This window comes from Paenibacillus sp. JT22N15 (assembly GCF_059383755.1).
Genome location: NZ_JBXENV010000014.1, coordinates 1 through 115343 on the forward strand (window position 1 = coordinate 1; position 115343 = coordinate 115343).

At 47.6% G+C, this 115343-nt stretch carries 93 protein-coding genes and 2 pseudogenes (1 of these 95 running past the window's edge); 30 read left to right on the forward strand and 65 right to left on the reverse strand.

Features of this window, described 5'->3' with window-relative positions:
• The first annotated feature begins 322 nt into the window (after nt 1-322).
• The 3 genes from uraA (at nt 323) to AC50X8_RS24445 (ending at nt 2467) form a co-directional block, all read left to right on the forward strand.
• Nucleotides 323-1636: a uracil permease gene (gene uraA, locus AC50X8_RS24435; RefSeq protein WP_494862608.1), complete on the forward strand. Its 1314-nt coding sequence runs from the start codon at nt 323-325 to the stop codon at nt 1634-1636.
• Between the two features lie 180 nt (nt 1637-1816).
• Nucleotides 1817-2155, forward strand: coding sequence for a L,D-transpeptidase (locus tag AC50X8_RS24440; protein WP_056033554.1), 339 nt, complete (start codon nt 1817-1819; stop codon nt 2153-2155).
• Between the two features lie 54 nt (nt 2156-2209).
• Nucleotides 2210-2467: an ATP-binding protein gene (locus tag AC50X8_RS24445; protein ID WP_056033551.1), complete on the forward strand. Its 258-nt coding sequence runs from the start codon at nt 2210-2212 to the stop codon at nt 2465-2467.
• Here AC50X8_RS24445 and AC50X8_RS24450 read toward each other — a convergent pair.
• Nucleotides 2445-3245 (reverse strand): GNAT family N-acetyltransferase, encoded by an 801-nt coding sequence (locus AC50X8_RS24450; protein ID WP_494882032.1) that lies wholly within the window; start codon nt 3243-3245, stop codon nt 2445-2447. The two genes, AC50X8_RS24445 and AC50X8_RS24450, sit on opposite strands and share 23 nt — an antisense overlap.
• A gap of 118 nt (nt 3246-3363) precedes the next feature.
• On the opposite strand from AC50X8_RS24450, the pseudogene AC50X8_RS24455 reads away from it, so the two are divergent.
• Nucleotides 3364-3552: pseudogene (locus AC50X8_RS24455) on the forward strand (ATP-binding cassette domain-containing protein); the annotation flags it as partial.
• 562 nt (nt 3553-4114) lie between these two features.
• Here AC50X8_RS24455 and AC50X8_RS24460 read toward each other — a convergent pair.
• A complete protein-coding gene (locus AC50X8_RS24460; RefSeq protein ID WP_494882034.1) occupies nt 4115-4540 on the reverse strand; it encodes a MerR family transcriptional regulator in 426 nt (141 codons plus the stop codon).
• A 184-nt stretch (nt 4541-4724) separates the two neighbouring features.
• Between AC50X8_RS24460 and AC50X8_RS24465 the strand changes: the two genes are divergently transcribed.
• Nucleotides 4725-5876 carry an S-layer homology domain-containing protein gene (locus tag AC50X8_RS24465; protein WP_494882036.1) on the forward strand — a complete coding sequence of 384 codons (1152 nt, stop codon included), beginning with the start codon at nt 4725-4727 and terminating at the stop codon, nt 5874-5876.
• 116 nt (nt 5877-5992) lie between these two features.
• Here the strand turns inward: AC50X8_RS24465 and AC50X8_RS24470 are convergent, their stop codons facing one another.
• Complete coding sequence (locus tag AC50X8_RS24470; protein ID WP_494862620.1) at nt 5993-6751, reverse strand: SDR family oxidoreductase; 759 nt, start codon at nt 6749-6751, stop codon at nt 5993-5995.
• Nucleotides 6752-6930: 179 nt separating this feature from the next.
• On the opposite strand from AC50X8_RS24470, the gene AC50X8_RS24475 reads away from it, so the two are divergent.
• Nucleotides 6931-7536, forward strand: coding sequence for a TetR/AcrR family transcriptional regulator (locus AC50X8_RS24475; RefSeq protein ID WP_056033489.1), 606 nt, complete (start codon nt 6931-6933; stop codon nt 7534-7536).
• Between the two features lie 82 nt (nt 7537-7618).
• Here AC50X8_RS24475 and AC50X8_RS24480 read toward each other — a convergent pair whose 3' ends face one another.
• Nucleotides 7619-9424, reverse strand: a complete 1806-nt coding sequence (locus AC50X8_RS24480; RefSeq protein WP_494882038.1) for an ABC transporter substrate-binding protein — start codon at nt 9422-9424, stop codon at nt 7619-7621.
• A 126-nt stretch (nt 9425-9550) separates the two neighbouring features.
• Between AC50X8_RS24480 and AC50X8_RS24485 the strand changes: the two genes are divergently transcribed.
• Together AC50X8_RS24485 and msrA are read left to right on the forward strand one after the other, a co-directional pair.
• Nucleotides 9551-10801: an MFS transporter gene (locus AC50X8_RS24485; protein WP_494882040.1), complete on the forward strand. Its 1251-nt coding sequence runs from the start codon at nt 9551-9553 to the stop codon at nt 10799-10801.
• Nucleotides 10802-10904: 103 nt separating this feature from the next.
• Nucleotides 10905-11420 (forward strand): peptide-methionine (S)-S-oxide reductase MsrA, encoded by a 516-nt coding sequence (msrA, locus tag AC50X8_RS24490; protein ID WP_056033535.1) that lies wholly within the window; start codon nt 10905-10907, stop codon nt 11418-11420.
• Between the two features lie 11 nt (nt 11421-11431).
• Here msrA and AC50X8_RS24495 read toward each other — a convergent pair whose 3' ends face one another.
• Both AC50X8_RS24495 and AC50X8_RS24500 read right to left on the reverse strand, forming a co-directional pair.
• Nucleotides 11432-11569, reverse strand: a complete 138-nt coding sequence (locus tag AC50X8_RS24495) for a hypothetical protein (RefSeq protein ID WP_494882042.1) — start codon at nt 11567-11569, stop codon at nt 11432-11434.
• Between the two features lie 4 nt (nt 11570-11573).
• Nucleotides 11574-12338 (reverse strand): HAD-IIB family hydrolase, encoded by a 765-nt coding sequence (locus AC50X8_RS24500; protein ID WP_494862629.1) that lies wholly within the window; start codon nt 12336-12338, stop codon nt 11574-11576.
• 225 nt (nt 12339-12563) lie between these two features.
• Here AC50X8_RS24500 and AC50X8_RS24505 point away from each other — a divergent pair, with 225 nt between their 5' ends.
• Complete coding sequence (locus AC50X8_RS24505) at nt 12564-14582, forward strand: methyl-accepting chemotaxis protein (protein WP_494882047.1); 2019 nt, start codon at nt 12564-12566, stop codon at nt 14580-14582.
• A 7-nt stretch (nt 14583-14589) separates the two neighbouring features.
• Nucleotides 14590-14760: a hypothetical protein gene (locus tag AC50X8_RS24510; protein ID WP_494882051.1), complete on the forward strand. Its 171-nt coding sequence runs from the start codon at nt 14590-14592 to the stop codon at nt 14758-14760.
• Here the strand turns inward: AC50X8_RS24510 and AC50X8_RS24515 are convergent.
• The 9 genes from AC50X8_RS24515 to AC50X8_RS24555 all read right to left on the reverse strand — a co-directional run bounded on the left by AC50X8_RS24515 (nt 14738) and on the right by AC50X8_RS24555 (nt 27301).
• Complete coding sequence (locus AC50X8_RS24515) at nt 14738-15523, reverse strand: hypothetical protein (RefSeq protein ID WP_494882053.1); 786 nt, start codon at nt 15521-15523, stop codon at nt 14738-14740. The two genes, AC50X8_RS24510 and AC50X8_RS24515, sit on opposite strands and share 23 nt — an antisense overlap.
• Nucleotides 15524-15703: 180 nt before the next feature.
• The gene (locus tag AC50X8_RS24520) at nt 15704-16018 is read right to left on the reverse strand and encodes a cupin domain-containing protein (RefSeq protein WP_494882224.1); all 315 of its coding nucleotides are present in this window, start codon (nt 16016-16018) and stop codon (nt 15704-15706) included.
• A 51-nt stretch (nt 16019-16069) separates the two neighbouring features.
• A complete protein-coding gene (locus AC50X8_RS24525; protein ID WP_494882055.1) occupies nt 16070-18478 on the reverse strand; it encodes a hypothetical protein in 2409 nt (802 codons plus the stop codon).
• A 19-nt stretch (nt 18479-18497) separates the two neighbouring features.
• Nucleotides 18498-20495 carry a heparinase II/III family protein gene (locus AC50X8_RS24530; protein ID WP_494862637.1) on the reverse strand — a complete coding sequence of 666 codons (1998 nt, stop codon included), beginning with the start codon at nt 20493-20495 and terminating at the stop codon, nt 18498-18500.
• A 77-nt stretch (nt 20496-20572) separates the two neighbouring features.
• On the reverse strand, nt 20573-21988 hold the full coding sequence (locus tag AC50X8_RS24535; RefSeq protein WP_494882058.1) for an ABC transporter substrate-binding protein: 1416 nt from the start codon (nt 21986-21988) through the stop codon (nt 20573-20575).
• A gap of 143 nt (nt 21989-22131) precedes the next feature.
• Complete coding sequence (locus AC50X8_RS24540) at nt 22132-23757, reverse strand: helix-turn-helix domain-containing protein (protein ID WP_494882062.1); 1626 nt, start codon at nt 23755-23757, stop codon at nt 22132-22134.
• Nucleotides 23754-25526 (reverse strand): sensor histidine kinase, encoded by a 1773-nt coding sequence (locus AC50X8_RS24545; protein WP_494882064.1) that lies wholly within the window; start codon nt 25524-25526, stop codon nt 23754-23756. Before AC50X8_RS24545 ends, AC50X8_RS24540 begins: the two co-directional genes overlap by 4 nt.
• Before the next feature lie 32 nt (nt 25527-25558).
• Nucleotides 25559-26395: a carbohydrate ABC transporter permease gene (locus AC50X8_RS24550; protein WP_494882066.1), complete on the reverse strand. Its 837-nt coding sequence runs from the start codon at nt 26393-26395 to the stop codon at nt 25559-25561.
• A 15-nt stretch (nt 26396-26410) separates the two neighbouring features.
• Nucleotides 26411-27301: a carbohydrate ABC transporter permease gene (locus tag AC50X8_RS24555; RefSeq protein ID WP_494862647.1), complete on the reverse strand. Its 891-nt coding sequence runs from the start codon at nt 27299-27301 to the stop codon at nt 26411-26413.
• A gap of 39 nt (nt 27302-27340) precedes the next feature.
• Here AC50X8_RS24555 and AC50X8_RS24560 point away from each other — a divergent pair, with 39 nt between their 5' ends.
• The 4 genes from AC50X8_RS24560 to AC50X8_RS24575 all read left to right on the forward strand — a co-directional run bounded on the left by AC50X8_RS24560 (nt 27341) and on the right by AC50X8_RS24575 (nt 30989).
• A complete protein-coding gene (locus AC50X8_RS24560) occupies nt 27341-27502 on the forward strand; it encodes a hypothetical protein (RefSeq protein WP_494882068.1) in 162 nt (53 codons plus the stop codon).
• Between the two features lie 84 nt (nt 27503-27586).
• Nucleotides 27587-29050 (forward strand): DHA2 family efflux MFS transporter permease subunit, encoded by a 1464-nt coding sequence (locus tag AC50X8_RS24565; RefSeq protein WP_056033463.1) that lies wholly within the window; start codon nt 27587-27589, stop codon nt 29048-29050.
• A gap of 172 nt (nt 29051-29222) precedes the next feature.
• Complete coding sequence (locus AC50X8_RS24570; RefSeq protein WP_056033460.1) at nt 29223-29843, forward strand: TetR/AcrR family transcriptional regulator; 621 nt, start codon at nt 29223-29225, stop codon at nt 29841-29843.
• Nucleotides 29844-30134: 291 nt separating this feature from the next.
• Nucleotides 30135-30989, forward strand: coding sequence for an alpha/beta fold hydrolase (locus tag AC50X8_RS24575; protein ID WP_056033457.1), 855 nt, complete (start codon nt 30135-30137; stop codon nt 30987-30989).
• 67 nt (nt 30990-31056) lie between these two features.
• Here AC50X8_RS24575 and AC50X8_RS24580 read toward each other — a convergent pair whose 3' ends face one another.
• The 8 genes from AC50X8_RS24580 to AC50X8_RS24615 form a co-directional block, all read right to left on the reverse strand.
• A complete protein-coding gene (locus AC50X8_RS24580) occupies nt 31057-31827 on the reverse strand; it encodes a response regulator transcription factor (protein ID WP_494862654.1) in 771 nt (256 codons plus the stop codon).
• Entirely contained in the window at nt 31802-33601 is a 1800-nt protein-coding gene (locus tag AC50X8_RS24585; protein WP_494882071.1) for a sensor histidine kinase, read from the reverse strand. The genes AC50X8_RS24580 and AC50X8_RS24585 overlap by 26 nt, the downstream gene beginning before the upstream one ends.
• Nucleotides 33602-33653: 52 nt before the next feature.
• Complete coding sequence (locus AC50X8_RS24590; protein WP_494882073.1) at nt 33654-34709, reverse strand: NAD(P)-dependent alcohol dehydrogenase; 1056 nt, start codon at nt 34707-34709, stop codon at nt 33654-33656.
• A 4-nt stretch (nt 34710-34713) separates the two neighbouring features.
• The gene (locus tag AC50X8_RS24595) at nt 34714-36315 is read right to left on the reverse strand and encodes a glycoside hydrolase family 43 protein (RefSeq protein ID WP_494882226.1); all 1602 of its coding nucleotides are present in this window, start codon (nt 36313-36315) and stop codon (nt 34714-34716) included.
• A 36-nt stretch (nt 36316-36351) separates the two neighbouring features.
• Nucleotides 36352-37626 carry an ABC transporter substrate-binding protein gene (locus AC50X8_RS24600; protein ID WP_056033446.1) on the reverse strand — a complete coding sequence of 425 codons (1275 nt, stop codon included), beginning with the start codon at nt 37624-37626 and terminating at the stop codon, nt 36352-36354.
• 56 nt (nt 37627-37682) lie between these two features.
• A complete protein-coding gene (locus tag AC50X8_RS24605) occupies nt 37683-38540 on the reverse strand; it encodes a carbohydrate ABC transporter permease (RefSeq protein WP_494862662.1) in 858 nt (285 codons plus the stop codon).
• An 18-nt stretch (nt 38541-38558) separates the two neighbouring features.
• Nucleotides 38559-39446, reverse strand: a complete 888-nt coding sequence (locus AC50X8_RS24610; RefSeq protein WP_056033439.1) for a carbohydrate ABC transporter permease — start codon at nt 39444-39446, stop codon at nt 38559-38561.
• A 474-nt stretch (nt 39447-39920) separates the two neighbouring features.
• Nucleotides 39921-41087 (reverse strand): TerD family protein, encoded by a 1167-nt coding sequence (locus tag AC50X8_RS24615; protein ID WP_494882076.1) that lies wholly within the window; start codon nt 41085-41087, stop codon nt 39921-39923.
• A 210-nt stretch (nt 41088-41297) separates the two neighbouring features.
• Here AC50X8_RS24615 and AC50X8_RS24620 point away from each other — a divergent pair, with 210 nt between their 5' ends.
• Both AC50X8_RS24620 and AC50X8_RS24625 read left to right on the forward strand, forming a co-directional pair.
• Nucleotides 41298-41714 carry an Rrf2 family transcriptional regulator gene (locus AC50X8_RS24620; RefSeq protein WP_056033431.1) on the forward strand — a complete coding sequence of 139 codons (417 nt, stop codon included), beginning with the start codon at nt 41298-41300 and terminating at the stop codon, nt 41712-41714.
• Nucleotides 41715-41870: 156 nt separating this feature from the next.
• Nucleotides 41871-42728 carry an SDR family oxidoreductase gene (locus AC50X8_RS24625; RefSeq protein ID WP_494862667.1) on the forward strand — a complete coding sequence of 286 codons (858 nt, stop codon included), beginning with the start codon at nt 41871-41873 and terminating at the stop codon, nt 42726-42728.
• A 900-nt stretch (nt 42729-43628) separates the two neighbouring features.
• Here the strand turns inward: AC50X8_RS24625 and AC50X8_RS24630 are convergent.
• The 12 genes and pseudogenes from AC50X8_RS24630 to AC50X8_RS24685 form a co-directional block, all read right to left on the reverse strand.
• Entirely contained in the window at nt 43629-44711 is a 1083-nt protein-coding gene (locus AC50X8_RS24630; protein WP_494882078.1) for a peptidylprolyl isomerase, read from the reverse strand.
• A 112-nt stretch (nt 44712-44823) separates the two neighbouring features.
• Nucleotides 44824-45663, reverse strand: coding sequence for a carbohydrate ABC transporter permease (locus AC50X8_RS24635; RefSeq protein WP_494882080.1), 840 nt, complete (start codon nt 45661-45663; stop codon nt 44824-44826).
• A 1-nt stretch (nt 45664) separates the two neighbouring features.
• Nucleotides 45665-46555 carry a carbohydrate ABC transporter permease gene (locus AC50X8_RS24640; protein ID WP_494882082.1) on the reverse strand — a complete coding sequence of 297 codons (891 nt, stop codon included), beginning with the start codon at nt 46553-46555 and terminating at the stop codon, nt 45665-45667.
• A gap of 134 nt (nt 46556-46689) precedes the next feature.
• Nucleotides 46690-48828 carry a discoidin domain-containing protein gene (locus AC50X8_RS24645; RefSeq protein WP_494882084.1) on the reverse strand — a complete coding sequence of 713 codons (2139 nt, stop codon included), beginning with the start codon at nt 48826-48828 and terminating at the stop codon, nt 46690-46692.
• Nucleotides 48829-49248: 420 nt separating this feature from the next.
• Nucleotides 49249-50694 (reverse strand): carbohydrate ABC transporter substrate-binding protein, encoded by a 1446-nt coding sequence (locus AC50X8_RS24650; protein WP_494882086.1) that lies wholly within the window; start codon nt 50692-50694, stop codon nt 49249-49251.
• A 110-nt stretch (nt 50695-50804) separates the two neighbouring features.
• Complete coding sequence (locus AC50X8_RS24655; RefSeq protein WP_494882088.1) at nt 50805-52412, reverse strand: response regulator transcription factor; 1608 nt, start codon at nt 52410-52412, stop codon at nt 50805-50807.
• A complete protein-coding gene (locus tag AC50X8_RS24660; RefSeq protein ID WP_235533118.1) occupies nt 52405-54207 on the reverse strand; it encodes a sensor histidine kinase in 1803 nt (600 codons plus the stop codon). Before AC50X8_RS24660 ends, AC50X8_RS24655 begins: the two co-directional genes overlap by 8 nt.
• Before the next feature lie 206 nt (nt 54208-54413).
• Nucleotides 54414-54500, reverse strand: a pseudogene (locus AC50X8_RS24665) (VOC family protein); the annotation flags it as partial.
• Nucleotides 54501-54566: 66 nt separating this feature from the next.
• Nucleotides 54567-55757: a cytochrome P450 family protein gene (locus AC50X8_RS24670; RefSeq protein ID WP_494882091.1), complete on the reverse strand. Its 1191-nt coding sequence runs from the start codon at nt 55755-55757 to the stop codon at nt 54567-54569.
• A gap of 484 nt (nt 55758-56241) precedes the next feature.
• Nucleotides 56242-57954 carry a histidine kinase N-terminal 7TM domain-containing diguanylate cyclase gene (locus AC50X8_RS24675; protein WP_494882093.1) on the reverse strand — a complete coding sequence of 571 codons (1713 nt, stop codon included), beginning with the start codon at nt 57952-57954 and terminating at the stop codon, nt 56242-56244.
• A gap of 283 nt (nt 57955-58237) precedes the next feature.
• Nucleotides 58238-59002 carry an AAC(3) family N-acetyltransferase gene (locus AC50X8_RS24680; RefSeq protein ID WP_494882095.1) on the reverse strand — a complete coding sequence of 255 codons (765 nt, stop codon included), beginning with the start codon at nt 59000-59002 and terminating at the stop codon, nt 58238-58240.
• Between the two features lie 203 nt (nt 59003-59205).
• On the reverse strand, nt 59206-59781 hold the full coding sequence (locus AC50X8_RS24685; RefSeq protein ID WP_494862696.1) for a cysteine hydrolase family protein: 576 nt from the start codon (nt 59779-59781) through the stop codon (nt 59206-59208).
• Nucleotides 59782-59912: 131 nt separating this feature from the next.
• On the opposite strand from AC50X8_RS24685, the gene AC50X8_RS24690 reads away from it, so the two are divergent.
• A complete protein-coding gene (locus AC50X8_RS24690; protein WP_494882097.1) occupies nt 59913-60521 on the forward strand; it encodes a TetR/AcrR family transcriptional regulator in 609 nt (202 codons plus the stop codon).
• 65 nt (nt 60522-60586) lie between these two features.
• On the opposite strand, the gene AC50X8_RS24695 is transcribed toward AC50X8_RS24690, so the two are convergent.
• The 12 genes from AC50X8_RS24695 to AC50X8_RS24750 all read right to left on the reverse strand — a co-directional run bounded on the left by AC50X8_RS24695 (nt 60587) and on the right by AC50X8_RS24750 (nt 79396).
• Nucleotides 60587-63409 (reverse strand): DUF8487 domain-containing protein, encoded by a 2823-nt coding sequence (locus tag AC50X8_RS24695; protein ID WP_494882099.1) that lies wholly within the window; start codon nt 63407-63409, stop codon nt 60587-60589.
• Nucleotides 63399-65012 carry a response regulator gene (locus tag AC50X8_RS24700; protein ID WP_235533117.1) on the reverse strand — a complete coding sequence of 538 codons (1614 nt, stop codon included), beginning with the start codon at nt 65010-65012 and terminating at the stop codon, nt 63399-63401. Before AC50X8_RS24700 ends, AC50X8_RS24695 begins: the two co-directional genes overlap by 11 nt.
• Nucleotides 65009-66802: a cache domain-containing sensor histidine kinase gene (locus AC50X8_RS24705; protein ID WP_056033398.1), complete on the reverse strand. Its 1794-nt coding sequence runs from the start codon at nt 66800-66802 to the stop codon at nt 65009-65011. Before AC50X8_RS24705 ends, AC50X8_RS24700 begins: the two co-directional genes overlap by 4 nt.
• A 94-nt stretch (nt 66803-66896) precedes the next feature.
• Nucleotides 66897-68558: a type 2 periplasmic-binding domain-containing protein gene (locus tag AC50X8_RS24710; protein WP_235533116.1), complete on the reverse strand. Its 1662-nt coding sequence runs from the start codon at nt 68556-68558 to the stop codon at nt 66897-66899.
• 69 nt (nt 68559-68627) lie between these two features.
• The gene (locus AC50X8_RS24715) at nt 68628-69518 is read right to left on the reverse strand and encodes a carbohydrate ABC transporter permease (protein WP_494882101.1); all 891 of its coding nucleotides are present in this window, start codon (nt 69516-69518) and stop codon (nt 68628-68630) included.
• A 12-nt stretch (nt 69519-69530) separates the two neighbouring features.
• On the reverse strand, nt 69531-70424 hold the full coding sequence (locus tag AC50X8_RS24720; protein WP_056033390.1) for an ABC transporter permease: 894 nt from the start codon (nt 70422-70424) through the stop codon (nt 69531-69533).
• A gap of 148 nt (nt 70425-70572) precedes the next feature.
• Complete coding sequence (gene xynC / locus AC50X8_RS24725; RefSeq protein WP_056033387.1) at nt 70573-72255, reverse strand: glucuronoarabinoxylan endo-1,4-beta-xylanase XynC; 1683 nt, start codon at nt 72253-72255, stop codon at nt 70573-70575.
• 127 nt (nt 72256-72382) lie between these two features.
• A complete protein-coding gene (locus AC50X8_RS24730) occupies nt 72383-73303 on the reverse strand; it encodes a carbohydrate ABC transporter permease (RefSeq protein WP_494882104.1) in 921 nt (306 codons plus the stop codon).
• 15 nt (nt 73304-73318) lie between these two features.
• Nucleotides 73319-74275, reverse strand: a complete 957-nt coding sequence (locus AC50X8_RS24735) for an ABC transporter permease (protein WP_494882106.1) — start codon at nt 74273-74275, stop codon at nt 73319-73321.
• Nucleotides 74269-75975 carry an ABC transporter substrate-binding protein gene (locus AC50X8_RS24740; protein WP_494882108.1) on the reverse strand — a complete coding sequence of 569 codons (1707 nt, stop codon included), beginning with the start codon at nt 75973-75975 and terminating at the stop codon, nt 74269-74271. Before AC50X8_RS24740 ends, AC50X8_RS24735 begins: the two co-directional genes overlap by 7 nt.
• Before the next feature lie 125 nt (nt 75976-76100).
• Nucleotides 76101-77831 (reverse strand): sensor histidine kinase, encoded by a 1731-nt coding sequence (locus AC50X8_RS24745; protein ID WP_494882110.1) that lies wholly within the window; start codon nt 77829-77831, stop codon nt 76101-76103.
• A gap of 11 nt (nt 77832-77842) precedes the next feature.
• A complete protein-coding gene (locus tag AC50X8_RS24750; RefSeq protein WP_494882112.1) occupies nt 77843-79396 on the reverse strand; it encodes a response regulator in 1554 nt (517 codons plus the stop codon).
• Nucleotides 79397-79766: 370 nt separating this feature from the next.
• Here AC50X8_RS24750 and AC50X8_RS24755 point away from each other — a divergent pair, with 370 nt between their 5' ends.
• On the forward strand, nt 79767-80786 hold the full coding sequence (locus AC50X8_RS24755) for an HD-GYP domain-containing protein (protein ID WP_056033366.1): 1020 nt from the start codon (nt 79767-79769) through the stop codon (nt 80784-80786).
• A 12-nt stretch (nt 80787-80798) separates the two neighbouring features.
• On the opposite strand, the gene AC50X8_RS24760 is transcribed toward AC50X8_RS24755, so the two are convergent.
• The 9 genes from AC50X8_RS24760 to AC50X8_RS24800 all read right to left on the reverse strand — a co-directional run bounded on the left by AC50X8_RS24760 (nt 80799) and on the right by AC50X8_RS24800 (nt 91031).
• Nucleotides 80799-81464, reverse strand: a complete 666-nt coding sequence (locus AC50X8_RS24760) for an oxidoreductase (protein ID WP_056033363.1) — start codon at nt 81462-81464, stop codon at nt 80799-80801.
• 38 nt (nt 81465-81502) lie between these two features.
• Nucleotides 81503-81928 (reverse strand): arsenate reductase (thioredoxin), encoded by a 426-nt coding sequence (arsC, locus tag AC50X8_RS24765; RefSeq protein ID WP_056033360.1) that lies wholly within the window; start codon nt 81926-81928, stop codon nt 81503-81505.
• A gap of 16 nt (nt 81929-81944) precedes the next feature.
• Nucleotides 81945-83345: an arsenic transporter gene (locus AC50X8_RS24770; protein WP_494882115.1), complete on the reverse strand. Its 1401-nt coding sequence runs from the start codon at nt 83343-83345 to the stop codon at nt 81945-81947.
• Nucleotides 83342-83686 (reverse strand): ArsR/SmtB family transcription factor, encoded by a 345-nt coding sequence (locus tag AC50X8_RS24775; protein ID WP_235533115.1) that lies wholly within the window; start codon nt 83684-83686, stop codon nt 83342-83344. Before AC50X8_RS24775 ends, AC50X8_RS24770 begins: the two co-directional genes overlap by 4 nt.
• Nucleotides 83687-83865: 179 nt before the next feature.
• Entirely contained in the window at nt 83866-84792 is a 927-nt protein-coding gene (locus AC50X8_RS24780) for a carbohydrate ABC transporter permease (RefSeq protein ID WP_056033355.1), read from the reverse strand.
• Nucleotides 84793-84815: 23 nt separating this feature from the next.
• On the reverse strand, nt 84816-85688 hold the full coding sequence (locus tag AC50X8_RS24785) for an ABC transporter permease (protein WP_155973015.1): 873 nt from the start codon (nt 85686-85688) through the stop codon (nt 84816-84818).
• Nucleotides 85689-85887: 199 nt separating this feature from the next.
• A complete protein-coding gene (locus tag AC50X8_RS24790; protein WP_494882117.1) occupies nt 85888-87579 on the reverse strand; it encodes an ABC transporter substrate-binding protein in 1692 nt (563 codons plus the stop codon).
• A gap of 123 nt (nt 87580-87702) precedes the next feature.
• Complete coding sequence (locus tag AC50X8_RS24795; RefSeq protein ID WP_494862726.1) at nt 87703-89451, reverse strand: sensor histidine kinase; 1749 nt, start codon at nt 89449-89451, stop codon at nt 87703-87705.
• 14 nt (nt 89452-89465) lie between these two features.
• Nucleotides 89466-91031, reverse strand: a complete 1566-nt coding sequence (locus AC50X8_RS24800; RefSeq protein ID WP_494862728.1) for a response regulator transcription factor — start codon at nt 91029-91031, stop codon at nt 89466-89468.
• Between the two features lie 234 nt (nt 91032-91265).
• Here AC50X8_RS24800 and AC50X8_RS24805 point away from each other — a divergent pair, with 234 nt between their 5' ends.
• Nucleotides 91266-91598 carry a hypothetical protein gene (locus AC50X8_RS24805; protein ID WP_494862730.1) on the forward strand — a complete coding sequence of 111 codons (333 nt, stop codon included), beginning with the start codon at nt 91266-91268 and terminating at the stop codon, nt 91596-91598.
• 146 nt (nt 91599-91744) lie between these two features.
• Here the strand turns inward: AC50X8_RS24805 and AC50X8_RS24810 are convergent, their stop codons facing one another.
• Nucleotides 91745-92587: a UTP--glucose-1-phosphate uridylyltransferase gene (locus tag AC50X8_RS24810; RefSeq protein WP_494882119.1), complete on the reverse strand. Its 843-nt coding sequence runs from the start codon at nt 92585-92587 to the stop codon at nt 91745-91747.
• Between the two features lie 184 nt (nt 92588-92771).
• Here AC50X8_RS24810 and AC50X8_RS24815 point away from each other — a divergent pair, with 184 nt between their 5' ends.
• The 5 genes from AC50X8_RS24815 (at nt 92772) to AC50X8_RS24835 (ending at nt 97793) form a co-directional block, all read left to right on the forward strand.
• Complete coding sequence (locus tag AC50X8_RS24815) at nt 92772-94055, forward strand: UDP-glucose dehydrogenase family protein (RefSeq protein ID WP_494882121.1); 1284 nt, start codon at nt 92772-92774, stop codon at nt 94053-94055.
• Nucleotides 94052-94990, forward strand: coding sequence for an NAD-dependent epimerase/dehydratase family protein (locus tag AC50X8_RS24820; protein ID WP_056033338.1), 939 nt, complete (start codon nt 94052-94054; stop codon nt 94988-94990). The genes AC50X8_RS24815 and AC50X8_RS24820 overlap by 4 nt, the downstream gene beginning before the upstream one ends.
• 17 nt (nt 94991-95007) lie before the next feature.
• Complete coding sequence (locus AC50X8_RS24825; protein WP_063892530.1) at nt 95008-96264, forward strand: glycosyltransferase family 4 protein; 1257 nt, start codon at nt 95008-95010, stop codon at nt 96262-96264.
• A gap of 5 nt (nt 96265-96269) precedes the next feature.
• Complete coding sequence (locus AC50X8_RS24830) at nt 96270-97361, forward strand: protein kinase family protein (RefSeq protein ID WP_056033336.1); 1092 nt, start codon at nt 96270-96272, stop codon at nt 97359-97361.
• Nucleotides 97362-97553: 192 nt separating this feature from the next.
• Nucleotides 97554-97793: a helix-turn-helix domain-containing protein gene (locus AC50X8_RS24835; RefSeq protein WP_162241887.1), complete on the forward strand. Its 240-nt coding sequence runs from the start codon at nt 97554-97556 to the stop codon at nt 97791-97793.
• 72 nt (nt 97794-97865) lie between these two features.
• On the opposite strand, the gene AC50X8_RS24840 is transcribed toward AC50X8_RS24835, so the two are convergent.
• The gene (locus AC50X8_RS24840; RefSeq protein WP_494862742.1) at nt 97866-98594 is read right to left on the reverse strand and encodes a bleomycin resistance protein; all 729 of its coding nucleotides are present in this window, start codon (nt 98592-98594) and stop codon (nt 97866-97868) included.
• Nucleotides 98595-98765: 171 nt separating this feature from the next.
• On the opposite strand from AC50X8_RS24840, the gene AC50X8_RS24845 reads away from it, so the two are divergent.
• The 5 genes from AC50X8_RS24845 to AC50X8_RS24865 all read left to right on the forward strand — a co-directional run bounded on the left by AC50X8_RS24845 (nt 98766) and on the right by AC50X8_RS24865 (nt 103844).
• Nucleotides 98766-99470, forward strand: coding sequence for a MerR family transcriptional regulator (locus AC50X8_RS24845; RefSeq protein WP_494882124.1), 705 nt, complete (start codon nt 98766-98768; stop codon nt 99468-99470).
• Nucleotides 99471-99744: 274 nt separating this feature from the next.
• Nucleotides 99745-101259 (forward strand): spore germination protein, encoded by a 1515-nt coding sequence (locus AC50X8_RS24850; protein WP_056033327.1) that lies wholly within the window; start codon nt 99745-99747, stop codon nt 101257-101259.
• A 29-nt stretch (nt 101260-101288) separates the two neighbouring features.
• On the forward strand, nt 101289-102461 hold the full coding sequence (locus tag AC50X8_RS24855; protein ID WP_056033325.1) for a Ger(x)C family spore germination protein: 1173 nt from the start codon (nt 101289-101291) through the stop codon (nt 102459-102461).
• A 14-nt stretch (nt 102462-102475) separates the two neighbouring features.
• Nucleotides 102476-102709 (forward strand): hypothetical protein, encoded by a 234-nt coding sequence (locus tag AC50X8_RS24860; RefSeq protein WP_494882126.1) that lies wholly within the window; start codon nt 102476-102478, stop codon nt 102707-102709.
• Nucleotides 102710-102737: 28 nt separating this feature from the next.
• Entirely contained in the window at nt 102738-103844 is a 1107-nt protein-coding gene (locus tag AC50X8_RS24865; RefSeq protein ID WP_056033320.1) for a GerAB/ArcD/ProY family transporter, read from the forward strand.
• Between the two features lie 211 nt (nt 103845-104055).
• Here the strand turns inward: AC50X8_RS24865 and AC50X8_RS24870 are convergent, their stop codons facing one another.
• The 5 genes from AC50X8_RS24870 to AC50X8_RS24890 all read right to left on the reverse strand — a co-directional run bounded on the left by AC50X8_RS24870 (nt 104056) and on the right by AC50X8_RS24890 (nt 113353).
• On the reverse strand, nt 104056-107403 hold the full coding sequence (locus AC50X8_RS24870; RefSeq protein ID WP_494882128.1) for a glycoside hydrolase family 9 protein: 3348 nt from the start codon (nt 107401-107403) through the stop codon (nt 104056-104058).
• Nucleotides 107404-107679: 276 nt separating this feature from the next.
• On the reverse strand, nt 107680-109395 hold the full coding sequence (locus AC50X8_RS24875; RefSeq protein ID WP_056033314.1) for a type 2 periplasmic-binding domain-containing protein: 1716 nt from the start codon (nt 109393-109395) through the stop codon (nt 107680-107682).
• A gap of 29 nt (nt 109396-109424) precedes the next feature.
• Nucleotides 109425-111026: a response regulator transcription factor gene (locus AC50X8_RS24880; RefSeq protein ID WP_056033311.1), complete on the reverse strand. Its 1602-nt coding sequence runs from the start codon at nt 111024-111026 to the stop codon at nt 109425-109427.
• 18 nt (nt 111027-111044) lie between these two features.
• Nucleotides 111045-112781 carry a cache domain-containing sensor histidine kinase gene (locus tag AC50X8_RS24885; protein WP_056033309.1) on the reverse strand — a complete coding sequence of 579 codons (1737 nt, stop codon included), beginning with the start codon at nt 112779-112781 and terminating at the stop codon, nt 111045-111047.
• Nucleotides 112782-112987: 206 nt separating this feature from the next.
• Nucleotides 112988-113353 (reverse strand): helix-turn-helix domain-containing protein, encoded by a 366-nt coding sequence (locus AC50X8_RS24890; protein ID WP_494882130.1) that lies wholly within the window; start codon nt 113351-113353, stop codon nt 112988-112990.
• 116 nt (nt 113354-113469) lie between these two features.
• Here AC50X8_RS24890 and AC50X8_RS24895 point away from each other — a divergent pair, with 116 nt between their 5' ends.
• Nucleotides 113470-114120, forward strand: coding sequence for a nitroreductase family protein (locus AC50X8_RS24895; protein ID WP_056033306.1), 651 nt, complete (start codon nt 113470-113472; stop codon nt 114118-114120).
• A gap of 163 nt (nt 114121-114283) precedes the next feature.
• Here AC50X8_RS24895 and AC50X8_RS24900 read toward each other — a convergent pair whose 3' ends face one another.
• Together AC50X8_RS24900 and catA are read right to left on the reverse strand one after the other, a co-directional pair.
• On the reverse strand, nt 114284-114961 hold the full coding sequence (locus AC50X8_RS24900; RefSeq protein ID WP_056033303.1) for a DUF6273 domain-containing protein: 678 nt from the start codon (nt 114959-114961) through the stop codon (nt 114284-114286).
• A gap of 295 nt (nt 114962-115256) precedes the next feature.
• Nucleotides 115257-115343 carry the final stretch of a type A chloramphenicol O-acetyltransferase gene (gene catA / locus AC50X8_RS24905; protein WP_494882132.1) on the reverse strand. Its footprint extends 585 nt past the window's final position, so only the last 87 of its 672 coding nucleotides appear in the window; its start codon lies off the right edge, out of view; it ends in the stop codon at nt 115257-115259.

The following is a 115343-nucleotide window of genomic DNA, read 5'->3' on the forward strand; positions in this document are numbered from 1 at the left end:
ATAGAGAGGAAGGGCGGAAAAATCAGCTCCTTCCCTATATTTCAAGGTGAAACGGCTGTCGCCGTCCTTTGGCAGCGCGGCGCGTTTCATTCCGAGAAATAGAGAGGAAGGGCGGAAAAATCAGCTCCTTCCCTATATTTCAAGGTGAAACGGCTGTCGCCGTCCTTTGGCAGCGCGGCGCGTTTCATTCCGAGAAATAGAGAGGAAGGATGGAAAAATCATACTTTCTCTCTATTTTGAAAAAAAGCTTGCCAACCTTCACCGAACTAGGTAGAATCGACAAGGATTATAGACGTAGAACACTCGGGAGGATCAATGGTTTATGAAAAACCGTCATGCAATTGGAATTATGGATCGCCCTCCGCTAGGGCAGAGCCTGATGCTGAGCTTGCAGCATCTATTCGCCATGTTCGGCTCCACCGTGCTTGTGCCGAATTTGCTCGGCGTCGATCCGGCTGTGTGCCTGCTTATGAACGGAATCGGCACCTTGCTTTATTTATGGATTTGCAAAGGCAAAATCCCCGCTTATCTTGGCTCCAGCTTTGCCTTTATCACTCCTGCCGGAGCGGTAATCGGCCAACATGCAGCTGGTGAGCCGGGCAATTATGCCGCAGCGTTGGGTGGTTTTATTGCCGCAGGCGTTATTTTCACACTTGTCGCCTTGATTATTCATTATGCGGGAACGGGCTGGATTAACGTCGTTTTCCCTCCTGCGGCGATGGGCGCGATTGTCGCGATTATCGGGCTGGAGCTCATTCCGGTCGCAGCGAAAATGGCTGGCTGGATTATGCCGGACAACTATAAAGACCCGGCAAACTGGACGATGGACGGTTCAACGGTCGCATTGTCTACCATTACGCTGGCTATAACCGTGTTCGGCTCGGTGCTGTTCCGCGGGTTTATGAAGATTATTCCGATTCTTATTGGAATCGTGTCCGGCTATGTCCTTGCACAATTTATGGGCATGACTGACTTTTCTGGTGTTAGTGAAAGCGGCTGGCTGCAGTCTCCTCAGTTTACGATGCCAGTCTTCCAGTGGGCAGCCATTCTTGCCATCGCTCCCGCTGCGCTCGTCGTCATAGCCGAGCATATCGGCCATCTGGTCGTGACGAGCAATATCGTCGAAAAGGATTTGTCGAAGGACCCGGGGCTCAGCCGCTCCATGCTGGGCAACGGCATTTCAACAATGATCTCCGGCTTCGTCGGCTCCACGCCTAATACGACCTACGGCGAAAATATCGGCGTACTCGCGATCACGAAGGTTTATTCGACCTTTGTCATTGGCGGCGCTGCCGTCATCGCCATTGTGCTCTCTTTTTCAGGAAAATTCTCGGCGCTCATTTCGGGCATTCCGACTCCTGTCATGGGCGGCGTTTCCCTGCTTCTGTTCGGCGTTATCGCCGCATCCGGCTTCCGGATGCTTGTGGAATCGAAGGTCGATTACAGCAAGCCGACTAATCTGTTTCTGACGACGGTTGTAATGGTAACCGGACTCAGCGGCGTCACCATCAAGCTGGGCGATTTCTCCATCTCCGGCATGGCGCTTGCGACAGTCGTAGCGATTTTGCTAAGCCTGCTGTTCAAGCTGTTTGATGTGCTGAAGCTGTCCAACGATCATGAGGCATCGGGGCACTAGCCGCTGACGCAATACGCAATACACGCTTTTCTTAAAAATGAGGGCTGCCAACTATATGGCAGCCCTCATTGCTATAGGAAGACTACTTCCGAATCTCCACGATTTCATGCCTATAGGACAATGCCTAATGCCCTCCCTCCCCCTCTTACATAGGATAGAAGCAAAGGAGGGAAACCTTTCATGCCTTCATACCGCATTATCGTTGATCTATCTGACCGCAGGCTGTATTTGCTCGATGGCAATACGGTTGTAAACGCCTATCCTGTTGGCATCGGCAAAATGCTGACGCAATCGCCGCTCGGCGAATTTACGATTATTAACAAGCAACCTAATCCCGGCGGGCCATTCGGCGCTTTCTGGATGGGATTGTCCAAGCCGCATTACGGCATTCATGGCAACAATGATCCTTCCTCTATCGGGCGCATGGTGTCGCATGGCTGCATCCGCATGTACAATGACGACGTTGTCGCTCTCGCCCATTTGGTTCCAATTAATACCCGTGTGACCATTCGGGAGTAACGGCTGGCAGAGCTAGTCTCCATTGGCGCAGCTGCGGCGCAAGCTATCTGGCGATTGCAGCTGCAAGAGACCGTACTGATCGCTATCGACCACGCGCGTATTGAGCAAATGCTTGCCAACATCGTGGCGAATGCGCTTAACGCATCCTCCCCAGGCGATACGATCCGTATAGAGGCCGAGCTGGATGCGAACAAGGAGCAGCTTATGGCGGCTCCATTGCGTTCAGAAGCAATAACGGCAGTGGCACCGTTTTTCATTTCACTATTCCCCTCTGCTAATCGCATAATGGTTAACCGTTGTACCAATACATAGGATGCTCGTCTATTTGCTCAAAACAAAGCTTTTGGGCGACACTTAAGGACTCCAGGTTATCGGAATGACAGCACCAGTTTGGTGTCAGTCCTTTGTTAAGACACTCCTTAATAAAATGGACACCGGCCCATGCAGCGAGCCCTTTTCGTTTATATTTTTCTACTGTAATGATGTCGATTTCAGCGTAACCGCCTCCAACATAGGGAGAGGAACAAACACTGACAATCTTATCGTCTTTCGTCACAAAATGACCGACACCATTATCGATAAATTGTTGGGCCGAATCCCAAACTATTTTATAATACGGATAAAAGTCCTCTCGATATTGGTTAGCTATTTCTAGATTTAATCCTTCATCGTTGAATTCAGCATTGAGCACAAACGGATAATCGCAATAAGTTTGAAGAAATTTTTCCTTGTTAAATTGGAAATAAGCCCTTTTAATCTTGGCCGCATTTATTAGATTTTTTTCAACCAGCAGCAGTTCCCAATCCGCTGAAAATAAAGCTAGAGCATAAAAACGAATAGAATGGCTGTCTCTATCGTTTAGGAACCGTATAACCCCCTCATTAAATAGAACATCGTTTGCAGCTCCCAATAAACAATAGAATCCACCAACACTCGTTATGAATGCGGCTGTAGGACTTTTCTTATCGTTTACTAACACCTTTCCTGGTTGAAGCTGCTGGATTACCGATAAAGCATAGACCGCTTTATTTCCTACCTTTTCAAGCATTGGATTAACCATATTAAACTCTGCTGCTGTTAGCTCCTGCATAGAAACCGCCTCCTTGTGAAGTGCACTTCACTGTAAGGATTTATTAATAACTTGATAAGCCTTTATATATATTGCGTAATTATAATGGGGTTAAGACAAGCTTTCGGGAGAGATATGCATGACCAAGCAAGCGATTATTCGAGCTAGAAACCTATGTAAAACCTATTCGACAGGCGGCGAGCAATATCATGCCATCCGCAATGTGGATTTAGACATTTATGAGGGCGAATTCACTGTCATTATGGGCAACTTCGGCTCCGGCAAGTCGCCGCTGCTGTACTTGCTGAGCGGGCTGGATCAGGTGACTTGCCCGTCGTCTCGTGCCTGAGTATTTTCTCGGCGGTGCTTGGCTCATGGGCCTCGTCGAAAGTGATTAAACAAGCTACGCCGCTTATTCTCGTGACGGAGTAGACGTTAGGTATAGACAGGTTTAGATAGGCTTAAATAAGCATAGATGCATCAAAGCTGTAGGCTTGCTCGTTCGGATATGTATGCGGAGACGATATGAAGTGGCTTAATAACCGGGCAAAGTCGACAGCGGAAATTTGACGGACACAGACGACGCTATTTTAACCAGATTAGGGTTTTTGGCGGTACTTGCGGACTCAGGAGACGCTAATGAGCGCCTCATACTCATTTTCATGTGATTATGGAGACAATAACGGATTTCCTGTCCGCTCACAGGCTGAAATCGCATAAAATGCTAAAATAGCGGCTCCTCAGTCCTTCAAAATGCAAGGTGCCCTTCACTTCCCCCTTCCTTCCCTTCCTTATCCTGTCCTACCCTACCCGCGTTGCCTAAAATTAACTCCCCTTGCTCATCTTCTTCATTTTGATTTGTAAACAAGGGGTTGCCCTAGTTGTTGCAGCTACTGAGGGCAGCCCCCTTGCTCAAAAGAGGTGATTTTCAGCTTGTCATCAATGAAGTCCAGCACCTGCTGCAAATCCGCTATTTGCTGCCTAATTTGCTGCTGATGGTTCAGCATTAATTGCACCAGCTCGGGGTAATCCGACGGTTTATTGATGAAGGACACACCTATAAACGGTCTTATCTCGTCAAGCGACATGCCTGTTTTCTTCAGGCAGACCAGCATCTTCATCGTTTCAATATCCTTCATCCGGTAAAAACGATGGGTGTTGTTTTTACGCTCCGCCTGCGGCAAAACGCCGATTTTCTCATAATAACGGATTGTATCCTCTGATAACCCTCCTAGCTTCGCGGCTTCCTTAATGGTGTAAATCTTTCCACTATCTTGTACCCGCTTCATTTCCATCGTTTTCTTTCCTTCCGCCATCCCGATTCCCCCTGTTTCAACATAGATATAGAAAGCGTAACAAGGTTTCGGGGAAATTGCCAGTTTATAAGATAGGGAACGATCCCTAAGGTAGAACCTTACAAAAGGCCGCTTTTCAACCGATAATACTATGTAAGAAGTTTCATTCACAACAACTTTAAAGATAAGAAGGGCTGAGGTATACATGTCTATCGTCCGTCGGACGTTCATTTGTCTTATGGTGGTTTCCAGCATGCTTGGGGGAAGCATCGCTGCTGCTGAAACCTATGGACCAAGCAATCAAGGGTCAGATACATTAATGCAATGGGCCAGAGAAAATGGAATCATTGAGGGTTATTCGGATGGAAGCTTTCAACCGGATCGACTTGTAAGCGAGGCAGAGTTTTTGAAAATATTGTATGAGGCGTTCGATAATGGGTTGTTGAGGAACGCTGAAACGGATGGGACAATTAAAAGTCGGGTAAACACGCTATATCAATTTGCGAAAGAGTGGAACCATCCCGTTGTCGGAGCAGCCAAGACAGAACTTCGTACAGCACCGATCACTCAAGCACAAGCAGCCGCGATTATTGCCTCAGCCAATGGCGTCCACTTTGAGGGACAGGATAATCTGATTTATCTAATTGGACATGGGATGGTACACGGTGATGCCGCCTCGCTGTCTACCTTTAAAGCCGATTCTCCTTTGACACGGGCTGAGGCTATTCAATGGATTAGGCAGTTGACGGTTGCAGGAATGATGGGTATCGAGGAGCGTCCAAAATCCCTGTCCAAACGCAGCATGCTGCCGAGTCTGGTGAATGCGCCAAAACCTTTGCCCCTATTCAGCACGCAGCCATTAACCAAAGGGGATTTTGATTTAATTGGAACCGAGCCTAATTCGACAGTGAAATTTGGGGATACGAAATCCTCTATCGATGCACGGTTTGGGGAGTCTCAGACTGTCTCATTTGGATTTAACCAGTATCCTTCCTTCTCAGTTATATACAATAAAGCGGATCTGTTAGGCCTTTGGTCTATATCTACTGATTCAGAATATACGGACACTAGTAAGATTTTCTCTACCAGCAAAGGTATAATAGTCGGAAAAAGCACATTAAGGGATGTCCTTCTGCAATATGGAACAGCGGGCTATTTAAGACCAGGCAAAGCGTACCTCTTTTATGAGCAGGCGGAGGATGGAAGCTATTTTTCGCTTGATCCATTTTTCGATGGTACTCCCATTAAAAATAGAAACAAAACCTATGGCTTTGCCTTCTTCTTCGAGGAAGAAACATTGAAAGTCGATCTCATCATGTCTTTTTGGCTGCCTGCAATCAGTGGGGATGATTCTTAGCTTATGTTTTCACATCTTATATAATAAAATCCCCTCCAGTTCCCCCTCCCCCACGATTTGTATGGGAAACGGGTCAACCAGAGGGGATTACTGCTTCTGCTTGTGATTGTAAAGCTTTAGTAAGCCAGCCAGCCCGCATCGGCGGTTACAACCGTGCCGTTGACGAAGCTTGCATCATCGGAGGCCAGGAACAGAGCAACCTTCGCAATTTCCTCCGGCTCGCCCGTACGCGGGTTGAGGCCCATGCCTGCCATCGCACGCGAAGCTCCGAAAGCGTTAGGCTCCGTTAGCGACGCCGCAATGTTCGTTTTCACACCGCCAGGTGCAATCGCATTGCAGCGAATGCCGAGGTCGGCATATTGGAAACCAATATTTTTCGTGAGGCCCACGACAGCATGCTTGGAAGCTGTATAAGCAGCGCCCGCTCTAGAGCCTTGTAAACCTCCAGCAGAAGCGATATTGACGATAACCCCACTCTTCTTCTCGGTGAAAAGAGGGAGCACTTTCCGAATCGTACGCATCGGTCCCGTTGTATTAATAGCGAATACCCGCTCCCATAGCTCATCCGTTAAGTCCCCTGCCGGAACAAAGTTATCCATAATTCCCGCATTATTAACTAAAATATCCACTGTGCCGTATGTTGCTACGGTCGTATCGATTAATTGCTGAACATCCTCTTCCTTCGCTACATTGGCAGCGATTGCAATGGCTTGTCCGCCGCTTGCTTCAATAGCGGAAACAACCGTTTGAGCAGCATCTACGCGAAGATCGGAAACGACGACTTTAGCTCCTTCTGCTGCGAACAGCTCGGCAATCGCTTTCCCCATACCTGAAGCTGCGCCAGTTACGACAGCTACTTTTCCTGTTAGTCTCACGGTTCATTCCTCCATTTGAAATCAAGGATACAATAAACACATGCTCATTACAGAACATCTGTTACTTCGAGTATAATAAAACGTAAGGTTAAGAGACAATCAGCAAAAAAACCACATTTGCCCGGTAACAGACACAATGCGGTTTTTTGTATATAAACACGTCAAGAAGGTGGAGCATAATGTCTGAAAACAATCCAAAAATCGACCGCCGAACTTTGCGCAGCAGACGTGCCATGCGGGAAGCACTGCTCACTCTAATGGCGAATAAGCCATTCCAAGCAATCTCCATTACGGAGATTGTAGAATGCGCTGGCTACAACCGGGGAACCTTTTATGCCAATTATGATAGTAAAGAAGCGCTGCTGGATGAGATTACGAATGAGCTGCTCGATAAGCTGCTGCAATCGTTTCGGGAACCCTACGAGCATGTCGAGGTCTTTAACGTTAGCGAGCTTCCTGCCCATGCAGTCACGATTTTCAGACATATTTACGAGCATTCGGGCGTCTACACGATTCTAATGAAAAATGATGTGCTGCCCAATATGAAGGAAAAAATGCTTCATGTCCTTAAACAAATTTCGATGGCGGAGCTTTTGAATCCTACGGATGATATTGATCCGGAGCTGTTAGCCACCTATAGCATGAGTTCTGTGCTTGGCCTCGTATGGCACTGGATTGAAACCGGCTTTAAGCATCCGCCTGAATATATGCAGGAACAGCTCGTTAAGATCGTTAATATGAATCCCAATGATGCAAATATGGCGCGTCCAGGAAAGCGGCCCTAATAGCTGTCTTAATAATACGCTCCCCCATTCCAAATTTCGACCTAACTGCAGGAGCATTCGAACTGCATGCCCCTTGCATCTGTCATGTCGTTCTCCGAACCCAGACATCCTTATAATTGATGTTGCCCCAGGCATTCAAGGCAATGCCCTGCAAGGACTGGTGATGCCCAACCAGCTGCCGGCTATGATGCAGAAACAACAGGCTGAACTGCTGCTTGAGCCGCTCTTGAATACGCATTAAAATGTCCAATCGGGCCTCCTGCTGCTGCTCCCGCAAACATAATGAAATATGCTCATCGACAAAGGCGCGGTCTTCAAGGCAAAGACCGCTAGCTACGAAGCTCGTCTCCGACTTATACAGCTCAATTAGCGTCATATCCGGCTGCTCCCCCAGCACCTCTCCGCCTAAAATAATATCAGCTTCCTTCCGATGCTCAGCGCACGCCACCAGCTCCTCAATTGGGAACACCCCAATTTCGATTCGAATACCCAGCTTCTCGCATGCCTTCCGGGTCCATTCCGCACTCTGCTCATTGCTGGGCATCTCATACGTGTACAGCTTGAGCGTTTCGCCTGCGTAACCCGATTCGCTTACCAGTTGCACCGCATAGGAGAAATCATAGCTGGTGCCATCGTCAGCATCTATCCCCTCTTCCAAGAAGCCCGTTGACGCCTGCTCGCGAATGCCGCCCAGATCGGCAATCATCTGCTGGCGGTTCAAGCCGTAATGAATCGCTTGGCGCAGCTTCAGCGACTGCAGCACTCCTTGTCTCGCTAGATTAAAGGCTAAATAGGTGCTGCCCTGCTCCAACTGCTCCACTTGCTCCAACTGCTCCTTCTTCCCATCCGCCTGCTGCTTTAGCTGTGCTTCAAAATAGGCCAGCTGCGACTGCTGCTCTGGAACAGACCACCCTTCGCTCGACTCATAGTTTGGCCACACCCACATTTCAATGCGGTCCAGATGGGGGCAGCCTTCGAAATACAGCTCATTCGCCTCCACAATGAGCATTGATTCATCATTCCGGAGCATGCGGAAGGGCCCTGTCCCAATCGGCATTCTAGCAAATTCCTCTGCTCCCCCCAGCTCGCCCGCATGCTCCGGCACAATGCTGAAGCGCTCCGTGCACAAGCTGTGCATAAACAAAGCATTCGGCTCCTTCAGCGCAATGGTGAGGCTGTACGTTCCGGTTATGTTGATCGCTGCAATCATCGAGGTCAGCCACTCCGAAGGAGAGCTTGCCATCAGCCGCTGAAAGGTAAAAGCAACATCACGCGCGGTCAGCCGCTTCCCATGGTGAAAACGTACGCCCTTACGCAGAAAAAAAGACCACTGCGTATGCTCCTCATTGCTTTCCCAATAGTGGGCCAGCTGCGGTTGAAACGTCCCCCGCGAAAACTTGACCAGCGTATTAAAAATCTGTTCAACCCAATGCGACTCCGTACGCCGGAACACATAGGCAGGGTCCAGCCTTAAGACAGGACGATAGAACGGGAAGCGCAGCACATCCTTCTCCTCCGTATCCTGCTGCAAGCCAAACTGCCGGGTCAGCCATGCCATGAACTCGGCTTTAATCGCTTGATCCTCAAATGGCTCCATGAGCTTCCATGCCTCATTGATTTTCTCCTTTTCAACCAGCTCCTGCGCTTTGGCGAACGCCAGCTCTCTATAGGATTTCAGAAATGCCAGCTGCGATAAATTTCCCCGTCCGCGCCCTGGCGTCCATTCCACAAGCCCAAGCTCCGTCATTTTGTGCAAAAGCATTTGCGTGTTGCGGCGTGTGCAGGCAAGCAGCTCGCTTAGCTCCTCCATCGATACAGCAAACCGCTGCCGCTTCGGCATGTCAATATAATGCTTCCTTAACTGGCCGTAATAGTCGTGGACGTCCATTTAGACTCCTTTTCCAATAGGCAAATGCTAAAAGGCGAAAAATAAAATCCTCACCTTTCGCTTTTCCTTCGTCTTTTTCGAAAGTATACTTTGATCCATAAATACGGTCAAGAGGAGCAGCCCCACATGTTCATAAAAACTAATCGTCTTCCCCTATCACGGCAGCAGTCGCACACGGCAATATGGGGCCATCGGAACTTTCTTATTCTTTTCTTTACTAGCGGCATCATAGCCTTCGGCAATAAAATCTATGAGCTGGCGCTGCCGCTCATTTTATATGATTTGACGCAGTCGGCTGTCGCTATGTCGACGATGAAGGGCATCGAGTTTCTGCCGAATTTATTGCTGGCCGTGTTCATTGGCGTATTAGTGGATCGGGTGCATAAAAAGAATTGGTCGCTCGCTTCGATTTTGCTGCAAATGCTCGTTCTGCTCGGCTTGTATGCCGCACTTGCCTATGGCGACCCTTCGCTGTATGTCCTCTACGCAGGCGGATTTCTGCTGATGGCCTTCGGCTATGCCTTCTCCAATGCGCGGGTAGCGATCGTCAAGCAGGCGATTCCTACCGAGCTGCTCACCTCGGCCAACGTATCGCTCAATTTCGTTACGACGCTGATCGGCATCATTGGGCCTGTACTGACGGGGCTTTTGCTCATGCTGCCGCGGCTTCATGACGGTTTGTTCGTGACGGCGGTGGCGTTCGGCTTTGCTTTCATTTTGCTATTATTTCTGCAATCGAATGAGCAGCCGCGGGCGCAGCGGGAATCAAGCTTTTGGAAGGAGCTGCTGGAGGGCTGGCGCGAGCTGCGCCGCAACCGCTTATTATGGCTGATTACGTTAACGGTTATTTTCCTCAATTGCGCCTCCGGCATGGTCGATACAACGGTCATTTTTTATGCCAAGGACGCATTGCTGCTGAGCAATTTCGAGCTGGGACTCGTATGGTCAGCGGCTGGGGCTGGCGGCCTGCTCGGCAGCTTCATCATCGGCTGGCTGCGCCGCAGGCTTAAGGTTGGAACGTTAATTACGCTAACGACTTTATGTCTAGCCCTTACTTATTTCATGATGTATCTTTCCCATTCTGCTGCCATGCTAGGCGTGTCGCTGTTTCTAAATGGCTGGTTCGAAACGATCAGCGTCGTCTGCATTTGGACGTTCCGCCAGGAAACGACGCCGCAGCACTTGATCGGGAGAATTAGCGGCATTACCGGCTCGCTGTTCAAGCTTGGCATGCCCTTCGCCGTCGCGGCGGCTGGCTGGATTTCCGTGTTTACTGCGCCATCCATCGTCTTTCTTGTGGCAATGCTCATCAACTTGATTTTGTTCGTCTGCTGCCGCTTTAGCCCGCTATGGGAAAAGCAGCGAAGCTTGCTTTAAAATCGGATTATACTTGTGAGGAGCAAGTGTTTATAATAAAATTAAATATAATTAGATATAAATAAATATATTTAGCCGCAATAGGAAATGAGGAAATCATATGATACAAAAAGCAACGTTTGCCGGAGGCTGCTTCTGGTGCATGGTCAGTCCGTTTGAAGAGCAGCCCGGCATTCACGGCATTTTGTCCGGTTATATGGGCGGAGAGCTGGAGAACCCTACGTATGAGCAAGTATTGACAGGAGAGACCGGGCATTTGGAGGTTGTACAAATAACGTATGACGATGACATTTTCCCATATGAAAAGCTGCTAGAGCTTTATTGGCCGCAAATTGATCCGACCGATGCAGTCGGACAAGGCAATGATCAGAAGAGCCAATATCGGGCGGCGATCCTCTATCATACGGAGGAGCAGCGCGAGCTGGCCTTGCAGTCCAGAGAAGCTCTCGCGGGCAGCGGCCGCTTTGACAAGCCTGTCGTAACAGCGATCGAAGAAGCTTCCGTCTTCTATCCGGCGGAGGAATACCATCAAAACTATCATCGCAAAAACCCGGAATTTTATAAGGAATCGCGTATTTATTCCGGCCGCGAAGCGATTATCGAGAAGTATTGGAAATAAAACGAATCCATTTAATAAAGGCAGCCCGCAATTAGGGCTGCTTTTGCTTTTGTTTTTGCATTTGCTTTTGCTTTTGCATTTGCTTTTGCATTTGCTTTTGCATTTGCTTTTGCATTTGCTTTTGCATTTGCTTTTGTCGGGAACTTCACCTTGTTATACAGCATACGCTTGGGAAAGCTGCTTTATTTTTTCAATAATCGCGCCTTCGTAATCCCCTTCCACTGCGATGCTTGCCGTCGCATATGGTCCCAGCTCCGCATGATCGCCGATTCTTACCGCATAAAGCGCCGCCTGGAACATGCTGATGTCATTGGCATCGTTGCCGAAGGCGATGAACTGCTTCGCTTGCAGTCCCGCTTTTTGCAGGGCGCTCCATTTATGGATGTTCTGCGGGCCCAGATCAAGCACATTTTCCCGGCTATGCTGGTGGACCACTAGCTCAAGTGCGGCTAATTCTGCAAACAAGCGCTCCATATTCACCGACGACAGGATGAGGATTTTTACGATTGTGTTAAGCGACTCGACGGACACCTTTTTAGCCAGCTTTAAAGGATCTACATTGTTCAAAATAGGATGGTCGCTTGCTCCTGTATAAGCATAATCCCACTCGATATCGATTAAGTATGTACCCTGATACGCTATAATTAATTCCATTATTTTACTTACTTGTTCGGTGGTAAACGCTTCTCCAGGCAGTGTCTTTCCCGCTCGAGAAATCAGCGAGCCATTGCCGCCAATGAATAGAAGATGATGAAATCTCTGGTCCACCACAGGAAGCATGTCCCTGATTGGGCGGGCTGAAGCAAATACAACCTCATGTCCTGCCTCGATTAAACCCTCCAACGCGCAAAGCAAACGTTCCGATATCGGTTTTCCTTTAAAACAAATTGTTCCATCCAAATCAAATACAAATTGCATCCTCAGCCTCCACTTTAGCTGCATTTCAACTAAATTTTATTAAATAATAATTCCTACGCAAAAAATAATATTTAAATTGACTATCGCCAACTATTTTGCAAGCGATTTCATTCCCAATTCATTAAAAATGAAAAATTTTCAAAATAAAATGAAAATAATAGTAATAAGTTTGCAAGCTGCAACCGATATTAGAAGTACACACATTTTATCAAAAGGAGAATAGTAATGTCATTAAAGAACTCGCGTTTTATTCGTAATTTGCTCATTCTTGGTTCGATTCGTCAGACAGCAGGTAGAATTGTATTGTCCACCCTGCTTATTATCGTCGTTTGTGTCTCCGTGCTCTCCTACACCTTCTACGTTCCAACCTCCAGAGAAGTCCAATCCCAAGCCGAAAAACAAATGGAGCTTTACTCCAGCCTTCTGGCCAAAGAAATTGATGCCAATTTAGTTGAAAAGCAGGCGATTATGCAGGTCATTGCGGAGCAGGGCTCCAAGGTGGAAGCAGACCGGCAGCAGCAGCTTGATTTTCTCGTTCAAGCCCATAATCAGCATCCCGAATTTGAATCGATTTTTTTCTCACTTGATTTAATTGGCGCCAACGCTGTTAACATTAAAAATACGGACGTCGATTTATCTGATCGGCCTTACATCAAGCTTGCCAAGGAAGGCAAACCGTTCATTTCTGAGCCGGTTATTTCCAAAACGATGGGCACGATGGTTGTTGTTGTCGGTGCTCCACTAATCAAGGATGGCAAAGCTTATGGATTTTATGGAGCCTCCTATTCGATTAGCCAAGCGGTAGAAAGCGTCAGCAAAGCTCAATTCGGCGAGACCGGAAAAGCTTATATGACCTTAGCTGACGGAACATTCCTTTCGTACACGGATGACTCGTTTGTGTTAAACAAAAAACTATCCGATCTGGGTATCGCTGCACTTGATCAAGCGCTCACCAATGCGACCCAAGGCCATACCGCCCCGATTCATTATAAGGAAAATGGCGTTAATAAAATTGGGTTTATGAGTGTGACTGGCCTGGGCTGGGTCATTACGATGTTCGCAGACGAAAGTGAAATTTTAAAGCCTGTCGATACTTTGCTAAACTTGATTATGTTGGTCGGCTCAGGCATTATCATCCTTGCCCTGATTATGACGGTTCTCATTGCTCTGCGGATTGTGTATCCGATTCGTCAGTTGACACATGGCATTGATGTTTTGGCGCAAGGCGATTTAACGTATCGCATTCCGGTGAAAGGCAAAACCGATATTAGCAAGGCGCTGCATTCCTTTAATACCGCTGGCGATCAAATGCAGCTGTTGATGAAGGAGGTTAATGGCTTATCCGAGCAGTTGACGGATTCTGCGAAGCAGCTTGCTGAGGGAGCGGATCAAGGCGCACGTGCGGCGCAAAGCATTTCCGAAGCGATTCTCGTCGTAGCCGAAAGCTCGGAGCGCCAAACATCCAGCTTGCAGGATGGAAGCCAAGCAGCCGACAGCATCGCTGTGCAAATTGATGGTATCGCTTCTTATAGTACAAATGCAGCTGACATCGCTTCAGAAGCCTCCAACCTCTCCGATGACGGAGCGGCTTCCATGGATCAGCTTAATGGAAAAATGGTCGCGATGGAGCAAGGCATCGGCGAGCTTGCCCAAACGATTCATGCGCTCAGCGGCTTGTCCGGCAAAATCGGTGATGTCGTAAGCAGCATCAGCCAAATTGCCCGCCAAACGAATATTTTGTCGTTGAATGCAGCCATTGAGGCTTCACGCTCGGGAGAAGCAGGACGCGGCTTTGCAGTCGTAGCGGATGAAATCCGCAAGCTTGCCGGCCAGTCGATGGAATCAGCCGAGCAAATAGCTGGCTTTATCGGAAGTATCCGCCTCGAAATTGATCGGACGCTGCAAGCCTCTGAACAGACCGTCAACCAAGCGGCTGAAGGCAAACATACGGGTGAAGAAGCCCGTGAGCTGTTCGCCCGCATTCGCTCTTCCATTCAGGAGGTAGCCGTGAGCATTCAAGGCGTATCAACAGCATCCGGCGAGATGGTGTCCGGTACAACTACATTGGTGGAATCCATTCGCCTCATCTCCGACTCGGCCAGTGAAACCGCAGCCGAATCACAAAACGTGTCCGCTGCGGCAGAGGAGCAAATGGCTTCGATGGAGGAAGTAGCGTCGTCCTCCGCAGAGCTTGCTAATATGGCCGAGAAGCTGCGTATTCAAATTAATAAATTCAAGCTGTAGCCTTGAGTTGAACGAACCGTCCCGGTGCATCGTCAAAAACAGCAAAAGCCTCATGCTTTTGCTGCTGACGATTCATCGGGATTTTTTTGCTTTCAATCCATTCAAAAAGCTTTCCAGCAGCGCTAATGCCATTTCGACGACGCAGCTCTATAAGTCTATAAGCCTGCTGCTGCTTTGATTTGGGCCCGCTGCTCCATAATCAATTTTTTCAGGCTGTCTGTTCCGAAGGCGCCAGTATGAAATCCATTCCCCTCGGGATAATACACGAGCCGGAAAGAGCTGCCATCCAGCAAGTATACCCTTAGAAAAATACCGGATTCATGCTTCGTTTTTTCATAAACCTGTTTAAACCCTACATGCTGCAGAGGAAGCAGCTCCTGAATAAATTGTGCAGACGCTTCTGCACTAAAGTCGCCGATCGGACTGCCATCCTCGGCACTTTCCAGACCTACTTTATCAACTTTGCCTTCGATATCGAGCAATTGTCCCAGCGTTGCCGCCTTTGGATTATCCATCACCTCATAAACCTTGTTGAATGCTACGACACGGAACTCCGACTTGTAGCCCTTTATCGCATAAATTTCTGTGCCGATAGGCAAAAAGGCGGCATTCCCATCCTTCTCCACATAATCCGTGCAAGCATGATCGTTCAGCATATAAGTTACCTCGCCTACTTTTTCACCAAGCTGGTCGTCAGATACCTTCCCGCTTCCCTCGTAGTTGTATTGATATTTGATGCCATTAATCATCAGAAAATCGACCCACTCGATAATTGCATTACAAGTTTCAGCCGGTTCCTCGGGTTCTGGACCCGCAGCCTTAACCTGATTTTCGGTTGCCTCGGGCGCTTCACGTTCCATCGCACTACTCCCGCAGCCGACAGCTGTCAGCATAAGGAGCAGCACGATTAAAGCCTGGCCCGTCCGTTTTATTCCATTCATCGCCAATCACCTCCCTTCCCTAGACGCTCCCGCGAATCACAATGTTACAGAAAACCGGGAAAGGCCGCGCTGACCTTCGCTCCATAAAAAAAGGGCTGCCCCCAGCCATTAATTATGGCTTTGGGACAACCCTCACAGCATAGCTTGCTCAGCTCAGCCGTCTATACTGACCTTATTTCATTAATTGATCAAATCCTGCCGAAGCGGCGTGAAGGTATCGAGCAGCTTGCTTGCTTTCAAGGCGCGGCAGCCATGCTCGGCATTGCTAGGAATAAAGATCGTCTCGCCTGCGGAAATGACGGTCTTCTCCCCATTTATCAAAAACTCCAGCTGCCCTTCCAGGCAGTAGGAAAACTGCTCATGCACATGGCTGTGCAAATAACCTTCCGCTCCTTCCTCAAAATGCACCTCCATCATCATAATCGTCTCGCCCGGTGTGAAAATTTTCCGTTTTACGCCTGGCTCGGCATTTTCCCAATTGTTCAATCTGCTCATCATTCGTCAATCCTCTCAACTATTATTGGATTAGATTACATCTACTTGCGGTTACACATATTGCGACTTGTTGCTGCTGCGGACGAAGCTCAGCTCATAATCATCCGCTGCGGTCAGCTTGAGCGCCGATGAATCGAAGGCCGGAGCAAGCCGGTAGCATTCCGCTTTAAACTGCTCCCAGCTGCCGAACTCCTGCTCCGAGCCCAGCTTGCAGAAATACGCATTTTTGCGGCTGTATGCCCGGTATTCGCAATGGAATAGGCGGTCGTGATGGGGAACCATCGGCTCGCTGCACCAGATCGCGGCGTAGCCGCTGCCTTTTTGCCCAAACAGCCATTGTCCGTCCTGGACGAAATCATCAAACTTCGCCTCTGGGAAAAAGAGATGCGTAAACGCGACCGGATGCTCCTCCCCGATTTCATAAATCGCGCCCAGCGCGCTGCCCTGCTGCTTAACCGCTGGCATGATGCCATTTCCATACCAGTAGCCCGGCCGCATGCCGCCATCGTCAGCCAGCTCTCCCGGATGGTTCGTATACAGCACCGTATCGTTGTCCAGCGCCGCATACCACATATGCTGCTGATACCCGTACACGCCCGGCTCGAAACGCGATGTGCCGTGAAAACGCTCATTAAACGATTTAACATAATGGCCCGATTCAATGTCAACGGACTCGTCAAAGCTAATATTTTGCCAGAAGGACGGGCTGGCATCATATCTCGGTGATTGAACCGAGGTCAGCATATAATCAGGCTGCTTGTTGAGCTTCACCCATGCGTTCCCGGTCTGGTACTCCAGCTCCAAGGATTCATCCATCAGGCTTGTGAAATGCTGCGGCATCACGTATTTGCTGTTCATCAGAAAAACGATCCATTCGCTGTTGCCCATTGGCGTATCCGGATTCAGCAGATGAATTAAAGACTGGGCCGACTGGGTGAATGGCAAAATGACGGAGCGGTAAATGCGCGCTTGCGGCGCGACGATTGAACCGCGGAACGTATGATAAGCGAAGGATTTCAGCATCTCGTCAATTAACCGGCTTGCCCGAGCAGACTCCTCTTCCTCCATATAATCGACGACATTTAGGAGCGCACCTAGCGTCACGCACATGTAATCCGCGCTGAGAAACTCCTCAAAGCCATATTCCTCGACATCATCCAGCCACTCGCGGATTTTGCCGAGCGCCACATTGCTTGCCTGAACGCCCGTGCGGCCCGATCTTGCGAATAGCTGATCCGGGTACTCGCGGCCCGCCATATAAGCGCAAATATAGAACATCAGCGCGTGATTTTCGCTCCAGAAGCACATGCCATCTGAGCCGTTCTCCGTCATCCAGAAGCGGTAGTCTAAAATCGCCTGCTTGGTCCGTTCGGTTAAATGGGCCGGAAGCTCTTGCTGCTGCATGAAGCGAAGCAGGCCCGCGAGGATAAAGTCCGAGCAATCCTCGCGCCGCTCAATTTGTCCAAGCGCGTGCAGAATATGCTGTTCATCATTAACAGCGGGTTGTCCCAAGTTCCAGCGCGCCAGCACATAAAATAAACCAAAACGCAGCGGTTGAAACGCCTTCTCCGTGCCTATGGCGGCAATCTCCTCGAACATGGCGCCTTTAACCTCGGCCGCTGCCGCTCCTTTGCGATAAACCGGCTTTTTGTTTTGCAGCAGCTCGATTTTGCGAACCAGCTTTCTTTGTCCGATTTCACCATATACGATTGCCATTGGCGCACCCTCGTCAAGCTTCACGCTGCGCTTGCCGCTAATGTCCTCGGCGATCAGGCTGTCATTTACTTCTTCTCCATATGCCAGATAGATGCTGCAAGGCGCTTCCGCCGGGAAGCAAAGCTCATTGCCCTTCAGCGTAATGCCCGACAAAAAGCGGTCCAGCGCAAGAAATGGCTCGGCCTGCTCCGCATCCGGCAGCGTCACCGAAATCTGGTCCAAATGCTCCAATAGTTGGATGCCGAATATGTTCCGCGTATCACGCACTGCCAAATTTTGCATGCGGATGACCATCGTGTTGCTGCCTTTGCGCAAAGGCAGCTGTATTTCCTGCTTATTAATCGGCTTATACACCGGCACGGCAACGGAGCTTACCTTCTCTCCATTAAGCCATACTTCAATCGCCGTATAAGTCCATAGATTTGCCAAGACGACAAGGTCTTCTTCCGCCACAAGCACGGTAGCGGCGAGCAGCTCTACTTTTTGGGGCGTAAACGAAAACTGGCTGAAATTAACGAAGCCGCTGCACGGGTAAAGATATTCCCAAGGCAGCCCCAGCTCGCTCTCAGCGCCGATTTGGATGGCTTCTGATCCCGCTGGCGCTGGAAGCTCCCTGTCCGCGACAATCGAGCGCAAATATTGCTCGTAGCGTATTTGGTTTTTATCGGATTTGTCCGATATAAAATCACTCAAACGCAGTCCTGAAGTTAGATAATGAGTAATAAATCCGTTTTGCTTATCCACATGCTTCACTCCAATCGATTCATTCAGGCATTGCGAACACGGTAAGACGCCCGTCACGGTTTAAGCTCAGAACAGGGCGGCCCTGCTCGTCCATTGCGACGCTCCATTCAGAGATCGCCAGCTGCTGCGTGCCAAGTGATGGCTTCATCACGGTAATAAACCATGCACCTTCATTTTCCGTTGTCAGCAAGCCCTGAAGCACCTTCAGCGGCTGCATCTTCATTTGGTGCACGGATTCCCAGCTATCCTCCACGTCAAGCTCCAGCTCCGGTGGTCCAAATACGAGCAGCTCGCAGGCGAGCGGCGAAGCGGAAGCAGCTTCTGCTCCATTGGCCAAGCCGCCGCCTTTCGCATAGTAGCAGGCAGGCTCAACATTGGAGCCTGTTTCATTAGCCGCAGCAGCGCTGCCCGCTGCCCGTTTGTGTGTCTCCCACTCCAGCAGCCTAGTGTGCAGCCGGTGCTGATACGTATGCTCGCCAGTACCCGTCAGGCGGTCATAAATGACCCATTCTCCGCTGTCCAAAAACCATAGGGCGCGCCTGTGCGCAACGCCGCGGGAAGCATATCCGTCATGCTCCGCGCAAATCATTTGCTGAGCCGGCTCCCAAGCGATTAAGGAAACGGCAGCCTCCGGCACGCCCCATCTTTGGGTGCGCAAATAAGGCGTCTGATCCTGCCCGTCCACAAGAACAGTATTATGGGCAGATGTGCTTTTGAAATAACGGCGCCATGGATTTTCCATATACGTGTACGTTCCCGGATCGACGAACAGCGCTTCGCCAAAGGCGCACCATTCGAAGGACAACGCATCGGCATGGCCATGAGGGCCTCCAAGCGCAGCTGCATCGAAGATGAGCTGCTGCTCCGTATCGCCAAGCCCGTAATAGCCTGCCGCAGGGAATGCAAAGGGCAGCCGCTCCTCCATATGGACACTCGTCGCTTCTGCTTCGCCTGCCATTGAAGCCGCCCGCGATACTGCTGATTCTGGCGACTTAGCTGTCGCTTCCGGCATCTTAGCTGCCGCTGCCAGCAGGCGGTCGATAGCCTCAGGGCCGACCGTCCAAAACTGCTCATACAGCTGATCTTCCAGCAGCAGTCCTGGACGATCATAATACAGCGCCGCCGCATTCAAATCGGGCGGCTGGTTCGCGAAGGAATCGGCAAACGGCGCCATGCTGCCGTCCTGTCTGATCATCAGGCTTGCGAAACGCGTCATGCCGGCTACAATGCGCTCGTATTCGCCTGAGAACGCAAGCCCGCGCTTTTTCGCCATAACGGCACAATCGACGAACAGCTCCAGCGATACCATATGGTAGTGCGGCGTAAGCTCCGAATGGACGCCACCCTGCAGCACCTGCACGCGTATGCATTCCTCCAGCCGCTTCATCGCGGTGCTGCGCCATTCCGCGCTTTCCTCCCACGTCACAAAGGTCAGCCCCGCGCCCAGCAGCCCAATCATATGCATAATCGAATGATTGATTTCAATGCTCGCTTTGTAGGTGGAGAGAAACCAAGCATGCTCTTTTACCGATTGGAGGAACCGCTGCTTCGCTTCAGCATTCCAGCTTTCCGATTGATCGAAAAAATGATAGGCATATATCCATTGGCGCAGCCTAAGTCCAGTTTCCAGCAGGCGCCACGGGCCGGGCCTTTGAAAATAGGTCAGCTCCTCTGCCGGCAAATTCCGCGGGCATGGCTGCGTATCGATCCAGCCTAAAATATGCTCCAGCGCTTTAGCCGCATATTTCTCGTCTCCGGTGCACGCATAGGCGGTGCCTAAGGAGCGAAGATGCTTAAAGCGGTTAATGCCCCAAGTAAATTCCTTGTCTCCAGTTGGGTTGTAAAGCCAATTGATAGGCTGGCCCAGATCGATTTCAAAACCTTTCCAAATAATAGGCTTATTCTCGCACCAACGATCTGCCTGAGCCATTGCAGCGGCCGCCTGCTTGGGAAAATGCTGCTGAAAGCTTGCTCCCCACTCGCTTCTCTGCTTCGGCCTAAAATACAAATGATCCATTTAAGCACTCGCTCCTCTCCCATCCATAAAAGCAGAGGCTGCCCGCAGGCAGCCTCTCTTTTCCTTCAGCTATACGGCTACTGGCCGAGCGAGCCTTGCAGGCTCTTGGCGCTGAACGACGGATTAGCCTGAATATTAGTCAGCCCTTCCGTACGAGCCGCTGCTAGCGCTTTGTTGTATCTCGTATTCAAATCCTTAATCGCAGCATCCAAGTCCTGATTGCTGGTCAAAATATATTCAATAAATACGTCGCTTGCTTTTTTGCCTTCCAGCTTCGTTTCGGTAACCGAAATCGGAGTTGCTGGATAGATGCCATCATATTTCGTTGGAAGGAAGCCTTCGATGCCTTTCAGCTCTGGCTTGCCTGCCGCTTCATTGACGTAAGGCAGAACGGATAGTCCAAGACCTTTCTCTTGATATTCCGTACGAAGCTCCGTGTTATACAAGTATTCCAAGAACTTCACAGCTGCTGCCTGCTTGTCCGATTGTGCGTTAATTCCGATATAGCCGCCTGCATTAACCCATGTTACACCATTGACTTGACCATCTTTAGTCGGTACAAGCGTCGATGACCAATTGATTTCCGTCGGGAATTGCGAAGTGTAAACAGCTGGCTCGCTGGAGTGGTTCACATACATCGCGATTTTACCTTGGGCAAACTGTGCGCGAAGCGGATCAATATCCAGCGATTCAGCGCCTGGGATCATGCTGCCATCCGTTTTCATTTGGTGCAGCGCTTTTGCAATGTCGGCGTACATGCCGAAGTCGAATTCACCGGTTTGGTAGTTAAAGCCCTCATGGCTTGTCTCTGAGCTTAGCGAGCCCGATGCAAAAGCCGGACGCGTAAAGCCGGAGCCATTTTTGAAATTGCTAGCGAAGCCGTATACGCCTTCAGCCTTGCCTTGCTCTGTCACTTTTTTCGCGATTTCTACCATTTCGTCGAGCGTCTTAGGAGGCTCTGTGTAACCCGCTTTTTTGAGCAGGTCTACATTGTACAGCAGGCGCCAAAATTGGCCCGTGTTTGGAAGCGTATACACATGTCCGTCTTTTGTATATACATCCTCTACCAGCAAACCGTCGAATTTCGCCAGAAACTCTTTGCTAAGCAGCGTATCAAGTGGAGCAAAATAGCCTTTGTTCACATAAGTTTGGAAGTCTCCGCTGCGGAAAATATCCGGAGCCTGATTGCTCGCAAACGCAACCTCAACCGCCTGATTGTAGTTATCCGCCATAACCTTCATTTCTACTTCAATGTTATCTGTATTCGTTGCGTTATATTTGTCTACCTGCTCCTGCATATAATCCATGTCATGACGATCTATTGTCCAATAGGAAATTTTCGTCTTTGCTGCGCTGCTTGCACCGTTTGTGCCCGCGCTTGCTTCTGGTGCGGCGTTCGTTCCGTTACCCGTCGAGCATGCCCCCAGCATTAAAGCCATTACAAGCAAGCTGCAAAGCAAAAACGAGCGTTTCGTTGCGAATCTTTTTTTCATCTGTCGTACCTCCCCTTTGTTTGGCAAGCGGCGTTCAAGCGGTGTCTACCACCCAGCCCCTCCTGCTGACCTCATTGTAGCACCGTTGCACTCTTGCCCATGAAGGACAAAAACACGATTCTGGGAGGGCAAAATCACTATGATTACGCTTCCGGCTCCGAGCTTTCATATTTGCTGCGGAATTCCGTAGGCGTCAGCCCCGTATGTTTTTTGAACAGCTCGGTGAAATATGGACGATCCCGATAACCTAGCTCATACGTAATATCCTGCACCTGCATGCCTTCCAGCAGCAGCTCCTTCGCCTTGTCCATCCGTGCAGAAGTGACGTATTGCATAAACGTCATCCCAGTCTCTTTTTTAAACAAATTGGAAAAATAGCTCGGGCTCAAATGCACGACATTCGCGCATTCCTGTACCGTCAAATCGGTGCCGAGCCGTCCGCCCACATAATTCATAGCTTGATGGATGAGCTGGCCGACATTGTTTTTCTGGCGCTTCTGGAGCCAGTCGCAGCCAGTCAGTCCTAATTCCTTCACATCTTTAATCAGCTCGGAGGTGGATGAATACCGGCCTTTCTTAATGACGCTCAGCCGTTCATCAAGCCACATGCGCTGCTTGCTATCCGCCTTCTCCGCTATGACACGGTAAATGGAGAAGGCCAGTCCATAAAACAAATTCGTCATCACATCGGGATCAGGCGGCGTCGGATAACGCAGGCATTCCTCGGCAATGCTCACCAGCAGCTTCTCCGTCCCTTCCCGGTTGCCTGAGCGCAAGCAATAAAGCAGCTCCACTTCCTTGTCTGCGGAATAATGCGGGGAAATATGATTTTGCCGTTCAATATCGCTATACGAAATAACACAGCCGCTGCCGGAATAAAACTGATAGCTGAGCGCTGTTTTCGCCTGATTATAGGAAAGGGCGATTTCGCTGATTCCTTCCACGCAGCTTCCGACGCCAATGGAAATGTCCCGCTTGGCATAGCGATTCACATTGTCCCGGCACGCCTCTGCCAGCGCCAGCATTTCCTCTTCCTCATTCGGATTCAGCAGGATGACAAATTGGCCCAGATGCTCCCGAAATACGACACCTTTCGCCTGTTTTTTAATCGTTTCCTCCATAATGTTTTGCACAGCGAAGCGGGTTAGCTCCACTTCCCGCACGGACAGCGGGGAATGCTCGTCCATTAACCCCTCGATCTGCACAGACATTGCAACGAAACGGCGGGTATCCATATCGATGCTGAGAAACTCCCATTTGTCATAGGCCCGCTCGGGCAGCTCATCATGCCGGATCAGCAGCCGAAAATACTCCTGGCGCAAATAAGGCAGGCTTTCCCTTACTTTGCGCTCCAGCGTCATCCGGTCCAGCTGCTCCAGGCGCTGCGTTTCAATCTTCGCTTTAGCGCGCAGCACGACCTCGACAATTTGCTGCGTCGTAAACGGCTTGACCAAATAATCGAATGCCCCAAGCCGAACGGATTCCTGGGCATAGGTGAAATCGGTAAAGCCGCTGAAAAAAATAACCTTAGCCTCCGGTTCTCCGCTTTCCTTCATCTCACGGACCATATCAATGCCGCTGCGCATCGGCATCCGAATGTCGGTCAGCACAATATGCGGATGCTTCACTTTAATAAGCTGCAAGCCATCATGGCCATTTGCGGCCGTTCCTACAATTTTGATGCCATGCTCCCCCCAAGGGATTTTGGTCACTATGCCATCGATGACCGTCTTTACATCGTCTATAATGCACATCGTAATTTCGCTCATTCGCTTATCACCTCTTGAATGGGAATAATTAGCTTAACAGAAGTCTGCACGCCAGGCTCGCTTTCAAGCTCCATGGAAGCTTTATATCCGTAATACAGGGATAGTCTTGTTCGTACGTTCGCCAGTGCGTAGCTCGTCCGCTCCACTTCCGGACCATTCAGCATTTTCTCCACACGCTCGGCCTCCATCCCAGTACCATTGTCTGTAACGGTTAGCATGAGCAAGCTCTTGGCAGCATCGGCTTCCACCTCAATGCGGATAACCCCTTCATGAGGCAGCTCCTGAAAACCGTGCAAAATCGAATTTTCCACTAGCGGCTGCAGTAAAATTTTGAGCACGGGCGTATCCAGCAGCTTCTCATCGACCGTCTGTATGCTGTACCTAAACAAATCCGGATAGCACATTTGCTGCAAACTCAAATATTGCGCCACATGCTCCAGCTCCTGCCGCAGCGTCGTAATTTCCCGGCCATTGTTCAGGCCCAGCCGGAACAGCAGCGATAGCGAAACGATCATGCCGCTGACCGCCTGCTGCTCCTCCATCTCGCTTTTCCAATAAATCGTATTCAACGTGTTGTATAAAAAATGGGGATCAATTTGCGCCTGCAGCGCTTTGATTTCTGATTTGCGCTTGTCCTGCTCGGATGCTTTCACCTCTTCGATTAATTCGCCGATTTGCTCCAGCATCCGGTTGAACTTGTGGCCGACCTGGCTGATTTCATCCTCAAATACGCTCTCGAACCTGACGTCCAGCTTATTCTGCTCCACCTTCACCATAAGATTGCGCAGTTTGAACAGCGGCTTAAGCAGCAGCTCCGACAGCATGCTGGACATAACCAGCGCGAGCAAGACGCAGCCGCCCATAATCGTTAGAATCGTCCAGTTCATGCGCTGAACAGGCTTCAGCAGCTCCGACTTGGACTGATAGCCAAGCAATATCCAGTCGGGATTCATCCCTAGCGCCGCGTAATTGAGCAGATAAGCTTCCCCGCTCTGGCTTGTATATTCGAAGTTCCCTCTTGCGCTGGAACCGACACGCTCATAAATTTGCTGATTGCTTTGCGGCATGCCCTCAGTGGAAGCAAGAACGTTTTTCCCCGTACGGTCAACCACAAGCTGGCTGAGGCTGGCGCTCTGCATATCCGCCTGAATCAAATCCAGCAGGTGATCCTCACGGATGTTGACAATGACATACACACCCGGCAGCTGGATATCGAAAAACGGTTTAATAATTAAGGTAATAACGGAGCTTTTCCGGCTGAACAGCTCATCGGCATGTCCCGGCACCCATAGCTTGCTCCATTTTTCCTGCGTTTCCGTTATTTTCTGATTAATAATCGTACTCTCAAAATCGCTTTTCGGGCTGCGCCGATTTCCCGTCGGATAAAAATCCCCGATTGGCGTATGCACCAGCACCGAGTCAATCGACTGCTCAGCCAGCATGAGCTGGACAAAAGGCGTTTGCAGCTCAGACAGCCGATTATAATATTCCTTCTTGCTGCTCGACTGCACATCTTTCAGCGTGCGCTGGAAGGGCTCGCCCATCATGAGCGTAGATACGAGCACAACGATATTTTTCAATCGCTCATCCAGCACCCTCGCCGACTTATTGAGCGTATCCTGGCTCGTCTTCGTTGCCTGTGATTCCATTTCACGAGAAAAAAACACGGAAACATAAGTTCCCGTGACGGATATACAAACGACGGTCAATAAAACGAACGAAACCCACAGACGTCTTTTAAGCGACATTTTTCGAAATATACGTTTCATGCTGTTCATCGCCTCAATGCATATGGAGTTTGTTAGCCTTTAACCGAGCCAGCCGTAACTTGCATAAATGAACGGTTAGCGAAAATATATACGATGAGCATAGGGAAAATCGAAATGCATGCGCCGGCGAGCATCAGTTGATTTTCAACTGCGGCTCCCGCCCCGTAGCGCAAGTTCGCAAGTCCCACGGGCAAGGTTTGCAGATCAGGGCGCGAAAGGGAAAAGACGAGCGGCAATATATATTCATTCCATGCATTACGGAATGTGAATAGCGATACGACAGCCAGCGCTGGGCGCAGGAGCGGTAAAATAATGAGCCAGAAGGTGGAGTAGAAATTACAGCCATCAATGAGCGCCGCTTCATCCAGCTCCCGCGGAATGCCGCGGAAAAAGCCGATTACCATAAAAAAGGCAGTTGCATGCGCACTAATTAGAATAATTATGACGCCCCACAGCGATTTCTGCAAACCAATGGATACCATTAAATCAAATTGTGGACGCAGCACAACCGCACCGATCGAAATAAACAAAGTGAACGATTGAAGCAGAATAAACAGTTTCTTTCCTCTGAAAGCAACGCGATCGACCGCATAAGCAGCCATGGAAGATACGAGCAAAGTGCCGACCGTAGCGAACACAGCTACATATAAGCTATTGAAGGTATAAGCGGAGAAATCAGCTTGATTCCACGCCTGCAAATAGTTTTTAAACTGCCAGGTAGAAGGGAGAAACGTCGCTCCCGTTGTCAGCTCCAGGTTCGTCTTGAAGGAGCCGAATAGCGCGATTACGATTGGAAAAAGCATCAGTGCTGCCGTAGCAAGAAGCAGCAGCCAAACTGGTGTACGAAGTACTATTTTGCGAATGGTCATGATCGTTCCCCCTTTTTAATAAACGTTATTAAGCTTTTTGGACATCCAGAAATACAGCCATGTGACGATACCGACAATAACAGCCGTTGTAAAGCCGACCGCGCTGCCGTAGCCAATATTTTGCACGGACGTGCCAGACGTCGTCAGCGGGAAGAACAGTTTGTACAGGTATAAATACATAACCTCGGTTTTGCCGAAAGGACCGCCCTCCGTCAATACCATAATGCTCTCGTAGCCTTTAAGCGACGTTGTAATCGCAAGCATAATAATCATTTGCAAAACAGGACCGAGCATTGGAATCGTAATGTACCACATCCGCTGCACCGGGTTTACGCCATCCAGCGATGCCGCTTCATACACATCCTCTGGAATGTTCTGAAGACCGGCGATAAATAGCAGCATATAGTTGCCGACTGCTCCCCACACCGCAATAATGACGATCGTCGTCATGGCATGTGCAGCGCCCAGCCAGTCCACTGGAGCGGATACGATGTTCAGCTTCATTAAATACTGATTAATAATGCCGTTGTAGGAGTTAAACACAATATAGAAAACGATGGACATGACAGAGGCGCTGAAAATCGTTGGCAGGAAAAAAATCGCCCGAAACGCATGCCGTCCCCGCAGCTTCCGATTCAATATAACCGCCAATATGAGCGATAGCGGCAGCGTAATAATTAATTTTCCACCCGCATAGATGAAAGTATTCAGAACGGAGTGCCAAAATTCAGCATCCCTTCCCACTCGCGCAAAGTTCTCAAGTCCGATAAACTTCGGTGTCCCAAACCCTTGATAATCAAAAAACATATATCGAAGCGCCCATACAACCGGATAAATGCCGAGCGCTATGGTTAGAAAAAAGCTTGGAAAGCTGAACAAATACGCCCCGATTCGATTTTTATGCATGCCGTCATCTCCCCTTCTTTTGTAGCTTCATTGTATAGGATGGCGCCTTTCATACGGGATGGGGCAATCAATGATGCTGGGGGGACGAAACGACTATTGTCGTTGTTGACTTGCGGACAATTGTCCGCTAAAATGGTTTTCAGCAGTGCGGACAATTGTCCGCAAGTAAGGAGCGGCATAGGCTGCCTGAATGGAGGCTGAGTGAACCAGCAGGAGCGGGGACATACTGATTTTAGAGCGTTAGCAGCATTGGCACACAAACGAAAGGCATGAGGAGGAACGATTTTGAACACAGGAAGTCTAGATACAGCACCCAAGGATTTGAGTGGAATAAAAAGAGGACCTATTGTAGCGGCACTTATTATAGGCGCATTTGTCGCAATACTGAACGAAACCCTGCTTAATATTGCTTTCCCCGATTTAATGAAGGAGTTTGATATTAGCTACGCGACTATTCAATGGTTGTCGACGGCATATTTGCTCGTAGTCGGCATTTTGGTTCCGATTACGGCACTGCTTCAGCAATGGTTTACCACCCGGCAAATGTTTTTGTCGGCGATGATTTTATTTCTTGTCGGAACCGTCGTCTGCGGCACGGCAACCGTCTTCCCGATGCTGCTTGTCGGCCGCGTCATTCAGGCGCTTGGCACCGGCTTAATGCTTCCGGTCATGATGAATACGATTTTGGTTATTTTCCCGCCGGAAAAACGTGGCGGCGCCATGGGCATGATCGGCCTCGTTATTATGAGCGCGCCAGCTATCGGTCCGACGCTGTCGGGGCTTATTATTGAATCCTTCAATTGGCGCTGGTTGTTTTTCTTAGTTATTCCGCTCGCCGTTTTCTCCATTGTGTTTGCGGCGGTTTATTTGAAAAATGTTTCGGATATCACTCGTCCAAAGGTTGACCTGGTATCGATTTTATTGTCATCCATCGGCTTTGGCGGTCTGATTTACGGCTTTAGTAAAGCAGGTGAGGATGGCTGGGGCAGTTCCATCGTCATTTGGTCTATCGTCGTCGGCGCAATCGCCTTGCTGCTGTTCATTGTGAAGCAGCTCATGTCGAGCCAGCCGCTGCTGGATTTGCGCGCCTTTAAATATCCGATGTTCAGCCTTGTCGCCTTGCTCATGCTGGTGATGATGATGACGCTGTTTTCCACGATGATTTTGCTGCCGCTTTTCCTGCAAAACGCGCTTGGCAAAACCGCTCTGGCTGCCGGACTTATTTTGCTTCCGGGCGGTATTATCAACGGCCTGATGGCTCCGGTTTCCGGCGTGCTGTTCGACAAGTTTGGACCACGGGTGCTCGTCATTCCGGGGCTCGCTATTACAGCGGCAGCGGTATGGATGTTTAACGGCATCGACGAGCTGACAAGTATAGGTTATATTATCTTTATCCATGTTGTGCTGCTAATCGGCGTTTCCATGGTGATGATGCCTGCGCAGACGACAGCGCTCAATCAGCTGCCGCGCAAGCTGTACCCGCATGGCACAGCAATTTTGAATACTTTGCAGCAGGTTGCCGGCGCAATCGGTACTGCTTTATTCATCAGCATTATGTCATCCGGCACAAAAAAATATTTGGAAAGCTCCACTGATCCGGGCTCTCCGCTTGAGCAGGTCAAAGGCTTCGTATCCGGCATGCACAGCGCGTTTCTGGTTGGGCTTATTATTGCCTTCATCGCCTTTGGGCTTGGCTTGTTCATCCGGCGCACCAAAGCACCTGATGTGGAGGAGAAAAGAGCGGCTTAGGGAGTAAATTAAAACTGGGGTTTTCAGTTTTAATTTACGACCCAGGAATAACAAAAAAACGGGCCTTTTCGTTTTTTTGTTATTCCCCTCCGAAGCATTTTTCCTAGAAAGTCGGTTTTGTGTTGCTCCCTCGGAGCGGCTTCGCAGTGAGCATAAAGGAAGTGAAAGCTAGTTGAATTTTGAAATGGATGAGGTGGGCCGGGATATTATCGAGAAGGCCCGCCAGCTTTTTAACGAGCATGGCGTTGAAGCGGTCAATATGCACCAAATTGCGAAAAAGGCAGGCATCGGTCAGGGCACGCTTTATCGGCGTTTTCCAAACAAGGGCGCGCTGTGCATGTCCGTTTTGGATAGCCAATTCGAGCAGTTCATGGCGAATACGATGCGGGACCTAACGGAAAAAGCCGCGCAGCCCGTCGTCATACGCCTTTCGGCCTTTATACAAAGCCTGCTGTTCTTTTCTCTTGAGCTGCGTGAATATATACGTCCTATTCTTTCCGCTATTTGCGCCGAAGAGAAGAACAACCAAGACTGGTTCCTAGCTGAGCCATATACCTTCATGCATGCGACGGTCAGCGGACTGTTGGAGGAAGCCGCAGCAGCAGGGCAGCTGCGACCGCAAATTTTGCCAACCATCGCCGCATCCCTGCTCATTTCCTCATTTTCACCAGAGCTGATGGCCCATTTCGCAGAACAGGGCTACAGTAAGGAATTTATTTCTGAGCAATATAGAGCGACTTTTATTGAGCCAATGTTTATAGAAGCGCCAGAGGCGGGCAAGGACGGCAATTGATTTGCTCCTTCAGTCAGCCCAGCTAAGAAATGTACGTATATCCTTATTATCAAATAAGAGGGTGTCCTATCGGCCTAAATGACCGTGGACACCCTCTTTCTGTTATATAAGATGGTTTATATGAGCTTATTGTATTTTATGTACTTGTTCCGTTAAAGGCCGCCGAAGCTCTACATGAAAAACGGCTGGGCAGGGCATTACTTTTAATAATAGAGGAGATATCCTGTGCTGCGAAAAAATCCGTGTGCACGGTTACAAATTACGAGCAGCAGATGGGAAGGATGGGACATCATGGATCGCCAAGTGAGCACCATACAAGTAGGTGAATATGTGCTTGAATACTCCATTGTGGGCGAAGGATCGCCGCTGCTGCTTTTTCATGGCGGGCACTCCAACTGCTATGAAGAGTTCGGCTACCAGAACCTTGTCGCTTCAGGGTTTTCCATTATCACCCCCTCCCGAGCAGGCTATAGTCAGACCTCCCCTGTTGCCGAGCTGCAGGAAGCCTGTGAGCTATACTTGGCTCTGCTGGATCACCTGCATATTGCAAAAGCACATGTTATTGCCGTTTCAGCGGGTGGGCCGACAGGCATCCTTTTTTGTGCGCAATTTCCTAAACGAGGGGCAAGCCTGACCTTGCAATGTGCAATCACCAAGCCCTGGCTCTCTTCAAACGATACAGCCTATCGCATTGGAAGGCTGATTTTCAAACCCGGGGTGGAAAAAGGAACTTGGCTCATCCTAGCTAGGATGAATAATCTTCTGCCGCGGCTCACGTTTAGGATGCTGCTTTCTTCCTTTTCCACCCTAACACCAGCTGAGGCGTATGCCAGGCTGGATAATCTTGCTGTAGAATTATTTCGCGAAATGAACAACAGACAGCGTTCATATAAAGGCTTTCTTATTGATCTCGAGCACACCCAGAAAGATTATACGAGAGAGTTACGTTCCATTAAAGCTCCTACACTAATTATGCATAGCAAAAATGATCGCTGCGTTGCTCCCAGCCATGCTGAGTATGCCGAAGCCCATATTGTACATTCTGAAGCTTTTATGCTGGATGCATGGGGCCACCTGATCTGGATAGGCAAGCACGCTGCCGAATTTGATCGTAAGCAGATTGCCTTTTTAGCTGAAAATCAATAACAGCCCTCTTCCTCCTTGAGATAGGTGAATTAAGATGGATGAGGGCTGTTTTGGCAGCTTTTAGAAGCTAAGACAACGGCCCTTGGCTCCCGTGAGCTGCCATCAGCTTAAGCTGCTCTCGGTACTGCTTCGGCGTAATGCCTTCATATTTTTTGAAAATCCGAATAAAATAGCTCGCCGTCTGCAGGCCGATTTGCTCTGAAATGCCATCCAGGCTGAGCGGAGAATGATAAAGCAGCTCCTTGGCCCGCTTCATCCGCAGCCGGATGACATAGTCACTGAAGCTTACGCCCGTCTCCTCCTTGAATAACACGCTGAGATAGCTCGGATTCAGATGGACATGCTGGGCGACCTCCTTGATGGACAAAGGCATGCCGATACTTTCATGGATATACTTAACGGCACTAAGAATATAAGCATTGGTCGATGGCACGCCATAGGAAAGCCCGTTTGCCGCTTCCTCCGACTTGGATTGAAACGCTTTTCCGACCGCCTGAATGAGCTGCTCCTGCCGAATCGGCTTCAGCAAATAATCGACGGCGCCAAGCTTCAGCCCTTTCTGGGCATACTCAAATTCTGCAAAGCCAGTGAGCAAAATCGTATTTATGCCATTCTGCTCGCCGCGCAGCGCCTCAAGCAGCTCGATGCCCGTCATGATCGGCATCCGAATATCAGTTATGAGCAGATCATACGGCTTCTCCCGAAGCAGACGGATCGCCTGCTTTCCATTGTCGGCCATATCGACCTGCACCTTGTCCTCCCCCCACTGCTCCAGAGTGAAGGCCACCCCCATGCGCGAGTTGTATTCATCATCAACGACCAATATGCTGTGATTCATCGTCAGAAGCTCCCCTCTCCGGCTCGGGCTTTAGCGGAATTTTCAATACGATCGTCGTCCCGGCGCCCGGCGCGCTGTCAATGGTTAAGCCGTATTGCTTGCCGTAATGAAGCTGGATCAGCTTGCATACATTGAACAGGCCGATCCCGTTTTTGCCCGTAACAAAGGCAATGCTCAAATCATTCTGTAAGCGTTCTCTTATTTGATGCAGCTGGTCCGGGTCTATGCCAATGCCATTATCGTGCACCGTAAAGGAAATGACGCCCGCTTCCTCCCTTACGCGCAGCTTGATCGTGCCGCCATGCTCCATAGGCTCTATGCCATGCACAATAGCATTTTCAACCAGCGGCTGAATCGCGAGCTTGGGAATTCGCACGCTGCCGAGCTGCTGCTCGCAGTCGATTTCAATGGCGAGCCTGTCGCGCCAGCGCATTTTCATAATATCGCCATACCGCTTGACCTGCTCCAGCTCCTCATCGATGGTGACAAATCCGTCCTGGGTGCTTGAATGAATCGTATACCGGAACAAATCGGCCAGCTGAATGACGGTTTGCGCCAGCTCCTGCTCTCCTTTGCGGATATGATCCCAGTAGAGCGAATCGAGCGTATTGAATAGAAAATGCGGATTGATTTGGGAATGAAGCGCTTTAATTTCACTTTTGCTCTTCACAATTTCAATCTCGTATACGGATTTAATCAAATAATTAATCTGCTTAACCATCTGGTTATACGTCATATTCAGCTGATTAACCTCGCGGTTGAAATACTGGTCGGGATTTTCCCGCGGACTGCCGTGCTTGCCGCCCTGAATGATGCGCGTCAGGCTTCGGATCGGCGAGGTAATAAACTTGGACAAATAATAAGACAGCAGGGCAAATACGAAGATGCTCAGCACGCTCGCCCACAGCAGCACATCACGCAAAAAGTAAATGTCGGCGGTCAGCGTTTGCTTGGGAATCATAATTTGCAGCTTCCAGCCTGTCGACCGTATCGCCCGCTCTACCGTTACATAATCGCCGCTCTCCCCTTCAAGTGCGCCGACAGACAGAAGCAGGCCGCTGTCTTCCCCCACGTTCATGCTGTTATTGTTCTCGTCAAGAAGACGCATCACCCGGCCTTTATCCTTCGCCTTGTCCGTAGTGGCCAGCTCAATAATCGAAGGCTTAAGCCGGATGAGCAAATAGCCGCCCTTCGCATATTTCTCTTTCTCCAGCTTGACCTGCCTGACAGCCAGCAAATATGCCGGATTGTCCGGATCACGTCCGATCCATATAATGGCTCCGGCCTGATGAATTTCATCCGCCTGCTTTAAATAACGCTCCTCTACCCGCTCTACGATGCTCTTCTCCACGATGGGGTAGAGGCTGCGAGACAAGCTGTAAAGCTCAATATCCTTTATCGTATCTGAGTAGGCCGTCTTCTCGATGAGCAGCCTCCTCAGCTTCATTCGTTCGTCATAAACCGCCAAGTGCCCCTGCTTCTCGAGGCCGAGCGCTTCTTGTATCCGGTCATCCATGGCGAGCTGCAGCGTCAGAACGTTAACCTCGTTAAGCTGCGATTCCAGCCTCCCGCTTGCTTGCAGCGCAATCTCGTCAATGTACAGTGCCGCATTTTCCCGCTGCACCTTGGACAGCAGCACATAGAGGCTGCTTACCGTAATGAGCAGGACAATGGACATGGTCAAAATAAAGCTGACAAAAATTTGGCCTCTCGTCTGATCCAGCCCTATTTTTTTGAAATAGCCCACTTCGTCTTCCTCCAGTAAAACTTGCACAAAACCTATCCTCTCGAAAGTTCATGAAAGGATAGGCTTTGTCCGCATACGATTATTTATTAGGATAGATCATGATTTTTATACTCGTGTCCTTCTGCGTGCGGGCCATTTCAACCGCTTCCTTCGTATCCCGCAGCGCATATTTATGGGTAATGACCTTCTCGATGTCCACGCTGGACTGGCTGAGTGCTTGAATGGCGCCCGGGTAGGTGTTCGCATAACGGAACAATCCGAGCACATCTACCTCAGCATCGATGATCGCGTTCACATCAACCGGAATTTCGGAGGCTGCCGGCATACCGACAAGCACAATGCGTCCGCCGCGCTTGACGGTGCGAACCGCATCGGCGATAGCCCTTCCGTTCCCCGATGTCTCAACGATAACGGTAACGCCTTTTCCGCCGGTCAATTCGGCAATGCGCGCCTGCACATCTTCCTTCATCGGATCAATAACCGCCGTAACGCCCATTTCCTTCGCCAGCTCCTGGCGGAAGGGCACAACGTCCGTCGCATAAATTTCACTTACGCCAAATACCTTTGCTGCCTGAATCGCAAGCAGGCCAATCGGGCCAAGCCCGGTTACGAGCAGACGGTCTGCCGGAGTAACCTTTGCGCGATTCATCGCGTGAAGGCCTACGGACAACGGCTCCAGAAGCGCGCCCTGCTCAAAGCTGATTTCACCCGGCAGCTTGAATAGGAAATCGCTGCGTACCGCTACATACTCAGCCCATGCGCCGTCAACCGGCGGCGTTGCCATGAACACAACGTCCGGGCACAAATTGTAACGGCCCGACTTGCAATATTCACAGCGTCCGCAGGCTACGCCCGGCTCTACCGCTACCCGGTCGCCAATCGCGACATTGGATACACTTGCGCCGACAGCTACTACCTCGCCAGCCAGCTCATGGCCGAGAATAATCGGTTTTTCCACGACGTAGCGGCCAATTCTTCCGTGCTCATAATAATGAACGTCCGAGCCGCATACGCCAATACAATATACTTTGACGAGCGCCTCATCGTCTTTCGGCGTCGGAACGGGTACTTTTTGAATCTCGATATCCAGCGGTTTGTTCATTACGGCTGCATCCATTACGTTTATGCTCATCATCAGCTCACCTTTCAGAATACTTGAAATAATCAAAGTCCGCATACTTGCCTCGCCCGCTTAAATCCTGTACGCAAATGCCGATAAATGCCCCGGTGAAGCCTTGATCAAGCGCAATGCCATCCTTCACCAGCTCGGCGTTTTCATCCGATATTTTGCTGGCATCCAGAACAGGGCCAATTGGCTGCCAAGCCGCTCCATCCAGCGAATAATAGAATTGCAGCGCCTCATGGCGGACTTCCGCCTTTAAATAGCAGCGCTCGGCCCCATCAATCGATACGGGCTGCTCAAGCGGCTCATCATAGACAGAGCGGTCGCTCGACATAATGCCGAGGCATTTGCCCAGCTGCTCATCGCGGCTGATCCATAAGTAATAATAATTCTTTGTATTGTAATAGTATACAAGCCCGGCAAGCTGCTGATAAGTATCTGGCTCAAATTCAACGACCGTTTCAGCATCTACTGTGAACGATTGCTGGCGGCGTGCGATCAGGCTCTGCCGGTGGGAGGAATACAGCGATTCTCTTCCCTTCAGCCTCATATGGCCGGGACGCTCCTTCAGCGTTGCCCATTGCTCGCTCCGCGGCTCGCGCAGCGTATGAAGATGAATGCTGATCGCATCCCCGTCAAAATGCTCGATCTCCGGCTCCGCCGCAAAACGATGCTCCGGAAGCGCAGGCGCGCTCACCTGAACTTCTGGAGAATGGCCTCCGCTGATAAGGCGCAGCCAGCCGTCCTCCGTCCAAACGACCCTCTGAAGGGCCGTTTCCCGTCCAAGCGTGCAGCTTCCCGAAGGGCTGAGCGGCCGCGCGCACAGATGGGCAATGTACAGCTGCCCAGCCTGCGTCTCAACCAGACTGACATGACCCGCCTTTTGCAGCTCAAGCTCTGGGCGGTCCGCCGACGTAATAAGCGGCCCAGCCGGATCGGCCTCGTAGGTGCCAAGCAGCGTCCGGGAGCGAGCAACCGTAGCCGCATGGCCAAAACGCGTGCCGCCCTCGGCGGTAATCAAATAATAATAGCCGTCATGGCGGTAAATGTGAGGACCTTCGGTCAAGCCAAGCGGCGTGCCGTCGAATATCGTTTGAATCGGCCCCGTCAGCGCCTTTAATTCCTCGGAATACTGCTGAATAACGATGCCGCCAAACGGGTTTTTCCCTTTGCGGTGATCCCATGTCAAATTGACCAGCCATTTGGTGCCATCCTCATCATGGAACAGGGAAGGGTCAAAGCCGCTGCTGTTCAAATAAATCGGCTCTGACCAAGGCCCCATAATCTCGGTTGCTGTAACGACATAGTTATGCGTGTCCTTGAAAGGCCCCATATGGCTCTTCACATCGGTAAACACCAGGTAGAAGATGCCGTTATGGTAGCTCAGGCACGGCGCCCATACTCCGCCGGAGTCGGGATTGCCGATCATATCGAGCTGGCTCGCCCGGGTAAGCGGGTGCGTGAGCACCCGCCAGTTTTTCAAATCGCGAGAATGATGAATTTGGACACCGGGAAACCATTCGAAAGTCGAGGTCGCAATATAATAATCGTCTCCGACACGAATGATCGAAGGATCGGGGTTGAAGCCCCGAAGTATCGGATTGTTAATTACGTTAATCGTAAACGCCTCCTGTCTCGTAAGTTCTAGCTGCTATTACTTGATTTTCGCCAGCTCGTCTTTTACGCTGCTTGCGTTTTGACCGACGATCGCACCGACCGAGTTCAAAAACTGCTCCGCACGCTTCGCGTCAAGCGCTTGGTCGTAGTAGCTGAAGAAGCCTTCCAGGCTGCTGCTGATCGAGCTGTCGTAGGCAAACGCCAGCGGGTTCATTTTCGCCTCGTCAAGTCCAGGGTTTTTCATCGGGCTGATGTTCGCGCCCTCGTTAATTTCTTTCCGTTGCAGCGAGTCTGTGAGGAAACGGATCGCCTCATAAGCAGCTTCTTGGTTCGTCTTCGAAGAAATCGCCATGCCGGCGCCGAAGCCGCCTTGGTAAATGTTAATGCCGCCTTGGCCGCCATCAACTGTCGGGAATGGCACAAAGCCTACTTTATCGGCAAAGTCGCCATCCAGGAAGGAGTTCATTGCCCATTCGCCTTGCAAATACATCGCAGCTTTGCCGTTCGTGAACAGTGATTCCGCCGCTGCATAATCAAGGCCAAGGAAGCCATTGATGAAGCCTTTATGATCGACAGCAAGCTCACGCAGCATTTCGCCCGCTTTCACAAAGCTGTCCTGAGTGAAATCGGCTTCGCCTTTTTTCGCTTTCTCGAACGGCTCCATGCCGCCGATGCGCTGTGCCAGATAAGAGAACCAGTGCAGAACCGGCCAGCGGTCTTTGCCTGCAACTGTAATCGGAACGATATTTTTAGCGTTCAGTTGGTCTACAACGCTTAGCAGCTCCGCGTAGGTTGTCGGAGGAGTCAGGCCATTTTCCTCAAAAATTTGCTTGTTGTACCACAGGGATACTCCGCTGAACAGAACGGGAATACCGTAGTTTTTGCCGTCGTAAGAGAACGTTTCCAATCCGCCGTTAAGCACATCGTTTTTGAATGCTTCATCCTTGTTAAGCGGCTCGGTAATATCGCCCAGCATGCTGTTGGATACGAGCGTGTCGAAAGTTTCACCGCTCCAATACGTAATAATATCCGGCACCTGGTTGCCTGTAATGGCTACTTTCATTTTTGTTTTCAAAGCCTCGTCTTCAAAAAACTCAGCCGTAAGCTCAACATTTGGATGCTCATCGTTGAATTGCTTGATCGACTTTTCAATAATATCTTTGTTTCTCGTCTCCATGCTCCACATGGTCAGCTTCGTTACATCGCCCGATGCTGCCTCCGTCGCTTCGCCTTCCGCCTTGTTTCCGGCGTTAGAGCAGCCTGCCATTACTACCATCATCATTGCCAACAATAAAATAAGACCCTTTTTCATGTTTGTTTCCCCCTTGAATAGTGTCGAATGCCGCAGCTCATAAATAGATGTTTCGATCAACCTTTAACCGAGCCCGCTACAACCCCCTTTTGAATATACTTTTGCAGAAACATATATAAAATAATGATCGGAGCTGTCGTAATGACCAATGCCGCGCTGATGAGCGAATAATCGGCACTGAAGTTGCCTTTGAACATCATAAGGCCGAGCGGCAGTGTTTTGAGCGATTCTTTGGATACCATAACGAGCGGAAAGACGAAATCATTCATAATGTTGAAAAAGGAAAGAATCGTAATCGTCGCCAGCACAGGCTTCGCAATTGGAAAATACACTTTGAAAAACGTCTGGTAGATCGAGCAGCCGTCAATCATGGCCGCCTCCTCCAGCTCCTTCGGCACCCCTTGAAAGAAACCATGGGCAATAAAGACAGCGACCGGAAGATTAAAGGCGACATAAGGGAAAAACAACGCCCAGAACGAATCATACATGCCCAGCTTGTTCGCCATCGTAAACAATGGAATCAAGGTGCTGTGGATCGGAATCATCATGCCGAGAAAAAATGCCCCCAGCAGCAGCTTCGAGCCTTTAAACGGCCGAATCGATAAGTAAAAGCCAATCAGCGTCGATACGACCAGCAGCCCGATAACCGAGAAGAAAGTAATGTACAAGCTGTTGAACAAATAGCCGTTGATTCCTTGGTTCCAGGCCTGCACAAAATTATCGAAATGCCACGATTCCGGCAGCCCCCAAGGGTTGGCGAAATACTCTTTGTTGGTTTTGAATGAGGAAATGACCATCCATACGAACGGATATCCTGTAAATACGAGATGCACCAGTAACAGCACATACAGCAGCAATCGGGAAAAACCTTTGCCACGCGTCCCCGCCGGCTGCATTGTTTGAGTCGCGCTCACCTTCATCTCTCCTTTCTCTTATTCGAATCTGGCGCCTGTACGGCTCAGAAGCTTGGAAATAATAAATGCGAGGCACAGCCCGAACAGCAGCAGGAAAGTAGAGATGGTGCTGCCATATCCGAAGTCCATCATGCGGAATGCATTTTTCATCATATAGCTTGCTAGCACTTCACTGCTATTATTCGGCCCGCCGCCCGTCATAATATAAATCAGGTCGAAATATTTCAAAGAATTAATCACACAGTTCAGCACCGTGAACGTAATGGTCGGCCAGATCAGCGGGATTTGGATGCTGAAAATAATTCTCCACTCTCCTGCGCCCTCTACTCGTGCCGATTCCAGCACCTCTTCGGAAATGCCCTGAAGCGCTCCGAAATAGACGATAATATAAAAGCCGATAAACTGCCAAGCAACAACTGCGATTACCGACCCTAGCGCCGTCGCTTCCTCTCCGAGCCAGGCATGTGCCCAGTTGTCGAGCCCAAGCTGCATAAGCAAATTATTCAGCAGCCCGAAATTCGGGTCGTAAATTTGCCCCCACAAAATGCCAAGCACGGCTGTAGACAGCATAACCGGCGTGAAATAAATCGTTTTCAAAAAATTCGACCCTCTCAGCTTGTAGCTAAGCACAATGGCAAAGAACAAACCGACAGGCAGCTGAATTAAAAGCGCTCCCAAAGTTAAGTACACGGAATTTTTGAGCGAGGTCCATAGAATCGGATCATGAATCAGCCGATTGAAATTGTCCCCTCCATTAAAAATCTTTGCCGAAACTCCGTCCCATTGGAAGAAGCTATAATAAATGCTCATACTGATCGGCACAACTACGATTGCCAAAAAAATCAACAGCGCGGGACCCATGAAAAACAGTCTGCTGCCCAAGCGTCTGACGCCTGTCTCGTTCATCCGTAACACCCTCTCCTAGCTTAATGCGCATGATGCCTGTTGCGTTGTATCCGTTTTCATTATTTTATCAATGACATAAATCATTGTAATGACACGTTGATTAGGTAAAATAGCACTTTCATTGGTTCGTCCGGTCGGGCGATGGAATAAAACAAAAAAACCGCATTCGTCTGAATGCGGTTCTTTTGAGAGGAAGCTTTTAGTTTGTGCCGACTATTGTAGTAGGACGTGAATGGGAACATAATACCCCCAAATCCTGCTAGAAGCAGCCCGCGTCAAACGTATTCCCGATCGATAGGCTTGGTGGACACAGAAGACCCTATTTCTATCGAATAACGGGTTATGGCATAGTTCGCGGACTCAGGAGCAGCTATTGCGATGCCAATCACCATTTTGAAGGGATAATGAGGACGATAACGGATCTCCTGTCCGCATACTGCCCGAAATCGCATAAAAAGCCAGAATAGCGGAACCTCAGTCCCAATCATCCTTAAACTCTTCTGGGCCAACATCCATTTTAAAATCACCTTTTTCATAAAGAAGCGGACTGCGCTCCACCCCGTCTTTGGAATATTTTTCAACGTGACTGACTCGCATTTGCTTGGCATCTGTGAGATCGATGTGGGCAATTGCTACCCAATAGGCGTAATCGTTTTTCTCGAGAAGTGGTGCTGTTACGGTTTGGCCCTGATGATTATCAACAACTGCGCGAACCTTCATCGATTTAAAGCTACCCGACCCATTGCTTATTGCGCTATAGGCGGCAAATAAAACGAATTTTAACGCTTCCGGCCGATGAATGACAATCGTTTCTTTACCATGTCCCGCAGCATCCCCATCCAGTTGAATGTACGGAGCAGTATGAGGCGATCCAAGGTTGCGATAATAGATTTTGCCAACCTGCCTGTCCTTTGTTACATAAAAACAATACAAATCCAAATCCTTATCCGTTTGCCATTCCAGAGTCGCCGTAACCTTGGCCGACTTTTGAATGTTAATGCTTTCTTTCTTCTTGAGCTCTACTTTTAGCAGTTGGTGTGGCTTTGCGGGGGAAACGACGGGCTCGGCAGCGGCAGCCACTTCCGCAAGTGATTCGCTCGATACCTTGAGTCCAAAGTTGCTAACAAGGGCGGCGAGCCCTCCCTCAAAACCGCTTCCGACGGCGCTAAACTTCCACTCCCCTTTATGGAGATAAAATTCGCCAACAACGATGGCTGTTTCTTTGCTAAGGCCTTCTCCGAAGTTAAATCTTCCTATCTCTTCTCCGTTGATCGGGTTATAGATTCGCCCTACGGCGCTGCGAACTTGCGAAAAGGCTTGGCCGTACAATTCCCCATCATGAATGGTGAGTGTTACCGCGATTTTATGTATATCACTCGGTATCTTTCCTACCGATATTTTTATAAGCTCTCGATCACCATTCGCCGGACCTGAGTGTGCAACGGCATGCTGCCGGCTGGACTGTTGATTGTAGAAGATCATATCTTCATCCTGGGCACATACACCTGCTTGATTTAAGAGAAAGGCTGATGCATTTATATCAATTGCTGGATCTGCCGCCTGCCAAGAAAGTCCAATTGCAATATCAGTAATCCCGCGGCCTTTTGTAACATCGATTTTTTGACCTTTTGTGAGGATCATGGATAACCCCTCCTTATCAATCTCCTATTTTACAAAATGACACATTTTTAGTATATCACACGAATTAATGACTATAGACATCGTAACAGCTTCTTAGATTTCTCTTCACCCAAGTCATCCAAAAGCAATGAACCAAACACAAAAAATAAAATAACAGGATTGACTTTCTGCTCAGAAGTAACTATGATAGTTACAACGGTGGTGATAACAATGAAACAACTCAGCAGCCGCTTCTCGATGGGAGTCCATATTTTGACATTGATTGCTGTTATGCCGGGAGATTGCACAGGGGATATTATTGCTGGCAGCGTGAATACGAATCCCGTCGTCATCCGAAGAATTATGGCCCAGCTGAAAAAAGCCCGCTTGATTAGCGTCCGGCCCGGTGTTGGGGGTGCTACTCTTTTGAAAGACCCCGCATCTATTAGCTTATTGGAAGTGTATCATGCGGTTGAAGTCATTGATGAGGGGCCCTTGTTCAATTTTCATCAAAATTCTAGTCCGCGCTGCCCTGTAGGCAGAACCATTGAAGCCTCGCTTACGGCAGAACTGGCTGAAGCCCAAGCTGCTATGGAGCAGAAATTGAGCAGCGTGAGCATCGCGAAGATGATGGGACAAGTAGGATGAAAAAAGCTCATGCAGCAGCTTTTTTACGCGCTCGTTGTAACCACTTGAGTTATAACATTGAAAGTTTCAATAGTAAATAAATCTAGGCTACAAGGGGAATTCGATAGTGGAGTTCCGTTTTATTACACACAAAACCACCTAATGGAGGAATGAATCATGAAAATTTTAGTAACTGGCGCAACTGGACAATTTGGCTCTCACGTAATCGATTCCCTGTTGAAAAAGCTGCCCGCTGAACAGCTCGCGGTAAGTGTGCGTACACCAGAAAAAGCCGCGCATTTGCAGGCACTAGGCGTTGACGTTCGCTACGGTGATTTCGATCAGCCCGAAACCCTTGATAAAGCTTTTGCCGGTGTAGACCGTTTGTTGATCGTTTCCGCTGATGCAGATAATGCTACGCGTATTCGCCAGCATCAAGCTGCTATCGATGCAGCTAAAAAAGCAGGCGTAGGCTTCATCGCTTATACAAGTGTTGCCAAAGCCGATAAGAGCACGCTTTCGCTCGCAGAAGTACATCGCGCTGCGGAAGCAGCCATTCTGGCGACGGGCATTCCCTATTCGCTGCTGCGGAACAATTGGTATGTTGAAAACGAAGCAGGCAGCGTGCAGGGCGCCATTCATGGCGCTCCATGGCTGAATGCCGCAGGAACTGCTCGCACAGGCTGGGCCTTGCGCAGTGATTATGCCGAAGCGGCGGCGGCTGTTCTAGCTGGCGAAGGACATGACAATACCGTTTACGAGCTGTCGGGCAAGCCTCGTACGCAAGCTGAGCTGGCAGCTATCACTGGCGAAGCATTGGGCAAAGAGATCAACGTCGTGGATGTAGACGATGCTGCATTCGGCCAAGCATTGACTCAAGCCGGATTGCCTGATTTTGTCGTAGCGATGTTTGTGGATATGCAAGGCGCAATCCGTGAAGGCTCCCTCGATGTAGAGAGCAATGATCTGGAAACGCTGCTTGGACGTCCGGCTGCTCCTTTGAGCGCATTTGTTACAGCTCTATCTGGACGTTAAGCTATCGCGGATAATAGGATATTTATGGTAAAAAATGAAGCGAGGCTGTCTCGAAAGGTCAGAAATGACCTCCGGACAGCCTCGTTTTAAATACAACGGCTTGAAACCGGACTTGGATATGTGCCCCCCTTGTCAAGGCGATCATACATACCGAAAGGCAGCTTCATGCTCTTCGTTTCAGGGATTCGGGGATTCGGGGTTTGCACCCGGCACAAAGCTAGACTCGGCGGACACAGCAGACGCTATTTTAACAAAATCAGGGTTATGGCACAGGCTGCGGACTCAGGAGACGCTAATGCTCCACAATCGGCCATTTTGGCGGGGTACGGAGGGCAATAACGGATTTCCTGTCCGCTTAAGGCCAGAAATCGGGTCAAAAGCCAGAATAGCGGAACCTCAGTCCTCCAAAAAAGCAGTGAGCATCCCGAGCTTCGAATTCTCAACTACAGTGCTTCAGCTAACTTGCTCTCAGCTACAGTGCTCTCAGCTACAGTGCTTCAGCTAAAGCGCTCTGAGCTACAGTGCTCTCAGTTACAATCGCAAATTAAGGTTCCCCTTTCCTTGAATCATCAGATGAGATTAGTCTTGAATAAACACGCAGCAAGGAGTTGCACCCCAGCTCCGGTTTACATACACACCTAGTTACTCAAGTTTGGCTGTCCGTGCTCCTATTTGGCGTTTTAAACACCTGTGTGGCTGTTCATGTTCCTGTTTAGCAATTCATGCTCCTGTGCGGCTATCCATGTCCCTTCGCGGCTGTTCCTACTCCTGTCTGGCTATCCATGTCCCTTCGCGGCTGTTCCTACTCCTTTCTGGCTATTCATGTCCTTTCGCGGCTGTTCCTACTCCTTTCTGGCTGTTCATGTCCTTTCGCAGCTGTTCCTACTCCTATTTGGCTGTTCACGCTCCTGCCTTCAACCGATCAAAGGCCTCTTGATTTACCGTAATGTCCACCGCTTTTACCTTTTCCTCAAAATAACGCTCGAATTTATGATGAAGCACTTCGCTTTGCAGCTGGGACTCCAGGCTCGCAAGGGGAACCGCATACTGTTCATTTTTGTCGATCAGCTGAATAATGGAGAAGCTGCTGCCCTGATCAATAATGGCAGAATGCTCGCCAACCTTTAATGTTTCAGCAGCCTGCTTCAGCAAGGTGTCGGCCTTGAGCGGAGAGGCTTGCTGCTCTAGAACGAGCGAGCTCTGGCGTATGCCGTCTTTGCCGTACTTCCTCCCCACTTCCGCAAAAGGCGTGCCGGAGTCTAGCTGCTTAAGAGCCAGCTTTATTTTCTCGCCTGCCGCTTCCCGTTCTTCCTTGCTGTAGGAGACGGACAGTTCATTAAAGGTAATTTGGATTTGATTTTCAAACTTTGCAGCATGGAATTGATAACGGTCCTTCACTTCGTCCTTCGTTACCTTTAATGCCCCTTCTCCCAGCTTCTCCTCAAGGTCCAGCCTTAATTGGCTTAAGGAGTAGAAATAATATTGGCTGAGATCGTATTGGGCCAGGCCAAAAATTGCCTTCCCCTGCTCTTTGCTTTCGCCCCGCTCTGCATTGTTTTTCTCCCAACGTTCAACGAAGCTTCGAAAGGAGCTGTCTGCCACAAGCCCATGCTCTACGGCCAGCAGCTGCAAGGTTTTTCCTTTGACAGCCTCGTCCATTGCTTGCTGTCTAAGCTTATCAATCGGACGCTCTTCTCCGAACGTTTCCGTCCAGTAGGCTTCACTATCTTCGGCCCCATAGGTTACGTTGAAATAGTTGGTGACGGCCCCTTTTTCCTTCTCCATATAAAGCAGAAACTCGGCTTCGGTGACAGGCAAGCCACCCACCTCTAGGATGATCTCCTCTCCTTGAGGCTCGGAGGGCAACAAGGCTGCGAACCCTGCGACTGAAATAACCGCCACTACTCCAATAACGACAGCGAATAGCACAATTCGAGACTTAGCCGTGTTGAAAAGCATTTGGTTAGACCCTCTCCGATTCATCCTTCTCCTCCATTCGCATCCGATCCCCTGCTCCACTCAGTTAAAGCTGCGCTCCGCTTTTCCCTTGACCTTTCATTCGGCCTTTCACTCCGCCTTTCACTCGGCCCTTCACTCAGCCCTTCACTCCGCCAAGCGACATGCCATTCGTTAATTTTTTTTGCAGCAGCGCGTACACGAGAATGGTTGGCGCAAGCACAATGACTAGGCCGGCGAAAAGGGAGCCCCAATCGGTAGCAAATTGCTGGATTTGCATCAGATTAGACAAGCCAACCGGAATCGTCTTCTTGCTATCGCTCGTAATGAAGGTCATCGCCAGCACGTATTCATTCCAAAAGTCGAAGAAGCTGAAGACAGTCAGCGTAATAATGCCCGGCCGGGCCATCGGCACAATAATGCGCAGCAAAATGCCAAAATAGCTGCAGCCATCCATCATGGCCGCTTCCTCGTAATCGTGCGGAATTGACTTCATGAAGCCGGTAAGCAAATAAATAGAAAACGGCAAGCTGCCTGTCGCATAAACGGTGCTTAACCAAAAGCGATTATCGAGCATATGCCATTCATTCATTAAAATGAACAGTGGCACAATAATGTAGACGCCCCCAATAAACAGCCCCGCCATATAAAATTGCGATATAAATCCACGCAAGCGGAATTTCATTCGTCCCAGCACATAGGCAGAGGGAACCGCTGCAAGCAGCAGCACCGCCATCGATAATAGAACGATAATAACGGAGTTGATCATGTAGTCGCCCATTTTCGCCGTCGTAAAAGCATGAACGTAATTGCTCCAATTTAGGCTCGACGGCAGCCGCCAAGGGCTTTCCATAACCTCCGTATTGGTTTTGAAGGACGCCAGTACATTCCATACAAGCGGATAGACGACTAAGAGCGCCTGCACGAGCAGAAAGAGGCGAAGAACGATTTTCCCCGGAATGGCTGTCAAAGCGGGCATGTTAATACGATCCCCTTTCCGTTAATTTATTGCTCACAAGCGCGAGCAGCATCGAAATGACAAATACGACAACCCCGATCGCCATCGCATAGCCAAAATTCGAGTTCGTGAAAGCTTGGGCATATAAATAAGTCATCACAACTTCCGAATGCCGATCGGGCCCGCCCCCCGTCATAATCGAAACAATGATAAAGCTAATGCTAAGGACCCCATTAATGCTGAAAATAATCGTGACGCGAATAATCTCCCACAGCATCGGAATCGTAATGCGGAAAAATTGCTGTATGCGGGTTGCCCCATCAAGGTCGGCAGCTTCATAAAGCTCCGGCGAAATGCTGTCGATCCCTGCCATATACATGACCATGTAATACCCGGCCGCCTGCCAGATCAAGGTAATAGCCAATGCCCAAAGGACGGTGCGCTGATCGCCCAGCCACGGCTTCGCCCACTCCCCAAGTCCAATCATCTCTAGGCCAGTGTTCACAAAGCCCATCGTAGGGTGATAAATAAAGGACCACAGGATAGCGATAACAACGAACGAAAGAATGCTTGGGAAAAAGAAAACGGTGCGGTAAAAGCCGCGTTCCTTGAGCTTCGATTGCGTTAAGATAGAGGCATTAATTAAAGCGATCATAATCGTAATAATCGGCACGACCAGCATTAAGAAGCCCGTATTGCGCATGGACAGCAGGAACGTCTCATCGTGAAGCATATCCGTAAAATTTTTAAGCCCGATATATTTCGGCTCATCACTTAACCCCGTCCACAGGTACAGCGACTTTTGAAAAATTTGAAACGTAGGATACACCTTAAACAAAGAGAATAGCAACAGTCCTGGCAATAAACATACGAGGATGAAAAAGGTTCTTTTTGTTTTCATAGTCAACATCATCATTCCTTCCCCCTGCCACAGGTGATACGCTCATGCTTGCAGGCTTATAGCTGCACAATGGTCTATACCGGGCTTATGATCGATTTGCAGAGGCCGCCATTCAAATAGCAAACAGCGGCCCACGTCTTCTTTTTTTACGTAAACAAACCAATTTCAGCGAGCTGCAGCTGTGCTGCACCGCCGCTATTCGCCGTTACATTCAAGCGATAATACGAGTAAGCAGTTGAATTGCTGAACGTATACGTCTTAGTCAAGAAACGGGTGGCAAATGCTTCATTCGTGCGCGTATCCAGCGTCGTCCAGTTCGTTCCGTCGTTCGAGCCTTGCAGCGTCCAGTTTTTCGGGTCCCTCGCCGGCACATCGTTAGCGGACGTTATCGCATACGAGGTCACGATATGGGAGACACCGGTTACAAATTTGTACTGAATCCAGCCTGTTCCGGTTGTGATGAGCCATTTGGTTGAAATATTCGCATCGAAGGCCTTCTCCTTCTCTTCTCCTGACGGGCTGCTTGTGGAGCTCGCCGTTACCGTTCCACCTACCGTGACTGATGTCGGTCCACCGCCTCCGCCGCCTATGACGGTCGATTCAAAAGCGCCAATATCCGGAGCTGCCCCATTAAATAAGGCATTTCCATAAAAATCGGTCGTTCCTAATTGCGGAACATTATAACCGGCATTTATGAGTGGAGAAGTGGCTTGCAGCTTGTAGCCATCCCATACGGTTGCGCCGCTTGTAAAGCCATTGGCTCCTAAAGTCGGCGCTTGCCCCGGGTTAACCATTTGAGGCGGTGCAATCACCTTCGCCGGATCATTCGGTTCGCCAGCCGCATGGCTGTCGGTAGTTACATAAAACGCATTGTTTCTAAATACAGCCGTTCCATAGCTGCCGGAGCTGCTCGGCCAAAAGCTGGAGGAAGGGGTGTTTTTGTCATAAAAAACGTTATTGTAAAAATAATACGGCACACTTTTGAAATAAGTAGAGGCAAGGTTAGCGTTGGAATTCGTAAATTTCGTTACGCCGCCGTTATAAATAAAGACGTTGTTCAGGAAATACGCAGCCGAGCTATCGACGTCGAACCAGCCAAACTTGATTAAATAGGCAGCGTTATCGTCACTGATGTTGTATCTGGCAATATTATTGCTGCTTCGGCCCAGATAAGACATCCAGCCCATGGGGTTGTTATGGGTATAGTTGAATTGATAGACGATATTGCTGTTGGGCGAATCAAAATCAAAGGCGGTTCCATCTCCGTTATTCGCCCCCGTCGTCGTCGGCCCGCCGTAAACCTCGTTGTTTTGGAACGTTACATTTTGAGATTTCCACGGATAAATGCCTGCGCTTTCCGCGTTATAGCGCTTGGACCAGCCATCTACGACGTTGTATTCGATTATTGCCCCCTTCGCATCACATACATCAATTGCGCCTTGGCCTATATTGCGCATGTAGTTGTGTCCGATATAAATATTCGTTTGCCACAAGTTATACGGTTCGATTTCGTCTTGGAACGCCGTTGTCGTCGTGTAATTGAAATTGGCAATGGCGAGCAGATCGACCTTCTCGATGGTGTTATTTTCAATCCTGACATCATTGAACGTCATGTTGGCCTTTAAAGCGCCAATGACATAAAACATAATGCCGCCATTGAACGAGGCGTTGCCATACTGGTTCGGCCATTCGTTCGGGCTATCGACATCATGCACGTAATTATCATGAATATAAATATGATCCATGATCGTGTCGCCGCCTGCCGCCACTTGATTCGTATCCAGCACAACCAGAATGCCGTCTCTTATGTTGGTGGGCTTGCTGTTTGCATAAGTAGTCGTTACTAAATCTACGTTAAAGTTGTCGTCATTCGTCACTTCAAGATTGCTGATTTCCCAATACTGCTGGTTGCGCAGCATGACGGCGCCCGTCGCTTGATAATCCCTCTGCGTTCCGCCACCGTTAATAATCGGCTTTGCGGTTCCGCCATATTTATCGATTTTGATAGGAGACCCTGCTGCTCCTGAGCCTTTAGGCCACAGCTGCCCGTTCCATACCCCGCCCGATTTAAACAAAATTTGGTCACCCGGCTGGAACGTCGTCGCATTCACTTTCGTTAGCGTTTTCCAAGCAGTAGTGGTCGAGGTGCCATTATTCGCATCATTCCCACCAGCAGAATCAATATAATACGTCGTATTTGCTGCACTTACCGCTACCGGCCCAATCATGAAAATAGAGGAACATAAAATCAGCAATACCAATAAGCCTGACATGCGTTTTTTCATTCTATTGCTTCCTCCCACATGTATTTGATTCAGACGCAAAGCTGAACAATGGAGCAATGGATTGCCTTCCTTTTTTTCATATTGCATTTCCAGATATCGCTACATGCTCATCAGCCCCTCTCCAATCGAAAATCTGTCGATCTTTGAATGAGACGGCGAAGCCACATCATTTGGAGCGCAAGCTGGTCTACAAGCTGGGTTTGCCAGTTGAGCTTCAGTATAAATTCATAAGAGCGTTAACCAAATGAACAAAAAGGCAGATTCATATAGAGGATTTTTAGCTGTTCATCGAAAAATGCAGGAAATCATAAAATCCTTCAGGTTTATGAATTATGAGATATAAAAAAGGATGAGCCTGAGGTAAACCCTCATCTCATCCCGCCTGCCGCCTGCCGCCTACAACATGCTATCTGCCGCCCGTTAGGCTCCAGCAGCCTCCAGCTCCTTCTGAATTTCCGAATACACTTTATACAGCTTGGCAGCATATTCATCCAACGTCATCTGCTTGCTCATAATCGAGGAAAATGGCTTATAGACTTCATCACTAGGGTTGAATTTGCTGCCTTTAGCGACCGGCTTAAAGGCGCCATTGACCGCAAGCATGCCATCATCCGCCGCCTTATATACGTTGTAGGTCGTCTCCGTAATATACGATTTAACGAGATCCGGCGCGCCTTTGACCGCCATAACTGCTTTGGCCTTGTCGCCATTGAGCTGAACGATCTTATCCGTGTACAAGTACTTGAGGAATTCTTTGGCAAGCTCTGGATTTTTAGCTTTCGCCGGAATGACTACCGTTTCCACATTCGTCAGGGCCGATACCGGTTTGTCTGCTCCAAACGAAGGAACGCCTAAATAACCGAAGCTGAACCCTTCCTCGCGCGGCGCATCCTTCATTTCATCCTCAAACCAGCTGCCGTTTGGAATAAACATCGCTTTGCCTTGAAGGAACGCAGTCTGCGATTGAGTGTGGTTAAGCGCAACAGTGCCCGTCATCAAAGCATTGTCTTCGGTTGCAATTTTCTCCATAAGCCCCCATACCTGCTTATACGTATCGCTTTTCCAAAACTCAGGATCGTAGTCGAAAAATTGGTTCAATGCTTCCATGCCGCCCGCTGCATAAATGGCAGGAACGATCATTTCCTCCAGGTAGCCTGGATAAATGCCTTGGTACGTAAATAAAGCGCGTCCATTCTCTTTAGCCGCCGCATTTGCCGCAAAGAAATCATCCCATGTTTTAGGCGGCGTCATCCCTTTCGCCTCAAACAGCGCTTTGTTATACCACAGGCCCATGACGCCAAAGTTATAAGGGGCCAAATACACTTTGCCATCATCATACGGGGACGTTGCCCGGGAATTCAGAACACCATCGAGAATTTTATCCTTAAGCGGGGTGCCCTCTGGCGTCAATTCCTCGAATACTTCCGTCAAATCAAGCAGCGCTTTGTCTTTAATCAGCCCGTTCACAAGCGGCGTATTGTCGCTGCCGGAAATGTACATAAAATCGGGCGGATTGCCCGCAACGATTTTTGGCCGAATGAGCTCGCCGATTTTCGGGCTGGCGGTAATGTTGATTTTAGTCCCGGGGTAATCCTGCATAAACGCCTCGGCAGCGCTATCCCAAAATTCCCGGCCATAGCCGCCTTGGAAGACGGCAACGTCCAGCTCTGGATTTTCAAACGTTTTGCCGCTTGCTGGCGAAGCACCCTCAGACGGGGATGCAGCAGCTGTATCCGAAGCCGATGGGGCGGCAGAGGATGGCGGTGTCGCTTCATTGCTCGGACTGTTGCCCGATCCGCAGCCGGCTAACGTCGTAGTAAGGGCGATCGCTACAGCTGCAAAAGCAAACCCATTGTTTTTTTTCATTGATTTAGTGACCCCTTTCATTTGTAATGAACTTCATTATAAGTTCGCAAGGAGCGTCGCTAAATGAACAAAAGAGCGGATGAGTATGGACAATTTTAAGATTTTCATGATTAGACGGGCGGCATGCTTTTTACATTTTTCGGGGGATGGCCGTAGCGTTTTCGAAATAGGCGATTAAAATAAAACGGATCTGGAATGCCCACCTCAATGGCAACCTGCTTCACGAGATACTTGCCAGACAGGAGCATGTCATAGGCTCTGTTCATGCGGATTTCATTGAGCCTGGTCAAAATGCTGCTCCCCGTTTCTGCCTTGAACAGCTGGCAAAGATACGGCTCAGACAGTCCCACATAGGAGGCTACATCCGAAATCGACACGCGATCCGCAAAATGTTTATTTAAGTAGGCCAACGCTTGCCGTATTTCCTGGCGCAAGGTAGAAGTGGATGCAGCAAGCTGCGCTCCTTGTCCTAAAGAGTCCAGAATTTCATCCGAAAGCTCTTTAATGATCAGCTTTAAGCTGGAATCAGAGTCCGCTGCTTCGACTTTTTCAATCCAGCCCTTCTCGTTCCAAGGCGTGTCCATTTGCAAGGCTGCCGCATTAGAAAGCCCCCAAATGCCCCCTGCTACTATGCGCTTCAGCGATTTCGAATGAATGCCATGCTCGGCGGCGGATTCCATTAATAAAAAAGCTTTTTCCACCCACCGTTCAATCGCGCCATCGCCAGAGCCGCGCAAGCACTCCCGCAGCTGGGCTTCTGCTTCACGAAACCGCTCATTCGTATCTGCGGCTAGCCTGGTATTGGACTGGCACCCTGCTTGATACGCCGTATAAAAGCGAAGCGCCTCGGCCTGCCTATTTAAGCTCATTTGCTCGATGAGATGTTTAAATGACGTTGCTGGCTGCCCATAAATGACGCTAATCACTTGGCCATAATACATTTCCGACAGCTTAATCAAACGTTGGGCTATTTCTTCAGGATCGACAATATTTTGGAGCAAGGGAGTGGAGATGATTAAGGTGTAACGGTTCGGGCGGGGATGAAATACAAATAAAAAATGCTTGTTCGGGAACAGCCCCTCGGCAAGCTTCTCTAACGTTTCATGAAAGTCTATCACCTGATGATTAGCGCGCTCGCCTTCTAGCATATTTAGCGTAAATGTATAACAGCATAAGCCTTGTAGCCGAGAGATCGCTTGCCTTTCCTTTTGATTAAAAATATTCCCGTTCAGCTGAGGCTGCTCAGCTTGATCATGCTTTTTCAACAAATCATACAGCTGCGCCAGCTCATCATCGGCCTGCTCTACAGTCGTTGTCTGGGGTTGAAAATAACTCCGTTTGGCATCCAGCTTAGCCGCCATTTCTTCAAGCGTCTGCATAAACGTTTCGGTCTTCAACGTAAGCTTGAGCATATAATCGTAGGCGCCGAACTTGAGCGCCTCGCGCACGAGATCAAAATCATTATAGTTGCTTAAGACGAGAACTTCGCCTTTAAATCCGTCCGCCAGCAAGCTTTTAATCAGCTTAAGGCCATCCATTTCAGCCATTTTAATATCGGTAATGACGATATCCGCCTTGGTTCTTCTTACGAGCTCCATCGCCGATACCCCGCTCGAAGCAGAGCCTGCGTATTCGAAGCGGCTATCCTCCCATTTAATGATGGTTTTGACAGCATGACGAACGATCATCTCATCATCTACGATAATGACTTTATACATGTTCTACCCCTTCCTTCATCGTCATTGGCAAGCTGATTAACGTTTGCGTCCCGCGACCTGGCTCGCTTGAGATTTTAATCCCGTATTGCTTTCCTACATGAAGGCGTATTCTCTCTTCTACATTGCTCATCCCTATCCCTGACAGCTTGTCATGGGAATGCTTCCGCTCCTGCACCTCGGCCATATCGAAGCCTTTGCCATCATCGGAAATTTGAAGCAGCAGCCTGCCCTCGTTAATCGAGCCGTCTACGGTAATATGTACTCTGCGGCCTTCCCCGCTGCCCGCATGCAAGATTGAATTTTCTACAATCGGCTGAAGAATGAAGCGCGGAACTTGGCACTGATAAAGCTGATCATCGCTCATGCGGCATGCGAGTTTAAACGAGTCGCCATATCTCATGCGCTGGATGACGGCATAATGCATTAAGTTGTCGATTTCCTTCTCCAGCGTAATCATTTCTTCCGTATCCAAAATCGTATTATGAAGCAGCTCGGATAAAGACGCGATCCCTTGCTCCACATTTTCGTTCCCGCTCATCATTGCGCTCCATTTCAAGGAATTTAACGTGTTGAACAGAAAGTGAGGATTGATTTGAGCTTGAAGCATCTTCAGCTCTGCCTCGCGCTTCGCCTGCTGCTCCTCTTCGACTTGATAAATCAGCATTTTGAGCCGTGCGACCATTTGATTGATCGTTTCGGATAACCGCCCCATTTCGTCGGAATGTGTCGGACCGAGCCGGGTTTCCAGCCTGCCAAGCTTAATTTGGGTCGCATATTGGAGCAAATCGCGCATCGGCCGATTAATGCTGCGATAAATCCACATGGCCAGCAGTCCGGCTAGCAGCAGGATGAACAAGCAAATATACAGCAAGCTTCCTCTAATCGCAGAAAGCTCCGAAATGATATACGAATGCGGAATCAGGCCAATCATATGCCAGTCTGCTGACCGGATATAGGCGCTGCCTACAAGTACGCGTTCCCCATCGACTTTCGCATAAAAGGTTTTGCTGGGCCCATTGGACATCATGGCGCTAAATACTTCTTGCTGGTTATACGTCTGCCCATGGGGAATCGAAGACGACACGGAGGACACGACGACGCCGCTATGATCCGTAATGTAGAGCCTGCCTCCTTTTCCAAGGTCCACATGCTCAAAAGTATTGCGCGAGAACACCTTTTCATCAATGACGATAACGAGGTAGCCCAACGTTTGATTCAGATTATCCTGGGAAAAAATAATGCGGCTCAAAGCAATTTTATCCGAGCCCCGGTTGGAATGCAGATACGTCCACTTTATGTTGCCAGCCGTTTCCGTTATGCCTTGCAGGGAATCCGCGATTTGGTTTTTCGGATACCATTCATATCCCAGATCAAAAAAGATATCGCTCTCATTAGTCAAAATCACAACATTCGAAATATTGCTTAGGCGAAAGACTTGCTCCCCCAGAGCATCTTTAATATCGGTCTGCAAGCCGTATTTCTCAAAATCCGTCATGCTGTTCATATGCTGGAGCCCGCTTTGTATCAGGCTGTTTATAATAATGGATTCACTAAGGGTCTCGTATTGCGCAAGTTCTCTGGATGCATTCGTCGCGGATTCGGACAACACTTGAAGGGTGGATGTGCTTAGTTTTTCTGAAATAGACGCCTCATATCTAAGGTTCGAATAAAGTGCTACGGAGACGACAGGCAGGAGCGAGGTAATCAGGAAGGCAATTAATAGTCGATGCTTAATAGATAATTTCCGTAAAAATGTGGAAGCCCGCATAGGGCTAAGCTTAAAATTTCCGTTCATCCTACACCCCCGTTTGTTGCTCAAACTCAAAGCGTGCATTAATTCATGAATAGAATAGCTTTATCTTAAGGGCAAATGACATAGCCGTCTATACAACCAAACAACAATAACTTTTTGGGGAGTGCCAAAATAGGAAATAAAAAAGGCGACCGACTATTATAGTCGGCCACCTTAAGTGGTATCGGTTCAGCTCTATTGAGCCTTATTTACTTTTTTTCCATGACAGCGAAGTCATTTTCTTCATGATCCGCAAAGTTAAATACCCGTCCGGATGGCATTTCTACTAAAGGGCCGAAATGTGAAAAAAGAATAAAGCTGCCCGCAGGCAGCCGTGAAAACATAACATGTGGTTAGCCGCTCTAAATGGACAGCGGTATTTCTTTAACTCCGCGCACAATCATCCCCGGTCTCCATTCCAAATCGGCGATATTAGCCTGAAGCTCAAGCCTCGGGAAGCGCCGAAGCAGCGTATTGATGGCGATTTCTCCTTCCAGCCTTGCGAGAGGCGCGCCCAGGCAGAGATGAATTCCTTTGCCAAACGCCAGGTGCTGGCTCTTGCCCCGGGATATATCGAATACATCGGGCTGGCTAAAATGCTCGGGATCACGGTTCGCAGAATCAAGCGCTACGATGACCATGTCATTTTTCTTCATCATATGGCCTTTGAATTCCAGATCCTCGCTTGCCCAGCGACCCGTACTAAATTCGACAGGCCCGTTGTAGCGGAGCATTTCTTCAATAGCGCCATGAATGTATTCCGGATGCTGCAACAGCTGCTCGCGCTGCTCCGGGTGTTCCAACAGGGCAAGCACGCCATTGCCGATCAGGTTGACCGTTGTTTCATGCCCAGCAATAATGAGCAGGGTAATGACCCCATATAATTCTCCTTCCGTTAACTGATCCCCACTTTCATCCGCGACCACCAGTTGGCTGATCAAGTCATCTGAAGGGTTTTCCCGTACAAAGTCAAACCGCTCTTTAAGATAAGCTACGAATTCATCTTGGGCCTGCAAAGAGGCTTCCCGGCTGCTCTCCTCAAAGGAGACTTCAATAATGGAATTTGACCAGCTTCGAAATTGCTCACGATCCTCAGCAGGAATACCTAGTATTTCGCAAATGACAATAATAGGAAGGTGGAACGCATAATCGTCAATCAGATTCTTGGTATGACCAGCGGCCACCGCATCGAGAAGCTCATCGGCTATTTTCTGAATGTGTTCTCGCTTCCCCGCAATGATTTGGGGAGTGAAGCCTTTTTGCACAAAGCCACGTAAGCGTTTATGATCCGGCAAATCCGAGAACAGCATGTTTTTGCCTATTACACTCTTTTGCTCAATGCTGCTGACTTTAGCTATATCTTTAATAAAACGCTGGTCCTTGAGCACTTCCACGGCGTCCTCATATTTGGTTACGATCCAGCCATAATGGCCATTCGGGAAAAACTGCTTAAAAATAGGATTGCTGGCTCGTAATTTTTCATAGACGGGGTAGGGATTCTGTTTAAACTCCGGTGTAAGCATCTTCTGTTCTATCGTGTCTCTTGAATTCAATGCCACCATCTCCTTCCAACATATAGAATACGTATGGTAATCTACGATTCGGCCAGGGACAAAACTAGTGAAAATTGATGAAGAGAAACTCATTCATTTAGAAATCAATCAAAACCCTTTTATGACAAATTTTAATAAAAATTCCTTTTTCTGATTCACAAAGAGTATACCTCACCTACAGAATCAAAGTCAATTTGTGCCACAAACGCGAAAAAAATCATTCCACCCTGAAGACTATTGTTGTACTTTTGCCTCCTCGTTGGAACTTTTCTACATTCCAATATTCCTTTTCTCTGTTCTTCATCAGTTCTAATATTTATGGTCCCCCACAGAATACTGCCCGTTACTATAGCAAAAAAATGAGACCATCTGCGAAGTCAGCGATCTCATTTTTTTGCTATAGTGTCCCGTCGTAAGGCATCTATTTCAATATAATATCCGAAACGCCCTGCTGTTGATTCTCCCAATTAAATCAAATAATTATTCAATACAATTGCTTCAGCTTAGGATTAGAAACACTTTGGAAATCTGCGAATTCGATCCGATTGCGTCCATTTTGCTTCGCTTGGTAAAGGGCTTTATCTACTGCAGCAAAAAGTTGAATTAAATAGCCTTCCGGATTGTCCGGCACATGCTCATGATCAAAGTCCTCAATGGATAAAATGCCCACGCTTACCGTGATCGAAACCTGCTTGACTTCATGCTCTACCAAAATGTAGTTCGACTCTACCGCTAATCTCACTCGTTCCGCTAATTGCTCTGCCAACTGGCGCTTAGTATGCGGAAGGTAGATCATAAATTCTTCCCCCCCATATCGGGCTAAAATATCGGTACCGCGAATGGATTGTTTGACGGCTTGAGCCGTACGATAAAGAACTTCATCCCCTATTACATGCCCAAAGCGGTCATTGATCGCTTTAAAGAAATCAATATCAAACAGGATGAGTGAAAATGGCGTTTTATATTGAATATTGGTTATAACCTCATGAGTCAACTGTTGGGTCAAATAACGGCGATTGTAGCAGTTGGTTAAACTGTCCGTAAGAACTAATTCTTCAAGCTTTCGATTAGCTTCAGATAACTCATTACGGATGCGATCCAGTGAATGATTGCGCTCCTGGAGGATCTCATTTTGCCGATTCATTTCTTGAACATAAAAGCGCTCTTGCGAGACATCCTGGAACGTAATAATATGGCCGATTTGCATCGGGTAAGAATCAACAATTGGGGAAGCTTGTACAATAAAATGACGTTCGATATCGCGCTGGGCGACGATTTCAATTTGAGACAACGTATTTTCCTTTTGCTTATAACGCTCCAGAAATTCCTTGCTGCTGCCCTCTACATGAACAGTGCCAAGAAACGTCTCCATATCAAAATAGTCACCCACATTTAAATCCATAGACGATCGTAAAGCTTTGTTAACTTCAATAATGGATTCATTCTCATCTAATACAAGGATTCCATATGGAATCGTATTGATGACGTCCTCATGGGCGATGGAAACAAGATCAAACACATTGTATTTTTTAATGACATATACGAAAAATAAATCTGAAAGAAAAATGCCTAGAGAAGTAAATCCTGGAATGATCGGCAGCCACTGCTTTAACACCACATTAAGAATAGCGTCAATACCGGCAAAAGTGGCCAGCACGAATATGCCCCACAGCGTAATCTTCACTTGATTTTTGATCATGGGTGACGTTCTTGAAGAATGTAATGCCCCAAACAAAACAAAGAGAGAAGCAAAAAAGTAGCTCAATAGAATAGCGATCACAATCCAGAACCATATGCCATATGCTCTATCGACGTAACCGCCCCTCATCGGAGCTACAAAAAGATTAAACGGATTTATAATGACACCAACTGCTGCAATAACCGCAGGCGCAAATAATAAAAATAGTCTCCTATTTCCCAGCTTGTCTGCATTCCCGGTAAGAAAGATCGTGAGCAGAAGCCAACCGCTTCCCAACAAGGAGAGGGCCACAAAAGACATATTTACATAAAACAACTGTAACTGCGGATCGTCAGTCAGATCTGTAGCAAATTGGCACACCGGCCAAAGCATCATTAAAAAATGAAATAAGAAATACACCTTATGTAAGTTCGTAATCCTAACGGTAGCAAAAACATAAATATATACGACAAACAAGAGGATGAATAAAAAGAGATCATACCATGCTAATGGGCTCACAAATTTTCTCCTTTTTTGATTCGACAGCTACGATATTATCAAATAGGTTTGGTTAAATTAACCACATCTTATCATACAGTCAAGACCGTGAGCTAGCCCACACAATGGCAGTCCAGCCAACCTCTGTCCTATTTCTTCATACATTCCTTTGTATTGCCGATGCTTGAACGTTTCATATTTGAGCTATGGGAAGAGAAAACGTTGTTTTGGGGAGAAATTCCGAAAGTTTTACGAGGGTCTTGCCTTAGGGCCAGCCGTTGCCGGACGGCCCTTTCTTACAATCCTATTCATGATCCAATGGATGATTATCCGAGAACAAATCCGGATTTTCCTTGAGCATTTCCGTTATTACTTCCGCTACCGCAGCCGCATCACAGACCCTTACATCGGCATCGCCTAGCCGCCCTTTATGCATGGCGCCTTTACTTTCAAGCACATCGTCTACCTTCCAAAAATGCTGCGACCACGACAGCCCGCAATGCCGGCGGGAAGGGACAGAAATTTCTGTTCCATCGGGCAATACCGTGAACAGCATCTCATGGCCATCCGTCAGCCTGCCCGGTATGTCCACCCATTCCTCGACTCCATGAATAAAGGTGTTGCGCTTTAAATCGACCCCAACCAGCAATATCGTCGCTCTTCGGTCAAGCAGCTTTCCCCATGCAGAGCCTCTAGCGCAGGGAGTATCGAAATGATGATCATCGTTTGTGAACTCTATTGAATCCAGGCCTAATGCTGCCACCGAATGAGTGGGATGCAATGAACGCACCACACCAGGCCGCTTGCGAAAAAGCTCGGGCAAAATTCCGACGCAGGAAGGCGACTGATCCACGTAAAATTTCGGATTATCCGCATTGATGTAGGACCAAGTATGGGTGGGCAGCACCAACAGCCCATCCTTCATATAGGCGGTGAACGCATCCAGAACGGTGTCTGCGCCACCCTCGACTGGCCCCATGCTTTTCATCGATGAATGGACGAGCAGCGTTCCTTGGCCGTCAATGCCAAGCTGCTCTAATTGCTTCATTAAGCTCTCTATTGTGTGCATGTTCTACCCCCTCCTGGGCTCATTATATCAAAACTTGCCCTTACTTAGGATACGATTTAACGTTTCCTCTATAAAGCGAAAGCAAAGGGCACCCATCCGGGCGCCCTTCGCAGTTTGGGGTTGGGTTTTTGAAAACCGCAATCCACAAGTTATATGGCAATAAATACCTTATAAAGCATAGCTTGTTCTCCTGCTTATGAACATTAGTTGGTTAAAGAAGCCACCCACGTCTCGACAGATATTACCTCGGCCTGTTGGGGGAACACCTTCTCGGTTAACACGCGATGAACCTCGGTGTCGGCATCGATACAGGCGTCGGAAAGCACCGTAAGGGCAAAATCTTTATCTGCCGCTTCCCGCAATGTCGATAGAACGACGCCGCTTGTGGCAATACCGCTGAGAATGAGTGTGTCGATTTGTTGGGAGCGAAGGATGACCTCAAGGTCGCTTCCGGCGAACGCGCTCACTCGAACCTTCGTCACAATCGGCTCGCCTTCTTGAGGCTGCACGGCTTCATGAATCTGCATCATCGCTTCTGGAGCCGCCACACCTCCGGATCGACTGGCAATGCCCCCAAACATTTTGTTTCTAGCACTAATCTCGGGATAACCTGCACGAAAAGCAACACGTACGTAAATAACAGGAATAGCGTGGCTGCGTGCCGCTTCAATCGCTTTTTGGAACGGAAGCAGTGCCCCCGCGCCAGCTGCGTACCGCGACACAACGCTATTTTGCATATCCATGACCAACAGCGCGCTTTTGCTCGGTGAATTTTGCATATGTTTTTAATCTCCCACTTTCTCATCATAAACGGAGGATGCATTCCGTTTTTATTATTATACGGAGAACATTCTCCGTTTGTCAACAAATCGCTATTGATGTAATATTTATAAAGAGGTGTTATTCAAAAATGTCTAAAAAAAATATTCCAGCTGGAGACGCTGACCCTACAGTGTCCTTCATCGCCGCTCCCCCCGAGAAGGCATTGCGGGCAGATGCCAAAAAAAATCGGGATCATCTGCTCCATATCGCCCATCAGGTTTTTATGACCGAAGGCATCTCCGTCTCGATGGATGAAATCGCAAGGCGTGCCGGTGTGGGGGTAGGAACCGTCTATCGGCATTTTCCAACGAAGGAAGATTTGTTTGGGGCCGTCATTGTCAGCCACAAGGCGCGGCTTATGGAAGAAGCCCAGCAATGGCTTGACCACGACGATCCGGGCGAAGCGTTCTTTCAATATTTTGCAACCATTATACGCGAGGGGATTGCAAACAAGGCGATCACCGATGCCCTTGTCAGCAGTCTGAATGTAGAGGCTGGTCGTTCGGACGTTGCGCGAGATTTTTGGCAAGGGATCGACAAGCTGCTCGCCCGTGCCAAGCAAAACGGCTCCGTTCGGGCGGATGCTCGCCTTGAGGATATCAAAATGCTGCTTATTGGCATTTTGCAAGCGACCGGGGACGGCGGTACTTTTCCAGACCGTGTCGTGTCGATTCTATGCGACGGTCTTCGCGGGTAAGCAAAAAATAACCGCTTGCCATTCCAGAGAAGGCAAGCGGTTATTCTTTTTACCCTAAACTACTTTTATTGAATAAGCTCCAGCAGCTCCGTCACGCTGGCTTCGTACTGCGGCTTGAACTGCTCTGATTCCATATATTTGATCACACTGGACAAAAACTGTTTTCCTTCCGGTGTTTCTAGCACCCTATCCGCGTCGAGCGAGCAAATAAGCAGCTTGCCTTTTCCTACGCGGCATTCAAACAGAAAACCTAATTTGTGATTGCGCTCAAAATTGTCGATGGTCTGTACGATAGGGCTCCATTCTTTGCTCGTACCGTCCATAATAATCGACTTTGAATGGGATACGATGCTCCACCAAGGATAAGTTGAATGCGGCTCGCACGGAAAGTCCCGGAAGACCGGGTGGCTGTTGTCGACTAGAAGCCCCATTGTTCCGACGGGAACCGGACGGTTCATGCTCTCCGAGATGGACCGAAACATCGGGTAGCACCAGAAATCGGTACTATAGAAGCCTTCGATACCATGGCTTATATGCTCCGGCTTCGGCATCAGCCATACCTTCTCTCCTTGCTTTAATAAAGCAAGAGCCTCAGCCGTAAGCGACTCAAAACGATGGACTTTGGACAGCTCCGCTTCAACCTGCTGCGGATAAATCCAGAGGTCATAGGACTTGCGAATATCCGTCTCCAAAATCCGCAGGGAAAGCACAGCTTTGGTCATCACATCAACAGCGGGCATCTCAATGCTCAGCTCGCAAATATCAATGTCATTTTGCTCCTCCCATATTTCCACCTCAGCCGTACCGGACGCCAGTACCCCCTGTCCATCCGCCAGCTCCCACTGGAGCTTGATTGCACCGGGCGGCTGATTTCTATACCAGCACAATTCCACATGAGCCTCGAAGCGTTCGGTCGACGTATAGTTGTATTTAGCAAACCTCGCCATAAGGACGGCATCGCTGCAGAAGGTCCGCCATTCCTCAGGCGTAATCAACCCCTTGGAATCCATAAAAGCATCTAATATGCCAACGAGCGCCGTTCCTTGTCCACTAAAATCCTGAAGGTCGAGCAATTGAAAGCCGGCAAGCTTTCTGGAGCGAAAAGCAGCTTCCAGCTCTTCCTTATAACAGGCTACTGCCAGCTGCCCTGAGCTTTCAAAGTATGGGCTGGCCAGATGATCCAGCCCTTTCTCCCTGAGGCGCTCTTGGAAAATGATAAAATTTTCCGCTTTCAGCGAGCCTGTATACTTCTCTATTTCTCCATAGTTCGGATACGTTGCGTATTGCCCAATCTCATGGGAAATGACCGGAATGTGGGGAATCCATTCCCCCGAGGCGTCGCCGAGCTGGACAGCTTTCGCTTCCGTGCCGTACTGGATTTGAATAACGCCCCCTGCATCACCCGACGCGCCCTCGTTATGATTAAAATCTGGCGGCACAATTTGATCGTCATAATCCTTTAACGTACCTGGAACGTCGGTCTGAACATGGCCTAGCGGAGCATCACACATTGCATAAGAACCTCTGAACAGCCGCTCCTTCGAGAAACGCACCCCGCAGAAGAAATCATCATGTTCAAGAATAGCAGGAGAAAATTGATGATTATTGGAGCCTTGTGTATACAACGGCCTGCTGTCGAACGCTTTATAGGCTTGCAAAATCGCATCGATTTTGGCTCTGCTGCCCCACAGCTCATTGCCCAGCGACATCATGACAAAGGACGGATGATTGCCGAATGCCTTGAGAATAGCATACCCCTCGCTAATCAAGTAGTCTTGCTCCGCCTGGTTATGGCGCTCATCTGCTGCTTCGGTAATCGTTCCCCAGAAAGGCAGCTCCGGTTCCATGTAAATCCCCAGCATGTCCGCTGCGGTAAACGCAGCCTCAGGCGGGCAGCACGTATGAAAACGATAATGGTTAATGCCATAGGACTTGGAAATGCCAAGAATTCTCAGCCATTCCTCGACATCCGTCGGCGCATAACCCGTCAGCGGAAAAATCAATCCGTCATGCTTGCCCCGAAGGAACGTTTTGCTGCCGTTAATTGTAAATTTATTTCCATCCGTTCTAAATTCCCGCAGGCCGAAGCTCCGCTGCTGCTGGTCAACGATTTCGCCTGTCTCATCCTTCAAACAGATGCTTACGGTATACAAATGAGGAGTGGCTTCGCTCCATAGCAGCGCGTCCTGCCCCAAAGCATATTCAAGCGAAATGGTCTGCGAAGTGAAGCTATATTCCTTCTCCGCCACCGTATGCACGTTTTCAGAGTTCCAACTGGCTGCGGATACCGTTAGGCTGCCGCTGAGCGCTCCCTGCACACCAGCTTCCACCTTCACGGAGCGCGCGGACAAATTCGGATAGAGCTGGATATCGGTCAAATACGAAGCGTTATAAAAATGAAGCTCGATGCGGCCTGTAATCCCGTTCCAATTGGTCTGTGTATCAGGGGAAGTCATATGGCCGCCCTTCGTTGGATAATCCGTATTGTCGACACGGACGGTAATCGTCTGCGGGCCGCTCTGAAGCAGTCCTGTCAATTCGTAGAGATGCGGCGTATTCAAGCTGTCCCGCGAGCCTACCTCGCGGTCGCCCACCCATACCGTCGTCATTCTCGTTCTTTCCAAATAGAGAAAACACGTTTTTTCAGCAAGCCCCGTGGGAATTTCTACCTCTCTCGAATACCATGCATACCCTTCGAACGCATACTCATCGGTCAAGGCCCCTACTAATTTCGTTTCGTTCTTCGGCCCTTTCCGGGCGTAGGATGTCGTTCCGGGCAGCTTAATCGAATCTGTAAACGGCTGCGACAACCCGCTCTTGTCCTTGTCCAGCTGCAGCTTCCATTCGCCCTCTAGGTTGATTTTGGTCAGCAAAATATCACTCCTCATAATAATAATCTCTAAACTCCTGCGGAGTCGTTCCGGTCAGCTTCTTGAATAAAAAGGTGAAGTAGGCCGCCGTTTGAAATCCAACCTGCTCCGACACTTCATATACCTTGATGCTTGGGTCCCGGAGCAGCTCCTTGGCCTTGTTCATACGCGCTTCCTGGACAAAATCAGATATCGTTCGGCCCATTTCTTTTTTGAATAATACGCTCAAATAGCTGGAGTTCAAATGAAACTGCTCCGCCAGCTGCTTCACCGTTACGTTATTATGCAGATGCTCCTCCAAATAACGGGCCACTTTCTGGATCAGGTTATGCTGCTGAACGGTTTGCTCCTTCTGCTTCAGCTGGATATACTGGGCGAGGAAGGCCATTACGACCGTTCTTATTTCCTCCACATCCGTACAGTCAATCATCCGCTGCCACATCAAAATATTCATCTCGGCGTCCGTTTCCTTTGTACGCTTCAATTTGCGGATCAGCTCACTAATTAATCCCATGCCAAAGGCCTGCACATATGAAAAGGACACGGGCTTCTGCGCCAGCAGCATCTCAAACGCATGGTTGAAATAAACGACGGCGTTCTCGCTTTCCCCGCTATCAAGCAGCTTTAAAATTTCCGGAAAATATTCCTCGTACAATCGAAAATCGTGATATTCATTCATTTCAACGTGGTCGAAATACAAAATTTGCCCATAGCCGGCCATTCTGGCGCTTGCCATCATATGCTTGATTTCTTTATATAACAGGGGGATTTCCGACCAAGTTTGGCATTCCCTGCTGATTCCGACGGTAACGGAAGCGTTGTACTGCTCCTTCAGAACATCCTGGATAAAAGAAAGCTGCTTCTCCAGCTTCACACGGTCAATTGGAGAGGCGTTCAATAAAATGACCGCCACTTCGTCCGCTCCGGTCTTGCCGATATACGTGCCTGCAAACTCGGACAGGCCCATTTTGACACATTTGATGAGCCCTTCGCTGAGCATAATTCGCTCCTTGGCGTCATGCGGATTGGACGGAAACAGACGGTCATAGCCGAACAGGAACAGCGTAGCCTGCCAGTCCTCCGACGGCAAATCGAGCAGACGGCACCAGGATTCGAGCAGCTCGTCACTTTGAATCGCACCTTCTATCAAATCCTTGACGTAATGCTCCTGCAGCACCTCATAGCTTTCCGTCATTTTTTCTTTAAGCTTGCTTGTCTCCAGCTCGATATGGTTTCTCTTCTCAAGCGAATCGCGAAATGCAGCAAGCTTCGCTTCCAATTCATCCGTCTTAATCGGCTTGAGAACGTAGGCCTTTGCCCCTAAATGAATCGCTTCCTGGACAAATTCGAATTCGTCGTACCCGCTTATCATCACCGTCTGCAGGGACGCAAGCTTCGGATAGTCCGACTTGCACTTGGCGAGCAGCTCTATCCCCGTCATTCCTGGCATCGACACGTCGGTGATCAGAACATCCACATGAGCTTCTGCCAGTATGGCAATCGCCTCTTCACCCGATTGTGCGGTCATTGGCTGTTCATACCCTAGCGCTTCCCAGTCGATGTGGCGGACAAGTCCTTGAATCTGCATCGGCTCGTCATCAACGATCAGTGCTTGCATCATGCTCCATCCCCCTTTTTAATTTCAGGAGCTTCCTTGCAGATCGGAATATGAATGGTCACGGCCGTCCACTCATCCTCCATGCTTTCAATTTCAAAACGTCCCTCTTGGCCAAAATAGAGCGCCAGCCGCTCGCGTATATTGTTCATTCCGAATCCGTTTTTCGTACCGATATAGCTGCCTGTCTTGATTCGCTCCAGCTTCTCGCGCGCAATGCCCTTCCCATTATCAAAAATCTGAAACGCAATGGCATCCTCTGTTTTGTTGATCATGATCTGTATAAAGGCACCCTTCCTAGTTGTAATACCGCCATGCAAATAGCAATTTTCCACTATGGGCTGCAAAATGAGCTTAATCGTATACAAATCAAGAACGTCCGTCTCCACCTGCCATTCTACGTGCACCTGATCGGGATAACGCAGCTGCTGGATTTCGACATAAGCCTTTAGATGCTCAAGCTCATCACGAATACGGGTCACATTAACGCGGTTATTGAGGGCCAGCCGATAAAAGGTGGTCAGGGCATCGATCGTCCGAATTTGAATGTCATCCTTCACATCCATGGCACGCCAGCGGATCAGGCTTAAGGAATTATAAATAAAATGCGGATTAATCTGCGCCTGCAGCGCTTTGAAGGACTGCTCGCGTTCTTTTAAAATCGCCTCTGTATGCTCTTCCACCAGCCTTCTGAGGCGTCCAGACATCGAATTAAATAGAACCTCCAGCTCTCCCAGCTCATCGTTGTCCCGGTTTCTCACCGTCGCTTCAAAATAACCTTCGGAAATATCCATCATGCGGGTTCCCAGCTTGCGTATCCGCCAGATGACGTTTTTGAGCACAACCATAATGAGAAAGGTCGATAAAAGGAGAAAAAAAGCGATGCCGCCCACTATATAGTAGAAAATTCGTTTGGACTGCTCCTCCAGCCGATCCAGATGCACAAGCGCCGCGACCGTCCAGCCGGAATTGATTTTCTGCCTGATTAATACCATGCCATCAACAGTTACGGCCGAGCCTTCCGGACTGCTCCAATACTCGCTTAAGGAGGATTCGGACAAACGGCTGCCGATCTCATTGGACTCTGAGGAGGCGATGATCTGCTCATCGCTGTCTACGATGAACATTTCCCCCGCGCCGTCAAACGGATGGTCAAACGACTCAGCAAATACTTCATTATAATTAAGCCGCAAATAGACGATGCCGTAGACGTCCCCGTACGTATTTAAAATTTTGTGCGAAACTACGAGCCGGGTTTTATCGTCGAGCGCATTCGTCCAGGTGAGGTTGTCCGGCGATTGAAGTCTTCCCTTGTACCATTCCTGTTCGATTAAGCCCGAAAGCTTACGATCTCCTGGTTTCCATAGAAGCCCGCCGTCCTGCACCAGCGTGTCGTTCGTATGGTAGATGCGGAAATTTTCGATTCCGGGCAAATATTTGCTCGTAAATAAGAAAGCTCGATCTACATATTGAACGGTAGCGTACTGTTCGGAAATGTCCTGATAGTCTCTCGATAATCTGGAAACCAGCTCACCGTCAGTCGCTGTCCGCGTAGCAAGCAGATCATAGCTCTGCTTGCGGAACTCAATGCTTTGGGCGTTCTGGCGAACAGCCTCCTTAATCGTGAGCATATAGTTGCCGCGGACAATATGCAGCGTCATATAGCCTGCTCCGATAGCCAGCAGGACGGTCGGAAGAAATACAATAACCCCATAAAACAGCACAATTTTCTTTCTCATATTCATGGAGCGGGTCATACGAATGATCCATTGCTCTAAACGTTGTCTCAGCCTCATCTGCCACTCCTCCATGAACTGCAAAGGGAGCCCCCTTCCTAATAGGAAGGGATGCTCCGCAAATTCTTTATTTTATTTGCCCGCTGCTACTTGCTCATTTTACTTGCTCATTGTAAGATGCAAGCCATTCCTGCTTGACCTCGCTCCAGTGGCCGCGCTTCTCCAGAGCTTCCTGGAACTTCGTCCATTCCGTCTCAAATTGGCCGCTATCCTTTGCCATCAGCAGCTTGGCTCTATATTCCTTGCGAATATTTTCGATTTCAGGGGAATATTTCTCCCATAGGCCGCCAGCCTTCATTTCAATCAAATCATACGGCTCGGCAACCCGGATACTTCCCATTTTACCGATCGCCTCGGTGAATTTGATCGTTTTGGCTGCTCCTGCTTTCCCGCCATCCGCTGTGTTCCACCACGGATACCACTCGTTGCTGTAGGAAGAAGCCATGTACAGCTCCGGCGTAACCTTCGCTTTTTGAGCTGCATCACCGGAATTCCGGCTTGTTTTATAAGCTTCATCCGTGAACTGCCATTTCCCAAGCGGCTGGTCAACCCAATCCCAGTACAGTCCAACTGGCCCTTCATTAATGACATGCTGTTGTTCAGGCTTCGGCTGCAGCGTGTAATCAAAAAACTTTAAAATCGCTTCCAGGTTTTTTGTATTGGAGCTGACATACACATCATATCCCGGATTCGGATTAACGACCTGATTGATGCCGACTTTCTCTACGCCTTGGACTTTAGGGAAAGGAACGACTTCATAAAACCATCCCGGCTCCGTAGGGCCGTCAAGCGTCTCCCATACGGAGGTTGGAATATTCCAGAAGCTTCCCGCATTTAGCGCGACACGTCCCGATTTATTTTTTTCATTATATTGCTCTTTTTTATTCGTCACGACCTCTGGGTCAATCAGCTTGGCGACGTACATTTTGTTCATCCACGCATAAGCCGCCTTAAAGTTCGGATCATCGTAAGCGAATACAAAATCATCGCCTTTTTTCTCGATTCCCCTGCCGCCCGTCGTGACGCCAAAGGCGGTGAGAATCGCGTTCTCATCGCTCCAGCTGAGCGTATCATTCGTATCCATTAGAAACGAAAGGGGAAGCAGCGTTTTGCCTGACGCATCCTTTTGCTCAGCCGCTTTTTTCAGAAAAGCCTCTACGCCTTCTATAGTAGCCAGATCAGCTATGGTCATGCCAACGCTTTCCAGCACATCCGTTCTGACTGACCATCCTTGCGATGCCCAGCCCGGCCATGGATCTTCCGGATTTTGGTCAAACCAGGTCGGAATCGACCAAATATGTCCGTCCGCATCCTTCATCAATTCGAGATACTGCTTCGGAATCGCAGCCAGCCCCGGATATTTATCCGGCATATCGAAATACTGCTCCAAAGACATCAGCTGCTTCGAGCGGTTCATCGCGCTCTTCACCGTTTCATTTCGGCCAAAAATCGCTGCGTCCTCAAAGCCGCCTGTGTTAATTTTCAAATTAAGCGCTGTCATTGCATCGCCCTGTGTCGTCTCCAGCTTAACATCAACACCCGGCTCTTTCTCGCGCCAATACTTCTGCACCAAGCTGTCATTATTCGTTGTTGCCGTCCATCCCAGCCACAGATTGAACGAGGTTGAACCGCCAGCTGCCGCGCTGCCTGTATCGGTGCTGCTTGGCTGATTGTTTGTAGAATTCGAGCAACCCGCCATTACGGTCAGCGATACGGCAACGGTTAATGCCGTTAAGAAACGCTTTTTAGATTTCACTGTCATACTCCCCCTATACAAGATTGTACTTCAAATCGGTATATAAATGTTGCTCTAATACCCGAATAATCAGCCTTTGACCGAGCCCACAAGAACTCCTTTGACAAAGTATTTTTGCAAAAACGGATAAACACAAAGAATAGGAATTGCACTGACCATTACAACAGCCATTTTAATCGACATCAGCGTAATATTTTGCAGCTGCGAGCTTCTCGCCAGCGCCTCCTGATTCGTGTTGGAGCCGAGTACGGCAGACAAATCCGACGCAGCTAGAAGCTGCTGCAAGAAGGTTTGAACGGGAATCAATTCCTGCTTCGTAACGAAGAAGGCGCCCGCGAACCAATCATTCCAATGGCCGACTGCCGTAAACAAGCCTAGTGCAGCCAGCATCGGTTTGGACAGCGGAATAATCATCTGCATTAAAATTCGCAGCGGTCCAGCTCCATCTAGTTCAGCGGATTCCACCAGCGCCTCCGGTATGCCCTGAATAAATTTCAGCATGACGAACATGTTCCAGACGGAGAAGAGGCCCGGCAGAACGTATACCCAGAACGAATTAATCAAGCCCAGATTGTTGAGCTGAATGTAGTACGGAACCAAGCCGCCGCTGAACAGCATCGTAATCAGAATATAGCCGAGAATGGTGCCTCTAAAAGGAAGTCCGCGATAGGACAATCCGTACGCCACAAGCAGCGTAACGAGCAGTCCGCCAACCGTCCCAATGATGGTCCTGCCAATCGTGATCAGATAAGAATTCCGAATAATCTCATTGCCAAGTACGATCTCATAATTAATAAGGGTAAAATTCCGCGGCCATAAGTAAACCCCGCCCTTGGCAGCATCTGCGCCGTCATTCAAAGATATGGCCAGCATATACAAAAACGGATAAAGCACGGATACACACAGCAGGCCGAGCAGCGCTACGATGACGTATTGGGCAATATTTTCACCTTTGCTCATCTTCATACGCCATCACCATAATCCTTCGCCGTTTATTTTTCTTGAAAACTGATTCGTCCCCACAACTAAAATCAGACTGATAATCGAGGAGAGCAAACCAACCGCAGTTGCCATGCCAAAGTAGCCTTGCTGCAGGCCGCTGCGTAAAATATACGTATCCAGCACGTCGGCCACTTCCTGGTTAGCTGAATTCATGAGCGGATAAATTTGATCCATGCCCACGGTAATCAAGCTTGGAATACTCAAGATCAGGACGATCGAGATCGTCGGCAGCATGCCTGGAATCGTAATGTGGCGAATTTGGGATAGCTTGCCTGCGCCCTCTACCTTGGCGGATTCATAGAGCTGCGGGTCAATCGTCGTAATCGCTGCCAAATAAAGAATCGTATTCCAGCCTGTTTCTTTCCACAAGCCGCTTAACACTACCATCGGCCGGAACCATTCCGTCGAGCCCAAGAAGAAGATGGAGTCCCCACCCGCTTGATTGATAAACTGGTTGACCAGGCCGCTGTCGAGCGTCAAAAAGGATTGAAGAATGTAGGCTACTACAATCCATGAGAAGAAGTGGGGCAGGTAGCTGACCGATTGAACGAAGCGCTTGAACACTGGCCGGGTCACTTCATTAATCAGCAGAGCCAGCAGAATAGGCGCCGGAAAGCCGAATACAAACTTCAACACCGATATATAGAGTGTATTTTTGACTACGGTCAAAAACTGGGGGTCTTGAATAAAGGAAAAATTATCTAAACCAACCCAAGCACTATTCCATATGGATGTTCCGATTTGGAAATCCCGGAATGCAACCTGTATCCCTACCATAGGGATATAGTTGAAAAGCAGCAGCAGGACCACGCCCGGTAAAATCATTAAATATTGCCATCGATACTTATAAAGCTTTGCGTACAATCTGCATCCCTCCTTGGTCTTTCTATCATAAAGGTAAATTCGGAGCACTCCTACGCAACAGCGGTTGGATATCTATCGTTCTGATTAGAATTCATAACGAAAAGGCTTCGCCCCATGTAAAGGAGACGAAGCCTTTTTGCAATTATTACTACTGAGCCGAAACATTTACACTATCCATATTCGGTCCCTCTGTACCCGTCGTTACAACTTTTAAAATATTGTTCCCGCTGCTCATGGATACCTGAATCGTTTTCTCGCCCCAGGTTGTCCAGCTGCCGGTCGCTGTAAAGGCAGCATTGCTGATTACTTTCGCTCCATTAACATAAATATCCAAATTTCTCGTCCCTGACTCCAGCGCATACCGGAACTTTACATTTTTAGTTCCAGTTACAGCAGCGTAGATGCTATTCCACTGAATGGCTGCATCGGTTGCAGCATTAAAGTTGACATATCCGCTGCCGCTGTAGCCCGAATTGATGGTTTCTACTGCGGAGCTGGTCAATGTTGTACCCGTCTCGGCTTCATAAGTGGTACCGCTGCCGCTGCCTCCACCGCTGCCTAATTCAGCTACAAAGGTTGTAACACTCTGGGCCGGAAGCTGGCCTGTAAAGGAACCGGCCGACACATTAATCGACGATCCGGCTGCAAGATTTCTAGTGCTGTCTGTTACCCATGAAGATACCGTCGATGCATTCCCGTTCTGCAGGACAAATTTCTGATTGACTGCCGAGGTGCCTTTGTTGATGGCAACAATAACCACCTTGTTGTCGCCTTTATATGCAGAGGTGAACACGTTTGTTTCAGGGCTCTTCGATGCATCAACCCTTACATAGCCAGGACGAACGAATTTGGAAAAATGAGCCATGTTATAACCGCGTTTGCTGATCGTGCCGTCCTCTTTCATCGGGCCGTATTGTCTGCGGATATACCACCATACATAGGCTTGGAAATCTCCTTCAACCATAGCACTGTGAATATGATGGGAAACATCCAATGCCTCGGGCCAGAGATCCGCCGAGTTGTTGTTACTATTTGGATAGTATACTTCCGTCATCCAGAGCTCTTTGCCCGCTCCTTTTTGTTTAAACAGAGGATAAGCGAAATTGTTAACGCTTGTACCATAAAGATGAGCACCAAGAATGTCCATATTGGCAAGAGCCTGCGGATCATTCAGAATAGGGTCTGACATATTTTTCAGGTATTGAAAGGACTCCGGTGCCATGACCTTCGTATTTTGAATGGAGCCCGCATTTTCTTTCATAAAGCGAAGCATCTCTTGTGGGGTCCACCATGTCCAGTCATGCGCGTAGTCTGGCTCATTTTGGACCGAAATCGCATACAGGTTCACACCGTTATTTTTCATGTACGTGACAAAATCATTAAGATGCTGCGCATACGCAGCGTACTTATCGTATTTAAGCCGTTTGGCTGCAGTATCACCATTTTTATTGAAGGTCTCGATCATACTGCTAGGAGGATTCCATGGCGAAGCAAAGACGAGTGCGCCTTGCTCTATCGCACGTTTGGCAGTCGGCACTTCTCTGTACCAATTATTGCTATCACCGTCTACAAAGATTCTTAGAACAGAAAAGCCTAACTGATTTTGTCCATTGCCAAATGCGGTTTCTCTTTGGGCCGCTGTCAGGTCCCCAATCCAAGCCGGGTGATTAATTCCTCCAAAGCCTCGTATCAATTGTTTTTCTGCCGATAAATTAATGACTGCATCACTTGCTGCTGAAACCTTAGGAGGAGCTGGCACGGTTAATACTAATGGAAGCGCAGTTAAACATGCCAATAAGACAAACATTGATTTTTTCAGACTTGAGATCATTGTTTTCATCTCCTTATAATATTAATTTTTCCTATAAACTTATCCGGTTGTTTAAACAACCGTCTGACCACCCCCTTTTTCAGCTATGAAGCTGCATTTTGCCTTAAGCAGTCATTATCCGTATCATTCAGCCCTTAACACCGCCGAGGGTCATCCCTTGAACAAAATATTTCTGCAGGAACGGATAGACCATCAGAATGGGAATGCTGGCAATGATCGTCATAGTAGCCCGGATCGAAGTCGGCGTCACCATCGTTCCGCTGTCGCCCGCCGCTTGATAGATATCCCCAGCCGTGGCCGTGGCCGCCGTCGTGGATGTTTGCAAAATTTTCATCAGTTCGTACTGCAGCGTGCTTAATTGGATATTGGAGGAATTGTACAGAAACACATCAAACCAGGAGTTCCATTGCCCTACCGCTACAAACAGCGATACGGTAGCCATGACTGGAACGGTCAGCGGCAATACGACGCGGACGAAAGTAGTGAATTCTCCTGCACCGTCGATCCGTGCCGATTCAAGAATACCTTCCGGCAGACCTTCAATGAAAGAACGGATGACGATCATGTTGAACACCCCAATCACGCCCGGAACAATATAAACCCAAAAGGAGTTAATCAGGCCCAAATCCCGAATAAGCAAATAACCGGGAATCAAACCTCCGCTGAAATACATCGTAAACACGAAAAACATCGTAACAAACTTGCGCAGCACGAATCCCTGTCGGCTGACGGTATAGGAGAGCATCGCTGTGCAAAATACGGCCACCACAGTGCCAATAATCGTACGCAGCGCCGATATGAGCGTAGCGTGATAAACGTCGGATACTCCGAAAATATACTTGTAATTATCCATCGTCCATTCCCGTGGCCATAAATAAATCCCGCCCCTAATGGCGTCGTTAGCATCATTAAAGGAAACGGCAATCATATTGACGAACGGGTAAATCGTGACAATCATCAGCCCTATCATAAATAGGATGTTGCAGCTATCAAACACTCGGTCCCCAAAGCTGGAAGTGCGCAAACGGGACGTTTTTCCTTTTTGCATGGCGTAGCTCCCCTTTTAAAATAATCTGCTTTCCCCCATTTTCTTGGCAATAAAGTTAGCGGAGAAAAGGAAGATGAAGCTGACTACCGTTTTGAATATACCGGCCGCCGTTCCTAAGGAGAAGTTGCCTGTCCCCATACCATACTTCAGCACGAATATGTCGAGATTCTCCGAATAATCCATGTTCATTCCGTTGCCCAGCAAATATTGCGGCTCAAATCCAGCTTCAAGAATATTTCCCATGTTCATGATTAGCAGAATGATGATTACGGGCTTCATTCCGGGAAGCGTTATGCTGACTATGCGCTGAAGCCTACCCGCTCCATCCATTTCAGCTGCTTCATATTGGGAAGGATCGATCGCACTAATGGCGGCCAAATAAATAATCGTGCTCCACCCCACCTCTTTCCAAACCTCAGTCGCCCCGAGAATTCCCCAGAAATATTCCCCCTTGCCCATCCACAGCACCGGGCTATCCATGAGATGGAGCTTCTTCAGCAGCAAATTAATGATGCCATCCGGAGATAAAACCGTCAGAACAATGCTTGACGCCACTACCCAAGAAATAAAATGCGGCAAATAGCTGACGGTCTGAACGAACCGTTTAAAAAAAATATTTTTCAGCTCATTCAGCAGAAGAGCCAATGTAATCGCCGTAATGAAGCCCAGTACTAATTTGATAGAGCTCATCACCAGAGTATTTCGCAGCACACGATAGAAGGTACTGTCCGCGAATAAGAGGTTGAAATGATGCCATCCTACCCATTCCTGTTCCCCGAAGGATTTTGCCGGCTTGAAGTTTTGAAAGGCCATAGTCCAGCCCCAAAGCGGTAAATATTTAAAAATAAAAGCCCAGAGGACGAACGGAATACACATAAACGCTAGCGTTTTCTGCTGAATAAGGCGATGATAAAACAGCTTTATTTTATTTTTATCTGGTCTATCGACACCTCGCTTAGCTCTACTCACCATTTGCCTGCAACGCGATCTTTTACAATCTTGGTAATCGTATTCTCATAGGTGTTCTTGCCCAGCTTGTTCAGCTCGCTGATATACTCCTCCCACAGCTTGTCGAAATTGGACGGTACCTCCATAACCAGAGCAGGCAAATATCTTCTTTGCAGGTCATCGGACTTCATTGTGAAAATTTGTTCAGGAGAACCTTGCTCCAGCGCGATGGACCATGCCGGGAACCATGGGCGTGCTTCGGGTTTGGAAAACATCTCGCTGAACGTCTCGACGCCATAAGCGTTTAGAATCGTTTTATCGCCTTCGGTATACGAGGCATAGGCTACCTCTGGCTGATTGCCGGGGCTAAAGGCATTGCCGTCTGATAGGGTGGACTCCCCGCCGTAACGCGGCCAGTCTGTTCCGAAGTAGGTAAAACCAAAAGTACGACTGAGCTCAAGATCATCATGGTATTTGCGCTGCTCATCGCTCGCGTAATAAAAACGGCCATTGTCATCTACACTATAGGTTTGATCCTTGATCCCCCATTGAACGAGAATTTGATTTTCTTCCTTCAGCAAATGATCGAAGTATTTAATGATGCGAATGGGATCTTTGGCTTTGATGGAAATGCCGACCGCGTAGTTGGCAACAAATCCTGGCGGATCCATGTACTGATCTTTTATGCCTTTGTCGAATACAATCGGAAGCGGAGCATAACGCTTCTCGTCAATGCCAGCCGCCAACAGGTTTTTGGAAGCATCCCCCACCTGCCATCCATAGTTAAAGTAGCCAAGTACACGTCCTGAGGTCAGCTTGGCCAAGTATTGATCCTTATTCATTGTAAAAGATTCTGGATCAAACAATTTTTCAGCGTTCACTTCGTTCAGCTTCTGAATCCATCTTTTCTGATAGTCGGTTCCTGCCACAACCTTGGCCTCATGGGTTTCCATATCGACCATGACACTGCCGTCGTTAGGATATCCCGCAAGATGCATCGCAGGATTTTGCAGCGTAAAGAAGTTATTCGCGACGCCGGCAAGGGAAACGAATCCGATCGTATCCGCGCCATCGATTGTCGGATGTTTCTCCCTGTATTGCTTGATTAGATCAAAATATTCATCCAATGTGGTGATCTTCGGATAGTTGAACTCCTTCAGCACCGAACGCTGGATCCAGAAGGCTCCCCCGCCAATATTGGGACTGCCGATATACTCGCCCTGATTGGCCGTATACGGCAAGGTGTAAACTTTCCCGTCCTCCTGCCGCATCTTATCGAGGTAAGGTCCGTATACGCGTTTGATGTTGGGCCCATACTCCTCAATCAAATCATCGAGCGGGATGTAGGCTCCAGCGTCCATCAGCTTCGCCATTTCGCCACTAGAGCTAATCACATCTGGATAATCTCCGCTGGCAATCATGACTCCAGCTTTGGTTGTGCTGTCGCCTACGACGTATTCCAGCTTCCAGTCGACACCGGTTTGCTTCTGCAATTCTTTTCCGATGACCGTTTCACTCGCCAGAGTATCCTTCTTGCCTGTCGAAAAATGATAATACGTAAAGGTCGCCGCCGTATGGTCCTCTCCGCTTGCTGCGGAAGGATCGGATGTGGACTTGCTATTAGAGGCGCTGTTAGGCATATCGTTATCTGCCTTGCTGCATCCTCCAAAAGTCGCCGCCAATAAAATAACCAATCCAGCGATTACTGCCTTGCTTTTGGACATTTCAACTAATTCCCCTTCCATTGACAAATTTGTAAGCCCTTTCAATATATCAAGAAAACGCTTTCTTGATTACCCGACAAAGCATACCTTCTTCTTTGAAAATCATACCGATCCTTTTCAATCTGTTAGGGCTGCCCAGCTTCAAGCGGCAGAGTGATTTCTATTCGCGTTCCCGTCCCTTCACCCGCACGAATGGCGAAGTCAAAACGATTCTGGTAACACAGCTTTAGACGGTAATAGGCGTTTTTCATGCCAACTCGCTCGCCTATATCGTCATTTTCCTCCAAATACTGAAACAGCTCATCGAGCTTGGCCTGGGACATGCCGATACCATTGTCGTCTAATCTGATATGAAGCTTGTCCTCCCGCTCGGTGACAGAGATCGCAATGATGCCTTTGTCGGGACTCGATTCAATTCCATGGATACTGGCATTCTCCACAAAAGGCAAAATGACCATCTTTGGAATTCGACGGTTAAGCGCTGACGGATCTGCTACTATGCTGTAGTCCAGCTTGCCGCCAAAGCGGTATTGCTGAATTTCCAGAAAGCTGCCTATCAGCTCCAATTCCTCACGCACCGTCACGTATTTTCGGCTCCAAGAGATGGACTGGCGGAACATTTGAGCCATATGATGGATGATTTTTGCTGTTTCCCGCTCCCCCTTGATGACGCTCCTCATGCGGACAGATTCCAGGGCGTTAAATAGAAAATGGGGATTGATCTGGCTGTGCAAGGCATGAAGCTGCGCCTGCTGCTGCTTCAGCTCCAGATCCTTCTTTTGGATATCCGCAATATAAACCTCATTAATTAAATTATTAATAGTTTCCATCATTCGATTGAATTCCATCGTTAGCTGGCCGATTTCGTCTCTGGCATCTTCGTAGGGAATCGTCTGAAAGGTTTGCGTTTTCACCTTCTTCATATGCTTTAAAATCTGCACCAGCCGTACATGCAGAGACCTCGACATTACAGCAATAATGATAGAGGGCAGCACAAAATTAATGCATGCGAGCCAAATGACAATGGAACGCGAATGGCGGACCTCTCTAAGAAAGACCTCCTCATTTATTACGCCTTGCAGCGTCCACCCCTCCAAATAACTAATTCCATCGTAGGAGACTTCGAACAAACGGGAATTTCTTGGAAGCGCAATGTCCTCAAACCGGACGTTTGCCTGCTGCCATTGTCCTCCCCGTTCATTGCCAAAGCACACCCGTCCCTCAGGGTCGACCAAATAAACCTTGCCGCCAAAGGCGCTGCTCCCAAATTTTTGGGCGAGCAAGTCCATGTTCAAATCGATTTTCACCAGCTGCTCAATACCGCCGGTGTGGTAATTGTTTAACTGTTGAATGAGGCTGAGTTTGTTGTCCGAATAAACAAAAGCCGGATAAAGAGCGGAAGAGGACTTAGACTGGATATACCAGTCGGACTGCCGAAGCGTTTCGGTCAAGCGATCAATATAGCCCGAAGACAAAACAGTGGGGTTATCTGTATACACCTGATACCAGCGGACACCTTGTACGTTTTGATCAGAAAACGCCCCACTCAGATAAGACTGATAAGTATTAATGTAATCCATCTGACTGGAAAAACGTCTGGCAACTGTTTTGTTAAAGATGGGATCAGCATATAGGGAATAGGACAAACCAACGCCTTGGTCAATCGTTACGCGCAAATCGTTTTTGAGATTGTTTAACGCCATGTCCGCATCCCGGGTTTTTTGGCTGCGAATATTGACTGTGGTCACGTTATAGAACACCACATTAGTGACAACGATAGGGATAAATACCGACAGTATGTACATAAGCAGCAGCTTGTCGCGCAGTTTCATGTAGTTCAAATTGAATTTCATCATTGGGGCAACCCCTATTCTTTAATATTCAGCATATTGCGATATTCTGTCGGAGATCGTTTTTCCAGCTTCTCGAACTGGGTGACAAAATAATCCGCATTCTGAAAGCCGACTCTGGCGGCAATTTCGTACATGCGCAGGTCAGTCTGCCGAAGCAGCTTTTTAGCTTCCTTTACCCGAAGCTCCAATACATATTCATTAAAATAAACGCCATAGTTTTTACGAAAAAGCCGGCCTAGATACAAGGCATTCATATAAAACCTTGCTGCGATGCATTTAAGACTGATATTTTCGCTATAATGGGCGTCAATATAGTTTTTAATCTGCTTGATGCTGCTCCTGGACCACTCCTGACGCAGCAACGCAATGTACTCCTCCGCTTCCGCAAGCGCCAGCATGAAATGCTCCTCCAACAGCTGTAAGCTCCAATTGCCGTGTTCCCGTTCAGCCAGTTCCTTTAGCCGCCGAACTTCCTCCTCGCTGCCGTCCATTTCCTTAATTACGGCTATAATTCCGGTGATGCATCGGGAGAGGGACCCTGTTACGGCTTGCGGAGTGAAACGCTGCTCACGGAACAATCGAAACATGCCCTCCGCCGTTTGGCGGTATGCTTCCCTGCTGCCTTCTTCCAGCTGCAAGATCAGCTTGTTTGAAATGTCTGGACTAATATCAAAAACATACAAAGGCCTATTATTAATTTTTGCGTACCAAATTACGCCGCGTTCGGCATACTTGTGCCGGGCCGCTTCGCTAGCCTCCAGAAAGGAACGGCGAAGCTCTGCTACATGATCGACGGAATTGCCCGCATAAATGCCGATGTCGACGCTCAGGCGACGGGAAAGGGCTGTGCGAAGCCTTTCCAGAAACGGCCCGATTCCGCCAGCTCTGTTATGCATCCAGTCCACGTTTAACAGCAGCCCAAACTTGCCCGGCTGCAGCTCGATGACGGGAATATCTCCTCTTTGCTCCTCAAGAGAGTGCAGTGCTTCCTGAAATGTCCTCATATCGGCCAGCTGCTCCTGCGGAGCGGCATAAACGTCGACCAAGACATACATCATGCTTGCACCTTCTGGCATGCCCAGCATCGAAGAATATTGCTCCGCCTCCTTTCTATTCAAAGCTCCCTGCATCAGCGCTTCTAGAATGGGGTTGCCTGCCTGTTTGTCTCCGGCCAGCAAAGCCTTTTTTCGCTCTCCGATGCTGTAGGTCAGCTTCCGTAAAGCTGCTGTTATTTCCTCTTCATCAATAGGCTTCATAATATAGTCATGTACCCCATAGCGAAGAGCCTGCTGCGCATATTTAAAGTCGTTATAGCCGCTAATAATGATGAAGACCGGGTCAAGCTGGGTATTCTCCTTCACACTTCGGATCAGGTCAAGCCCATCCACGAGCGGCATGCGTATGTCCGTAATGACTAAATCCGGCTCCAAGTCCTCAATCATTTCCAGCGCTTCCTTGCCATTGTTCGCCTCCCCTACTACAATGAACTTCATTTCTTCCCATGGGATGAGTTCCATCAGCCCTTTCCGAACAAACACCTCATCGTCTGTCAGCAGTACTTTGAGCATTGTCCATTATCCCTTCCTTCATTAAAAATAGAAGCCCTCTCATTTGTAAGCGCTATCAAATAAATCAAAATGATAAAAAACCCCCTAAATAATCTTTGCGGATATGCGCGGATTTGGGAGTTTTAGTGAGGCACAGTATATAGCAATGGAACAAATGGTTGACGAAGTGAATGCGGGCTCCTTGCCCAATACCATACTCATGTTAACACATTTACATATTTTATCCAATTAGAAGAACAACTTCTAAGAGGCTCTTTTAAGCAACGCTAGTAATTTATATGGAGGTCGCGCTTTAGAATGTGATATAATTCAATTTATTTAAATACATAATTTAGAAATGAATCGAATGATTGCAGAGGTCCTCAGTCCTATGAAAAATTACATCGCTCATCAAGCGGAAACCTTTATTCTTAGTAAATATACAAGCCGCTTCTTATTCGGAATCGCATTTCTTGCTGTCATTGCGGCCGACTTTTGTTTCGAAAATTACATATTGTTTCAGTTTGCTTATTTAATGCTCAGCTTACTGGTAGGCCTTTCTTTTTGGAAGGAAACCTGGATTCGTAGCGTGCTCGTCGTTCTTATCGTTTTCTTTAGAGTTTATTTGGAGCGGCAGCCGGCATTTCTCATTCAAGATGAATTCCTCTTGAGAGTCTTCACTTTAGTCGTTACGTATTTCTTAACCTCCTCTTCTATTTCGTTTATGATTTTGTATTACAATAGACAGAAGCAAAATATGCTTCAGCTCACCTTTACACTAGCTAAAGCCTTGGATTCAAGGGATCATTATACGGCCGATCACTCCGATAACGTGGCCTATTATTCGAAGAAAATCGCTGAAGAAATGAAGATGTCCAAGCTGGCATGCGAACGCATTTATATTGGCGGAATTCTTCACGATATTGGGAAGATCGGTGTACCCGAGCATATTCTCCTCAAACCATCCCGATTAACGGACGGAGAATTTGAAATTATTAAGGAGCATCCTAATACGGGTTATGAAATGCTAAGTCATATTTCCCATCTTAAACGCTCCGGCATTTTGGATATGATTCTTCATCATCATGAAAGATTTGACGGCCGCGGCTATCCGAGCCGCATTGGACAGAGCGAAATTCCGATTGCAGCTAGAATTATGGCTGTTGCTGATACGTTCGATGCCATGACCTCTAAGAGGGTGTACAGAGGCGAGCTCGATGTTGAGTTTGCGATAGAGGAAATTCGGAAAAATGCTGGAACCCAATTTGATCCCGATGTAGTCAAAGCCTTTATGAACATCTGGAAGCGGGAAGGTCCGAAACTATTATCCAAGCATTCTGCTAAGCCAACCATAGAGCAACCCTTAAATAAAGAAACAGCTGCAGTCTCGGACCTGAAAATAACGTCCTAGACCGCAGCTGTTTTATTTTTCCTGCTTTAGCTTTACGATATGCTCATTCTCATGAATATGAATGCCTGCCTGATTGCTTTTCGCTGCAAAAATCATGGCTTTGGCAACAGTACTGGCCTGCACAGGAGCATATTTTCTGAGCGGTCCCGAAAACAATGGAGAAAGCAAGACCGACAACGATGCGGCGATTCGTTCCCCGAACCGGAATTCCTTCCGCTCTCCAAGCAGCAGCGAAGGACGGAGTATATGCAAAACCGGAAGCTTGAGACTGCTCAGCGCTTCTTCCACTTCCCCCTTCACACGATTATAGAAGGCTCGCGATGATGGATTTGCCCCGATTGCAGATACAAGCAATAGCTGTCTTGCTCCTTGCCTGCTCGCCAATTGTCCAAGCGATAGCGGGTATTGATAGTCTACTTTTCGAAAAGCATCCTGACTCCCAGCCTTCTTGATTGTGGTACCGAGTGTGCAAAACACATCTGCACCGCCCATCTGTACATCAGCTTGCTGCAATTGGTCAAAATCGATGATTTGCTCTACGAGCTTTGGATGCACCATGCCCGTTGGCCGCCGAACAAGAATCGTTACGGCCCTATATGCCACATCGTTAAGCAACAATTGAACCAGCTCTTTGCCAATTAAGCCTGTGGCTCCCGCCACTACAGCTGTTCTGTTCATTTGACTGCCCCCCTTTTTTTCAAGATCAATCAAACTGATTACTTGCCTTCTTGAACGAAATGTTCAATGCGTTGTTTAATTGAATCGCGAACGATACGGAACTGAGCGATGATCTCTTCCTCTGTTCCTGCTGCTTTTGCCGGATCATCAAAGCCCCAGTGCCATTTGGTCACGTTCGGATTGGAAACGACAGGACAATGCTCGTCTGCGTGCCCACAAAGAGTAATGACATAATCAGCATGATTTAGAATTTCAGGGTCAATGACATCGGACGTATGGCTGCTAATATCGACACCCGCTTCTTTCATCACTTGAACGGCACGCGGATTTAAGCCATGTGCTTCAAGCCCCGCGCTTTTCACTTCATATTTATCCCCGCCCACTAATTTCAAAAAACCATCGGCCATTTGGCTTCTGCAAGAGTTCCCTGTGCACAAAAAATAAATAAGTGGTTTTTTCCCCATTTTCTAATCCCCTTTTTCAATATGGATGGCTTGCTTTTTTACCCAGCCATTTCATCAAGACCGCTGTAAGCAACACGATGACGGCAGCTACCAAAACAGTGGAAATCCAGACGTTAAGGTTTACTGTGTAGATGAAATATAGCCATGCAGACAACCCCGCAAGCGTAATAAATAGGGTTGGTACCGTTAATAAAATACCGATCTTAAAATAGTACCCCCAGCTAATTTTCACTTCTTTGCGCGAAAGCACATGAAGCCATAGAAGAGTGGCGAGTGAACCAATCGGTGTAATCTTCGGACCTAAATCAGAGCCAATCACATTAGCGTAAATCAATGCTTCACGGAGCATCCCTTCCGTTTGGGTTCCATTTATAGCTAACGCGTCAATCATGACCGTCGGCATATTATTCATAAAGGAAGACAATATCGCGGCAATGAAGCCCATTCCCACCGTGGCCATAAACAATCCCTTGTCCGCAACCGTTTGAATCACACTTCCAAGGGCATCCGTCAGTCCCGCATTTCGCAAGCCATATACGACAACATACATGCCCAAGGAGAAAATGACGACCGTCCATGGAGCTTCCTTTATCAGCTTTTTCGTATGAATGATTGGACTGTTGCGGGCTGCAATAAGAAATCCGCCAGCAGCTATACCCGCTACAATCGAAACCGGAATGGAGAAGAATTCGCTGCCGAAATACGCCAACAGTAATACAGCTAAAATGATCCAGGAAAGCTTGAATAGTCTCTTATCCTTGATGGCATCAACTGGCTTCTTTAATTGAGCTAGCTCGTAATTTTTCGGTATGCTGTTTCTAAACAACAGGTAGAGCATGATTAAGCTTGCAATAATGGAGAAGAAGCCCGGAACGATCATACGGCTGGCATACTCTGCAAACCCGATTCCAAAATAATCGGCAGATACGATATTAACTAAATTACTCACAACTAGAGGCAAAGAAGCAGTGTCTGCAATAAACCCGCTCGCCATAATAAAAGGCAAAATCATTTTATGTTCAAATTTCAAAGCCCTCACCATGGAAAGCACGATCGGGGTAATAATTAATGCGGCACCGTCGTTTGCAAAAAATGCAGCTACAGCAGCTCCAAGCAAAATGACATACACAAACATAAGCTTGCCATTCCCTTTTGCGAGGCGGGCCATATGCAGCGCTGCCCATTCGAAAAGACCAATTTCGTCTAAAATCAGCGAAATTAAAATGATTGCTACAAAGGCAAGGGTAGCATTCCATACAAGCCCTGCAACCGCGCCAACATCAGCGAAGCTCACCACTCCCATGAGAAGTGCAAGCACCGCTCCGGCCGTTGCCGACCAGCCAATGCTTAACCCCTTCGGTTGCCAAATGACAAATACAAGGGTGAGCAGAAAAATGACAAAGGCAATGACAGTCATGTCTCCCCCTGAATGCCGCAGCTGTTATTTTTCAAGCCTGCTATTTGTGCTTTCATGGTAGGTAAATATTCATAAACACATTGTACGTAGGCTTCCGCTTCCGGGTTTAAAGAATAATAGACCCACTGCCCCTTTTTCTTTTCACTCAGCAGCCCTGCTGCTTTCAGCTTTCGAAGGTGCTGGCTGGCGTTCGGCTGTGACATCCCAATCATTTCGGTTATGTCACAGACACAAAGCTCCCGTTCTTTCAACAAAGCAATGATGGTTAACCGTGTTTTATCCGCTAACAATTTATAGGCTTCCGCCATCTGATGAATTTTTTGTTCCATATTTTGTTCCATATGCGGCACCTCCCTATATGTCTAATTAACTAATCCTCATGGCGTAATCATATAATCAAACACTTATATAATCAATGGCGAATATGTTAAGCTTTTGTAAAGTCGGAAAAAAAAGAACAGCAAAGTGAAATCAGGCGTGAATGCCTGATTTCACTTTGCTTGCAGTCAAAAATCTTCCGTTATCCCTTCACACCGCCAACTGTCATCCCTTGTACAAAATACTTTTGCAGAAATGGGTAAACGATAATAATCGGCAGACTGGCAACAATCGTCATCGTTGCTCGAATGGAAGTCGGTGTCACCATCGTTACATTGCCCTGCGCATTGGCAAAGGCATCAGCTGCTGATCCGCCCGTGCTGGTAGTGGTGCTTGACGTTGAGAGTACCTTCATCAGTTCATATTGTAGTGTGCTTAGATTAATACTGGAAGAATTATATAGAAAAACATCAAACCAGGAGTTCCATTGATAAACCGCTACAAATAGCGAAACCGTCGCGAGGGCTGGTACTGTAAGTGGCAGAACAATTCGCATAAACGTCGTAAAGTCCCCAGCGCCATCCATTCTTGCCGACTCCATAATTCCTTCGGGCAAGCCTTCTATAAAGGAACGAATGACAATCATGTTAAACACACCGATAATTCCGGGAATAATATATACCCAAAAGGTGTTCAGCAAGTCCAGCTCTTTCGTCAGCAAGTAGTTCGGAATTAAACCTCCGCTAAAATACATCGTAAAAATAAAAATGATCGTCACAAACTTTTTGAAAACATATTCAGGGCGACTGATTGTATAGGCTAGCATCGCTGTACAAAACACAGAGACTACCGTCCCCACTATCGTGCGCGCTACAGAAATAAAGGTCGCATGAAAAATAGAGGACTCATTGAAGATGTATTCATAATTTCGCAGCGTCCAATCACGAGGCCAAATATAGATATTCCCACGTATGGAATCATTGGCATCATTAAATGAAAGAGCAAACATATTCAAAAAAGGATACAGCGTTACAACGATCAGCAATAGCATAAAAATGATATTGCACACATCGAATATTTTATCTGGGGAAGAAAAGTATGCTTTACGAGTTGATTTGGCTTGACTCATAGTGATCGCCTCCTTGCACATGATTAGTAGAGCCTGCTTTGACCCAACCGTTTCGCAATATGGTTCGCTGCGATCAGAAAGATAAAGCTGACAACCGTTTTAAACATACCGGCTGCAGTTGCCAAACCATAGTTATTCATCTGCATGCCATATTTCAAAACGAATATATCAAGATTTTCTGAATAGTCCACGTTCATGCTATTGCCGAGCAAGTATTGCGGCTCAAATCCGGATTCAAGAATAAATCCAAGATTCATAATTAATAAAATGACAATAACCGGTCTCATGCCAGGAAGCGTAATATGCCAAATACGCTGAAAACGTGATGCTCCATCCATTTCTGCCGCTTCATATTGCGCAGGGTCAATCGTTAAAATGGCAGCGAGATAGATGATGGTGTTCCAGCCTACATTTTTCCAAATTTCAGATACCCCAAGAATGCCCCAGAAATATTCTCCTTTACCTAACCAGAGAATAGGCTGGTCAATCAGCTGCAGCTTCAGCAGCAGGATGTTGACAATACCTTCGGGAGAAAGTGCGGTTTGCACAATGTTTGCCGCAACAACCCAGGAAATAAAATGGGGTAAATAGCTAATCGTTTGCACCGTTCTTTTGAAATAAACGCTGCGCAGCTCATTAAGCAGCAGTGCTAATACAATGGCTGTTAAAAATCCTAATACGAGATTAATGGAACTCATAACAATCGTGTTGCGCAGTACGAGATAAAAGGCCTCTTCTTTAAATAAAAACGTGAAGTTATCAAGCCCTACCCAGGTTTGATCAAAAATATCCTTAGCCGGCTTGAACTTTTGAAAAGCGATCGTCCAGCCCCAAAGCGGAACGTACTTGAATAAAATGACCCAAGCTAAAAATGGCAAAGACATCAGCATTAGCATTTTCTGCTTGGATAGTCTTTTCAATAAGTTTGTTTTGTGCAAGCGGCCAGTAGCCGTTGCTACAATTAGCTCAGTCTGTTTCCCCACTCCAGATGTCTCCTTTATATATAAATTTCTAATAATACAAAATTTTGGAATAAAAAGGCGGAGTTAACCCCACCTTTTCCTAGCCTCATCTCATATTCGATACCTAACAAGCTTACCAATTACCTGCAACACGTTCCTTCACCTTGTTTGTAATAAATGCTTCAAAGCCAGCAACGTCCAGCTTGCCAAATTCTTTCACATACTCATTCCAGATGGATTCATAAGCTGACTTAGATGCAAACACCAGTTTCGGATAGTATTTCTTTTGCAAATCTTCGGATTTTTGATTGAAAATCTGTTCGGGAGAGCCTTGCTCTTTCAAAATACTCCACGCAGGATACCATGGTCGTTCTACCGGCTGCGCAAACATTTTGGAGAAGGTTTCCACATGATAGGCATCAAGCAATAACAGATCACCTTCTGTATAATTCGCGGCCGCTACTTCGGGCTGATTGCCTACAGTGTAGGAATTGCCATCCTCAAATATAGAGTTGCTGCCATAACGCGGCCATTCATAATCAAAATACGCCCATCCGTAGGAACGTTTAAACTCATTGTCATTACGATTGGCAAGCTGTTCCTTATCCATTACGAAGCGGCCTTCTTCATTCACGGAATAGGTTTCACCTTCTTGCCCCCATTGAACCAGCTTCTGATTTTCTTCGGTCAACAGGTTGTCCCAATATTTAATAATACGGACAGGGTCCTTTGCACTAACGGAAATCCCGATCCCGCGATTGTTGACAAATGCAGGCGGATCGATGTAAGCATCTTTAATACTTTCGTCGAAAACGATTGGGAGCCCTACATAACGAAGATCGTCATTGCCAGCAGCTTTAAGGTTGTTAGTAGCATCTCCTGTCTGCCACCCATAGTTGAAATATCCAAGTACACGACCGGAAGTAAGCTTTGCAAGATACTGGTCCTTGTTAGCTGTAAAGGTCTCTGGATCAAGCAAGCCTTTGCTGTTTATATCGTTCAAGGCAGTCAGCCATTTCTTCTCGTAATCCGAGGCTGCATAAACTTTAGCTTCATGGGTGTTCATATCAACCATTACGTTGCCGTCGTTTGGATATCCGGCTAAATGCATAGGCACGTTCGTAATCGAGTAGAAATCACCTGACACACCAGCGGATGTTATGAATCCGATTGTACTTTTACCGTCCATCGGAGGATATTTGGCTTGATATTTCTCAATCAGCTCAAAATATTGATCGAGTGTCTTCACTTCTGGGTAGCCAAATTCCTTCAATACGCGGCGCTGAATCCAGAAAGCGCCTTGCCCAACGTCCGGCTCAGTCAAATATCCGTTGACATTGGCGGTATATGGAAGAATATAAATATTTCCGTCCTCGCTCTTGATTTTATCCATGTAATCGCCATATACCCGCTTAATGTTCGGGGCATGCTCCTCGATTAAATCATTTAACGGAATAAGCGCTCCTGCATCAATCAGCTTTTCAAGCTCCGCAACTGGTGATATGACGTCGGGATATTCTCCTCCGGCAATCATAACGCCAGATTTTGTGCTCGCATCGCCGACGACAAATTCCATCTTCCAGTCTACACCTGTTTGTTGTTGAAGCACCTTGCCAATGGTCGTGTCGCTGGCAAGCACATCCTTGTTCGAACCGAAGCCAAAGTAAGTAAAGGTCACCGGCTCTGTACTTACTTCGGAGCCCTCCGCCTTACCTGCCTCCTTGTTTCCAGCGTTCTTTTCTCCATCATTACTGCAGCCTGCAATAAGCATTGCCGAAGCCATTATAATTGCCATACTTGTCTTTAGCCATTTCTTGTTGATCATAACTTTGTCCCCTTTCTTGCCACAATAAATGTAAGCACTTTCATTATAAAAGAAATGAGGGCGCAATGTTACACCGCAAACCTTAGAATATTCTTCGTAAAGTAAAGGATCTAATAGGCTGATTTAATGACTTGCATTTCCCATTGGCAAGCGCAACATAATACGTGTGCCTTTCCCCGCATGACTGTTAATCGTATAATCAAACGCATCGCCGTAGCAAAGTTTCAAACGTGTTAACACATTTTTCATGCCTACTGAATCGCCCATTGTAACATCCTCGGAAAAGTAATGATGCAGCTCCTCCAATTTTTCTTCGCTCATGCCGCCGCCATTGTCGGCAATAACAAATAATATTCGTCCCTTATCTTGTCCAATTTGAATGGTAATAAAGCCTATTCCGGGACTGCTTTCAATGCCGTGAATGCTGGCATTTTCTACGAATGGCAACAAAGTCATCTTCGGTATTTCGTATTCCAATAAGGATTGTTCAACAGCAATTTGAAACTGAAGCTTATTGTCAAACCGATACTTTTGGATTTCCAAGAAGCTTTCAATCAATTCCAGTTCATCACGTATCGTAACGAAGCTGCGCTTCCACGAAATCGACTTGCGAAATATTTTAGCCATATTATGAATGGTGTTGGCCGTTTCTGATTCTCCCTTCATCAGGCTTCGCATACGGACCGTTTCCAGTGCATTAAACAAAAAATGAGGATTGATTTGGCTGTGCAGCGCATGAAGCTGTGCCTGTCTTTGACGTATTTCCAGCTCTTTTTTTTGAATATCCGCTACATAAACATCATTAATTAAATTTTCTATTCGCTCGCTCATCCGATTAAATTCAACAGCAAGCTCGCCTATCTCATCCCTTTCCCGATTATAGGGGATTCTTCCAATCGTTTTATTCCTCACTGACTTCATGTGCACTAAAATATCTTTTATTCGTGTATGGATGGAACGGGATACCATCATAATGATGAGGGTAGGGACAAGGAAATTTATGATTGCGAACCACAGAATAAATTGGCCTGACTGCCGCACCTCATACAGCATCTTCTTTTCATCCATTACACCATATAACGTCCAGCCTTCCATATAGCGTCTGTCATGATATTGCTTTTGGATGACAATTGGTTTATCCGGCTTATTAATCTCATTGACCGTTAATCCACCGCCTGCTGTTAGTTGGCCGCCCAACTGCCCGTTAACCAGATGGCTGTAGCGAACCTGACCGCTTGGGTCCAAAATATAAATATCACCCTCAAAGCTGGACAATGCTATTAATTGAGCAATGTACTCCATGTTTAGATCAATCTTTATCATATGCTCGTAGGCTTGATAACGCTGATCTGATATTTTCTGGATGACACTGATTTTGTCCGGCGTTACATGTAAAAACGGATACGTATTGTTGTAATATTCCACATGCTGATACCAGTCGCTGGCCAGGATTGCCTCATCAAGTCTGACTATATTGCCAGAGACTAAAATAGTCGGATTGTCACTCATGATTACAGCCGAGCTCAACATTTTATATTCCTTGTCAGAACGATTGAAAATGTTGGAAATCGACGCGAGCGACTCGATATATTGATCGTAGGTTTTATATTCTGTATTCAGATGATGGATGAGCGATTTATCAATGGAATACAAATAGGTAATGCCTGCCGCATCATCAATGGCAACGCCAAGTTCTTTTTTCAACTGCGTAATCGCCAGATCTGCGTCTGCTTTTTTCTGATTTTTAATTTTATTGGTCATGACGTTGTAAAACATAATGTTCGTCAGCACAATGGGGATAAATACGCAGACGATATAGATGAAAATCAGCTTGTTTCGCAGCTTCAAATGATGCAGACTAAATTTGAACACCCCGCATAGCCTCCTTATTTTCTGCCAATGATCTTATTGCGATAATCTGTCGGAGTCATCTTTTCCAATTTTTCAAATTGTGTTGCAAAGTAATCTGAATTCGGAAATCCAACCAGCTCTGCGATTTTATACATACGGTTGTTCGTTTGCCGCAGCAGCCGCTTGGCTTCTTCAATGCGCAGTGAAAGCAAATACTCATTAAAATACATGCCATAGCTTTTGCGAAAGAGCTGGCCGAGATAAACAGGATTCATATAAAATTTTGCTGCGATTCCTTTCAGATTTATATTTTCCGTAAAATTAGCATCAATATATTTTTTTATTTTTTCAATGCTGCCCTTTCCTTTTTCACTTCGCTTTGCGGCAATATAGCCAGCCGATTCTTCTATAAAACGCAAGCATATATGCCGAAGCTGATTCAGGTTGCGGTATTTGTTTGGCCAATCCAGCAGTTCATTCAGCAGCAGCAGTTCCTTCTCGTCCCCTTCAAATTGTCTGATGGTGTTTATGACCGCAATAATGCTCCGTCTGATGGTATTGGCGACTGCGTCTGGAGCAAAACGCAATTCCTGAAATTGATTAAAAATAGTATGGATGACAGCCTCATAGCCCTCACGCACATTCTCTTCCATCTCGGTAATCAATTTGCTGTGCAATTCTTCATCTACGTCAAAATAATATAAGGACAGCGGGAGCATCTCGGATGCCATTATAATACCGCGCGAGCCTGCAGCAAAACGGTAATTCAAGCATTGGCCCGCGCTGCTCCCAGATTGGTCAATGCGCTTAAGATGCTCCTCCCTGCTTCCGATGAATAAACTTATCGTAGTTCCCAGCTCTTTCTCCAGCATATCCAGCAGCCATGCATAAGCCGTATTCTCGTTATCGCCCAATTGCATTAGCCATGCTTGTGGGACAATAAGTCCATACTGATTGTTCTCGCGCACATGAACGAGCGGAAGCGTCCCTTCGCGCTGCATATACCGCTGAAGCGCTGTCTGCATGGCCGGTAAATAATCGAATGATCCCGACGTCTGCATATCCTGTATTTCTGCAATTACATACGTATAAGGAGAGGAGGCTGGAAGCTTCAATATATGGGAAATCTGCTGAATAACCTGCTCGTTGGGCTCTGTCTGCAGCAAAGTTGCGATTATGGTCTGAGCAAGCGGTTTTTCTCCTGTATATGACAAAAGCTGCATTTGATTCAGTGTATTTTCCACCTTTTTCAAAGTGGAACCCAGCTCTTTCTTGTCAACTGGCTTCAAAATATAATCCGACACATTGTAGCGCAAGGCTTGCTGCGCATAAGTGAAATCATGATGGCCGCTTATAATAATAAATAACGGCTGGTGATCCCCCTCCTCCTTCACATGCTTGATCAGTTCGAGACCATCCAGCATAGGCATTCTGATATCAACAATAACCAGATCAGGATTCAGTCGTTCAATTAGCTTAATCGCTTGCTTCCCGTTCTCTGCTTCTCCGCATATTTCGAATTGCATTGCGGCCCAATTCATTAAATTGATCAGACCCTTTCGCACAAATATTTCGTCATCCACAATTAACACCTTATACATAGCTGATCCTCCTCCTAATGTGCAGCCGTCCGTTTTATCCTATGATACCATGCTTAAGATACTAGTCCATTGCTTGAGAACACGTGTCTTAAGTTCTCTTTCTCCCGGTATGCTTCAAAAGTCCGCTTTCGAGTTCGGCTCCTGTATGTAGACTATGAAAACAATCAAATGCCTCGTTACAAATAATAGATTGCGGTCATATATTGTAGCATATACGAGAAAGGGGGTTTGCATATGTCAAACTTCAATTCATCCTCCTGCTCTTGCGGCAATCATAGAGGTGGTAACCGTACGGGCGGCAATCGCACTGGCGGCAGCCGTACGGGAGGTAGCCGTACAGGCGGCAATCGCACTGGTGGCAATCGCACTGGTGGCAATCGCACTGGTGGCAATCGTTCCCGTGGTAACCGCACGGGCGGGGATCGTTCACATGACAATTGCCATGGTCATCGTTCACATGGTCATCGTTCACATGGCCATCGTTCGCATGGTCAACATCACCGCTCGCATGATAACTGCAAACGGGCTGAGCAATTCGATAGAAACTCGGACGACGATTACGAGTAAGCAGCTAAACCATTCACGTACTAAGTACCGACTGTCGCCTTCTTCTGAAGGCGACTCTTTTTGTCTACGCAAAAAAACAGAAAAAAAGAGAGCAAAGAGAACCTTAAACGAGCTTCATCGTCGTTTGAAGGTTCTTCCCCATTCCTTTAAGTCTGCTTATTCATTCTGTATGCACAACGCTGGGCATTAATATACTCGCTTTCAATACTAGTATCATACCATTTCTCCTTAAAAACATAGCCATACGCTTCATCCTGCTGGCACAGAACGTTCAGCGCATCCGTTAGCTGAAGCTCCACCCCGCTTTCGGCATTCAATTGATCAAGAGCGGCAAATATTTTAGATGTCAAAATATATCTGCCCATGACCGCAATATGGGATGGCGGGTTCATTTTGGGTTTCTCGACAATAGAATTAAGTCGATATACCCCGGCTTGAATCTGCTTTCCAGAAATGACCCCATAGTTTTGCAGCAGCTCCCTCTCCACCGACTGCAGTCCGATAACCGGGTGCTTGAACTGCTCGTACAGCTTAATCATTTTGCGCAGCGGAGGGGGTTTCCTCAAGCAAAGCTGATCCGGCAGCAAAACAACAAAAGGATCGTCCCCTGCGAATGTTTGTCCCAACTGAACAGCTTGGCCAAGTCCTAGAGCCTGCGGCTGTCTTACATATTGAAAACTGACCTTCGGCGGCTCAATTCCTTGAAGCATATTGCTTTTCTGATGTGTGTTTAAAAACCATTCCAGCTCAATGGAGCGATCAAAATAATCCATAATCTCTGTCTTATTGCGCGAGAGAATAATTAAAATTTCTTTGATCCCAGCATCGATCGCTTCCTGAACAATATAGTCAATGACAGGGCGGCTGTTAATAGGGAACATTTCCTTTGGAATCGCTTTAGTAATCGGCAAGTTGCGAGTCCCGTATCCCGCCGCAGGAATAATCGCTTTAAATACCACTAATATCACCCACTCCCATTGGAATTTCATCCAATATATAGTAACAGCATATTAGCGAAAATCGATTTTGAAGCTTGTCCTCTATGAAAATAAGGCAAATGCGGTAACCCATTTCAATAGACCCCCCTTGATTTAATAGATGCAGCAGCCGTGACCATTCTTAACAAAAATCAATATTTTAGTAGTAGTAGTAGATTCGAGAGGAGCGATAGGAATGGAAATTTGTGTTGTAGGAGCAGGCTACGTTGGTTTGACAACAGCGGCTGTTCTGGCAGATATGGGTCATACCGTATTTTGTACGGATGTTGATACGGATAAAATTGCGAAGCTGCGGAAAGGGATTATTCCGATTTACGAGCCTGGGCTGGCCGAGCTGATTACGGACAATCAGCAGCGGGGAACGCTTTTTTTTGATACGGACAGCAAAAAGCATATGGCTCATTGTCCTGTCATTATGATTGCAGTTGGGACCCCTTCAGCGAAGGATGGCAGCGCCGATATGAAATATGTAAAGCATGTCATCACCGCTATTGCGGAAACGATTCATACGCACAAAATTATTATTATGAAAAGTACCGTGCCACCCGGCACGGCTGATTGGGTTGAAGAGGAGCTCCAGCAGCACGGGACTCGCCCCGACTTATTTGATATCGTCTCGAACCCTGAATTTCTTAGGGAAGGAACCGCTATCGAGGATACCGTTCACCCTGATCGTATCGTGATTGGCGCTAAGAGAAAAGAACCTGCAATGAAGGTCCAGGAAATGTATGCTTCCCTTCAAACCACGTTTTTGCTAACGAACCGAATGGAGGCCGAGCTGATCAAATACGCATCCAATGCTTTCCTCGCCACTAAAATTTCCTTCATTAATGAAATATCTCGGATTTGCGAGGCCTACAGTGCCGACATTACGGAGGTATCGCAGGGCATTGGTCTTGATGAACGGATCGGAGGCAGATTTCTGCAAGCCGGCCTCGGCTACGGCGGCTCGTGCTTTCCTAAAGATGTGAATGCCCTTGATTTTGTGGCGGCCTCTAAAGGCGTTAAGCTTGATCTGCTGCAGGCTGTCAAGAAAATCAATCGTTCACAAATAGACATTTACCTGAATAAAATAACCCATGCTTTAGGCGAAGGGTCCGAAAAACCGCGAATTGCCGTATGGGGGGCAACCTTTAAAGAAAACACAGACGATATTCGCTATTCCCAATCCATCGCTTTAATGAAGAAGCTGACGCACAGAGGATATACGGTATATGCTTACGACCCGCTTGCAACGCCCGAGCTTCCCTCCGTTATTTGGTGCTCCAGTCCTTATGTTGCCGTGGAGCAAGCGGATGTGCTGGTAGTCGCCACAGCTTGGAGCTCCTTTCTGGAAGCCGATTGGCATAAGGTCAAAACGTTAATGAGGCAGCCTGTTATTGTAGACGGACGAAATGTTTTGGACAAAAAAAATCTGGAATTGCAAGGCTTTGCTTACATCGGAGTTGGTCGCCCATGAAAATCCTCGTAACTGGCGCTGCCGGCTTCATCGGATCTCATTTATGCGAATATTTGCTGGCAAGCGGCGAGCATGAAGTGATCGGCGTTGACGCATTCGTTCGTGAAGAATTGCACCTGATTGGCACTAAAAACATGGACAGCTTTCTTCATCACCCGCGATTCAACATGATTACCGCCAATATGCTTCATTTGGACTGGAAAACACTGCTTAACGATGTGGATATCATTTATCATTTGGCTGGCATACCGGGCGTTCGCTCCAGCTGGGGAGCTGATTTCAGCAGCTACGTCGAATCTAACATTCTTGCTACTCAGCAGCTCCTTGAAGCTTGCCGTCAATCATCGATTAAAAAATTTGTATTCGCGTCCACCTCTTCCGTCTATGGAGAGACGACGGGTCAAGTATCTGAGGACACGCCGCTTGCTCCTCTCGCCCCCTACGGTGTCAGCAAGCTGACAGGCGAGCATTTATGCCGAGTTTATAGCAAAAATGTTCCCGTCGTTATTTTACGCTTTTTCACTGTATATGGGCCTCGTCAACGCTCAGATATGGCGTTTCATCGTTTTATTAAACAGCTGCTGGCGAATGATCCGATTACTTTATTTGGCGACGGCTCGCAAACCCGGGATTTCACGTATATCAGTGATTGCGTAGAAGCTATCGCTGCTGTAGCTGACGCCCCCCATGTCGTAGGAGAAACCATTAACATCGGCGGTAAAGAACGGGCAGCTATCATACAGGTTATTCGAGCCCTGGAGACTTTGACTGGAAAAAAACCGGTAATTACCCCTAGCGGCAGCATGCACGGCGAGCCCATGCACACTTGGGCCGATATATCCAAAGCCAAACGGCTATTGCAATACGAGCCCAAAATCAGCTTGGAGGCCGGCTTAGCCAAGGAGCTCGAATATTTTATCGATTTTTATAAATGACAGGAGGCTGTCTCCTTATGAGACTGGCATTCATATGTACGGAAAAGCTCCCTTCTCCCGCTGTGAGAGGGGGAGCCATCCAAATTATGATGGACGGAGTATCTCCCTTTTTATCACAGAACCATCAATTAACGATCTACTCCATTACCGATGCTGCGCTGCCAGACAGGGAGACGCGTGGTGATATTAAATATATCCGCTTTCCTAGAGATAGCTACGTTGAAGATGTTGCGGGTTCATTGAGGGAGCACGCCTATGATGTCGTTCATGTATTTAATCGTCCTAAAAACGTCGTTATTTATAAGGAAGCCTCCCCGACTAGCCGTTTTGTCGTCAGCCTGCATAACGAAATGTTTGAGCCCAACAAAATATCCGATATTGACGCCGAGCTTTGCGTGGAATATGTACACAAAATAACGACGGTAAGCAAATATATTAAATCAACGATTACTAGGCGCGTTCCCGCTGCAGAGGATAAAACCGAACCGATTTTCTCCGGAATTGACCCTAATTCTTACCATCCCATTTGGACCTCCCGCGGCTTGCAATTACGCAATCAAATGCGGGAAAGATATGGCGTCCAGAACAAGAAAGTTATTTTGTTTGTTGGACGGCTCAGCGTCAAGAAAGGACCTCACCTGCTCATTCAGGCAATGGACCGTGTCCTTGATGAGCATCCGGATGCGGTCCTTGTTATTGTCGGCGGCAAATGGTTCAGTGATAACACTATTGATGACTATGGACAATGGTTACTGAAGCTGGCTGAGCCTTATCGCAGCAGAGTCATCTTCACCAAATTCGTTCAAGCTGACGAAATCCAAAATTATTTTTCCATGGGCGACGTATTTGTTTGCAGCTCCCAATGGCAGGAACCGCTAGCTCGTGTGCACTACGAAGCGATGGCCGCCGGAATCCCCGTCATTACAACCGATCGTGGCGGCAATGCCGAAGTCGTTCAACATAAGCGCAATGGCTATATTGTTCGAACCTATACCAGCGCAGACTCATTTGCCGATGCCATTAACTATATGCTTACTTATAGGGATGAAGCCAGGACGATGGCATTCAGAGGCAGGGAAATGGTCGAAGGATTTTTCACATTCAAGCATGTTGCAGATCGTTTAAATAAAATTTACATGGATGCTTACAGAAGCGAGCCTACCCCATTATCAAATCTTACTATAACCAAACTTAAAAGCCGATTCACGCGGCCTCTTCGCAAAAAACTCAAGCGCCGCTCTAGCATCAAACGAACTCAGCAAAGGGGCAGGTAACGATTATGCAAACGATAACTGGACTGATGTCCCAATATCCGCTTCAAGTGAAGAGCATTAAGCTCATCTCGGATAAAGGCAAGAAGGCGACCTGGAGCCTTGCGACAAGCGCGGGAACTAAAATTTTGAAGAAGGCGCCCGTCTCCAAGCAACGGCTCCTCTTCCTCCTTCAAGCGATTAGACATTTGCAGAAAAATGGTGCGCCTATCCCTCGCATGGTAGCTACCACGGATGGAAACGATTATGCGGAGGACAGCAGCGGCAGCTGCTACGTCTTGTCAGACGCAGCGGAAGGCGTATCGCCCTCCTATGTAACGGGAGATCTCCTTCTCATTATGAAGGAGCTTGGGAAGTTTCATATGGCTTCCCGAGGTTTTCAATCCGCCTATACAACGGATGAAAGGGAGCATCTTGGAAGCTGGGGGCGGGGCTATGCGAAGCATCTCGATCAATTAGAGCGGTTCAAGGGAATGGCTCTCAGCAGTAGCAATAGCAATAGGATTAGCATTAAAAACATGAAAAGCAGTAAGAGAAGTAGAAGCGGTAAGAGCAGCAGCATTAGAAGTAGTAGTAGCAGCGAATTTGAGAGGCTGTTTCTTCTGCATGTGGACAAATTTATTGACCAAGGAAAAGCTGCCCTGCATTTGATTCAAAGCAGCCCATACACCAACTGGGTTAATAAAGTAGCCGTGCAAAAAAACCTTTGCCATCAGGATTTTGCAGCAGCTAACTTGATTAAGACCCGGCAAGGGCTTGCCATTATCGATATGGATTCCTTAACCTTTGACTTGCCTGCAAGAGATATTCGCAAAATATTCAACAAGGTGATGAAGAAGCATGGATGGAGCTCGGCTAAAGCCATATCCATGCTGCGGGCTTATCGTGAGGTTCATCCTCTAAGCGCGGAGGAATGCAGCGTCATCTATGCGGATCTGTTATTCCCTCATCTTTTCTATGGCTTATCCAGCAAATACTTCAATAAGCGGACGGAATGGAATGCTCCCCAAACGATACAGAAGCTAAAATCATTAATTACGTCTGATCGAGAGCGCCAGCAAATGCTTGCATCGTGGGACAGCATTGTCAAACAGTCGTAAGCAATCTTAAGCAGGCTTAGTCAATTTTAGCCTTAAGCACAAAGCTTCTTTCAGGCTTGCTCTGGCGTTTTCAGGCAAGCCTTAGCTTATAACGAGGCCTCTCTCCTGCAACGTCTTCATACTCCTTTCGATATCCCCCTTCAATCGTTTCATTACCTGCAGCTTTCTTTTACTTTAGCGCAAGCGTTACGGTTGTTCAGCCAATATTACCTTAGTCGAAAGTTTAAGCAATGCACAGGCTTCGGTTTCTCGGAGTACGTCCAATTAGTGCGTATTCGCGAGGCCCAACGGCTGCTGCGTGAGACGGACCTCAAAATTATTGAGGTTGCTGCTTGTGTTGGAATAGATCCAGTGGCGAATTTTCACAAGCTGTTCAAAAGTACGAATGGCTGCTCGCCTCTCCAGTACCGAAAGCGCCAGCGGCGCGGCTAATACTCAACTTAACGGATTAAGTGCTGCCCTTAGATTGGAATGAAACTGGAGGCTAATCGCCTCCGCCTCCTCTTAGCAATTGTCCCTACCTTCCAAGTACGCTCTAAGTTCCTTTAGTTTTTCGTATTCTTCCGTCGCATCTCCAAGTACTGTATCGGATAACGACATCCGGTCTGCTTCTTGGACGAAAGTATTTACAATAGCCCGTTCATCCATGGAGAGGGCGATATCGGCACGTAATACATACGCTCTATATCGAAGCGTTGCCGATGCTTCTTCGGCTTTTGGAAGAACAAGATCCAGCACTTTGGCCGCAGCCGCTGGTTCGTCTTTGGCGTACATCAACCGGTATGAGGTTTCGAACGCGCTTGCAAATTTGGAGGTCTCTTCCACGATTAGCCTTGGGGAGGCATGCTTAGTTCCAATCAACAAGCGGTTACCGGCAGGATCGATGATATGGAATCTGCGATCTTCCATCAGGTTGCTCGGTTTAGAAATTCTGGGATATCCCTTGGTGGGGATTTTCCGGTACGCTTTTTTTAAATTTTCGCTGAATTCCTTATACACGGCATCCACGTCAGGAATGTGGACGTAGCACAAGCTATAAGAATTTGCTGGATTCAATTGCTTGAGTACAAAGAAATGCAGTTCCACGATACTGTGGCGGACGCAAGCGTATAGGTTTGGTTTGGCTTGACGATAGGTCACTTCAAAGCCTAGCGCTTGGTAGAAATCCAACTGCTCGTCAATAGATCTGCTGGGTAAAATCGGGATCGCGGTTCCGAAGCGTTTTGTTGACAAGTGATCAACCTCCTGGTTTATAGGACTTATTAACCCATTTACCCCCTTATCGTACAACATTATTGCAAATGCTAATGTTCATTTAGATTTATCCATGTATTATACTGATTTTAGAGAAAAAGCCGTCATGTGGTTTAACTATTAATTGCAGGTTGAAAGAAGGGAATCGAGTTGAAAGGTATTGAGATAGCAAAGAAATTGAAGATAAGCACGAGTGCATTAAGGCATTATGAAGCTTGGGGACTTATTCCTAAAGTCGAGAGAATGTCAAATGGGTATCGCAATTATACAAAGGAACATGAGGCTTATTTTCAATGTATACGTGCGATGTACGCTGGTTTTGGAATGAATGTAATTCGAGAGGTTATGCCACGCATCGTAAATGGGGAAAAACTTGATGCTTTATGGATAATTAACAAGGCACAAGTAAACCTTCATGCAGAAAAGGAAACCGTACAAAGAACAGTTGAGATGCTTGATTTAAAAGAGTGGACAGATTTCCCAAAGTACCGTAATAAAAATTCGTTTACGATTGGAGAGGTAGCTAAAGAAGCGAATGTATCTGCTTCCGCAATTCGGCATTGGGAAAAGGAAGGGTTAATTAGGCCCGAGCGCCAAAAGGAGAGTGGATTCCGTATATATAGCCCTTCTGATATTCGCAAGGTGCTTATCATCCGAACGGTTCAAAGAGTAGCTTACTCCTTGGATATTGTTCGTGAAGTATTGTCAGGTCTTGATAAAAAAAACATTGCTCAAGTTAAGCAAATTGCCCTCGAGTCTCTTCAATACATTGATAATGCATTGGTGGAACAGATGCGCGGTATCGCTTATTTGCATAATCTTCTTGATGTTGTGTCAAATATGAAAGAACAGTAGGTAAAGTCCTTCTAACGTTATCTGTTTCCTGCTCCAAATCAAAATCAAATGAGGCTGCCCGAAGGCAGCCCCAAAATAATGTCATGTTGTAGGAATTGTCATGTAATGAAAGAAAATCCTCACTTTTTTAAAATTCGCAATATAATGACATGATCTATCGCGAAACTGAATGTGTTGTGATACTCATTGTGAATAAAAAACTGCGAAGCATGAATAAATCTTATTAGAATTGAAAACCATTAAAGCATAGTTCTTACTTCTGGAGGATAACAGCATGAACCAAACGAGCTTTGCCAGTACCCGCTCAGAAACGGATATCCAACCGATTTCACCCGTATTGGAATCTAATTTAAAATGGCTCGAAACTCATTTTGAATACTGCGAAGACTTGTCCGTCTTTCAGTGGCACTTTGGACCAGAGCTCCAATCCACAGCATTTTCCGTTTATTTCGATTCGTTATTTGAAAATAAAGCATTAAATTATATGAAAGCATCGCTTCAGGACCTTGTCCCCCACGAAGTAGGTCCTGCCATTTCTGTCACTCCTGAAGATGTCATTCGCTTTTTCAGCAACCACGGTGTTTCCTCGCAATCCTCCAAGCTTGTAAACGATTTAATAGAAGCTAGTGATGATATTGTTACAGGGCATCTTGTTATCTTCTTTAATGGCTGGAATCAAGCTTTGTCTTACAAAGTTGCTTCACTAACAACCAGGCAAGTAAGTGAACCGAGTGCAGAATCCGTAGTTCATGGTCCACGTGAGAGTACAGTTGAAAATTTGCAAAAGAATATCGGTATGTTAAGGCAGCGGTTAAAAACCCCTAATTTTAAATTAGAAAAGTTCACGCTTGGGGTAGAAACCAAAACTGAAGTCAATATCGCTTATTTGATAAATGCAGTTAACTTGGATGTCTTAGCTGAGTTAAAAGAGCGAATTTCGAGAATGAAGAAAATTAATGTTCTTGACACCTCTTTTATTGAAGAGTGGATTGAGGATTCGACTTATTCCCCATTCCCTCAATACCGCTATACAGAACGGCCGGATACCGCTACTGCAGCTTTGTTGGATGGTAAAATCATCGTGCTCGTCGAAGGCACAGGTTCGATTTTACTATGTCCGGGACTTTTTACAGAAATGTATCAATCCTCGGAAGACTTTTACCAAAGAAGTATAATTGCCTCCTTAGTTCGCATAATGAGGATAATTGCATTTTTTATTGCTTTAAGCTTGCCCAGCATCTATATTGCTTTAACGACTTTTCATCCAGAATTGATTCCAACCGTCCTTTTACTTGCCCTTATGAATGCGCGTGAGGGCATTCCTTTCCCTGCATTTTATGAAGCCGCGATAATGGAATTCTTCTTTGAACTTCTTCGGGAAGCCGGAGCGCGATTGCCAAGACAGATTGGCTCCACTATAAGTATTGTTGGCGCTCTCGTTATTGGTGAAGCAGCCATATCTGCAGGTATTGCCTCTCCATCGATGGTCGTGGTCGTTTCCTTAACCGGAATTGCTTCATTTGCCATTCCTCAATATAACATGGCTACTGCTTTAAGAATTATAAAGATTCCGCTCATGATTTTAAGCACATTCCTGGGTGGATTCGGTCTGATGATAGGTTTTCTCTGGATCTTGCTGCATTTAACAAGTCTCAGATCCCTTGGGCAGCCGTATCTAACCCCTCTAGCTCCTCTTCAACCTAAGCAATTACTGGATACACTCATTCGTGCGCCGTTAAAAATTTTACTGCGTTCACCACGCAATAAGTTATTCGGATCTAAAAAATAAAAGGCATTTTTTTGAGAGAAGGCTCTTTTATGCGAAAAACGGCATTTGCCGCCTGTATGATGGTCTGCTTACTATTGCTGCCGGGTTGCTGGGACAAGACAGAACTTACGGATCGGTCCTTAATCCTAGGCCTTGCCATCGACAAGGCCGATAAAGGAATGATTGAGCTTACTGTGCAAATATACAAGCCGGGACTTTCCGGCGGTTCACAAGGAAAGCAAAGCGGAGATGTTTCTTATATCAATGTGCAAACTAAGAGTAATACGATGTTTGATGGGATTCGTGATATTATCCTTCAAATTGGACGCAAAGCACAATGGAGCCATTTGCGGACTATCATTGTAGAAGATCAGTTAGTACAACTATATCCTATCGGTGAGGTTTTGGATTTCTTTTACCGGGATCATGAGGCTAGACTTAGTTCTTCGTTTTTTATTGCCCACGGGAAAGCATCGCAATATTTAAAAATGAAGCCTTTAATCGAAAAAACAGTAAGTCAACAATTGTGGCAAGTTACAAAAAAATCCGATCAGCACAATTACAAAACGACCAACACTTCGTTACTTGAACTATTCATCGGTCTACGCAGCCAGACGGGGATTTCGTTAGCTCCTTACATCACTAAAGGCGGAGATAAAGGAGAGCATCTGGTGGCCACCGGAATGGCAGTCTTACAAAAGGGAAAATGGAAGGGAATCGTTTCTCCTCAAGATTCGCAAATGATACATATGTTAAATAATAAGTTCAAGAGTGGAATTATCCGCGTGCCGTGCGAAACTCAAAACGATTCGAGCGATGCAAGCAATAATTCTCTGGAAATATTATCTTTCCACTCCAAACTAAAACCACAAATTGAAGGTGAAGCAGTCAAGCTTCAAGTAGTCGTTCAGTTGTCAGGAGCTATTGGAGAGATGAGGTGCATGACATTAAAAACACCGGAAGATGAAAAAAAAATTACCGAAGCCGTGGCTCGGACAGTTGAACAAGCTTTAAGAAAAACTTTCAATCGAATGAAAAAAAAGGAATTAGACCTAATTGGTTTAGGAGATCGGATATATCGTAAAGATCCAGCCCTATGGAAACGGTGGAAGAAGAACTGGGGAGAGCGTTTCGCTCATACTCAAATCGACATTAAAGTAAAAGTTGAAATAAAGAATAGCGGAACTGCAATACCAAAACCGCTTTCCATAGACCAGCAGTGAGGGAGCAAGAACGGATGGCTGAAAAAATGATTGTTGTGATTTCGAGTTATTTGTTAATGACGTTCTATAATCTTTCCAAAATAAAGAATATGGTGCTGCGCGACAAGATCGCATATGGCGTGATCGTTTTTGTCTCTATTTATCTTTGTGTTGAGTATGTTGGAGGGTTTGGAATGCCGTTTCTTCATGACATCGCATCATGGCTGTATAAAGATTGGGCTCATCATATTGTTGAGTATTTAGACTAAGATTCAGAAAAGGAGCAGCATAATCTTTATGAATAAACAAACCATTAGTCAAGATCAATTGATCGTATTGTTTTTTGTTTATTTGACTGGCTCAGTTATTGTAAACCTTCCCGGTCCGTTAATTGGATTCGCCCATAACGGTGTGTGGATATCTCTGCTGATCTCCGGCACGGTTGCCATGATTCAATTGCTGCTTGTTCTTTACTTGGATAAGGAATATCCCGGAAAATCATTTAGTGAATACAGTCAAGCTGTTTTGGGAACCTGGCCCACCATTGTGATTGTGATCCCGTTTATTTCGCTCTTATTTGAAATGAGTACTGATATCGTACATGAAGTAGGTAAATATGTTAACAGTTCTTTAATGAGGCAAACTCCTCAGTACATATTTGATATCTTTATCTTCACCACAGTGGCCATAACAGTACGAGCAGGAATTGAAGTCATGAGTAGAATGTTTACCATTCTCATCTTTATCATGATGCTGTTCATCGTCTTGACTTTGTTGTTTTCTATTCCTAATTATCACACAGAATTTCTTTTTCCTATTCTTCCTGACGGAATAAAACCTGTATTACATGGCGCCTACCTTTCATATGGTTTCACCCACGCAGAACCGGTTTTACTCGCCCTACTCCTGCCTTTTGTTCGTCAGCCGACCCGGAATTTACATAAAAAACTGGTTATTGTGTTTGGCATCAGCATCATCCTATTGATTGCGGTCGCTATAGCAACCATTCTTGTTTTCGGACCCTTGGCCGGGGAAAGAAAGTATTCGATGGTAGAGGTTGCACGAATGATTGATCTACAACCTATTCAACGGGTCGAATTCATTGTTGGGATAGCTTTAATCGTAGGTTCCTACATGAAGGCTTGCATTATAATTTTCATATTAAATCATTTAGTTGTACGTATATGTAAATTAAAGGATGAGAACGTGTTTATATTACCTTTGACTTTTATCAATATGATAAGTGCTTTTCTTTTACAAAGAAGCGAAGCAAAATTGACCGAGCACATCACGGTGATTCTTCCAATTTGGAAGTTGACCGGATTTACAATTCCTTTGTTGCTCGTGGTTGCCATTCATCTGCTGAAGAAAATGCTTGGCTTTCAAAAGACGCCAACCAAATGAGAGGATCAGCATTTCTTGGCAATAGAACCTATATCTCATTAAATTTGAATTGCTTTTTCCAATTCAAGTTGCGGTTTTAATAAAAATTCCCCCTACAGAAGTAGGAGGAATTTAGCCTCGGGGAATGCCGAGAGGCTATTTAAATAAGCGGAGAATATCTTCATCTTTTGCACGATTCATTTCATCCAGAGATATCCTAGCCCTACGCCGTTCACGGCTCCGTTCCCCATTGGAGAGCACCTGCGATGTAGCCGGTCGTTTTGCTCCAATCAGCGTAAGCCGTATGGGTCGGGTCGAAGGAGTAATCCCCCGTCTGCGAGTAATTCGACCAATCGGATTTGGACACGCGTAGCTGAATCTCAATGCTGGCTCCCGCAGCCAAGCTTCCGGCTCCGCTCGTAAAGCCAATCTCCAGATAGTGGTCGGCCCCGGTCAGGGGAGTCGCCAACTTGACGAAGGTGCCCGTTACATTGCTGCTGCCAACATGCGACCAGTCACAGAAAAAGTTCTGAGCGATCTCCCCATCGATCGTATAATAATAACGCAGCTTCACGTCCGACAAATTGATAGCGGAAGTGCCGGTGTTCGTCAGCTTGATCCGCGGGTTCAGCGTATTGCTCGTTGCTGTAACGGTGGAATTATACTGCTGCACCTTGATGGCCCCGCTGCCGCTGGAGGTGGTATTTATCACGGATACCGTTAGAGCCGCATTCGCTCCCGCGCTGAAGTTGAACGTCAGTGTCGTTGTTCCCACCGGTTGGGCGGCTAGATAAGCCTTCTGAATCGTCACCGTCGTGCCCGATACAGTATAGTCTGTACCGGCAATCAGGGTAGCTGTGCCATTCTTAATACTAGCAAGCGTGTTGCCGTTCAACGTCAGCGTCACCGGAATATTCGCCTGTATGGCGGTATTCTTGTCGAAGTTAGCTGTCGTCGGGCTGATAGCCGAGTTGCTAACCGACGAATCACTCACTGCGATGGATAGCGAAGCAGAGGAACCGGCGTTAAACAGGAAAGTGAGATTCGTCGTTCCTATGGCTTGCTGAGCGAGATAGCTTTTTTGCAGAGTGACCGTGCTGCCTGAAACGATGTAGTCCGTGCCCGCAACGAGGGACGCCGTACCGTTCTTAATGCTGGTGAGCGTATTGCCGTTCAGCGTCAGCGTCACCGGGATGTTCGCCTGCATGGCGGTATTTTTGTCAAAGGCAGCGGTCGTTGGACTGATAACCGAGCTGCTGCCGCTTCCCGTTGCGAATGCAGCAACAAACACCAGCCCCGAATTCCAATAGACGGTATGCTCGTTTGTCGTCCACTCTTGGAAGTTATCGTGATAGTTTTTCGCTGCAAATCTCGAAATCTGATTCCCTACCGTCTCATCGTTGGAGTATCTATTCGGTCCTCCGACCAAATACCCCTTCGGCACCCCCGGCAAGCCATCTGTTCTGAACATAATGCTGAATGGATACTTAACGCTGTTATCGCCATACCCCGATACGAAAGATACGCCTACCGGATTCTGGCCAAGGATCCAGCCTAACTGGCTATAAGTAATATCATTAATAATCGCGCGGTTGGTCTCGAAGGTTCCCAGCAATTTGGTGCCAATGATCATTTCCATCGGCGTATCAGCATACTGCATTGTGATTCCCCAATAATAGTTGCCGTCTTTTACGATACTTTTCCAGGCGCTTTCGTTGTATCTGTTCACTTTATCATTGAACCATTGCTGGAATTTGGTCGTATACCAGCTTACGACTCCAGCATTTTTATTAGCAGCCTTCATATAGCTGAAGAAGCCCGTATTCCACGTATTTTCCCAACCGCTGGCGAAATCAAGGGGATGCTCGAAAAACTGCCCCATTTCCGTGTAGTTTGCAACAAAATAATCGTTGTATTTGGCAACTTCGGTCGACCTATACAGGGAGCCTGCAGCCCAAAGTCGGTTAGCCGAGTCGTCCGTCACATCGTAAGGCCATCTGCCTGTGTTAGGCGTTTTGATCAGCTCCGGGTGCGCCTCCAAATACCCCCATGCCGCTACTGCCGCATCTAAACATTGCTGAGCAAAAGTCGGATCGATATTTTGATAAATCAGATAGGCATGTGCCAATGCGCCGGCCGCAGTAGCCGTATCTGAGGTCGTTTTGATATTTGTCCGTGGACTTACCGTATCTTTATCAATAATTTCTCGGTTCAGTAAATTGTCATCATCTTGATAAGTTACACGCGCATAAAAACCGCCGCTTGCTGCATCCTGCATTTTGAGCATCCATTCCAGTTCCCACCGTGCCTCATCCAAAATATCAGGAATGCCGTTTCCGCTCTCCGGAATATTAAATTGGCTGTCGGTAAATTTCTCCGGCATGATTTCATAGGCCCAGAACAGATCGGACAATGCTTTGGCTCCAGCGTTTACGTACTTGCCTTTATCGCCCGCATCATACCAGCCCTTGGAAACATCTTTCTTGATGGAAGGGTTGGACATTAGAGGGACCGCGGTGTCTGGCGTAAAGTCCGTTCTCTGATAATTTTGAGTGTACGGGCTGGTAATATTAATGCCTGTCCGCTGGTAATAAAAATATCTGGATACGTCAACTAGAAACGGCCCATAAATATCATTCGGATTGCCAATGGAGAATTCAGGAGAATTCTGAAGTCCCTGCAGCGCCACATAATATTTTCCCGGTACCGTTAAATTAGTAAAGTCAGCCGTGAAAATTCGCTCTCCACTGTCTATGGCATCATAGTTTTCGGTGAGGACAAGCGTTCCGGAGTAGGCTGTGGAATGATTGCCCGCGTTAATAACGCTAAATGGAGTCCCCTCATCGACCGTGAGAACATCCTCAAACCCTGTCACAAGCGCCTGCTTTACGCCATTTACAGGATACCCCACTTGATTGACCTTAATAGGTGCATACTCTTTCTCCTTATCGGGAGACGTAACCCTAATATCATTGAGCCACACCTTTAAAGGTTGAAAACCATTGTTCTTGATAGATAACGTATCTATCGAAGAAGGGTCAATTCCTTGCGAGACCTGGATGAGATCCTTTAACGGTATCTTCACATGGGTCCAGTTCGTCGTAATGCTGGCATAGCTGCTAATGTTTACTGTAGTGGTAATTTCTTCGCCAGCAGCCCTTTCGAATACTCTGTCTTTAAAGCCAAGGAGGAAGGACTCTCCGCCTGCATTCCCCTTGATATTGAACTCAAGAAAACCGTTTGCATAATAAGGCGTAAAATTATACGCTTTCCACCCGGCAACCGCGACCAGCGCGTTGAACCAGGACGGACTGGTGGGCGTCTTCGTATTTAATAATAAGGAAGGCAATCCATTGTACGTAACCGTCCAATCGATCGGCAGCTTGCTATTTTCCGTTTCCAAGCCGAATCCGCTATCTCCTGCCCAGCCGTCCGTTGTATTGCTGAATATTTGGTAATCCAGCAAGTTTCTCCACCCTGCAGGCGCTTCGGGGGTAGCGGCGTTCGTCTCGATTGGATTGGAAAATAAGATGGTAACGAACATCGTAAACGCAAGGATTAAACTGACTTTTTTCCTCATTAACTCTCCTCCTTTAAATTTGTGAAAATTTGCTCCCATTGAATCGAAACCGAATTCGCTGCGACTTCTTATCGGTATCTGCGCGCCATCACCTCTTTTTCATGAAAACGCTTTCTAATGAAATTATTTTAATTCCTGAAGAGACCCCGGTATATAGAAGAAATAAACAATTATAGAAGAAAACAAGCAATTGTGCTCATCGTCCTAAAAAAAAGAAGGAGGCCGCATCCGATGATCCGAATGCGGCCTCCCTTCGATTTGGTGATCGAAACGCTGTTATTGCTTGTTGTCCTTATACCAATCATTAACTTCCTTCGTAATCACGTCGCCGCCATTTTTGTAAAATTGGGCCACGAACTCATCAAAGTAAGAGAGTGGCTTCTCGCCATAAATGATGCTCAGATAGCTCTCCGTTGCGAGCTTCTGCAGGAACACCCCGTGCTTCTCCATCCCGTCTGTTAACGGCCCGTGGTACCGGTTCGGGATTTCGAGCTCCTGCTCAGAAATTGCGATCCCGGCTGCCAGCAGTTGGGCCGAATTCAGCCCTTTGATGCCCTGTTCGATCGGCGTCAGCACCTCGGCGTCCGAATTGTTCAATAATTTTTTTAGCGCATCTGCGTTCATATACGGCAGCGCCGGTGCGCCGCCGGTCAGCGGATAAAGCATCCAGCGCATATCCAAGGATGAACCGTCTGCAAGCGGCCATTCGTTATTCGGCACGCCTTCGGCTTCGAAATCGACGGTGATGACCTTGCCGTCCTTGATCACATAATCGTAGCCCTCGTGAAACCCTTGTTCGAAACGAGGATCGAAGTATGGATCCTCCGGGCCAAAATTTTTAGCAAGCAGCTTATTATAATAGGCAAACCAGGCTTCAATATGATTAAAGTCTTTGCTGAAAACCGTGTAGATGCCGTACAATGGCTTCTGCGCCTTGCCCTTTAGTCCGTCCGGTCCGGCAGGAAGGGGATACGCCTGCCAATTTGCTTTTGGATCAACCTTCACCGTGTCGCCGAGCGGCCAGGCCCCCATCCAGAACGGACCGAACATGACGCCTGCCATTCCTTTGACCGCTAGCTCGGACGCTTGGCTCGAGTCCTTCATGCCTGCATTTTTGTCCATGTAGCCCTTTGCCATCCAGGACGCCATCGTCTCCAAATATTTCTTGGCATCTGGGTGAACGGCGCCATAGATCAGGCTGCCATTTTTGTCCTCATTCCAGAACATATTGATGTTGGAGGTGCTAAGCATCTGTTTGGAGAAAGCCCCAGCTATTGCGTCAGTCTGCCCCATCCAGTTCCATGGGCCTTCCTTCAGCGGAACTGCCAGGCCGACTTCGTCGTCATTGCCATTCCCGTTAGGGTCTTGCTCGGAAAATGCCTGCAGTACGTTCTCCAACTCGGTGATCGTCGTCGGCGGTTTCAACGAAAGCTTCTCGAGCCAATCCTCACGGATCCACATGACCGTTCCTTCATCCCCCACGTTGAAGCGAGGAAGTCCGTAAATCTTGCCGTCTTTGGTTACCTCCGTCATCGTATAAGCGTACTTCTCCAGCGCTTCCTTTAGCTTAGGATGCGCGAACTTCTCAATGGCATCGTTCAACGGAAGCAGTTTACCCGCTTTAAGCAGATCCTTCAGGATGTCTCCATCTGCACCGAAGGTGTCCGGCAGTTTGCCGTTCACGGCCAGCGCCAGCCGGATTTTTGTATCTATGTCCTCGAACTTGCTGACGATCCAGTCAAATTTCGTGATCATACCCAGGTTTTCTTCCATCCAGCGGGTATGCACATTGTTCGTAAGGCTCTCGCCTGGCTTGAAGGCGTTAGGCCGATTCTCATCCACGATTGCCGTCGTAATTGTAATCGGCGGAGCATATTGAAAGTCCCATATCGGCTTCATTTCATCACTCACGGGACTGGTCTTGGTCGACTCCCCACCGCTATTCAAACAGTCGGCAACGGCAAGCAGCAGACTCCCTATCAGAACTGCCAATAGAAAGCTTCTCCACCTCCTTTGCCTCTTCACCAGCCCGACTCTCCCCGCTCCATTCCTGATCGGTATCTGTCCCTGAATTCCTGCGGTGTCACCTGATAATAGTCACGGAATTTACGAATAAACCAGTTCGTATTCGGGTAACCGATGCTTTCTCCAATATGGTAAATTTTATAATCCGTATGCTTCAGCAGCTCGCAAGCCTTGAGCATGCGCTGCTCGTAAATATATTGGGAAACGGTCGTATCCGTACATTGCTTAAAGAGTTTAGAGAGATGGTTAGGATGTACGAAGACGCGTCTAGCCAACATCGTAAGCGACAAGTCCTTGTCAATTTCCTGCCGGATGTAAGACTGCGTCTTGCGGACGATCGCCTGGCTATGGTCCTCGGATTCCTCCCCCAGCTTATCGCGAAGCGTGCGCAGCGAGTCCAGTGCCCAGCCTTCCAGCTGCGACGCGTGCAGCATCGCTTTCCCCTTTACATAAGCGGACTGTCCGGGAGTGAGCATCTGCGCCAGCGTCCTGCCGCTGCGATTCGCAATATACTGGAATGCATTGGATAGAAAGAAAAAAACGTCGCGCATGAGATCCGGCGAACCCGTGTGCAGCAATGGCGACACGAACGCGCGGATTTTAAGCTCCGCCTCTTCCCACTTCTCAGACTCTAAAAGATGCGTCAGAAGCGGCGTCTCGTAGAGCTTTCGCATGAGGCGCGCTTCCTCCTCGTTGCGCTCAGTCACCTGCCCGGGCGAACGCCCAGCACTGTCCAGGCGCGTTATGACCGCCATGTAACTGGCTTGCAGCCCTTCCGGGAAGAGACAGTCAGCCTCACCCACGGATATTTCACCTTTGAGCAAGTTCTGTACTTCCCGCTTTAACTGGTCTATCCGCTCGTGCACCCAATCCTGATCCGGCGGAGCACCCGATAGATCGTACACGAGGACTAGCAGGGTCCCTTCATCGTCCGCAGCCGACCAGCAATCATACCGCTCCATCAGCAGTTCTTCCAGCATGTTCGTTACCGCGAACCGGATCAGAGACTGCGAGTAAAGATCCTGTCCGTCGAAAGGGGGACCTAACCGAACGAGGCACAGTGAGACGTGACCTGATATCAGCAGCGGGAGGTCGAACAGCTTCAACTTTTCCGCAAGCGCCTCGCCGTTTAGGCTGCCGCTGAGCGCCTTGAGCAGCAAGCCTGCCTTCAGCTCGGCGCTGTTGTCCTGATATATACGGAAGCCCTGTTCGATCGCTCGCTCCTGCTCAAGCTGCTTAACGATTCGGCCCATTGCCTCCAATAGCTGCTCGTCCTTAGCCGGCTTCATCAAGTAATCGAGCGCTTGAAGCTCAATCGCTTTGCGAGCATAATCGAAGTCCGCATAACCTGTGTGCAGCAAGCATTTCAATTGGGGAATGCGCCTCCTGGCCTGCTCGATCAGTTCTAGGCCATTCATGCGCGGCATACGGATATCCGTCATGAGGATGTCGACAGGAAAAGCTTCCATCAGTGCAAGCGCCTCGCTTGCGCTGTAAGCTTTCAAAACCGGGGAGATGCCGAGCTTCGTCCATGGAATCGTATCTGCCAGACTGTCTGCATAGTGTTTCTCGTCATCAACCACAAGCAGGCTATTCATGGCTTTTCCTCCTTATCGTTACGTCTCCAATCTGCATTCTTCATTCTTCAGTCTCCAGACTAAGCTGACGGCTAGCCCGCCCAGCCTGGATGGAATAAATGTAATTTTGGCGTCTGCGCCATAGTTGCCCTGCAGTCGCTGATACACATTCCATAGGCCGCAGCCGGCATATTCACCAGCCGGGACACGAAGCTCCTTGTGCAGCTGGTTGATCTGCTCCATATTCAATCCTTTGCCGTTATCCTCCACTTCCAAGTGCACCCAGCTATCCTTGACGTAGACCCTGATTTCCACCCGGCCCGGGTATTCGACGTTCTCAAGTCCATGCACCAGCGCATTCTCCACGATCGGCTGGATGAGAAGCCGGGGGACGCGGAGCTGTGCAAGCTCCTCCGGCAGCTCGATGCTGTAGGTCAGCGTCTCATTGCGAAGCCTGAGAATTTCCAAGTGAATGCGTACGAACGCAAGCTCTTCGCCCATGCTGACTCCCTGATTGTCCATACGTGTTGTATACCGGTAATAGTCGGCCAAGTGATAGGCCATGTCGATGACTGCCCGATCCTTCCCCATCTTGGTCATGTTAATGATGAAACCCAGGCAGTTGTACAAAAAATGAGGATGAATCTGCGCCTGTAATTGCTTCAGCGTTGCATCGCGAGCAAGGATACGCGATTGCAAGTCATGCTCGATTAGATCTTGGATCTGCGTCGCCATCTCATTGAAGTTTTGCATGAGGAACGCGAATTCATTGTTTGATTTTTTCGGCAGACGGTAGGCGTAATCGCCTCGCTTGATCTGCTGCACCGCGTGCACGAGCCGTAAGATCGGCCTCTGTACGTTCCAGTACAAGGCAGTCGCGGCGGCGATACCGGATAGAAGCAAAATGAAAGATGACGCTCCAAACAGCACCCTCTGCTGCTTAATTGGCCCGATTATTTGGTCGAGCGGAACGGAATCGATGAGCTGCCAGTCAAGAAGGTTAGAATAATGATAGGTGATCAGATAAGGCCTGCCATCGAACGAATGAATCAAGAAACCGGAAGTACGGCTATTGACCCTGTCTCCCAGCTCTGCGACGATTCCATCCATCTTAAGTCCTTCTGCGGACCGGCTGGCGATGATGGCATGTCCCTCTTTGTAAAAAAACGGATTGTTGGAGTGGCCAGCCTTGTAGGTGTCGAGCAGATTCTCGAAGCTCCACTTGTACAGATTAATGCGAACGGCAACATCTAGCTCGTTCGGACGAGCCGGTTTGTAACCCGTAGTGACATAGGTTCGAGTAAAACCGGAGCCTATCCCCAAATCTTCACTGTAGCTCCACCCCAGCGAGAATCGGCCCTCAAACTCTTCAAGATCATATTCATAGGAGGGAGAAGAAGATATGCTATCGCCTTTTTGCGGAAAAAAGATCGTCATATCATTGCGCCAGTTGCCCGACGCGCTGGCCAGCGACAGCTTCTCCTGAATCAGCAGCCGGGTTTTCATGAGGGAATAATCGCTCATGTTGAGGCTGTACCGGTATTCCAGTACATTCGTGTCAACGAGCATGGGGGCGGAGACCAGATCGAATTTCTCTATGCTGGCATCCAGCTGTGCCATGAAAAGCTCCATCTGGTTTAGACTCGCCTTGATGAGCTCCTCCTGTATGACATTGATGCTCTTGTACGTTGAATAATAGTAAAGCGCCACGACAGGCGTCAGCAAAATCAGCAGCAACACAAGCAATTTCTGAAAGATGTTGAATTTGAATCGCATGTCATTTCCATCCTTGCTTCGAAATTGCACTTCACCCGATATATTACAATATATTGAAAGCGTTTACTATATCAATTCTTTGCTTAGAATACCTCAATCATGATAGACGCTATCTTTATAATTACACTCGCTAATTTTAAAGCTGCCGCCCTCCTATGACACCTAAGCAAAAAAAAGCCTGCCAAATGGTTCTGACAGACCTACTATTAGTATTTCCCAAATCCATCTTCACACGTAATATCCAATTCAAGAATATCGTATAGATTTTGTTTGGAATTCTCTAATTTTTTTTGAGCTTCTTCAATTTCTGAAATTTTCCCTTTAATAATGCGTGTTTGTTCCTCTTTTGATATTCCTTTTTTTGAAATCATGGATTTTATATCGTGAATCGAAAATCCAACAGCTAAACAATTTTTAACAGTGTTTAGATGATTAACAATTTCTAAAGCGTAATTCCGATAGTTATTCTGTTCTCTCAATATATATTCATCCGTAATAATGCCTATTTTCTCATAGTAACGGATCGTTGATATCGGAAGATCAACCATTTTTGCTACTTCACTAATTTTCAACTTAAACACCCCGTTTTTGCTCTTGCTATAAAGTATACTTCATAGTTTACAATCCTCATAGTGCAGATAAGTTGCAGTACAATTTTGAAAACAATAGATAAAGGAGAGAAATTCACATGAGCAAAATCACCAGCAAATTCCACAAAACAAACGATTTTAATCAAATCGTCTTGGAGCGCCAATCCGTTAAAGTTTACGATCCTGAAGTGAAAATCAGCCGGGAGGAAATGACCGAAATGTTGGCGAAAGCTTCCCGCGCCCCTTCTGCCATTAACATGCAGCCATGGCGTTTCCTTGTCATCGACAGTGCTGAAGGCAAAGAAAAGCTTGCACCGCTGGCCTCCTTCAACCAGACGCAAGCTCTAACCTCCTCGGCTGTCATTGCGGTATTTTACGATGCAAGCAATATTGAATATATGGACGAAATTTTCGGCAAAGCCGTGGAGCTTGGATACATGCCTCAGGATATTATGGATATGCAATTGCAACAAGCGAAGCCTTATTATGCGAGTATGGCTGCATCCGATCTGCGTGACATGAACCTGATTGACTCGGGCCTCATTTCGATGCAGCTGATGCTTGTAGCCCGTGCTCACGGATATGACACCAACCCGATGGCCGGTTATGATAAGGAGCAGATCGCTGAAGCCTTTGGCCTGGACAAGGATCGGTTCCAACCGGTCATGTTGATTTCTATAGGAAAAGCAGCCAAGGAGGGCTATCCCTCCTACCGCCTCCCGGTTGAAACGATTACGACCTGGGCCTAATCAACCGTTACACTTGGAGACTAACCTAACGATGGATGTTGTTATTCATCAATATCATTCGAGAGTAAAGCTCGGTTTCGGGTCACGTCCAAGTGATCCAAAACCGAGCTTTTTTTGTTTTAAGCGATAGATATGTGAAGCAGCGGACATCCGTTGATCAAAACTAAGGAAATGCCACTTTGATAGCGGGGCGCACGCCGTCACGAGCTAAGTTAACACGGCCATAACTGCGTATACTGCTGCGTGGGCCAATAAAATAAGCACGTGAACAACTAACCGGCTGGGTTCTCAGCCACCACCAAGAGCAGCCTAATTCCTCACCCTTCTCGATGATATAGTCAGCTTTGACGGTTTTATCATACACATATAGGTGACAGCCATCTTCCTTTTTTAGTTTGGAAAATTCCGTTCCTATTGTCCGACGTTTCACGCTTAAAGCGACTTCATCATGTTTAGAGGTCAGTTCTTTCACCTCCGAAACACTGAGCAGAAAAACCTTGTCATCCGTGTCAGCGCTCGCCTCTCCGTTGTCCGTGCAATATGCAGTCTTGATGAACCGCTTCTCGGAATCATTGAATGCAGTGATATAAAATTCATCGTTCAGCCATTTTCGCATATCAGAATCACGCCATGAGATATCGACAAATTCACCATGATACCGCCTGCAGTCCAAAATGTATTCGCTCAACAGGAACAGCTCGCTGCCTGAATTTTGCAGCACCCGCCACCTGATCGGCGTTCTGTCTGCGCCGCCCGCGGTCTGAGGATAAATGCCGAAAGTAATGATTGCGCCGGGCTCTGCGCTTCGAAACGGCGTGCAGGCAAAATTAACATTTTCCAAAAAAATCTCCAACTTTCGTTTTTAATTCAATTGTACAACGTTGATGCAATAACTAAGCTGGCTTCCTCAAACCCTTGATTTACCGCACTATGTATTTCAAAAAAACTTAACATACGTACTTTAATGTTTTACTTTAAGTAAAGACGGCAGTTCGAGAAAGTCGGCAAGCTATTCATAGCCAAAACCGGCTCACTGCACGAAGTTAGGAGTGGGCTGGCTTTTACACATAAAGAAGACCCGATGATCTAGAAAGGCATCATCGGGTTATCGCTTCCTTATTCCATTAACGTGTCCATTAGCGGAATGGAGTATAGTTGGGCAGCCATTCCTTGCAATTATCAGCACGTAATTGCAGCTCATTATACAGCATCCCGGCATGGTA

Coding starts and splice junctions, on each gene's coding strand:
- AC50X8_RS24590 (WP_494882073.1), bottom strand. CDS start 34,709: ATGATGAGCATAAACGTAATGGATGCAGCCGTAATGAACAAACCGCTG.
- AC50X8_RS24535 (WP_494882058.1), bottom strand. CDS start 21,988: ATGAAAAAAAGATTCGCAACGAAACGCTCGTTTTTGCTTTGCAGCTTG.
- uraA (WP_494862608.1), top strand. CDS start 323: ATGAAAAACCGTCATGCAATTGGAATTATGGATCGCCCTCCGCTAGGG.
- AC50X8_RS24610 (WP_056033439.1), bottom strand. CDS start 39,446: ATGAACGAGACAGGCGTCAGACGCTTGGGCAGCAGACTGTTTTTCATG.
- AC50X8_RS24460 (WP_494882034.1), bottom strand. CDS start 4,540: ATGGCGGAAGGAAAGAAAACGATGGAAATGAAGCGGGTACAAGATAGT.
- AC50X8_RS24440 (WP_056033554.1), top strand. CDS start 1,817: ATGCCTTCATACCGCATTATCGTTGATCTATCTGACCGCAGGCTGTAT.
- AC50X8_RS24880 (WP_056033311.1), bottom strand. CDS start 111,026: ATGAATAGCCTGCTTGTGGTTGATGACGAGAAACACTATGCAGACAGT.
- AC50X8_RS24790 (WP_494882117.1), bottom strand. CDS start 87,579: ATGATCAACAAGAAATGGCTAAAGACAAGTATGGCAATTATAATGGCT.
- AC50X8_RS24750 (WP_494882112.1), bottom strand. CDS start 79,396: ATGCTCAAAGTACTGCTGACAGACGATGAGGTGTTTGTTCGGAAAGGG.
- AC50X8_RS24550 (WP_494882066.1), bottom strand. CDS start 26,395: ATGACCATTCGCAAAATAGTACTTCGTACACCAGTTTGGCTGCTGCTT.
- AC50X8_RS24740 (WP_494882108.1), bottom strand. CDS start 75,975: ATGTCCAAAAGCAAGGCAGTAATCGCTGGATTGGTTATTTTATTGGCG.
- AC50X8_RS24760 (WP_056033363.1), bottom strand. CDS start 81,464: ATGAACAGAACAGCTGTAGTGGCGGGAGCCACAGGCTTAATTGGCAAA.
- AC50X8_RS24860 (WP_494882126.1), top strand. CDS start 102,476: ATGGCTGAAAAAATGATTGTTGTGATTTCGAGTTATTTGTTAATGACG.
- AC50X8_RS24730 (WP_494882104.1), bottom strand. CDS start 73,303: ATGCAAAAAGGAAAAACGTCCCGTTTGCGCACTTCCAGCTTTGGGGAC.
- AC50X8_RS24505 (WP_494882047.1), top strand. CDS start 12,564: ATGTCATTAAAGAACTCGCGTTTTATTCGTAATTTGCTCATTCTTGGT.
- AC50X8_RS24850 (WP_056033327.1), top strand. CDS start 99,745: ATGAACCAAACGAGCTTTGCCAGTACCCGCTCAGAAACGGATATCCAA.
- AC50X8_RS24815 (WP_494882121.1), top strand. CDS start 92,772: ATGGAAATTTGTGTTGTAGGAGCAGGCTACGTTGGTTTGACAACAGCG.
- AC50X8_RS24705 (WP_056033398.1), bottom strand. CDS start 66,802: ATGAGGCTGAGACAACGTTTAGAGCAATGGATCATTCGTATGACCCGC.
- AC50X8_RS24640 (WP_494882082.1), bottom strand. CDS start 46,555: ATGATGTTGACTATGAAAACAAAAAGAACCTTTTTCATCCTCGTATGT.
- AC50X8_RS24775 (WP_235533115.1), bottom strand. CDS start 83,686: ATGGAACAAAATATGGAACAAAAAATTCATCAGATGGCGGAAGCCTAT.
- AC50X8_RS24645 (WP_494882084.1), bottom strand. CDS start 48,828: ATGAAAAAACGCATGTCAGGCTTATTGGTATTGCTGATTTTATGTTCC.
- AC50X8_RS24635 (WP_494882080.1), bottom strand. CDS start 45,663: ATGCCCGCTTTGACAGCCATTCCGGGGAAAATCGTTCTTCGCCTCTTT.
- AC50X8_RS24545 (WP_494882064.1), bottom strand. CDS start 25,526: ATGAAACGTATATTTCGAAAAATGTCGCTTAAAAGACGTCTGTGGGTT.
- AC50X8_RS24825 (WP_063892530.1), top strand. CDS start 95,008: ATGAGACTGGCATTCATATGTACGGAAAAGCTCCCTTCTCCCGCTGTG.
- AC50X8_RS24485 (WP_494882040.1), top strand. CDS start 9,551: ATGTTCATAAAAACTAATCGTCTTCCCCTATCACGGCAGCAGTCGCAC.
- AC50X8_RS24575 (WP_056033457.1), top strand. CDS start 30,135: ATGGATCGCCAAGTGAGCACCATACAAGTAGGTGAATATGTGCTTGAA.
- AC50X8_RS24660 (WP_235533118.1), bottom strand. CDS start 54,207: ATGAACGGAAATTTTAAGCTTAGCCCTATGCGGGCTTCCACATTTTTA.
- AC50X8_RS24745 (WP_494882110.1), bottom strand. CDS start 77,831: ATGATGAAATTCAATTTGAACTACATGAAACTGCGCGACAAGCTGCTG.
- AC50X8_RS24780 (WP_056033355.1), bottom strand. CDS start 84,792: ATGAGTCAAGCCAAATCAACTCGTAAAGCATACTTTTCTTCCCCAGAT.
- AC50X8_RS24500 (WP_494862629.1), bottom strand. CDS start 12,338: ATGCAATTTGTATTTGATTTGGATGGAACAATTTGTTTTAAAGGAAAA.
- AC50X8_RS24600 (WP_056033446.1), bottom strand. CDS start 37,626: ATGAAAAAGGGTCTTATTTTATTGTTGGCAATGATGATGGTAGTAATG.
- AC50X8_RS24690 (WP_494882097.1), top strand. CDS start 59,913: ATGTCTAAAAAAAATATTCCAGCTGGAGACGCTGACCCTACAGTGTCC.
- AC50X8_RS24560 (WP_494882068.1), top strand. CDS start 27,341: ATGGCGCCTTTCATACGGGATGGGGCAATCAATGATGCTGGGGGGACG.
- arsC (WP_056033360.1), bottom strand. CDS start 81,928: ATGGGGAAAAAACCACTTATTTATTTTTTGTGCACAGGGAACTCTTGC.
- AC50X8_RS24530 (WP_494862637.1), bottom strand. CDS start 20,495: ATGGATCATTTGTATTTTAGGCCGAAGCAGAGAAGCGAGTGGGGAGCA.
- AC50X8_RS24805 (WP_494862730.1), top strand. CDS start 91,266: ATGTCAAACTTCAATTCATCCTCCTGCTCTTGCGGCAATCATAGAGGT.
- AC50X8_RS24865 (WP_056033320.1), top strand. CDS start 102,738: ATGAATAAACAAACCATTAGTCAAGATCAATTGATCGTATTGTTTTTT.
- AC50X8_RS24695 (WP_494882099.1), bottom strand. CDS start 63,409: ATGAGGAGTGATATTTTGCTGACCAAAATCAACCTAGAGGGCGAATGG.
- AC50X8_RS24885 (WP_056033309.1), bottom strand. CDS start 112,781: ATGCGATTCAAATTCAACATCTTTCAGAAATTGCTTGTGTTGCTGCTG.
- AC50X8_RS24540 (WP_494882062.1), bottom strand. CDS start 23,757: ATGAGCGAAATTACGATGTGCATTATAGACGATGTAAAGACGGTCATC.
- AC50X8_RS24770 (WP_494882115.1), bottom strand. CDS start 83,345: ATGACTGTCATTGCCTTTGTCATTTTTCTGCTCACCCTTGTATTTGTC.
- AC50X8_RS24620 (WP_056033431.1), top strand. CDS start 41,298: ATGAAACAACTCAGCAGCCGCTTCTCGATGGGAGTCCATATTTTGACA.
- AC50X8_RS24655 (WP_494882088.1), bottom strand. CDS start 52,412: ATGTATAAAGTCATTATCGTAGATGATGAGATGATCGTTCGTCATGCT.
- AC50X8_RS24450 (WP_494882032.1), bottom strand. CDS start 3,245: ATGCAGGAGCTAACAGCAGCAGAGTTTAATATGGTTAATCCAATGCTT.
- AC50X8_RS24810 (WP_494882119.1), bottom strand. CDS start 92,587: ATGAAATTCCAATGGGAGTGGGTGATATTAGTGGTATTTAAAGCGATT.
- AC50X8_RS24820 (WP_056033338.1), top strand. CDS start 94,052: ATGAAAATCCTCGTAACTGGCGCTGCCGGCTTCATCGGATCTCATTTA.
- AC50X8_RS24480 (WP_494882038.1), bottom strand. CDS start 9,424: ATGGACGTCCACGACTATTACGGCCAGTTAAGGAAGCATTATATTGAC.
- AC50X8_RS24685 (WP_494862696.1), bottom strand. CDS start 59,781: ATGCAAAATTCACCGAGCAAAAGCGCGCTGTTGGTCATGGATATGCAA.
- AC50X8_RS24855 (WP_056033325.1), top strand. CDS start 101,289: ATGCGAAAAACGGCATTTGCCGCCTGTATGATGGTCTGCTTACTATTG.
- AC50X8_RS24895 (WP_056033306.1), top strand. CDS start 113,470: ATGAGCAAAATCACCAGCAAATTCCACAAAACAAACGATTTTAATCAA.
- AC50X8_RS24755 (WP_056033366.1), top strand. CDS start 79,767: ATGAAAAATTACATCGCTCATCAAGCGGAAACCTTTATTCTTAGTAAA.
- AC50X8_RS24870 (WP_494882128.1), bottom strand. CDS start 107,403: ATGAGGAAAAAAGTCAGTTTAATCCTTGCGTTTACGATGTTCGTTACC.
- AC50X8_RS24785 (WP_155973015.1), bottom strand. CDS start 85,688: ATGCTAATGCTGATGTCTTTGCCATTTTTAGCTTGGGTCATTTTATTC.
- AC50X8_RS24700 (WP_235533117.1), bottom strand. CDS start 65,012: ATGATGCAAGCACTGATCGTTGATGACGAGCCGATGCAGATTCAAGGA.
- AC50X8_RS24735 (WP_494882106.1), bottom strand. CDS start 74,275: ATGGTGAGTAGAGCTAAGCGAGGTGTCGATAGACCAGATAAAAATAAA.
- AC50X8_RS24555 (WP_494862647.1), bottom strand. CDS start 27,301: ATGCATAAAAATCGAATCGGGGCGTATTTGTTCAGCTTTCCAAGCTTT.
- AC50X8_RS24800 (WP_494862728.1), bottom strand. CDS start 91,031: ATGTATAAGGTGTTAATTGTGGATGACGAAATATTTGTGCGAAAGGGT.
- AC50X8_RS24580 (WP_494862654.1), bottom strand. CDS start 31,827: ATGAATCACAGCATATTGGTCGTTGATGATGAATACAACTCGCGCATG.
- AC50X8_RS24475 (WP_056033489.1), top strand. CDS start 6,931: ATGTCTGAAAACAATCCAAAAATCGACCGCCGAACTTTGCGCAGCAGA.
- AC50X8_RS24715 (WP_494882101.1), bottom strand. CDS start 69,518: ATGAGCAAAGGTGAAAATATTGCCCAATACGTCATCGTAGCGCTGCTC.
- AC50X8_RS24630 (WP_494882078.1), bottom strand. CDS start 44,711: ATGAATCGGAGAGGGTCTAACCAAATGCTTTTCAACACGGCTAAGTCT.
- AC50X8_RS24830 (WP_056033336.1), top strand. CDS start 96,270: ATGCAAACGATAACTGGACTGATGTCCCAATATCCGCTTCAAGTGAAG.
- AC50X8_RS24650 (WP_494882086.1), bottom strand. CDS start 50,694: ATGAAAAAAAACAATGGGTTTGCTTTTGCAGCTGTAGCGATCGCCCTT.
- AC50X8_RS24515 (WP_494882053.1), bottom strand. CDS start 15,523: ATGAATGGAATAAAACGGACGGGCCAGGCTTTAATCGTGCTGCTCCTT.
- xynC (WP_056033387.1), bottom strand. CDS start 72,255: ATGATCTCAAGTCTGAAAAAATCAATGTTTGTCTTATTGGCATGTTTA.
- AC50X8_RS24680 (WP_494882095.1), bottom strand. CDS start 59,002: ATGCACACAATAGAGAGCTTAATGAAGCAATTAGAGCAGCTTGGCATT.
- AC50X8_RS24465 (WP_494882036.1), top strand. CDS start 4,725: ATGTCTATCGTCCGTCGGACGTTCATTTGTCTTATGGTGGTTTCCAGC.
- AC50X8_RS24615 (WP_494882076.1), bottom strand. CDS start 41,087: ATGATCCTCACAAAAGGTCAAAAAATCGATGTTACAAAAGGCCGCGGG.
- AC50X8_RS24520 (WP_494882224.1), bottom strand. CDS start 16,018: ATGAGCAGATTGAACAATTGGGAAAATGCCGAGCCAGGCGTAAAACGG.
- AC50X8_RS24625 (WP_494862667.1), top strand. CDS start 41,871: ATGAAAATTTTAGTAACTGGCGCAACTGGACAATTTGGCTCTCACGTA.